Origin of the sequence: 'Fragaria x ananassa' phyllody phytoplasma (genome assembly GCF_018274325.1) — a bacterium.
In the GTDB taxonomy this organism is placed as follows: Bacteria; Bacillota_I; Bacilli_A; order Acholeplasmatales; family Acholeplasmataceae; genus Phytoplasma.
The window spans coordinates 1-82,058 of sequence record NZ_JAGVRH010000003.1 but is presented as its reverse complement, the minus strand read 5'-3'; the positions used below and the strand labels follow the sequence as shown (position 1 = coordinate 82,058).

Below are 82,058 nucleotides of genomic sequence, written 5' to 3'. Positions count from 1 at the left end.
AACTGTTTATTTTTAATCAATAAACAATTTGGCTATTTTGTTGTTCTTAACTGGTTCTATTTTTTTGGGGCACTTCAAGACTATAAATATTAATTAGAGCCTATTTTTTTTATTCATTAAACTAATATTTAAAATCACTTACTTGCCAAAAATAAAAAAATTAATATAATATATAATGAGGATGTATAATACAACACTAAAATAATATAATTAAATACTTTTTTTAATAACCACTTGTTTATTTTCACTATTTTTCGTTTTATTTTTAAAAACAAAAGAGAACATAAGTATATGACAAGATCGTTAAAATAAAAATTATTAAAATTAATTACTGTATTAACATTACCACTATTGCAAATTTATTTGATAACTTTGCGCTGTTCCTTTTTTTAATACAACATAATGAATATATATGTATATATGTATGTATAAAGAATTAAAAGCTAAAATATAGAAAAACCAAAGAAACCATTAAAGAACAAAAAGAAACAGTTTTAAAGTTGATTAACCTTCTCACAACCCCTCACCCTAAGAAAATAAAAAATTAGCCAGGAAAAACAAAGAGTATCAATATCTATAAAAAAAACATATATGCCATATGCAAGCAGAATGCACAAAAAAAAAGAAAATTTGAAAAAAAGAAAACAAGGAATTAAGCAAAACCAATAAAAAAGTTTTAAATAGTCGTAATAAATATTTTTTAGTAACCATCATTGTTCTTTTTATGGTTATTGTTTGTAATTTTCGGATTAATAAATTTAACAATACTTTAGCTAAAAAAAAATTTTAGTTATTGTAATGGCTTTAATAATCATTGGATCTATCATCCTTATAAAATTTACCGAAGTTAAACAATTATTTATCTCATCATCCACAAGAAAAAATAGACATAGACAATATCAATAAAAATTTAGATAACAAAAATAAAGAAGTATCTTTGATTTATATTTAACATTGTTAAAACCCTCCTATCGATTACAACATTAATTTACCTCTTATATAATAAATTTTTAGTCATAAGAATATCTTTTTTAATTTGATCTATTAATTCACTAACATCAGTAAATTGTTTTTCTTTTCTTAAAAAAGCTATAAACTCTATATCTATAATTTGATCATATAATTCTTTTGAAACGTTATGTATAAAAACTTCTAAAATATTGTATTGGTTTTTTTCAAAAGTAGGACAATTACCAAGGTTAGCCGTTCCTAAATATCTTTTTCCTCCTAAAATCACAAAAACCGCATAAACCCCTTCATGAGGCAATAAATAATTAAAACAATATAAATTAGCAGTGGGGAATCCTAAAATACGACCTCTTTGTTTTCCAGAAATAACTTTACCCTTAACCAAATAAGGTCTCCCCAAATAAAAATTAGCTTGGTCAAGCTCCCCTTTATTTAAAAGATTTTTAATATAAGTAGTAGATAATTTATATTGATAATCATTTATTGTAAAATAATCATCAATCAAGCAAACTTCAAATTCTTTTATTAAATCTTGATAACTTCCTTTTCTTTGATAACCAAAACGGGCTTCTTTAGTAATAATAATTCTTCGAACATTATTTTGTTTTAAAACTTTAATAAAATTATCTTTAGTTAAAATTGCTAAAGTTCGATTCCATTTCCATAAAAAAAGATAATCAATGCCCAAAAGACGATAAAAATCTATTTTTTGTGCCAAAGAAGTTAAAAATAATTCTTTTTTTTGCTGAAAAAAAGACTTTGAATTAGGGATGAAATTAATTAAAGCACTTTTGGTATCTACAAAAGAAATTATTTTATTTAAAATTTGTTGATGCCCTAAATGAAGTCCATCAAAATCACCAAAAGCTAAAGTTAAAGGTTCACTCCCTTTCAAACTAGAAAATAATGAAAAATCAATAATTTTCATATTATAGTTATATTTTCTAAAATTTTAAAATTTATTCTTTGTGTATTCAAGTTTTATACCCCTTTGTAATTATTGAATTTTTATTATTTTTAAAAAGATAATTTCTTACATATATAAATCATTTTCAAAAATAATTTCAATTTTGATATAATAACATTATAGTTTATTTATAAAATAATTTATTAAAAAATGGAGGTGGTTTTTAAGAAATGTCGTTTCTTTTAGAAAAAATTAAAAATTTACCTTCTCATTCTGGTTGTTATCTTTTTAAAAATAAAAATAATACCATTATTTACATCGGCAAAGCTAAAAACTTAAAAAAACGAGTGCAAAGTTATTTCACAAAAGGACATAACAAAAAACCACTTTACTTATTCAAGAAACTAAAGATTTTTTATATATTATAACCAACAACGAACAAGAAGCTCTAATTTTAGAATCTAATTTAATCAAAAAACATACTCCTAAATATAATTTCAAACTTTTAGATGATAAAAATTATCCCTATATTGAAATCACTAAGGAAAAACATCCTGAATTAAAAATTACACGTTTTAATAAAAAAACCCCTCAAGGAAAAATTCTTTTTGGCCCTTATCCTAATCTTAAAAGCGTCAAAACTACCTTAAAATTGTTACATCTTTTGTATCCTTTAAGAAGATGTTCGCTTAATTCTAAAAAACCTTGTCTTTATTTTCATATTAACCAATGTTTAGGTTTTTGCGCAGGGAAAACAATTGATTATCAACCAAACATTAATGCTATTATTAATTTTTTAAAAGGGAATACCAAAAATATTTTAAATAAATTAAATAAAACAATGCGTAAAGCTAGCGAAAAAATGCTTTATGAAAAAGCTAAAAAATATCAAGATATTATTGAACACATTCAAACCACCACTAAAAAACAAATTATCAACAATCAAAAAATAATAAATTGTGATGTTTTAGCATATGTATTCAATCAAGATCAAATCGCTATTCAAATTTTAAAAATACAACAAGGAAATATTGTAGATTCTTATCATAGTGTTTTTTCTTATATCGGTTATCCTCAAGAAAATATTAACACTTATCTCCATTTTTATTATCAAAATAAAATTAAGCCTGAATTAATTATTACAGGAATAAATGAATTGATAAATAAAGATCTAATACAAAATAAAGAAACACAAGAAGCTATTTATTTTTGTCACAAATTATTAGCAAATATATTAAAAACTAAAATTGTGGTTGCACAAAGAGGAAATAAAAAAAAAATATATTTATTAGCTTTAAAAAATGCTCAAAATTATTTGGAACAAAATATAACTTTATTATCAAATAAAAAATGAAAAACAACAACAAGTTTTAGATGAATTATCATTTATTTTTAATAAAAATATCCAAATAATTGATGTTTTTGATAATTAAAACAATTATTTAACCAAGCTTTTGTTTCAAAAAGGATTATTTTTTCTAATTTTCATTTTGAAAAAAACTTTATCGTACTTTTCATATTCAAAATAATCTCTCTAATGAATATAGCTCTTTTGAAGAAATTTTAACTAGGTGTTATAAGAAAAAAAAAACCTGATTTAATTTTAATTGATGGTGGACTTCTGCAATTAAAAAAAAGTTTCAAAACTTTAAACCAACTTAATATCAAAATTCCCTTAGGAAGTTTACAAAAAAACAAAAAAACATCAATTAGAAAATCTTATAACAATGGATAATAAAATTGTTTTTTCGCAAAATCAAACATTATTTCAATTTTTACACAAATCACAAGTGAAGAAGTGCATCATTTTACTATCAAATGCCACCATAAAACCAAAAATAAACCCGACTATCACACAAATTTATCCAAAAAATCCCAGGAATTGGTTTAAAGCATCAAAAAAATAATATTAAATCACTTTTTAAGTTTAGATGATATCAAACAAACTTCTTAGAAAGAATTTCAAAAAATAGGAATTAATAAAAAAATATTTCATGCTATTAAAAAAAATTTATAAATAAATTTTAATATTCAAATAAACGGCAACAAAAAAAAAAAAAAAGAAAGAAATTATGAACATGAATATTTTCAAATTAAAAAACACTTTCAAACCTAGTGGAGATCAACCAGCGGCTATTCAAAAATTAATGCAAGGTTTTAATCAAGGTTTCCAAGAACAAATCCTTTTAGGGGCAACCGGAACAGGAAAAACTTTTACTATTGCCAACATTATTCAACATTTACAACAAAAAACTTTAGTAATTGCTCATAATAAAACTTTAGCAGGACAACTTTACAACGAATTAAAAGAAATGTTTCCCCACAATCAAGTAGAATACTTCATTTCTTATTATGATTATTATCAACCCGAAGCATACAAGGCTTCAAGCGATACTTACATTGAAAAAGATTCTCAAATTAATGATAAAATTGATCAATTGCGTAATAATGCTGTTAATTCTTTGTTAAGTCGAGATGATGTTATTGTAGTTGCTTCAGTTTCATGTATTTTTGGAATAGGAGATTTAAAAGATTATCAAAAAGCAACTCTATTGCTCAAAATAGGAGATATATACGAAAGAAAAACATTCTTAAGAAAATTAATAGAAATGAAATTTCAAAGAAATGAAATTAATTTTCATAGAGGAACTTTTAGAATAAGAGGAGATATTTGTTGAAATTATTCCATCATCTAACGAAGAAATTGGAATTCGTGTTATTTTTTTTGGCGAAGAAATAGAAAATATTCAACAATTTACAATTTTAAATGGGAAAGCGATTAATAATCTTAAAACTTTGCACATCTTTCCTGCAAGTCTTTATGTAGTTAATAACGAAAAAATAAAAGAAAGTATCAAAAGAATTCGCCAAGAATTAAAAGAACAAATAACACATTTTGAAAAAAAAAATAATCTTTTAGCAGCTCAAAAAATTAAAATGCGCACTTTAAATGATTTAGAATTATTGCAAGAAATAGGATATTGCAATGGAGTTGAAAATTATTCAAGACATTTATCATTGAAAGCAAAGGGAGAACCGCCATCTACTTTAATGGATTTCTTTAGCAAAGATTTTTTAACTATTGTAGATGAATCACATGTTACTATTCCTCAAATTAAAGGGATGTATTTTGGTGATTTTGCTCGTAAATCTAATTTAGTCAATTACGGTTTTAGGCTTCCTAGTGCTTTAGATAACAGACCTTTAAAATTTAAAGAGTTTGAAAATAAAATAGATAAAATGATATATCTTTCAGCAACTCCAGGAGATTATGAATTGGCTAAAAAAATACCTATTATAGAACAAATTATTCGCCCTACTTTCGTTCTTGATCCAGAAATTGAAATAAAAAGCACTAACAACCAAATGGATGATCTTTATTTTGAAATTAAAGCACGAATTAAAAAAAAACAAAGAGTTTTAATCACTACTTTAACAATTAATATGAGTGAAAATTTAACTACTTATCTTCAAGAATTAGGAATTAAAATAACTTATTTACACAGCGAAATCAAATCATTTCAAAGATTTAAAATTTTAACAGACTTAAGAACAGGTAAATATGATTGTTTAATAGGGGTTAACCTCTTAAGAGAAGGATTAGATTTACCTGAAGTGGTTTTAATAGTGATTTTAGACGCTGATAAGCAAGGTTTTTTAAGAAATGCAAGAAGTCTCATCCAAATAATAGGAAGAGCTGCGCGAAATATCGATGGAAAAGTTATTATGTATGCTGATAAAATTACTAATGCTATGCAAATTGCTATCCAAGAAACTAGAAGAAGAAGAAGTATACAACAAACTTATAATCAAAAAAATCAATTAACTCCAATCGCTATTAAAAAAAACATTATAGAAAACGTTGATTTAACATCCAAAAATGTTTCTTTGAAAAAACAAAAAATAGGAAAAAATATTAAAAATATCAAAGAGGAAATCAAAAAATTAAAAAAATTAATGCAACAATCAGCTAAAAACCTTGATTTTAATCAAGCAATTTCTTTAAAAGAATTAATTTTAAAATTAGAAAAAATGAATCAATAGGTTCTGGTCAATATCAACAATAAAAAATAAGATAATTATTGTTTTATTTTAGCAGTATTTTTACATCCAGGAAAACCACTGCATCCCAAAAAATCACCATAACGTCCTTTTTTAATCAACAAAGGAGCTTGACATAAATTACATTTTTGATCAGTTTCAATAGTTTTTGGATTTTCTATTTTTATATTTTCTAATTTAAGATTTAATTTGTTTTTCAAAGGGAAAGCATATTTGCATCCAGGAAAACCACTGCATCCCAAAAAATCACCATAACGTCCTTTTTTAATTAACAAAGGAGCTTGACATAAATTACATTTTTGATCAACTTCAATAGGTTTTGGTTTTGTTATTTTTTGATCAGCTATTTGATAAAGGTTATTAAATTTTTGGTAAAATTGTTTCAATAATTGTTTATTATCAACTTTGCCAGAAGAAATTTGTTCTAATTCTTTTTCCATTTGAGCTGTATATTTAATATCAATTATTTGTTGAAAAAATAAGTTTAAATTTTTTATAGTTAAAATACCTTGCTCAGTTGGTTGAAAACGTTTTTCTACTAAATTCACATAGAGTCTTTTTTTGAGAGTGAAAACAATTTGTGAATAAGTAGAAGGTCGTCCTATATTAAGTTTTTCTAAAGTTTTAATTAAAGTAGCTTCTGAAAAACGAGCCGGAGGGTTTGTAAATTTGCATGCATCTTGAATTTCTTCGGGAAAATAATTGTCATTCAAATTAAAAACTGGAATAATTTTATCTTTCATATTATATGGACAAACTTTTTGATAACCATCAAATATTTGAATTATTCCTTCTGTTAAAAAAGAATAGTTATCGACATGAAAAAAAACTTGATTTTTTTGAAAAATAGCTGGTTTCATTAAACTTGATAAGGATATTTTGTAAATAAGATCATAAAGTTTATATTCATATTTATCTAAATAAAACTTTAAACTTTCAGGAGTTTTTTTTAAATCAGTAGGTCTAATCGCTTCATGAGCATCTTGGGATTGGCTTTTTTTATTTTCTTGATAAACCCCTAAATATTCCAGACCATAATCATTTTTAATTAATTTTTGAGCATTTTTAACAAATAAATCAGAAAATCTTGTAGAATCAGTTCTCATATAAGTAATCAAACCTATTGATTCTCCGCAAATATCAATTCCTTCATAAAGCTTTTGTGCAACTCTCATAGTTTGGTTAGATGTCATATTAAGGGTATTAATGGCTTCTTGTTGTAAAGTAGAAGTAATTAAAGGTTTTTTAGGGTTTTTAAATATTTCTTTTTGTTGTATTTTTTTAACTATAAAAGGTTTTTCTTTTATATTTTCCATAATTTGTAAAGCTTCTAAAACTTTAATCTTTTTATTTTTATAACTTTGATATTCAGCTTGAAACCCTTTAAAAAAAGCAGTAATAAGGTGGTATTCTTCAGGAATAAAAGATTTTATTTTTTCTTCTAAGTCAACAATTAATTTCAAAGCTACCGATTGAACTCTTCCTGCTGATTGAGATTTTAGTTTTCTTACCAAACGTGACAATTTAAAACCAATAATACGGTCTAGCATTCTTCTTGTTTCTTGAGAAAACACCAAAAATTCATCAATAATTCTAGGATTTTGACAAGCTTTTAAGACCACTTCTTTGGTTATTTCGCGAAAAATAATTCTATTTTTACTTTTTGAATCCAAATTTAAAACTTGCGATAAATGCCAAGCAATTGCTTCGCCTTCGCGATCAGGATCCGTCGCTAAAAAAACTTCTTTATTTTTAGTTTTGTGAATTAAAGTTTTAACTATGGCATTTTTTTCTTTAATAATTTCATATTTAGGAACAAAACCATTTTTAATATCAATACCAAGTCTATCTTTTCCTGATAAAGATAAATCTCTAATGTGTCCTTTAGAAGATAAAATTTCCACTTTATTATCAAAAAAACGACTTAAAGTCTTAATTTTAGCAGGGGATTCTACTATAATAACTTTTGGTTTCATACTCTTTAGTTCCTTATATTTTTTGAAATTAAATCATCTTAGTTAATTAGGGTTAATTTGTAAAAAAATTATCTAACAAGGGTAAAATATCTAAATCAAAATTAATTTTACCCAAACGACCTTCCCTTATTTCTTGCAAAATAACTTGGTATACTTTCTTTTCATCAATTTTTTGATTACCAATATAAAAATTTCTTTTTTTTCCAATAAGATCAATTAAATTAACATTTTGAATATCATTTTGATCCAACATCGATAAATTAAATCTTTTGATTAAATTATTAAAATAATGTTTTTTTAAATAATTTAAGGCATGTTCTCCTAATTGTTCTAAAGGTAAAACTGAATCTTTAAAAGAACCTGATAAAGCTAAGGATAAACTAATGGTTTTATCATAAAAACGATGGTATAAAACCCCTGGAGTATCTAAAAATTGAATATTGGGATATAAAGTTTTAACCCATTGAGTTTTTTTGGTGGTTCCTGCTAAATTAGTAGTCTTTAAAACTTTTTTGCCAGAAAAACTGTTAATTAAAGTTGATTTTCCTACATTAGGCATTCCCACTATCATCATTTTAATATTTGGTTTATTTGCAAAAATACTTTTTTTTAATTTAAAACAGGAGTTTGGAGTTTGGATTATTTTAAGAGCTTGTTTATATATGGCAAAATTTTTATTTTTTTTAATAGCGTCTATTTTTAAAACCGATATTTTATTTCGGGAATAATAATCCAAAAAAGGTTTAATTTTTTGTGAATCAGTTAAAGAGAATTTATTTAACAAAAATAAAAAAGGTTTTTGATAAGTTTTTATTAAAGATAAAAGTTTAAAATTAATACTAGAAAAGGGGGTTCTGGCATCTAACATCAATAAAACTATATTAACTAAAGATAAATTTTGTTGGATTTGGTCAAAAGTTTTTTTCATATGACCAGGGAACCAATTAAATGTTTTCATTTGATTTAATCCTTCTTCTTTTTTAAAATCCATAATCTTGAATTTATCTTTTATTTTTTACTATTATTTGTGTTTGCGCCATTGAATCTAAAACTTCTTGTAATTCTTTTTCAACATCATCTTCATTATTAAAAATCTTTTTACTATAAATTTTATAAAACTCTTCTCCTGTGATGCTAATCAAAGATATTCCTATTTGAATAAAAATTAATTCTAAAGGTTTATCAAAAATAACTTTTTTAATCCAATGAAAGGGGTTGATCAAGTTTTTAACGTTATTAAAAGTATTTGTAATTTTTTTAACTTTTTGTACTTTTTGTAAAATATTTTTATTAACAATGGTTTCTCTAATGACAAATATTCTTTTTAAAGTCATTTTACGAAATAAAGTTAAAATTTTATTTTGAAAAACGCTATCAATTCTTTGATTAATATAAAGAATCAAAACTAAACTTTCATCAATGGTTAATTCTAAATAAGGATATTGTGAATTGGGATAAAATTGTTTAACAATTTCTAAAATTAATTCTTTAACAGACATCAACAATAAATTTCCGAAATTATCTTTATCTTGTTTCATTTTGGTTTTAAAAAATTGTTTTTTGTTTTCAATTAATTGTATTATAGTTTTTTCATCAATGTCGGACTTTTCCGGTTTGCTATGAGCAAAATTTTGTTGAACTTTACGCAAAGAAAGATAACAATAAAAAACACCAAAAAAAATAAATCCACTTATAAAACCAAAAAAATAACTTAAAAAGAAGATAAATTGTCTACTTATATCAATAAAAGATTTCCAAAATGACAACACAATATTCGATTTCCTTTGCTTTCTTTTTAACTTTTATAAAGCAAATTTTCATTTACATATTTAAAAAAATAAATTAACAAAAAAAATGTTACTCTAAAAATAAAGGTTTATAATAGATATTATTATCATATAATCAAATATATTGTCAAAAAAAATAAATCTATGTGCATACAACAATTAAAAAAACAATAAAATTATTTACCATTATCTCTCGATAAATAAAGTCCTGTTTCAGTGTTGACAATAATATTTTCTCCTATATTAATAAAAAGAGGGACTTTAACCACTAATCCTGTTTCCAAAGTTGCATCTTTTAATGAAGTGGTTTTAGTATCTCCTTTAACACCAGGCTCTGTATAAGTCACTTTTAAAGAAATTTTATTAGGAAGACTAATTCCTAAAATTTCATTATTTTCATAAAAAATAATTTCTACAAACAAACCTTCATAAAAATATTGGAGATATTTTTGTACTTGTTCTTTATCGATTTCTAATTGTTCATAATTTTGAGTATTAATAAAAACATATTTTTCTTCAAAAGTATAAAGAAACTGCATTTTAACTTTATTAATTAAAACAGGTTCTAATTTAATTCCTGCATTAAAAGTATGATCAATTACACTTCCAGTTCTTAAATTTCTCAATTTAGTTCGTACAAAAGCAGCTCCTTTACCAGGTTTAACATGTAAAAATTCCAATATTTGATAAATTTGATTATTAGATTTAATTGTTTGACCTGTTTTAAAATCATTTGTATTAATCATATTTATTAAACCTCCGAATTAATATAGATTAAGTTTTTTTTATAAAATTACTAATCATCTGAAAAGCTATTTGTTCTAAAAAAGGGGATAAAGCATCTAAAATAACAGGTTTCATTTGATTTTGAAACCAATTTTTTTGCCTTTTAGCATATTGCATTGTTTTTTGAATAATTAAACATTTAGCTTCATCTAAACTAAATTTCCCTTCTAAAAAACATTTAATTTCGCGATAACCAATAATATTAAAATTAGCTTTAGGAAATTTAGTTAAAAGAAATTTTACTTCTTCTATAAAACCATTTTTTAACATGTTTTCTAACCTCAAAATAACCCTGTTTTTTAAAAATTGGCGATCAATATCAAGATACAAAATTAAAAAAGAGTATAAAGGAGAATTTTTTTTATTTTTTTTAGATCTTAAATCACCTGAAAGAATATCATAATAAGCATTAATAATACGTAAAGGATTTTTTACATCTAAAACTAATTGAGGATCTTTTTTTTTGATAATTCTAAGCATATTTTCCAAATCACCATTAGTAAATTTTTGTTTTATTAATGGTTTACAACTTAACTCATAATCAAAAAGAACTGATTTAAGATATAAGCCACTACCTCCGACAAATAATGGTAAATCAATGGTAGAAATTTTTTGACGAGCATCTCTTTGAAAATGATAAATACTATAATCATTTTCAGGTGAGAGAAAATCTAAAAGATGGTGTTGATTGCCTTCCATTTCTTCTTTTTTAATTTTAGCAGTTCCGATATTATAATATTGGTACATTTGAGTAGAATCACAATTGATAATTTCAAAATTAAATTGTTTAGCTAATTTAATAGAAAGATCTGTCTTTCCTGAAGCAGTAGGGCCTGCAATAGCAACTATTTTTTTCATAAAAATTTCCTTGTAACAATAGATAACTTTTGTGTTGTCAAATATTATTTTTATAATTCGTTTTTGCACAAGTTATATATAAAAAAATATTTACTAATTATTCTCCTATTCTTCTGATAAATTAATTTTTTCAATTTTTTTTTCTGGATGCAAAGTGACAACTACTCCATTTAATTGCCTTTTTCCTTGTGCATTAGGTCTAAATAATACTTTATTTCCTAAAAAAGATTTAATGATAGGTTCTTTTTTTTTACCTATAACACCATCTTTAGCACCTGTCATTCCTACATCCGAAATATAAAGAGTTTCGCGAGGGAAAAGTCGTTCATCATTAGTTTGTACGTGAGTATGAGTGCCTACAATGGCATTAATACGGCCATCAAAATAATGAGTAAGAGCTATTTTTTCACTAGTAGCTTCTGCATGAAAATCTAAAAAAGAAAAATCATATTTGAATTTATTTTGTTCTAAAACATTTTCAATTGTTTTAAAAGGACAATAAAGTTTTGAATTAATAAAAACACGCCCTAAAGCATTCATAACTAAAATTTTTTTATCCACGCAATCAACAATTTTATAACCTTGACCTGATGATTGTTGAATGTCGTTAACAGGTCTTATTACATTAGATTTATCAATGAAATTTTTAATTTGTTTATTTTTCCAAATGTGATTTCCCATGGTAATTAAATTAACGCCTAATTTTTGCAATTTTTGATAAATTTTATAACTTAAACCAGCTCCATTATCAGCGTTTTCAGCATTTACGATAATAAAATTAGGTTGATAAGTTTTTTTTAAAAAATCGACATTTTCTGCAAAATAATCAACTCCAAGTTTGCCGTAAATATCTCCAATAAATATTATTTTCATAATAAAATCTCCTGTAAATAATCATAATTTAGCTATTTCAATAGCTCTTATTTCTCTGATAACAGTAACTTTAATAACGCCGTTATAATTAACGTCTTGTTCTATTTTTTCTTTAATAGTACGTGCAGTATGAAAAATAAAATCATCGGCTACTTTTTCGGGTTTGACAATAACTCTGATTTCGCGTCCAGCTTGCATAGCATAAGATTGAGCGACTCCTTTGATAGAATTCGCTATATTTTCTAATTGAGTTAATCTTTTAATATAATTTTCTATAGATTCTTTACGAGCTCCAGGTCTTGCAGAACTTAGAGTATCTGCGATAGCAACTAAAGCAGCAATAATGGTTTGAGGAGGTTGATCTTCATGGTGAGAAGCTATAGCATCAATAACTTCTCTTTTTTCTTGATATTTATTGGCCAAAGAAACTCCAATTTCAACATGACTTCCTTCTGTTTCGTGATTTAAAGCTTTTCCTATATCGTGAAAAAGACCAGCTCGTCTGGCCAAAATTTCATTTTCTCCAATTTCTGAAGCAAGTTTTCCTGCTAAAAAGGCTACTTCCAAAGAATGTTTTAATACATTCTGGCCATAACTAACACGAAAATGAAGTTTTCCTAAAACTTGAATCAAATCAGGGTGCACTTCGCCTATTTTAGTAATGAAAACAGCTTCTTCACCCATTTCTTTGATAAAATTATCAACTTCTAAAATCGCTTTTTCTAATGCTTTTTCAATTCTAGAAGGATGAATTCGACCATCAGAAATCAATAATTCTAAAGTTTTTTTAGCAATTTCCCTTCTAACCGGATCAAAACTACTTAAAACTACTGTAGTAGGTGAATCATCTATAATTAAATCTACCCCGGTTAAATCTTCTAAAGTTTTAATATTTCGTCCTTGGCGTCCAATAATACGACCCTTCATATTTTCATTGGGAATATCAACGACACTGATGTTTTTTTCTCCTGTAATATCGCTAGCATATTTTTGCATTGATAAAACTAAAAGCATTTTAGCTTTTTTTGACACTTCTAATTTAGCTTTTTCTTGTTCTTTTTTTATATATGCAATAATTTCGTTAGCAGAATTATCCCTAACTTCATTCATGATGATATCATAAGCTTCTTCGTGATTTAAAAAAGCAATTTGTTCTAATTTTATTTTTTGATTTTGTAAAATAATTTCTTGTTTTTTGATCTGTGTTTCTAGTTTTTTTTGATCATTAATAATAGCTTGCTGTTTAACATCTAAATATTGTTCTCTTTTGTTTAAATTTTCAGTTCTATTATTAAATAACTCTTCACGACGATTATTCTTTTTTTCTAAATTAATTATTATTTTAGTTCTTTCATGCAAATCATGTTCCATTTTCTTTTGCAAAGAAAATATTTCCATTTTAGCATTTTGAATCAATTCTTTTTCATATTGATGCAAATTATCCAATTTATCTTTAACTTGTTGTTCAAATTTTTGTTGCTCTTGATATATTTTTTTTAAATTAAAAAAAGAATAAAATAAATAACCTATTAGAACACCTAAAGAAAAAACAACAAAATAAAATAACAACGTGGGGAAACAACTTAAAGGGTTCATGTTATATTAATAACTTCCTTCTTTATTTATAAATTTATTATAAATCAAAAAAACACAAACACAAAAATGTATGTAAAATAATTGTTTTATATAATTTAGGAAACACGAGGGATAATGCACAAAATATTTTTAATAATTAATGTAACGTATTTTAAAAGTTTTTTTTATTTTTTCAATCCCTCAGACAATGAAAAAACAAAAAAAATATAAATTAACATTATCGAAAAATAAAAAAACAAGATATTTATCTTAATTACATTCAATATAAAATAGTTTTCTTTTTAGTTGTTTATTTATTGAAATAAATATTTAATATTATTCATTTTAAAATAAAAAAATTGAAAAGCTAATCTATCTAAGATTAGCTTTTATAAAAACACAATATTGATATAATTTATTAAAAATTTAAACCCAATAAATTAAATTTTTAATTTTTTCTTTTTAAGGGCAAAAATGGTTTTATTAGGCATATTTTTTGATTGTTTTAGAATGTTTTATCTGTTTTATATACCAATTTCGTTAATTCATTTGTGCATTTGAATCATAAAAAATTTCTGGAACCTCAGAAGAAATACTTTCATAAGAAGTTTCTTCTGTAATACTTTCATTTTTAAGAATTATTTTGATAATAAAAAAACACAAACCAGACCAAAAATAGATAATATCGAAATACTAATGATGAGGTAATTATTATATTTTGATTTAAACGGAAAACTCAAATAACATCCTTTAATTTTTTAAGTTAAAAAATAAGATTATCTTAAATATAGTCAAATAGATACATCTATAAATTATTTTTAAAAATAAATTTAAAATGCAACTATAAGAATATATATATATATATATATTAAATAAATAGCAGATAAAACAAGATATTAAAAAACATCAAGTATCCATGTATATTATATAACAAGTAGAAACAATATTTGCAAAATAATTACAACATAAAACAAAAGATAATATCAAAAAAAACAAAAATATCATTTATTTTACATTTTACAATAATTACAATAACTTAAAAATTATTAACTTTATTGCAACAAAACAAAAGAAACAAGGAAGAAGGGTATTTGCAAAATTTTAAAAATTAATTATTTTTTTGTTTTGGTTCCAATAATTACTAATCATTTTCTTTTTTGCGTAATTCTAATAATTTTTGATAACGTTTTTCTAAAGTTTTTTCTTTTATTTGTATGTCATCAAGAACTTTTAATACTTTTTCTAAAGCTGTTTTAAAATCGTTAATAAACACTTTATCAAAGTTTTTCATCGCTTGTAAAACATTATCAATGCAATCAAATTTTTCTTCATTATCTTGAACACTTTCAAAGATCTGAAAATAATAATCTACAGAATTTAAAATAGCTAATAAAATAGAAGGACTGGTTATAATAACATTTCTTTTAAAAGCATATGATATAATTTCTTCATCTAAATTAATTTGTGAAAAAATACTTTCAGAAGGAACAAACATGATAGCATAAGGGGCATGATCTTCTTTACTAACATATTTTTCAGTTTCTTTAATCCTTGCTTTAACGTGATCAAAAAAACGCTTTTTTAAAACGGTTTGATTTTCGGCGTTATTCATATATGCTAAAAAATCTGTAGTAGGGAATTTAGAGTCAATGGGAATTTGAACAAATTTACCATGACCTTTACACATAACATCTACCCTTAAACGTTGACCATGAATGTTAGTTTTTTTCATTAAAAATTGTTTTTCAAAAATTAGTTTATCTTTCATTTGAATGATATTTTCCAAAATACGAGTTAATAAAAATTCACCAGCTTGACCTATTTTATCGTTTTGACACAATAATTTATGAATATTTTGCACTTCTTGAAAACCAGTAACATTTTGTTCTCTTAAAACTTTTAATGAATTTTCCAGATTATTAATCAAATGTTGCTTAGTATCTTTAATTTCTTTTGTTAAACTATCTTGACTTTGATGAGTTAAATTATTGATTTTAAGATCTAATCTATCAATGACTCTTGATTCTGATTCTAAAAAATATTGTTTTAAAATATTTTGAATATTTATTTCGGGTGTTTGTGTTTTTGCAAAAAGCTTACAACAAATAATACCTATACAAATAATAACAATAATTAACAAAATTAATAAAAAAGGTATTAACCATTCAAGATAAGATCCCATGAAATTTTACATTTCCTTATTTTTGATTAAACATTTTGAAAATGTTGAAATAATATTGAAATACCGAAATAAAAATAAAAAAATAAAATAAAAGTAAAATAGTAAATAAAAAAAATATATGGCGTTTGAGAAGGGATTCGAACCCCCGACCGACGGCTTAGAAGGCCGTTGCTCTATCCTGCTGAGCTACTCAAACAATCAACACTAAAATTATAACAATAATTATTATAACATAAAATAAAATAAAATAATCAAAATCTGATATTTATTTTATCAAAAAACACCAATAATAAAATAATCACCAAAAAAATAATATATGTGAAATCAGATGATTTTATTGCAGATAAATGCTGATAAATAAAAAAAGTAAACTTCATAAATTTTCATATTTTAAAATTTAAAAAAATTTTATTTACATAAAAATTTGCATAAAAAGAAAAAAAAGTTTATAATAATAATGTGCTTTTTAAATAATATAAATTCTTAAAAATAATACAAAATTAGAATATTTTTACATATTTTATTATTAAATATTCTTTTCAAACCTTATTATTCAATAATAAAGAAATGAATTTGGTCAGGACTTGATTGAAGCAGCCATAAGTTTTTTTATTATGTGGGTGATAAGGTTTGAAAAGGTTATTTGAAAACTAAAATAATTAAAAAATAAATCAAAGAATTTTAATTTTTGTATAAAATTATCCAAACAAAATCCAAAAAAAAATAATTTAATTTTTTTTGTCATTTGATAACGTTTTTAAAATTGTAATTATATTTAATAAAATCACTTATGCACTTAATATCCATAATACTGGTTACATTAAAACAACACAAAGCAACACAATAAAAGAAATTAAATCAGGAAATAAAAAAGAAAAAATAATTATTTAATCTAAAAAAAGCATAAAAAAATAGATATTAACAACATCTTTAAATAAAAGAAATTAAGGTATTATATGAATTGGTTGTTTTTTAAACAAAACGAAAAAAAACAGTTAAAATTATTAACTAATTTTCATCATTCTTTACAAGGAGAACCTTTTTTAATAGAAGAAACAACATTAAAAGGAGAAAAAATTAAAATAGAGTTTTATTATTTATCACAAAGCAAATATTACGATAATCTTTTTCAATCAAGACAATTTGCCATTTGGACAGCTGATAAGGAGGTTTATCGTCTTTTAATTGACCAAGAATATTATCATAATTTTCAACCTTTATATAAGAAAGAAATAAATGTTATTTGGTTAGACTTTATCATGCAAATTTATTACAAGGAAATCAACTTAATTAATCGAATTAAAATTATTTTTTTAACTACTTTTCTTCCTCTTTCATTCATAATTTTTTTCATCATTAGTAAAATAACAAATAAAACATTACTTTTTATCCCTTTCATTATTTTATTAACCATCATCTTTTTAATAAATTATTGGATTAAAAATCAACAAAAAAATTTATCTTCATTTAAAGATCAAAAATTTCAAACAACCTTAAAAGAAATTAAACAATTTTTAGGAGAATCATTTTTTGAAGAACTTTTAGAAAAGCAAAAAAATTATAATCCTTCTTATTCACAATACATTCAAAACGAAAATGACAAAAATAATAATTAAATAACTAAAAAAAAATCATCGTTTCAAAAAGAAAGGATTATTTCAAATGATTTATGATGGCATTGTTATCGGAGCAGGACATGCAGGAATAGAAGCCGCTTTAGCGCTAGCTAAAAAACATAAAACCTTGTTAATTTCTGGTTCTTTGAGTCAAGTTGCTTCTTTACCGTGTAACCCTTCTATCGGCGGACCTGCTAAAGGAGTTGTTGTCCGTGAAATAGACGCTTTAGGCGGAGTTATGGGAAAAGCCGCAGATCTAACTCAAATCCAAATTAAAATGCTTAACTCTTCCAAAGGACCTGCAGTAAGAGCTTTAAGGGCTCAAATTGATAAACTAAAATATCCTCAAGTGATTTTAAAAATGTTAAAAGAAGTTTTTAATTTAACTTTATTAGAAGGATTAGTTAACAATTTATTAATACAAAACAAACAAATTAAGGGTGTATGTCTTGTAAATGGCCAAAAAATTTATAGTAAAACCGTTATTATCACTACAGGAACTTATTTAGCAAGTCAAATTTTAATTGGTTCAACTAAAAAAGAATCTGGACCTAACAGCAACCCAACTACTTATGGGATTAGCCAACAACTAAAAAACTTAGGGTTTGAAATTATTCGCCTTAAAACAGGAACTTCACCCCGAATTAAAAAATCAACAATTGATTATACCCAAACCCAAATTCAATTAGGAGATAATCACTTACAAACTTTTAGTTTCAATAGTCCTATCAAAACTCTAAATCATCAAGAACCTTGCTTTTTAACTCACACAAACGAAAAGACACATCAAGTAATTCAAAAACATCTTTCAAAATCAGCTATGTATGGCGGTCATACCAAAGGAGCAGGACCACGTTATTGTCCTTCTATTGAAGATAAAGTAGTTCGTTTTTATGATAAAAATAATCATCAAATTTTTATTGAACCAGAAAGTTTATCTTTAAATGAAATGTATTTACAAGGTCTTTCAACTAGTATGCCTGAAAACGTACAACACGAAATATTAAAAACTATTCCTGGTTTACAAAATGCTGAAATTACAAAATATGCTTATGCAATTGAATATGATGTTTTCAATCCTAATCAATTAAAACACAACTTAGAAACTAAAAAAATTTCTCATCTTTTTTTCGCAGGACAAATGAATGGAACTAGTGGTTATGAAGAAGCAGCATGTCAAGGATTAATGGCAGGTATTAACGCTTCTTTGAAATTGCAAAATAAACCCGCTTTTGTCTTAAAAAGAAATGAAGCTTATATTGGTGTTTTAATCGATGATTTAATTACTAAAGGGACTCAAGAACCTTATCGTTTATTAACTTCACGCGCTGAATTTCGTTTATTATTAAGACATGATAACGCTGACTTACGTTTAAAAGATTATGGTTATCAACTAGGATTAATAGATGATAAAAAGTACTATAATTTTAACATCAAAAAAGAAAAGATCAAACTATTATTAGAAAAAGCCCAAAATTTAGAAATTTTACCTAATGAATCTAACTTAAGTTACCTCCAAAATTTAAATTCTTCCCCTTTTGTTGGAAAAACAACATTATCACAATTATTAAAAAGACCTGAATTAAATTATCAAGTATTACAATATTTTTTAAAAAAACAAGTTGATCAAAACATTTATGAACAAGTTGAAATACAAATTAAATACGAAGGGTATATTGCAAAAGCCAAAAAAGAAGCTCAAAAATTATTAAAATTAGAAGGGAAGATAATTCCTAAAACAATCAATTATTTAGAAATTCACAATTTATCCCAAGAAGCAAAAGAAAAATTAAACTTTATCAAACCAGAAACTTTAGGACAAGCTTCTAGAATATTAGGAGTAAACCAAGTAGATCTTTCTATCTTATTGGTTTATTTAGAAAAACAACATGCTTTGCTGTAATTTATTAAAACAAACATTTAATCTTAATAACAAACAATTAGAACAATTTGATTTTTATTATAAATTTTTGATAGAAGAAAATCAAAAAATGAATCTCACCAGCTTAACTTCTTTATCAGATGTTTATTATAAACATTTTTATGATTCTTTAGCTTTAACAAAAGTATTTGATTTTACACAAATTAGTAATATTTGCGATGTTGGTTCAGGAGCTGGATTTCCCAGTTTTCCTTTGAAAATTATCAATCCACATTTAAACATTTATATTGTAGAATCTTCTTTAAAAAAAATTAGTTTTTTAAAAAAATTAGCTTTTCGTTTATCTTTAAAAAATATCTATTTTTTTCACCAAAGAGCAGAAAATCATAACCCTAAAACCCATAATAAAGGTTATGATTGTGTTGTCACAAGAGCCTTAGGAAATTTAAGTTTAATTTTAAAATGGTGCGCTTTTTTGGTTAAAAAAAAGGGGCATTTTATCGCCATGAAAGGTAAAAATTTCGCCCAAGAATTAAAAGATAATCAAAAACTATTAAAAAAAATGAAAATTGATTTAATAACAATAAATCAATTAGAATTACCAATGAATTTAGGAACTAGAGCGAATTTATTATTCCAAAATAAATAAAAAAGACCATATATAAGTGGTCTTATTTTTTTGTATCGCCCATTAATCTTAATAAAAGACTAAAAATTCTGATAAAAATATGAATTAAAGTTGATGCAAAAATTAAAGATATTTGCCATTCGTATTTTTTAGGCATTCCTTGTTGAATCATTTTCTCAGTATAATCAAAATTAAGAGCTAATTGTAAAGATACAAAAACTAACATAACTAAACTGATAGGAATTGTTAAAATACTGTGATGAATTATGTTTTCCAATGTTCCAATTCCAAACATAATAAGAACTAAACGAACCAAATAAGCAATTAGAAGGGCTGCACCACAATTAAACATAATAGTTCTAAATCTATTAGTAACTTTTAAAATCCCTTTATAATAAGCATGAGCCATGATTAAAAAGACAATAACAGTCGAGAATATAGCAATAAAAGCTATATCAATCCATTTATTATAAACCACATTAACAAAAATCAATAAAACGGATAAAAAAAGTCCTTCTATAAAAACATAAAGTAAACTCAACATTTTAGAATTGTGAATTTGAGTCATTCCCATTTGATAAACAAATATACTTGCAAAACATAATATTAACATAACATAATATAAACTTGAAACACCATAATTGCCTATATTTAATCGATTTTTAAAAATCATAAAAAAAGCAATAGCAGTAATAGAAGTTATAAGCAAAAGCAAAATAGTCTTAAAAGCAATACCTTTGCGATTTGCTTGAAGTTTATAATCGTTTGTTTCATCAAAAGAAAGAAATGTATTTTTAATTTTTTCTAAAGAATCATTTACTTTAATGATATTATTATTTGATTTCATTCAAAAAAACCACCTTTTTTTATTAATTAATAATATTTAATATCTTAAATTTAACTATTTTAATGAATTACATATTCATTATTTTAAATCATTACTTTTTTACTTATGAATAAACAAGTACACTTATATATTACTTTTTTTTCAAAAAAAATGCAAGTTATTTGTCTTTTTATTTAAAAAAATTTATATTTAATATTCATTTATTTGTCAAATAAAAAAAAGAAATAACGTGTTTTTTTTATAAAAACTGATTGCAAGTCGTTTAAAAAAATAAAAACCCATAATAAAGGGTTTTTATTTTGTAAATTTTATAAAGTTAAAATAATTTATTTAATAATTTTAGAAACAGTTCCTGCACCAACTGTTTTACCGCCTTCACGAATAGAAAACTTAGTTCCTTCTTCAATAGCAATTGGATTATTCAAAGTAACAGTCAATTCTGCATTATCGCCTGGCATCACCATTTTAGTTCCTTCTGGTAAATGAATAACAGCTGTAATATCTGTAGTACGTATATAAATTTGAGGACGGTATTCTGAGAAAAAGGCAGTATGGCGTCCTCCTTCTTCTTTAGTTAACACATAAACTTGAGCTTCAAATTGAGAATGAGGTTTTACAGAACCTGGTTTAGCCAACACTTGACCACGTTGAACATCTTCTCTGTTGATTCCACGTAATAAAGCACCAATATTATCACCAGCTTGAGCTAAATCTAAATCTTTTTTAAACATTTCTATAGCTGTAACAGTAGTTTTTTTAGTTTCTTTTAAACCAATGATTTCTACTTCATCACCAACTTTGATTTTTCCTCTTTCAACTCTCCCTGTAGTCACTGTTCCTCTACCGGTAATAGTGAAAACATCTTCTATTGGCATCAAAAATGGACGATCAACTTCACGAACTGGATCTTCAATGTAAGTATCTAAAGTGTTAATTAATTCATTAATTTGAGCAACATAATGAGCATCACCTTCTAATGCTTTTAAAGCCGAACCTCTAATAATAGGGGTGTCATCTCCTGGAAAATCATATTTAGATAATAATTCACGAATTTCTATTTCAACTAACTCTAAAATTTCTTCATCAGGACAAAGATCACATTTATTTAAAAACACTAATATTTTTGGAACTCCAACTTGTCGTGCTAATAAAATATGTTCTCTTGTTTGAGGCATTACACTATCTGAACCAGAAACAACTAAAATAGCTGCATCCATTTGAGCGGCACCAGTAATCATATTTTTTATATAATCGGCATGTCCAGGACAATCTACATGAGCATAATGTCTTTTGACAGTTTCATATTCAACGTGAGAAGTTTTAATAGTAATACCACGTTCTCTTTCTTCAGGAGCATTATCAATTTGATCATAAGATCTACTTTTTGCTAAACCTTGAGATGATAACACCTCAGTTATAGCAGCAGTTAAAGTAGTTTTTCCGTGGTCAACATGACCGATAGTTCCAACATTTAAATGTGGTTTATTTCTTATAAATTTTTCATTAGCCATTTTCAAAGGCCTCCTTTTAATTTGGTTTGAGGTTTTTTAATAATTATTACCATTTAAATTTTAACTTATTTTTTTAATAAAACAACTCTTTTATGAAAAAAAAGAAGGAAAAAAATATTATTAAAGATGAAACTAAATTAAGTACGTTTTTTAATAATATCTTCAGTAATGCTTTTAGGTGCTTTTTCATATTTTGAAAATTGCATTATAAAAGTAGCTCTTCCTTGGGTGTTGGAACGTAAAATAGTAGCATAACCAAACATCTCAGCAAGTGGGACAAAAGCTCTAATAACAGCTGTATTAGCGCGTGATTCTTGATTTTCCAAACGACCTCTTCGTGAAGTTAAATCACCAATAACACTACCAACATAATCATTAGGAGTAACTACTTCAACATCCATAATTGGTTCTAAGATAACTGGATTGCCTTGGTTTTTTGATTCTTTCAAGGCCATAGAAGCAGCAATTTTAAAAGCCATTTCAGAAGAATCAACATCATGGTAAGATCCATCAAATAAAGTAGCTTTAATATCAATAATTTGATAACCAGCTAAAATACCAACTGCTAGAGCTTCGTGAATTCCTTTTTGAACAGCTGGCACATATTCACGAGGAACAACACCACCAACAATCTTATTCACAAATTCAAAACCTTTACCAGGGTTAGGTTCAAAACGAATCCAAACATGACCGTATTGACCACGACCACCCGATTGACGAATAAATTTACCTTCAGTTTCAGTTGTTTGAGTAATAGTTTCGCGATAAGCCACTTGAGGAGTTGTTACATTAGCTTGTACTTTAAATTCTCTTTTAAGGCGATCCATAATGATATCTAAATGCAATTCACCCATTCCTGCAATAATAGTTTGTCCTGTTTCGTGATTGCAAAAAACTTTGAAAGTAGGATCTTCTTCAGCTAATTTAGATAAGGCAATCCCCATTTTATCTTGATCGGCTTTGGTTTTAGGTTCTACTGCAATTTCAATTACTGGTTCAGGGAAATTCATTGATTCTAAAACAATAGTCTCTCCTTCTGCTGCCAGGGTGTCTCCCGTAGTAGTTCCTTTTAGACCAACAACTGCTAAAATATCTCCAGTATGTGCTTCTTTAACTTCTTCACGAGAATTAGCGTGCATTTGTAGCAAACGTCCAAAACGTTCTTTGATCCCTTTCACTGTGTTAACAACATAAGAGCCAGATTTAACTGTTCCTGAGTAAATACGGAAGAAAGTTAATTTTCCCACATAAGGATCAGTCATGACTTTAAAAGCTAAAGCAGTAAAAGGTTGTTCGTCTAAACTCAAACGAACAATTTCTTTGTTGTCAGAATCAAAACCAACAACAGAAGAAACATCACAAGGAGCTGGCAAAAAATCAACAATGGCATCCAACATTTTCACAACCCCTTTGTTTTTAAAAGAGGAGCCACATAAAACCGGGAAAAAAGCAGCTTGTAAAGTAGCTTTACGAAGGGATTTTTTTAATATTTCAGAAGTTATAGGTTTTTCTTCTAAGTAAAGTATCATTAATTCTTCATCTACATTAGATAAAGCTTCAATTAATTCATTTCTTTTAGTTTCAACTATGGTCTTTAAATTTAAAGGGATGTCAATTATTTTTCCATTTTCTTCGGGTGAATTATCATATTCAAAAGCAATTAATTCAATTAAATCAATAATGCCATTAAAATCATTTTCTGCACCAATAGGCCATTGAATAGGATAAGCTTTTACTCCTAATCTTTGCTTAAGAGTTTCAATTGCATAAGTAAAATTAGCACCAATTTTGTCCATTTTATTAATAAAAATAATCCTTGGTACTTTATATTCACTAGCTTGACGCCAAACAGTTTCAGTTTGTGGTTCCACTCCTGCTTGAGCATCAATCACTGTAACAGCTCCATCTAAAACCCTTAAAGAACGTGAAACTTCAACTGTAAAATCAACATGGCCAGGAGTGTCAATAATATTAATACGATATTCTTTCCAAAAAGCTGTTGTTGCAGCTGAGGTAATAGTAATACCTCTTTCTTGTTCTTGTTCCATCCAATCCATTTGAGAAGCACCATCATGGGTTTCTCCGATTTTATGAATTTTTCCAGTGTGAAATAAAATTCTTTCTGTAGTAGTAGTTTTACCTGCATCAATATGAGCAATGATACCAATATTACGAGTTTTTTTTAATAAAAACTGACGTGCCATTTTTTATTCTCCTATAATGTCAAAAATCACCAACGATAATGTGCAAAAGCTTTATTAGCTTCAGCCATACGATGCGTTTCTTCTCTTTTTTTAACTGATATACCATTCCCTAAAGAAGCATCTATGATTTCTTTAGCAAGTCTTTCTTCCATGGTTTTTTCATTACGTTCCTTAGTGTAGCGAATAAGCCATCTTAATCCTAAAGATTGACGTCTTTCAGGACGAACTTCAGAAGGAACTTGATAATTTTGACCACCAACACGACGAGTACGAACTTCTAATATAGGCATAATATTGTTAAGCGCTTCGTGGAAAACTTCAATTGGATCTCTTTGAGTAATTGTTTTTATTATTTTTAAAGCTTGATAAAAAATATTTTGCGCTGTTCTTTTTTTGCCATCTTCCATAATAGCATTAATAGTTTTAGTAACTAACTTAGAATTATAAACAGGATCAGGGTGAACATCGCGCTTTTTAATATGGCCTTTACGAGACAAAACAATTCACCTACTTTCTTAAATTTTGATAATATTTTATTTAATATAATGATTTTTAAATTTATTTCTTAATTTTAGGTTTTTTAGAGCCGTATTTAGAACGTCCTTGTTGACGGTTAGCAACACCTGCAGCATCTAAAGTACCACGAACAATGTGATAACGGACACCAGGAAGATCTTTAACTCTTCCACCACGTACTAAAACTGAACTGTGTTCTTGCAAAGAATGACCTATTCCTGGGATATAAGCGGTTACTTCAGCACCATTGCTTAAACGAACTCTTGCGAATTTACGCAAAGCAGAGTTTGGTTTTTTGGGAGTCATTGTAGTAACACGAATACAAACTCCCATTTTTTGAGGAGAATTATAATTTTGAATTTTCTTGTGTAAAACATTAAAACCATAGCTTAAAGCTGGTGATTTCGTTTTAGCAGTTTTGCTAATTCTTCTTTTTTTAATTAATTGAGAGACTGTAGGCATAAGTAATTTTCCTTTCTTTTTGTGGTTTTTATTTTTTTTAGATTTAATTTTCATCTTTAGGAAGTATTTTTTTAGGATATTCAAAATCCGTAGTTTCTAAAATACCTGTACCCGCAGGAATTAAACCACCAATGATAACATTTTCTTTTAAACCATATAAATGGTCTACTTTCCCTTTAATAGCAGCATCAATTAAAATCTTAGTAGTTTCTTGGAAAGAAGCAGCGGAAAGCAAAGAATCACTTCTTAAAGAGGAACGAGTAATTCCTAAAATAATTGGTCTTGCTAAAGCTAATCGTTTTTGTTCTTTTAACATTTCTAAATTAGCTTTCTTAAAACTGTTAATGGAAATTTCTGTACCAGGTAAAAGTTGTGTATCACCTTCATCAAGAATTAAAACTTGTTTAAACATTTGATGAATAATGATTTCAATATGTTTATCACTAATAAACACATTTTGAGCGCGATAAACTTTTTGAACTTCTTCTAAAATATATTTTTGAGTTTCTATAGTGCCTGCTACTCTCAAAAGTTCTTTTAAATCAACTGAGCCAGAGGTTAATTTTTGACCCGGATAAACATCGTTGTTTTTACTTACTAAAATATCTACATTAGCATCTAAAGCATAAAGTTGTTCGTTTTGTACATCGTTTTCTGGGACAATCACAATTTCTGGATGTTGTGAACGCGGATGGTTGATTTTTTTAATCTTACCTTTAAATTCACTAATTAAAGCTTTTCCTTTAGGTTTTCTTACTTCAAAAAGTTCTTCAATTCTAGGAAGTCCTTGAGTGATGTCAGATGCTGAGGCAACCCCTCCGGTATGAAAGGTTCTCATAGTTAATTGAGTTCCTGGTTCACCAATAGATTGAGCAGCAATAACTCCAACAGCTTCGCCAATTTCAACTAATTTATTAGTAGCTAAGTTAATCCCATAATCTTTAGCGCAAATACCATATTCACAATTACAAGTTAAAGTACTTCTAATAGGAACTTTTTTAATTTTAGCATCAATAATGACTTGAGATTTTAATTCAGTAATTAATTCATTACGTAAAACAATAGTTTCATGAGTTTTTGGATGATGAATATCACGACTAGCAAAACGACCTATAATACGAGTTTTTAAAGACACGATTTCTTTGCCATCGCTCATCATAGGTTCTACCATAAAGCTACGATCGCTACCGCAATCTTCTTTAATCACTACAATATCTTGAGTAACATCAACTAAACGACGAGTTAAATAACCTGATTCAGCAGTTTTTAAAGCAGTATCAGTGGAACCTTTACGAGCTCCATGAGTAGAAATGAAAAACTCAGATACTTTAAGTCCTTCTCTAAAAGAGGCTTTAACTGGGACTTCAATAATTTCCCCTTTAGGGTTATTCATCAATCCCCTCATTCCAGCTAATTGAGTAAAATTAGAAACACTACCACGAGCACCACTTTCGCTCATCATAAAAATATGATTGTCCTGTTGAAACTCTTTCATTAAACCTTCTTGAATCTGATCACGAATAACTTTCCATTCATTAATAACTAAGCGACGACGTTCAATATCTGTTAAAAATCCTTGATGATACCAATTTTCAATTTGAATATTACGTTTTTCTACGATTTCTAATAATTTTTCTTTTTCAGAATAAGTATTAATATCAGCAAACGAAACAGTAATCCCTGCAATAGTAGAATATTTAAAACCTAAATTCTTAATATGATCTAACATTTTAGAAGTTTCTGTAATTTTCATTTGTTTAAAAAAACAAGCAATAATCATTGATAAAAACTTTTTGTTAAAAGGTTTGGGAGCGGGTAGTTTTTTTAAAAATTGTTGTGGATTGATTCCTGGATTTAAAAAATATTTATCAGGTGTTTTAACATATAAATTGAATTGAGTGGGTTCGTTAATATAAGGGAAATTAACAGGCAAAATATCATTAAAAATTAATTTTCCTAAAGTCGTCATTAAATATTTTTTCTTTTGTTCCTCAGTGAAAGTTAAATTAATAGATTGAGGTTTGATAAAAACTCGAGTATGTAAATCTATTTCTTTGTTTTGATAAGCTATTTTAGCTTCATTAATGTCGACAAAGAATTTCCCTTCATTACGATGTTTTTCCTGGTGTTCTAAATTGCGTTGTGAAGCATTATAACCTTGCAAAATACGATCTTGTTTTTCTTCAATAGTCAAATAATAATTCCCTAACACCATATCTTGAGAAGGAGTAACAACTGGACTACCGTTTTTAGGATCTAAAATATTATTAGAAACTAACATCAATAAACGAGCTTCAGCTTGAGCTTCTAAAGAAAGAGGGACATAAATAGCCATTTGATCGCCATCAAAATCAGCGTTAAAAGCAGGGGTTACTAAAGGATGCAAACGAATAGCTTTACCGTCAATTAATTTAGGATCAAAAGCTTGAATCCCTAAACGGTGAAGAGTGGGAGCGCGATTAAGAAGCACTGGATGTTCCTTCACCACTTCTTCTAAAGCGTTCCAAACTTCTTCATTCATTTTTTCATAAATTGAATTGGCGTTTTTTTTATCAATCCCTTTGGTTTCTTGTAATTTTTTAAGAATAAAAGGTTTAAATAAAATAATTGCCATTTCACGAGGAACGCCACATTGATGCATTTTAAGATCAGGTCCTACAATAATAACTGAACGTCCAGAATAATCAACTCTTTTTCCTAAAAGATTTTGACGAAAACGTCCTTGCTTTCCGCGTAACATTTCTGATAAAGATTTAAGAGGGCGATTTTTTTCCACATTATTAATATTTTTTTTAAGATTTTTATCACTATCAAACAAACAATCAACTGCTTCTTGCAACATTCTTTTTTCATTTTTAATAATTAATCGAGGTGCTTTTTGCATCATTTGTTTTTTTAAACGATTATTACGGTTAAGAATACGACGATATAAATCATTAACTTCGGTAGTAGCAAAACGTCCTCCATCTAAAGGAACCATCGGTCGTAAACCAGGTGGTAAAACAGAGATAACATCCATCACCATCCATTCTGGTTTATTGTCTGATTGATAGAAGGATTCGATAATTTCTAATCTTTTGATCACATTCTCTCTTTTTTGTTTAGAAACTTCTGACAATGTTTTTCGAAGAATTTTAATCGTTTTTGCTAAATCAAGGTTTTCTAATAATTTTCTAACCGCCTCAGCACCTGTTAAAACAACAAAACTATTAGAACCCCAAAGGTGTAAAGCTTCCGTATATTGAGTTTCAGTAATAATTTCTTTTTCTTTAAAAGGAGTTTTCCCAGGATCAATAACTACATAAGAAACATAATAAACTATTTTTTCTAACTCTTTGGCTTTGATGTTTAAAAGAATAGCTAAGCGACTAGGAGATGAATTCAAATACCAAGTATGAACAATTGGAGCTTGTAATTCGATGTGTCCCATTCTTTCACGTCGCACTTTTGTTTCTGTAAACTCAACACCACATTTGTTACAAAATTGACTTTTATTACTAACTTGTTTTTTAGAACAAGCACATTGAAAATCAACTACTGGTCCGAAAATTTTTTGACAAAACAATCCTCCAGTTTCAGGTTTGTAACTGCGATAGTTAATGGTTTCATAACTTGTAATTTCACCATAAGACCATTGACGAATTTCATCAGGAGAAGCTAAGCGAATTTTAAAATAATCATAATCGCGACTTCCATATTCCTTATCAGATGAAAGTAAAGGGGCTTTAGGAATAATTTTTTCATCAACAACAGGAGGGATGTGATTATACAAAACAAATAAATCGTGAAGCTGTTTTAAAGAAACCGGGTAGTTTTCAAAAGATTTAGTCAATATTGCAGCAGGTGTGTGCAAAAGTTGCTCAAAATCTTTAATTTGTAAAAAAGCAAATTGTTCCATCATATTTTTACTTAAATTAAGATTTTTTAAATCACGAGGTAAGGCAAATTGTTTTAAAATAGGCAAAATTTCCAAAAAAGTTTCTTGCAACAAAACTCTTAATTCTTCCAAAGAAAAAGTATTAAAATCTTCCAAAGTGTTAATTCCTGAAAGTTTTAATTTTTCTAAAATCAGAGGAGTAAGTTTTAGGGTGTTTAATGGTCTAAATAATTGATTATCACTCATCTTTAATTATAACCTTCCTTTTTATAATCAATTAAGGATTTATTAATTTCGTTTTCTTTGGTGTCAGTCTTAATTAATTCAACATATAACCCTAAAGATTGTAACTCTTTAATAAAAACTCTAAAGCTTTCAGGAATGCTTGGTTTTGGTAAAGACGTTCCTTTCACAATGGCACTATAAGTTTTATTTCTACCGATAATATCATCACTTTTAACAGTTAAAATTTCTTGTAAAGTGTGAGCAGCACCATAAGCATAAAGAGCCCATACTTCCATTTCACCAAATCTTTGGCCTCCGTTTTGGACTTTACCACCCATAGGCTGCTGAGTAACCAACGTGTAAGGACCTACATTGCGGGCATGTAATTTATCATCAACCATGTGTGATAATTTAATCATATACATTACTCCGACAGAAATACGACTATCATAAGGTTCACCAGTTCGGCCATCGTATAAAACCATTTTACCATCAAGTTCTAAATTGGCTTCTTGCATGATTTCTTTAAGATCATTATCGTTGACGCCATCAAAAACAGGAGTAGCCACTTTTATTCCTAATTTTTTAGCAGCCATTCCTAAATGAATTTCTAAAATTTGACCAATATTCATTCTACTAGGAACACCTAAAGGATTTAACATAATATCAATAGGAGTACCATCAGCCATAAAAGGGAGGTCTTCTTTTGGCAAAATACGCGAAATTACTCCTTTATTACCATGGCGACCAGCCATTTTATCACCTTCATTGATTTTACGTTTTTTAGCAATAAAGACACGAATGCTTTCATTAACTCCGAAAGGTAAAATGTCACCATTTTTTCTAGAAAAATAATGGATACTTTGAACAATTCCACCTTCTCCATAAGGGACTCTTAAAGAAGAATCTTTGTATTCACGAGCTTTTTCACCAATTACTATTTGAATTAATTTTTCATAAGATGAAGGTTCAACATTGCCTTGAGGAGTTATTTTTCCCACTAAAATATCGCCTTCTTTAACTTCAGATCCGGGAATAATAATTCCTCTTTCATCTAGGTTTTTAATGGCATCGACACCAACATTAGGAACTTCTCGTGTGATTTCTTCTTGGCCACTACCTTTTTTTAATTCCCTAATTTGAACTTCATATTTATCAATATGAATAGAAGTATAAACATCATTTTTGACTAACTCTTCTGACATAATAATGGCGTCTTCATAATTATAACCTTCCCAAGTCATAAAAGCAACCGTTACATTTCTACCAAGCGCTAATTCTCCTTGAGAAGTGGAGGGACCATCGACTAAAATATCGCCTTTTTGGATATATTCTCCTAAAACCACAATTGGTTTTTGCAAAATCAAAGTGTCTTGATTAGATTTGAAAAAATTAATTAAAACGTACTCAACTTGATAATCTTTAATTTGATGTTCATATAATTCTTTTGCCACTTCGTAAGTGAAATCTTGTTGCATATCGAAAATAATTTTGTTATTAAGTAAAACATTTTGATTAGGTTTTTTCGTGATAACAATTTTTTGAGCATCCACGTAAGTTACAAAACCAGATTCTTTAGCAATAATCAGGGAACCTGAATCTTTAGCAGCTCGATATTCAATTCCCGTTCCTACAATAGGAGATTCAGGAATCAATAAAGTAACCGCTTGACGTTGCATATTTGCACCCATCAAAGCGCGCGAAGCATCATTGTGCTCTAAAAAAGGAATAGATGATGTTGCCACAGAAACGATTTGTTTAGAAGAAACATCAGCATAAGTAATTTGTTCTCTTTCATAAATCCCTGTTTCTCCGTTTTTCCGAGCAATCACCTTTTGATCTTTAAAAGTATTATCTGAATTAATAGCAAACCCAGCTGAAGCTATAATTTCTTCTTTTTCTTGATCTGCTGTTAAATAATCTATTTGATCCGAAATTTGAGTTTTGCTGTTTTCATTAAAAACCCTAAAAAAGGGAGTTTGAATAAAACCGTACTTATCAACTTTAGTATATGTTGAAAGAGAAGTGATCAACCCAATAGAAGGACCTTCCGGGGTTTCAATAGGACACAATCTGCCATAATGAGAATTATGAACGTCTCTAACCTCAATACCAGCTCGATCACGGTTAATCCCGCCTACTCCCAAAGCTGAAACCCTTCTTTTTTGCGTAAGTTCTGCTAAGGGGTTAATTTGATCCATAAATTGAGATAATCGTGAGCTTGCAAAAAAAGATTTAATGATACTTGTTAAAAAAGTAAAGTTAACTAGATCTCCTGGAACAACCTCACTAAATTTACTAACAGAAATCATATCTTTAATATTTTTTTCTGCTCTAGTTAAACCAATTCGAAATTGATTTTTTAACAATTCTCCGATCAATCTTAAACGACGATTCCCTAAATGATCAATATCATCAACATTACCAATGTTTTCATAAAGATTTAAATAATAACTAATACTTGCTATTATATCAGATAAGGTAATGTGTTTTTTAGTTTCTCTTTGATCATTTCCTATTATTTTAACTTTATGGGTTAATTTATTGTTTTCATCTTTAGAAGTGTAAACTTCTAAAATTTCATTAAACACTCCCTTACGCTCATTTTCTTTTTGATAAACATCTTTAGCGCCTAAAAAGAATTTAATAACTTTTTCATCAAGTGCTTGAATATTTTTTCTTAAATCATTAATCACTTCATTAGTTATTAAGATTCCTTGAGTGAATAAAATTTCACCTGTACGAATATTTACAATATTTTTTTTAAGATATAATTGTTCTTTTTTAGGATCTTTTTTATAAGATAAAATTTCTTCATCTGTTTCATTTTCTAAATTATGTTTAAGGTCAAACAGTTCTTGAAGTAAAAAATGACGATGTTTTTTTAAAATTTCAAGTTTTTCTTTTGTTAAAAGTTCATTTTTAGGTAAAATAATTTTTTTTGTGTTAGGGTCAATAAAATCATAAACTAAATAAGTATTTTCCACTCTTGTTAAAACATCTAATTTTTTATTAAACTTATATCGACCAACTATAGCAAGATCATATTTTTTTTGATCAAAAAATCTTGTTCTAATAAATTCTCTTGCTGTGTCTACAGGAACTTTCTCACCTTGACGAATTTTAGAATATAATTCCACTAAAGCGTTGTCTGTATCCATATTGGTTTCTTTTTCAAAAAAAGAATTAAGGATTAGGTTTTGACCAAAAACATTTTCTATCATTTCTTTATTGTCGAAACCTAAGGCATAAATGAAACTAGATAGGGAGATTTTTTTAGAACGATCAAGTTTAACATATAAAATTTCTTTTGATCCTTCTTCATATTCGATCCAGGCTCCACGAGAAGGGATGACTTGTCCAGAATATAAATTTCTATTAAGTTTAACATCAAAACTACTAGAAAAATAAACACTAGCAGAGCGTACAATTTGCGAAACCACTACTCTTTCAGTGCCATTAATTATAAAAGTACCAGTATCAGTCATTAAAGGTAAATCTGTTAACAAAATATTACTTTGCTTAGTTTCTCCAGTTAACACATTTTCTAAAGTAGCTTTAACGAACAATTGAATAACATAACTAATATCTTTATTTTTGGATTCTTCAATACTATATTTAGGTCCTGTAAAATAATAATCACCAAAATGAATTTTTAAATCACCATTATAACTTTCAATAGGACAAAAATCCTCTAATAACTCTTTAATACCTTGCTTCAAAAACCAATCAAAAGATTGGTTTTGAATTTCAATTAAATTGGGTAAATCAACATCATAAATTATTTTGGAATAATTACGACGTTCCGCTTTTTTACCATATTTGATGTTATTATAACCCATCTTATTCTCCTATAAATTATTTCATATTAGTAGTTTTTGCAAAATCTCTATTTTTAAATTAAATTTTGTCTTTTTATATTAAAACAAATAGATTGCAAGACTAAAAAACCTGAGATAACTCAGGTTTTTATATCACTTGTAAGAGAATAATTTATTGAATCTCAATAACAGCGCCAGCTTTTTCTAATTGAGCTTTAATATCTTCAGCTAATGATTTAGAAATATTTTCTTTTACTTTTTGATCAGGAACTTTGATAAATTTATCAGCATCAAGTAAACCCAAACCTGTTATTTCGCGAATCACTTTAATCACAGCAATTCGATTTTTACCAAAATTTTTCATAATAACTGTAAATTCTGTTTTTTCTTCCACTTCAGTTGCATTTGCGGCTCCATTTGAAGCTACCACTAAAGTATTTGGATCAACTCCGAATTCTTCTTTTAACCCATCTAACAAATCTTTGATTTCTAACAAAGACATTTCTTTTAAAGCTGTTATAAAACTTTCTTTAGTTAATTTAGCCATTTTAATCTCCTTTTTGATAATTTTCATAATTATAAAATTTATTAATTTTTTATTTCTTGTTTTTCTAATAACATTTTTAAACTAATTGCTAATTGTTGTAAAGGGGCCATCATGCTAACAACTAAAAGTGCTAAAATTTGTTCTTTAGACGGCAAAGTAGCTAAACTATTGATTTCTTGTAAAGAAACAAGTTTCTTTTCCACCATGCCAGCAATAATCTTAATAGTCTTATTTTTTTTTGCAAAATTATAAATAATTTTAATGGGTTCTAAAAAATCTTGCTGACTAATAATCAAGGCTTTAAGTCCTTTTAAAAAAACAATTAAATCATTATATTGAGCGTTAACAGCCGCTCTTTCCATAATGTTTTTAGGATAAACCTTAACTTCACAATTAATTTTTTTTAATTGACGACGAAGTTGCATAAAAGCACTTACCGGCAAACTAGTATATTCAAAAACAATAACTGTTTTAGCTTGAATAAATTTTTCTTGCAAAAAAGAAACTTTTTCTATTTTTTTGGTTAACTTAGGTTTTATCATTAATCTATCCTTTCTTTAAATCTTCAACAAAAAAAACTTGATTTTTATTGTAATGTAATTGTCATAGGATCAATTTTAATTCCTGGAGACATAGTAGTCGACAAGGAGATGTTTTTAATATATTTACCTTTAACTGTACGTGGTTTAACTGCCAACAATTGTGAATATAATGTTTTTAAATTTTCTAATAATTGATGTTCTTCAAAAGAAACTTTACCAATAATTGCATGAATATTACCATTTTTATCAAGTCGATACTCAATTTTACCTTTTTTAATTTCTTGAACAGCTAACCCAACATTATCAGTAACAGTTCCTACTTTCGGATTAGGCATTAGTCCTTTTGGTCCTAAAATACGTCCTAATTTACTTAATTGAGACATCATTGCAGGAGTAGCTATTAAAACATCAAAGTCTAACCAATTTTTAGCAATTTTATTAAGTAAATCTTGATCACCAACATAATCAGCTGCGGCTTCTTGAGCGTCTTTAGCTTGTTTTCCTTGAGCAAGAACTGCTACTTTTAATACCTTACCTGTTCCATGTGGTAAATTAAGAGCACCTCTTAAATTTTGATCTGCTTTTTTAGGATCTAAATTCAAATTAAAAACACATTCCACTGTGGAATCAAATTTAGTAAATTGAGTTTGTTGAGCTAATTTAATCACTTCTTGAAGAGGATATGTTTTTTTAACATTAATTTTCTGACTTGCTGCTAAATATTTTTTACTACGTTTCATCTAAGTAATTCCTTTCTCAAAACAAATCAATATTTTTGTTTTTAAATTTTTTCATAACTTAATCTTCGATTAAAATCCCCATATTGCGTGCAGTTCCTTCAATTATTTTACATGCTTTTTCAATAGAATAGGCATTTAAATCTGGCAATTTCAAATTTGCAACCTCTTCAATATTAGCACGTGTAACAGTTGCTACTTTATTTTGTTTAGCGTTAGAAGAACCAGAGTCGATTTTAGCAATTTTTTTTAAAAGATCACTAGCTGGTGGAGTTTTAGTTACGAAAGTAAAACTTCTATCTTCATAAACAGAAATTACTACAGGAATAATAAAACCCACTTTTTCCTTGGTTGCTTCATTAAATTGAGAGCAAAAAACTGGAATATTAACTTGAGCTTGCCCTAAAGCAGGACCCACTGGAGGCGCTGGATTAGCTTTTCCTGCAGAAATTTGCAATTTCACCGTTTTAACAACATTTTTAGCCATAAAAAACCTTTCTTTGTGACATGAAAACCATTTATTTATTTTATTCAAAAAAATAAAAATACATAACTTTTTTTTCTTTTTAATTATTAACATTTATTAGTTAAAAAAATCTATGACAAAAAATTAGACAACTTATTTTAACATAAATTTTAAAGATTTAGTAAAAAATGTTTATATTTTAATAAAAAACTAAGATATTTCCTTAAAATCATTAAAGGATATTTCTACTGGTGTAGACCTACCAAATAAATCAACTTCTACTATCATTTTTTCTCGACTATCGTCGATAATAGATACTTGACCAATTTGTCCGGTGAAAGAACCAGAAATAATTTCTACTTTTTTACCAATTAAATTTTCATAATTAGGTTTATTAATGATTCCCATTTTTAACAAAACAGGATTAATTTCTTGTTCTGATAAGGGAACTGGTTTGGTTCCTATACCACTAGAACCTAAAAAACCAGTTATTCTAGGTGTATTTTTTACTATAAACCAAGAACGATCTGTGATGATCATTTGAATAAAAACATATCCAGGATATATTTTTCTTTCTCTAGGAATTTTTTTGCCATCAACACGAGTTTCGTAATAAATTTCTTTAGGAGATAATATATTGGGGATTAAATCACTGATACCAATACTTTCAACTCTTCTAAGTAGCTCTTCTTTAACAACATTTTCATAACCTGCATAAGTTTGAGCGATATACCATTTAGGTTGATATAATTCTTGCTGTATTTCTTTTTGATCATTGTTTTTGGAATCAATTTTTTTAATAATTTGTTTTTCTTTTTTCATATATTTTTTCTATTTATTTTTTTATTTCTTAAAAAATTCATGAGAAAGTTTAATGATAACTCCAAAATAATAAATACAAAGAATTAAAAAAAATGTAAAACAGATCACTTGTAAAGTATTAACCGCAATTTTTTTAAAAGAAGGGAAGGTAATGTTTTTAATTTGTGCCAAAGCGCTTTTTACAAAAGGAAAAGAAGCAATACAAAAAATCAAAATAAAAAAAATAACTAAAGGAATTTTTCCTGGTTGAAGACTATCATAAGCATTTCCAAAAAATCTCTTACCTTCCTCCGGTTGTTTCCATAATTCTCCACAACTTCCCAAAGATAAAATAGATATTATAAATAATAAAATATTAATAAAACTATATTCTCTTTTAATAACACCCAATAGCTGATTTGGTTTAATTTCATTAACTGTTTTAATTGCCATAAACTGAAAAACTCCTTTACTTAGTTTCTTTATGCAAAGTATGTTGGTTACAATAAGAGCAATATTTTTTCAAAACTAAGCGTCGTTGGTTGTTGTTGGTTTTAGATTTAATATGATAATTACGATTCAAACATAAAACACAAACAAAAATATTTTTTTTCAAAAAATAACTCCTTTGATAACAGAAAGTTTAAAAAAATATTAATTTAATTTTTTAAAAGATCTTTTTTTATTATATCACAAAAAAAATACTTTTTTTTCAAAAATGAAAAATATTTAACATAATCTTTTGTAAATAATCATGATTATTCATTTATACTGAAATTAAAAAAAAATTTAATAATAAATTTGGATTAAAACTATATGAACAGGAATTGCCTAACAAAATACAAGCAATTGGGTATTGACAATTATTTTTGTTAAGTTAACAAATTCACATACATCATCAAAGCAGCAGCTACACTGACATTTAAAGAATTAATTTTACCACACATAGGAATTTTAACTAATAAATCACATTTTTGTTTTAACAAATAACGGATTCCAATTCCTTCATTGCCAACAATAATAGCCAAAGATCGATTATTAGCAATTTGATTAAAAGAATGAGTGGCGTTACCATCTGTTCCCACAATTAAAACTTGATATTTTTGTAATTTTAAAATAGTTTGGTATAAATTAGAAACTAAAAAAACTTTGATATATTCCAAAGCACCACAAGCAATTTTGGCTACCGTTGAGTTTATAGGAACTTGGTTTTTTTTGCTCATGATAACTCCATTAAAACCACAAGCTTCAACAGTTCTTAAAATAGCACCTAAATTATGAGGATCATTAATAGCATCTAAAATCAAAAAACGTTGTTTTTGATTAAAATCTAAATAGCTATCTAAATCATAAAACTGATAATTTTGAACTTTAGCCGCTACCCCTTGATGATTTTTTTGTTTTGTTAAATCATATAAATATTTTTTATCAACTAATTGATACATGATTTTCCTTTTTTGTAAAAAAGATATCAACAAAGGATCTTTTAATTTTTGATCAAGGTATAATTGATAAATTTTTCTACTAGCTAAAATAGCTTCTTTGATAGTATTTTTACCATAAATAATCATATAAATCTTTCTTTGTTATCTTATCTTTTTTTGAGATTCTTTCCAAAAATAAGAAATTAATAAAGATAAAATAAAAATAACAACTAATAATATTATTTCAAGTGGATTCAAGGAAATAAAAACTTTAAATACGCTTAAAATATTAGAAAAAAACAAACAAAAAGCTAACATAACTATCAATAAAACTCTTTTAGCTAAATTAAAAGGTTTACAAACCAAAGCTAAAACTGTAAATAAAATTAAAGTAGAAGCTAAAATAGAATAATTAGCAATTATCCTTAAATCATCTACGGTTGCTTCTTGATTGATACATACTTTATGAATATAAATAAAACAATAACTAACAAAAGATAAAATAGCATAAGGAAGAGCTTTCTTGAGGTTTTTAATCCAAAAACGGCCACTAATAATTTGATGATTTTTTTCAAAAGATAACAAAAGTGAAGGAATGCCAATTACCCAATAATCCATAATAAACTGTAATTTTAAAGGATCAAATGGGAAATAACAAGGTTGGCAAAAAATATTAAAAACAATAACAGCTAAGGCTAACAAAAAAGCAATAATGGTCTTAGTAAAAAATAAAACCGAAATTTTATCTAAATTATTAATAATCCTTCTTCCTTCAAAAACTACTTGCGGCATCGAAGCGAAATTAGAATCCATTAAAACTAAATTCGAAATATTTCGCGTAGCTTGACTACCAGAAGCCATAGCAATAGAAAGATCGGCCTCTTTTAAAGCTAAAATATCATTAATACCATCACCTGTCATAGCTACTTTTTGACCCATTTTTTTTAAATTTTGAATCAATATTTTTTTTTGTTGAGGAGAAGTACGACCAAAAACATCATATTGTGTTGCTATCTTAGCAACTTTCTCATCTGTCATACCTTCTAAACTAATTGCTTTATGATAACCATTAATACCTACTCTTTTAGCTATTTGAGATACAGTTAAATAATTATCCCCCGAAATCACTTTAACAACAACATCGTTTTTTTGAAAAAAATCAATAGTGGAAGGAGCGTCTTTTTTAATATTATCTTCAATAACAATTAAAGCCAAAGGAATACGCTTAAAATCATCTAAACTTTTATCAGTCATAGGATCATTTGATGGAATAATATTATTGACTACTTGAGCAAACAAAAGAACTCGATGACCTAATTTAACTTGAGTTTCAAAATCTTGTTGAATTAAAGAAAAATTATTTTTAAGAATAAACTCAGGAGCTCCCAAAAAATAAGTACCTAAACCATCGAACTTAACAACACTATATTTTCTCACACTAGAAAAGGGAATATTTTGTTTAGGTAGAAACAAATCAGTTATTTGACCAAATTTATTCATTAAAGCATCACGAGTATGATTAGAAATGGATTCAGCCTTTAAAAAGGAAGCTATTAATTTTTCAAAAGGAAAATGTTTTGGATAATAAGGAATAATGGTTTTTACTTGCATCGTTCCATCAGTAATAGTTCCTGTTTTATCCAAACATAAAGTGTTGATTTGAGCCAACATTTCAATACCAAATAAATTTTGAGCATAAGCTTTTTGTTTTGCTAAATTGATAAAACCAACAGCTAAATTAATATTAGTTAGTAAAAATAAACCTAAAGGAAGCATTGCTATCATCATGCCACATAAACCGAGCCAAAATTGGTCGTTTTTGAGAATAGAATTATGTGGCGAACGACCAAAAATAGTTAAAATAACAACAAACAAAGTTAAAAAGACCATAATAATTTGAATTAATAAAAATAAACTTTTCATCAAAGGAGTTTTTGGTTGTTTATATTTTTTCGCCGCTTGAGTGATTTTTTCAATATATATATCTTTTCCCACTGCCACAATTTCAGCTAAACATTGTCCGGAAACAACATAACTACCGGAGTATAAAAAGTCACCTTCTCTTTTAACTATTAATTTTGTTTCCCCGGTTAAAAGTGATTCATTGACTTCAATAACTCCCCTCTTAACTTTAGCATCAACTGTGATTTGTTGTCCGGTTTCAAGTAATAAAACATCTTCTAAAACCAAATCAGTAACAGCAACAGTTATTTTTTGACCATTCCTAATAACTTGAGAAGAATTTTTCAACAACAAAGATACTTGATCTAGAGTTTTTTTAGCCTTAATTTCTTGAAAAATACTAATTAACATATTAGTTAAAGATACCAATAAAAAAAACAAATGTGCGTATTTTTTAATAGAAATAATTATGATTGTCACAATTAAAATTAATAAAGTTAAGGAGTTAAAACAATTGCTCCATAAAATATCTTTTAAATTACGAGAATTTTTTCGAAAAACAACATTAATTTGCCCTAAAGCTTTTTTTTGATCTACTTGCTGATTAGTTAATCCAGTAATATCTGATTTATTTAAAAATTCATTCATATAGGGATACCATACTTTTCATAATTAATATTTAAATGATTATTCAATTAAACAATTCATATTAAAAAAACTAAATTTTATCTTTATTTTTAAATTTTTTTAAAATGATTTGAAATACATTATTTTTTTGATAAAAATAAAAAATCAATCCTTCCTCGTTCATTGATTTTAATACATTTAACTAATACTTTTTCATCTATTTTTAAAATATCGGTGATTTTTTGAGATTTAATTTGATTTGAATGAATTAATCCTTCAATTCCTTGAAAAATTTGAGCAACAGCCCCTAAAATTTTACCGTATTTATCAGTTAAAAAACGTAAAATAGTAGCTTGGTAAGAATTACCAACTTTAATTTCTTGTATTAAGTTTTCAATAAAAGAAATTGTTTTATCAACCATTGCTAAATCAGAATGCATCACAAAAACACGACCATCTTGTTCAATATCAATTTTAACTCCATTGTTGTCCTCAATAATTTGATTAATAATTTTGCCACCAGTTCCGATAACATCACGGATTTTTTCTGGTCTTATTTGAATCATCTTGACTTTAGGAGAATATTTGGAAATTTCTACACGAGGTGATGAGATAATATTATTCATATGTTCTAAAATATGAAGACGACCTTTTTTAGCATGAAATAAAGATTCTTTTAAAATTTTTTCCGAAATTCCTTGAATTTTAAGATCCATTTGTAAAGCTGTAATTCCTTGGGAACTTCCTGCTATTTTTAAATCCATATCGCCAATATGATCTTCAAGACCTTGAATATCAGTTAAAATAGTATATTCATTGGTTTTTTGATCAAAGCATAATCCTATAGAAATACCAGAAACTGCTTTTTTCAAAGGAACTCCTGCAGCCATCAAAGCCATAGAAGTAGCACAAACAGTAGCTTGAGAAGAAGAACCGTTTGATTCCAAAATTTCAGAAACAACTCTAATAGTGTAAGGGAAATCTTTTTCCTGAGGTAAAAAAGGAAGAATAGCTTTTTCAGCTAAAACACCATGACCAATTTCTCTTCTGCTAGGGGCAGCATAACGGCCAATAGCACCAACAGCAAAAGGAGGAAAGTTATAATGAAGCATAAAACGCTTGTTTTGTTCATCGTTTAAACCATCCATAATTTTACTTTCAGATAAAGAACCTAAAGTGACGACCGCTAAACTTTGAGTTTTTCCTCGAGTAAATAAAGCAGAACCATGAGTCCTTGGAAGTAAATCAATTTGTGAACCCAATTCCCTAATTTCTTCTAAATCTCTTTGATCAGGTCTTTTTTTTTCTTTAATGATGTAATTTCGAATTTCTTGTTTAAATAATTTTTGAGATAAAGTTTCTATGGTTTGCAAATATTTTTTTTGAGCCTCAAAATCAAAAAAAGTAACCTCTTGAATAGTTTTAAAAAAAGGTTTTTGGCGAGCTTTTTCCAAAATTTCTTCTTTTAAAAGTTGTAAATGGTTTTTTTCTGTTCGATCAGAAAATTTTAAAACAGCTTCTTTGGTTTTAGGTTGATATTCTAGAATAAAATCTTTTTCTAAAGTTAAATCAATTGAATTACAATTATTTAAGTTTTTAGTTTTACCGATTTCTTTTTTAATGTTTTCTTGAAATAAACATAATTTTTTTATATGTTGATGAGCAAAAGAAATTGCTTCTAAAAAAACTTCTTCAGAAACTTCATTAGCGTGAGCTTCAATCATAATAATATTCTTTTTAGTTCCTGCCACCATTAAATGCAAAGAGGAATTTGATGATTGTTGCAAAGTAGGGTTGATTATTAATTGATTATCGATTTTTCCAACATAAACTCCAGATACAGGTTCAAAAAAGGGGATTTCAGAAATCAATAAAGAAAGAGAACTGCCTATAATAGAAGCTAACTCGCTTTTAAAATCAGGATCACTACTTAAAACCATGTTAATAACTTGAATTTCTTGTTTAAAACTTGCGGGAAATAATGGTCTCAAGGAGCGATCAATTAAACGCGAAGTTAAAACTTCATGATCATTTAAACGACCTTCTCTTCTTAAAAAGCTACCAGGAATTTTTCCAGCAGCATAAAATTTTTCTTGATAAATAACAGTTAAAGGGAGGAAATCAAAATTATTTAAACAATGACTAAAAACAGTAGTTGTTAAAACCACTGTATCTTGAAAATGCACTAAAACAGAAGTATCAACACTGCGAGCGTAAGTGTCTATTTCAACTTTAAAAGAATTTTTTAAATCAGTATTTTCAAAAACTTTCTTTAACACTTTCATTGCTCCTTTAATTAATTTTTTGGTTGTTTTTTTAATAATTATAAAAATAAAAAGCTAGAATTTGAATTCATTTCAACAAACTAGCTTATTTGAATTATCTAATTATTTAAATTTTAAGCGATATTTAATGAAAAAATCAATTTAAAATTGTTTTTAAAAAATATAAAAAAATTTTATTACAAAAAAAACAATAAAAAATAATTGTAATGTAGTAGTTTAAATATTTTTGAAATAAATACTCATTTAAAAAATAATTTCAAAAGTAAAAATTAATAAAATGGCGCCCACGCTAGGACTCGAACCTAGGACCCTCTGATTAACAGTCAGATGCTCTAACCAACTGAGCTACGTAGGCGGTTAAAATTTATGGTAGAGGATGAGGGGCTCGAACCCCCGACATTCTGCTTGTAAGGCAGACGCTCTCCCAACTGAGCTAATCCTCTTTTAGGAGTTTGAATTTAATGACGGAAAATAATTAAAACAAACCTTGGCACTCCCTATCTTCGCTCGTTAAAACTATTGTCAGTACTAAGGACTTAACTGCTGTGTTCGGGATGGGAACAGGTGTAGCCCCTTAGTTTTATGCACCAAGGATCTTTCAAAACTAGATAAACGGGTTAAAAAAAATCAAAGTCAATGGATCTATTAGTACTAGTCAGCTGAAAAGATCACTCTTCTTACACCTCTAGCCTATCAACCTGATCGTCTTTCAGGGATCTCATAGGGAAATCTCATCTTAAGGGAGGCTTCACACTTAGATGCTTTCAGTATTTATCCCTTCTATACATAGCTACTCAGCTGTGGCTCTGGCGAACCAACTGAAACACCAGCGGTATATCCATCCCGGTCTTCTCATACTAGGGACAGTTCCTTTCAAATTTCCAACGCCCACGACGGATAGAGACCGAACTGTCTCACGACGTTCTGAACCCAGCTCGCGTTCCGCTTTAATGGGCGAACAGACCAACCCTTGGAACCTTCTCCAGCTCCAGGATGCGATGAGCCGACATCGAGGTGCCAAACCGCTTCGTCGCTGTGAACGCTTGGAAGCGATAAGCCTGTTATCCCCAGGGTAGCTTTTATCCGTTGAGTCACGGCCCTTCCATTCGGTACCGTAAGATCACTAAGTCCGACTTTCGTCCCTGCTCGACTTGTCAGTCTCGCAGTCAAGCTCCCTTATGCCTTTATGCTCTACAAATGATTTCCAACCATTTTGAGGGAACCTTCGAACGCCTCCGTTACTCTTTAGGAGGCGACCGCCCCAGTCAAACTGCCCACCAAACACTGTCCCTCACAATCTACTTGTGCAGGTTAGAAACTAAAAATAACAAGGGTGGTATCCCAAGGATGACTCCCAAAAAACTAGCGTTTTTTGATCATAGTCTCCCACCTATCCTGTACATCCTATTTCCAATTTCAATATTAAGTTGCAGTAAAGCTCCATGGGGTCTTTTCGTCCTGTCGCGGGTAACCGGCATTTTCACCGGTAATTTGATTTCACCGAGGCTCTTGTTGAGACAGCGCCCAAATCGTTATGCCTTTCGTGCGGGTCGGAACTTACCCGACAAGGAATTTCGCTACCTTAGGACCGTTATAGTTACGGCCGCCGTTTACTGGGACTTCAATTCAATGCTTCGTTACCTGACATCTCCTTTTAATCTTCCAGCACCGGGCAGGCATCAGCCCTTATACATCACCTTGCGGTTTAGCAAAGACCTATGTTTTTGATAAACAGTCGCTTGGGCCTATTCTCTGCGGCTTTTAATTTTAATAAAAGCTCTCCTTATCCCGAAGTTACGGAGTCATTTTGCCGAGTTCCTTAACAAGAGTTTGCTCGCGCGTCTTAGTATACTCTACCTTCCCACCTGTGTCGGTTTACGGTACGGGTAGTTAACCAATTAACCCTAGAAGCTTTTCTTGAAAGCATGACATCAATCACTTTACTTTTAAACCTCATCTTTAAATGAACAAACGGATTTGCCTATCTGCTCAGACTTAGTTTTTCTACCCCAATCCAATCAGGGGCGTGTTTAGCCTTCTTTGTCCCTCCATCAGTTGATTAACTAGTACAGGAATCTCAGCCTGCTTGCCATCGGCTACGGACTTCTCCCTCACCTTAGGACCCGACTAACCCAGGGAGGACGAACCTGGCCCTGGAAACCTTGGGTTTTTGACGGATAGGATTCTCACCTATCTTTTCGTTACTTACACCGGCATTCTCACTTCTGACCTCTCCACCACTGCTTCCGCTATGGCTTCACTGATGTCAGAACGCTTCCCCTACCATTGAAATAACTATAAATAGTTATTCTAATCCGTAGCTTCGGTATGATGTTTTAGCCCCGGTACATTTTCGGCGCAGAGTCATTCGACTAGTGAGCTATTACGCACTCTTTAAAGGATGGCTGCTTCTAAGCCAACCTCCTAGTTGTTTTAACGTCTTCACTTCCTTTGCCACTTAACATCAATTTGGGGACCTTAGCTGACGGTCTGGGCTCTTTCCCTTTTGACCATGGACCTTATCACCCACAGTCTGACTGCTGATTTTATTTGATAACATTCGGAGTTTGATTGAATTCGGTACCCCGAGGTGGAGCCCTTACTCATTCAGTGCTCTACCTTCATCAAATAACCAAATCAACGCTAGCCCTAAAGCTATTTCGGGGAGAACCAGCTATCTCTGAGTTCGATTGGAATTTCACCCCTAGCCACAAGTCATCCAAACACTTTTCAACGTGTCCTGGTTCGGTCCTCCATTTAGTTTTACCTAAATTTCAACCTGCTCATAGCTAGCTCACTTCAGTTTCGGGTCTATGACATGCAACTAAAACGCCCTTTTAAGACTCGCTTTCGCTACGGCTCCGTTCCTTCAAACTTAACCTTGCTCCACATCATAACTCGCCGGTTCATTCTGCAAAAGGCAAGCCATCACACTTTAACGTGCTTTGACTAATTGTAAGCACACAGTTTCAGGATCTATTTCACTCCCCTTTCGGGGTTCTTTTCACCTTTCCCTCACGGTACTAGTTCACTATCGGTCACTAAGTAGTATTTAGCCTTAGGAGATGGTCCTCCCACCTTCCGACAAGATTTCTCGTGTCTCGCCGTACTTATTGATACCCTAGATTTTAACTTGCGTTTACGGGACTGTCACCCACTATGGTGCTTCTTTCCAAAAGCTTCTACTTCATTAAAACTTTGTAACTAGAAATGGTATCAGGCTATTCCGGGTTCGCTCGTCACTACTACCAGAATCGTTATTACTTTCTTTTCCTGCAGTTACTTAGATATTTCAGTTCACTGCGTTTCCTTCCTCTTGCGAGGATGTTACATCTTCAATGTAACAGGTTATCCCATTCGGATACCCACGGATCTCCACTTATTTACAGCTTCCCGTGGAGTTTCGCCGTTAATTGCGTCCTTCATCGGCTCTTAGTGCCAAGGCATCCACTGTGCGCCCTTAATTCCTTTGATTTTTTTAACCTTAGTTTATCTACTTTTCAAAGAGCTTTTTTAAGATATGACCTATTTTGGTGGGCCTAAATGGACTTGAACCACCGACCTCACGCTTATCAGGCGTGTGCTCTAACCAACTGAGCTATAGGCCCTAATCTTAAAAAATGAAAAACTTTTTTTAAGTTTCTCAAAACTGAAGATGATAATTTTTTCCTTAGAAAGGAGGTGATCCATCCCCACCTTCCGGTAGGGATACCTTGTTACGACTTAACCCCAATCATCGACCCTACCTTAGACGGCTCCCTCTTGATTGCTCAAGTTAGGCCACCGGCTTTGGGTATTGCCAACTTTCGTGGTTTGACGGGCGGTGTGTACAAACCCCGAGAACGTATTCACCGCGACATGCTGATTCGCGATTACTAGCGATTCCAACTTCATGAAGTCGAGTTGCAGACTTCAATCCGAACTGAGACTGTTTTTTTGAGATTTGCCAAAAACTTGCGCTTCAGCTACCCTTTGTAACAGCCATTGTATCACGTTTGTAGCCCAGGTCATAAGGGGCATGATGATTTGACGTCATCCCCACCTTCCTCCAATTTATCACTGGCAGTCTTGCTAAAGTCCCCAACTTAATGATGGCAATTAACAACAAGGGTTGCGCTCGTTGCGGGACTTAACCCAACATCTCACGACACGAGCTGACGACAACCATGCACCACCTGTACAACTGATAACCTCCACTGTATTTCTACAGCTTTGCAGAAGCATGTCAAGACCTGGTGAGGTTTTTCGGGTATCTTCGAATTAAACAACATGATCCACCGCTTGTGCGGAGTCCCGTCAATTCCTTTAAGTTTCATACTTGCGTACGTACTACTCAGGCGGAGTACTTAATGTGTTAACTTCGACACTGGTTTAACCCAACATCTAGTACTCATCGTTTACAGCGTGGACTACCAGGGTATCTAATCCTGTTTGCTCCCCACGCTTTCGTGCCTCAGCGTCAGTTAAGACCCAGCAAGCCGCCTTCGCTCATGGTGTTCCTCCATATATTTACGCATTTTACCACTACACATGGAATTCCACTTGCCTCTATCCAACTCTAGTCAAACAGTTTTTATAGCATCACAATGTTAAGCATTGCACTTAGACCATAAACTTATTAAACCGCCTACGCACCCTTTACGCCCAATAATTCCGGATAACGCTTGCCCCCTATGTATTACCGCGGCTGCTGGCACATAGTTAGCCGGGGCTTATTCATTAAGTACCGTCATAATGGTTTTTCCACCATCTTTTCTTCCTTAATAAAAGAACTTTACGTACCGAAATACTTCATCGTTCACGCGGCGTTGCTCGGTCAGAGTTTCCTCCATTGCCGAAAATTCCCTACTGCTGCCTCCCGTAGGAGTTTGGACCGTGTCTCAGTTCCAATGTGGCCGTTCAGCCTCTCAGCCCGGCTACACATCATCGTCTTGGTAGGCCTTTACCCTACCAACTAACTAATGTGACGCAAGCCCTTCCTTAAGCATACCTATTACTAGGTCTTTTAAAAATAAGAAGATGCCTTCTTATCTCCTATCCAGTCTTAGCAGTTGTTTCCAACTGTTATCCTCGTCTTAAGGGCAGATTACTTACGTGTTACTCACCCGTTCGCCACTAAAATTTAATTGCTTAAATTCCCGTTCGACTTGCATGTATTAGGCACGCCGCCAGCGTTAATCCTGAGCCAGGATCAAACTCTTCGTATATTATTACTATTACTTTTAAATTAAACTAGTTAATTTAAGAAATTTAAGAAATGAAATTAAAAATTTATAAGTATCATCTTCAGTTTTCAAAGATTAAAAAAGAATTTTAATGGTGAAGGGAGATGGATTCGAACCATCGTACCTTACGGAACAGTTTTACAGACTGCTGCGTTTAACCACTTCGCTATCCCTCCAAAATTAAAAATGTAAAATTTATTTACCTAATTTATTATAACACAGACAAAAGAAAAAAGCAATTTTTTTAAAATTTAATTTAAAAATAAATATTTAGTGAAAATAGAAGACTATTCATCTTTGGTAAAAAATATTATCAAATACAATATTTGCCTATTTTTAAGATAGTGATGCAAAAAATTAAATAGTTTTGTTTTTCAATTCCCAATATTTTTTTCCAATTTTTTTTTGAGTAATTAAAGTTTGAAAAATGGTATAAGTGTTTCCAACAATCCAATATAAAGATAAAACTGTATTAGAACGAGAGAAAAAAACCATCATTAAAATCATAATCCAACTTGTAATTTTCATTGTTTTTTCTGACTGTTTAGTTTTTATTTTTTGTTCTAAAGTTAAATGATGTGTAGAAGTTTTTAAATACTCAGGTTTTTTAAAACTTATCTTATTTAAAATAAACATTGTCGTCCCCACTAAAAAAGATAACAAAATAACAATAAAAATATTATTAGATTTATTAGGATCTAAACTAATAAATCCTAAAAAACGTTTGTCAATTAAAGCGGTAGTTTTAAAAATTCCTCCCTGAATTAAAAAACGACGTAAAGTTTGATTAATAGCAATAAATAAAGGTAGTTGTAAAAAGGAGACTAAAAAACCCCAAAAACTAAAATTATTCTTACGATAAACTTTTAAAATCTCTAACTGCATTTTTTGAGCAGAAGCAGGATCTTTTTTTAAAGTATATTTTTGTTTCACTTTTTCAATTTCAGGTTGTAATAAATTCATATTCATGCTAAAAGTACTAGTTTTAGTATAAATAGGCCAAGTTAGGGTACGAATAACAATAGTGGTTAATACAATACCAAGTCCCAGGTTTCCAAAAAACAAGCCACCATCACCAATATTGGTTAAAAAAGTTGAGAAAAAATATAATAGAAAACTAATAGAAATGATTAAAACATTCCACAAATAACCAAAAAGACTCCAATCCAATCTAGAAGGCCATTGAATTGGCAGAGAAGAATTGGTAATGCAAGTGTTTATTGTTGTTGTTTTTGATGACGAATTGGATAATTGAAGTTTTACGCTAGAAAGAGAATCATTGGAAATATTATTAAAGTTTTTTTGAGATTCCTTTGATAATGTAATTTTTGTAATCGGATTCTTGCCATCATCATTCAATGTTAAACAATTATTAATTTCATTCAAAAATTCTTTATCAGTAATGTATTCACAATTAGTACCAGCAGGAATAGTCCAAAAAGCATACATAATTTCAATTTTTTTTGCTTTTAATTTATCTTCATCTAAATTTTGTAATTTATCTTGTTTAAACAATAAATTTAATTTTTCATCATCTATTTCATCTTCAATAACTGGTTGCGGTTTAGAAAGCAATCTGAAAAAATATTTTTCATTTCGTTTTCTTTCAACCCATTGATCATAAACTGCTTTTTCATCTATTTTAACTTCTTTATATTTGCGATCAACAACATAAATAACAAAGTGATCATTACCAATGGTAACTTTTTGTAAAACTTTAATATTTAAAGCTTTTTTTGGCAAAAAAAGCCAAATACCTATAACCAATAAAGTAATTATTAAAAAAAAAGAATTTTTTTTAAGAATACTATTTTTAACATCCATATTTTTTAATCCTTTATTTTAATTATTAAAAAGCAACAAGTTAATTTTTAAAGCAAATTGTGCAAATAAATTTTTTAATTGCTGAAAATTTAAACCCTTAGCTTGAGGTTGAATAACGATTACAAAAAACATTTCTGGATTCAAATTAAGAGAATAATTAGCGATAATTGATCGGAAACGCCTTTTAATTAAATTTCTTTGATAAGCTTTACCATATTTTTTACCAACACTCAAAGCAAATTTAAAATGAGAAGTAGTTTTTTGCAAAACATAATGAATAATAAAACAAAAATTACCATGTCTTTTTTTAGATTTAAAAACAGATGTAACTTCACTTTTTTTTTTAAGAATATATTTTCTTTTCATCTTCTTAAATAACCTTAAAACTCTTCAACTTCTATGTTTATAATTCAAACTAAACAAAAAAAAATATTTACAGTCTTTTTTCTTAAAAAAAGATAAATCAAAAGGTACCAAAAAACAGTATGTCTTATAATGTTTGATTTGTTCCATTCCTTAACATTTAAACAGTTAATTGAACACGACCTTTGGCTCTCCTACGCGCAAGCACTTTACAACCGCCAACAGTTGCCATTCTTGCTCGAAAACCATGAGTTCTTTTTCTTTTGATTTTACTAGGTTGATATGTTCGTTTCATAAAAAAACCTCTCTTCTATTCAAACACACTTTCATAATTATAACTTTTTTATTGTTAAATGTCAATATCCAAAATATTATTTACAAAAAGTAAATATAATTGTCATGAATTCATAAAAAACCTAAAAACATAATAATTAGATTTTTAATAAGCTCTAGCAAATAAAATAGTTTGCAAGGCTTTTTGATGTGTTACCGGACAATTAGCAGTAATTAAGGGGGTTTCTAAAATAACTCTTGCAATAGCCCCAGTTTCTGTTTTAATACGTATTTCAGCTTCAGTTCCTGCAATACTCATCGCAACATAACCCCCTTTTTGAAGATGTGTTTTAAATTCTTCATAAGTAAATGCTTGATGACGGTTAGCTTCTAAATGTTGCAAGGCTTTTTGATACATATTATCATGAATTGTTTGTAGTAATTGAGGTATTTCTTCTTTCAAAGTTGAAATTTTAATATTACGTTTATTAAAATTATATCTTTGAAAAAAAGTGATTTCTTCTTTCATTAAATCATGTTTACCAATTTCAATTCTCAAAGGAACTCCTTTAAGTTCATACTGACTGAATTTCCAACCAGGAGTTTTATTTTGCAAATCCAAATGAACGCGATAATCTTGTTTTAATAAGTTAAATATTTGATGGGCAGTTTGTTGTACCAATTCTTCTTGAGGATGCAAAGGAATGATAATAATTTGTATCGGAGCAATATAAGGAGGCAACACTAAACCTTCATCATCACTGTGAACCATAATTAAAGCACCTATTAAACGAGTTGAAATACCCCAAGAAGTTTGATGCACGTATTTATTTTGATGATCTTGATCTTGAAATTTAATTTGAAAGGGTTTAGCAAAATTAGTTCCTAAATAATGTGAAGTACCTGATTGTAAAGCTTGGCCATCATACATTAAAGCTTCAATAGAATAAGTAATTAAAGCCCCAGCAAATTTTTCATTTTCGGTTTTTCGACCACAAATAAAAGGAATAGCTAAAAGTTCTTTACCTAATTTTTGATACAGTTGAATAATATTTAAGGTCTGTTGGATAGCTTCTTGTTTGGTAGCATGAATAGTATGTCCTTCCTGCCATAAAAATTCTTTACCACGCAAAAAGGGTTTAGTGCTTTTTTCCCATCTTAAAACATTACACCATTGATTATATAACTTTGGCAAATCACGATAAGAATTAACAGTTTTAGCATAATATTGAGAAAATAAAACTTCTGATGTTGGTCTAATAACTATTTTTTCAGATAATTCTTTGTGACCAATAGTAGTAATAACCGCTATTTCAGGAGAAAAACCCTCAATATGTTCTTTTTCTTTTTGAAAAAGGTTTTCCGAAAAAACTAAAGGGAAATAAACATTTTGATGCCCTGTTTTTTGTAACTCATTATTCATATATTTTTGAATATTTTCCCATAAAGAATAACCATAAGGAAGATAAATTATAAACCCTTTAACGTCTGAATATGCTATTAATTCAGTTTTTAGGCAAATATCTGTATACCACTTTCCGAAATCAGATAAGCGTGAGGTAACTTTTGCAACCCGTTTTATTGTTTTCATTTTAAGATTACCTTTGTATAGTTATTGAAAAAAAATAACTATTTTTAAAATTAAATATAAAGTTTGCAGTTTGAAATTTCAACTATTCAGTTAAATGTAGGTGAAAACAAAAAAGGTTAATAACTAAAAAAATATAATTCAAAAATAAATATTTAAATAAAATCCAAATAAAAAGATAATTTTATTTAAATATTTATTTTTTAAACCAACACAACAAACTTTAAAAAAAATGGCGGAGCAGAAGGGATTCGAACCCTTGAACCGATTTCTCGGACTACGTCCTTAGCAGGGACGCCTCTTATAGCCACTTGAGTACTACTCCTTAAATATACAAGTTTTTAAAATATTTTAAAATGAAAATCAAAGAAACATTAAAGAAAGTAAAAAAATAAAATCCAAAAAAGATAAAAATAAAAAAGAAAGTGGAGGCCCCGAACGGATTTGAACCGTTGATCAAGCTTTTGCAGAGCCATGCCTTACCACTTGGCTACAGGGCCAAAAAAATAAAAAACTAATTATTGCAAATAGTTTTCATAAGAACTTCAATTTCGTTAATTTCTTTAGGAATTTTTTGAGATAAATTAATAGCCCCGTCTTTGGTCACCAAAAGATTATCTTCAATCCTAATGCCAATATTTAATTTTTTCAAATATAATCCTGGTTCAATAGTAATAATACTATTTTCCCCGATAATATCAGAATAATTACACACATCATGAATATCTAAACCTAAATGATGAGCTAAACCGTGATAACAATAGTGATTAATGCTTTGACCATCTTCTAAAAGAGATAACTCTTTTAAACCTTGAGTTAAAATAGCTTTACCATGTTGATTTAATTGAGCAAAAGTATGTTCTGGTTTTACAAAAGCAATCAATTCTTTATTGGCTTTTAAAACCAAATTATAAAGTTTTTTTTGCAAAGAAGTAAAAACTCCACTAACAGGATAACAACGAGTAATATCAGATGAATAATGATTATAAGTAACTCCTGAATCCAACAATAAGAGATCATTAGATTGTAATTGTGAATGATTACGTTCATAATGCAAAATTAAGGCATTCTTACCAGAAGCGGCAATAGTTTGAAAAGCATTATTAGTGCGTTTATTTTCCAAAAAATAATGAAATAAAGCAGTTACTTGATATTCATACATAGGTAGTTTAATTTTAGTTAATAAATAACTTAAAGCTTGTTGGTGAATATGAATAGCCTTCTTAATTTGTTCTTGCTCGTAATTGCTTTTACTTTGGCGCAAAGATGATAACAAAGGAGAACTATTATAAATTTTTAAAAAAGGATATAAAGATAATAATTTTTGTGAGTATTGTGAAGGCCAACTAACTTCTTGCTCCAAAGAAATATTTTGTCTTGATAAATCAAAATAAATACTATCCAAAGAAGTAACAACGGCACTTCTCAAAGGATTAATTGTTTGCAACAAAAAGGAAGAAAAAGATTCTATTTGATGAAGATGAAATATATTAATTTGCGATATTTGTGAAGCATCAGCAAAACTTAAAACATCACCATCCCATAACATTTTATAAGAATTACTGGCTTCTAAAAATAAATAAGTTTTATGACTATGTAAAGTTTTAACAATTAATAAAATGACATTATCCTGATTAATTCCTGTTAAATAATAAAAGTTATGATTAACTGCAAAAGGAAAATATTGATCAGCACTTTTAATAATTTTTTTACCAGAATAAAATAAAGCTAAGGTATTAGGTTTCATTTTCTTAATAAAATTATTTCGATTTTGTAAAAACATAAAACCATGAATCCTTTTTTTTACATTTGCTGTTATTACAAATATAAATATTTTATAGCTGCAATATCCAAAAGAAAAACATCAATGAAACTTTTTTCACAAATCAATAAAAATCAAAAAAATTATTTTTTTTCTCGATGTAAAGTATGTGTTCTTGTAAAAAAACAATATTTTTTCAATTCTAAACGTACAGAGGTTCTTTTTTTATTTTTATCAGTATAATAATTTTCTCTTTTGCAATCTGTACAAATCAATTTTACTAAATCACGCATCTTCGATTATATTCTCCTAACTATTAAATCAATATAAACTTATTATATCAAATTTTACTTCTAAATGAATAAAATTATGATGATTTTTGTAATTTAAAATGATATTTAGTGCCCGACATTCTTCTTTTCATATACAAAAGGATAAATGTCATTATAAAAATTGGTACAAAAAGCACAATAAAAATAACCAAAACACGTTCATATCCACCATAACAAAAACGATATTGTTTTTTTCGTTGCGAAACATCATTTTTTTTGAGTTTACCTGCTTCATCTTTTTTTTGATTTTCAAATTTTTGATCAGGGTAAAAAGGGGAAAAAAACCAATAAGGAAAATGTTTAAAAGGATCGATTTTAGCATCTTGTTGAGAAGTAACAATCGGTTGATCTTTTTTAAATTTATTTAAATATGGTTTAATAGCACAATAACCAAATAAACTAAAAAATAACATGTAAAGGAAGGGATGAACCCAAGCAATCCATATTTTGTAATAAGAAATAGCAAAGATATTAACTTTAAAATAAAAATAAACAAAAATTAAAGGTATTAAAGTATGTTGTAAATGTGAAAGAAAATAAGAAAGTTTAAGTTTAAATGTAGTTAAATGTTGAAATTGATTAATAACAATATGAAAAATCAACCCTGTCATTAAAATACTAATCAAACAAGCAAAAACTAAATAATGATACCACTTTTGATAACGAAATTTAGTGAAAAATAAAATATAAACCAATAAAACAAATAAATTACTTTGATAAGTGAAATAAAAAATCATTTTAATCAAGGTATTATGATTAGGATACCAACCGCGGCTATAATCTAAAACTCCGCCTTCCTTATATGTAGGACATTGGTATTTATTATACCAATATGATTTATTGTTTTCACAAGCATTTTGATAATCAACGATAAAAGAAAAAATCATAACAAAAATAGCTAACATTAAAAAAAAGAAAACAATATTAGTGTTTTTAAAATAATTACAAATAAATATTATCTTTTTAATTTTTTGTTTAATTTGTGGTTTAATTTTCATATCACGACCTTTGATATTTAAAAAATTATTTTTAAAAATAATCGGTATTAAAATTTAATTTAGCAAAAATTTAATATTTTCTTTGATGTTTAACAATAATAGGTTTAATCAAATTGTCTTCTAAAGCTTGAGGAAAAGGATATTTTTCTTCACGCATTCTTTTAAATAATAAATAAATAAAGCCTCTTTGAAAATCAATACGAGTAATAACTGCTATTTCTTTTTCATTTTCAACTCTTGCTGTTTGTCCTATTAAATTAGTTTTAGGAAAGTTTTTCACTATCAGTAATACCTACTTTCTTTTAGAACAAATTTCTTGACCAAAAAAAAGATCAAGAATGAAAAAATATAATAAAAAAAACAAACTAAAAAAAGTTTGTTTTTTTGATTAAAAAATTACTCACAAAAACTAACGATAATTTTTTTAGGAAATAAAAATATCTTTAAAAATTTTGCTAAATTTAAAAACAGGAACTTTTTTAGCTGGAATGTCAATAGGTTTACCAGTTCTAGGATTTTTACCTTGACGCGCACTTCTTGATTTCACTTCAAAAGTACCAAAACCAGTTAAAGTAACTTTTTCTTCTTCTTCAAAAGATTTCATACTTTCTGCAATTACGTCAACAAAACTAGTAAGTAATTTGTCAGCATCTTTTTGACTAATGCCATTTTTTTCAGCTAATTTTTTTAAAAATTCTAACTTACTCATTTTTTGCTTCCTTTCTTTTAAATTACGTACTTATTATAACATCAAAAAAATATTTTACAAAAAAAAACAAATAATTTTTTCAAATAATAATCAATTTTAAAATTTTTTAACAATCATTTTTAAAAGGTCTTTGCATCAATTCATTAACAACCAATTCAAAAGCTTTATTTTCAAAAATCAAAGCATATGCTGATTGAATAAGGGATAAATTTAAATGATTTTGTAATTGCAACTGATAAAAAGCTTGTAAACTTTGAAAACCTTCAATAATTTGAGAAGAATTAGCCATAATCTGTTGATAAGTTTTACCTGAACCAATTTTAATACCAGCAGTAAAATTTCTCGAATACGAACTAAAAGCAGTGACAATTAAATCACCTAAACCAGGTAACCCCAAAACTGTTTGAGGATTACCGTGATAAAAAGAAACTAAACGGGACATTTCTAAAATACCACGACTCATCAAAGCTGCTTGAGAATTGATACCAAACTTTTTAGCAACCAAAATACCATTAATCAATCCTAACACGTTTTTAAAAGAACTACAAATTTCATTGCCCACCAAATCCACAGAAATATAAATTTTTAAATATTGCGGATTGGAAAAAATTTTTTGAATATCGGCGGCAAAAGAGAGATTATTCGAAGATGCTGTCAAAAGAGTTAATTTTCTTAAAATAACTTCTTCAGCATGCGAAGGACCCATTAAAGAAGCATAATTTTTAAGCAAAGAAGCAGGAATAACTTGAGTCACAATTTGCGAAACACGTAAAAAAGTAAGTGGTTCGATTCCTTTTGACACATTAATAAAAGCTTTAGGAGTTTTAATTAATAAAGCTACTTTTTGCAATACTTGTCGCATTACTTTAATAGGAACAGCAAGAATCAATAAATCAGAATATAATAATGCTTCTGAAAGATTAGCAACAGCTTTAATATTTTTCAAAGGAACATCAAAAAGAGGATGTTTCCCTTGGTTTATTTTATTAATATAATCACAATTAAGATCATAAACTAAAACTTGATGACAATTATCAGTTAGTACTTGAGCTAAAGTAGCACCCCAAGCACCACTTCCAATAATAGTAATTTTCATAATTCCCAAAAACCTTTCTTGAAAATAAAAATATAGACAATTAGCAAACAAAAAATATAAACAAGCTAATAACCAAAATAATAAAAGATAAAGGAATATTAATAACCAAAATGAAAAAAGGAGTAAAAATTAAATTATTTTTTTTTATGAAAAAACAGTTTAATAGGAGTTCCTATTAAATTAAGACTTTGACGAAATTGATTCTTCAAAAACCTTTCATAAGAAAAATGAATATATTTAGGATTATTCACAAAACATAAAAACTCAGGAGCCTTACTTTTGGTTTGTACAATATATTGAAACTTAGCTTTACCTTGATTAAAAAAAGTTGGAGGAGTAATCAAAACAGCTTCTTGCAAAATATTATTTAATTGATTAGTACTAAAAACACTTTGATAATTCTGAAACACTAATTTTAAATTCATAAATATTTGCTGCACTCGATTAACTTTTAAAGCCGATAAAAAAACAATAGGAGCATATGATAAAAACTGGAATTTTTGTCTAACCTGTTGTTCAAATTGTTTCATCGTATTAGTATCTTTGGAAATTAAATCCCACTTATTAACAATAATTAAACATGCTTTATGATTTTTTAAAATAAAACCAGCAATATTTTTATCTTGTTCTAAAATACCTACCTGAGCATCGATAATTAAGCAAGCAATATCTGAATTAGCTAAAGAACTTAAAGCTCTTAAAACACTATATTTATCTTCTTGCTCATATATTTTACCTCTTTTTTTAATCCCTGCAGTATCAATAATTTGATATTTTTGCCCTTCATTTTCAAAAAAAGTATCAACAGAATCAGTAGTGGTTCCTTCCAAATCAGAAACTACCATTCTTTGAGAAGTTAAAATAGCATTAGTAAGAGTTGATTTACCAACATTAGGTCTCCCAATAACACAAAACTTAATAATATTATCAGATGTACTTTTTAGTTTAGTTGATATAGAAGTTTGTTCACTTAAAGGAATTAAAGGGGGAGTTTTGTAACAATACCCAACAATATGATCTAAAAGGTCGCCAATACCAATTCCATGATGAACACTAACAGGAAAAGGAGCATCAAAACCCAAAGCATAAAATTCATAAATATTAGATAATAAAGCTTGATTGTCAATTTTATTAACAACTACAAACACAGGTTTTTGACTTTTATACAAAATTTTAGCTAAAAAATGATCACTTTGGGTTAAACCAGTTTGACCATCAACTACAAAAAGAATAACATTGGCTTCATCTAAAGCTAATTGAGTTTGTTGTTTAATTTGCTCTAAAAAAGGAATATCTTTAATTTCAATCCCACCGGTATCAATAACATCAAATGTTTGTGTCAACCATGTTGCTTGAGCATAAATACGATCACGAGTAATACCTGGTTTATGATGAGTAATAGCTTGTCTTTTACCAACAAAACGATTAAAAAGACTAGATTTACCAACATTAGGACGCCCTAAAATAGCTATTTTAAAAGACATAAGAAACTTTTTGAGAGATTCTTTTTTTAATCAAAGAAGTTATTTTTAAAACTACTTCATCAACTGATAATTCAGTAGTATCTAATAAAACAGCATCATTAGCTCTTATTAAAGGAGATAAATGACGATGGTAATCTTGATGATCACGCTCTTTTAATTGTTCAATAATATCTTGTATTTCCATAATTTTACCTTTTTTCAGGAATTCTTCTTGTTTCCTTAAAGCTCTTTTAGTAATGTTGGCAGTCAAAAAAATTTTTAAATTCGCATCAGGAATAATAACGGTTCCTATGTCTCTGCCATCCATAATTAAATAAGGAGTTTTAGTACAAATTTCTTTTTGCAACACTAATAATTTATTTCTAACCGCAAGAATAGATGCTATGGAAGATACTTTTTTTTCAACATCTAAAGTTTTAATTTTTAAAGAAACATCTTGTTGATTTAAAAAAATTTTATTATCATAATAAGAAATATCCATTTTTAACAAAGCTTGTTGTAATAATTTTTCATTTTTCAATGAAATTTTATTTTCTAACAAATACAAAGTCAAGGCACGAAACATAGCCCCTGTATCAATATGATCCCAACCTAATTTATAAGATAATTTTTGACTAATAGTGCTTTTACCAGCTCCTGCAGGACCATCAATTGCTAATTTAAAACTTTGCATATCAAACACTTACTCCTTATATAATCAACCTTTTCAAAAATTGTTTAAAAAATCAATTAGTCAAAACCTTTAATTTCTTAATTTCATGAATCTTTAAAGAGCGATAAGCGCCCATTGTTAACCCGTCAATAGTTAAAAAAGCATAACGATAACGTTTTAACTTTAAAACTTGATACCCTAAAGATGCTATCATTTTACGAATTTGTCGATTTTTCCCTTCAGTAATAACTATTTTTAACCAAGTTGATGATTTCGAAAAATGACAGTTTTTCAAAAGACATACCTCTTGAGCAATAGCTAAATAATTATTATCAATCATAATTCCTTTTTTAAAAACCAAAAGATCTTTTTTAGATAAAAAAACATTAATTTTAACATGATATTCTTTAGGAACAGCAAAACAAGGATGAGTTAACTTTTGAGTCAAATTACCATCATTAGTAATTAAAAGTAAACCTGTAGTATTAAAATCTAAACGCCCTACAGGATATAATCTTTGGTTTTTAGCTTCTGTTAACAAATCTAAAACAGTTAATCTTTTTTTATTATCTTTGGCTGTGGAAAGATAACCCATTGGTTTATTAAGTAAATAATAATAAAAAGCAGTTTTAACAATAGGGGTATTATCTAAAGTAATAACATCAGAAGAAGATACTTTAATACCTAATTGGTCCACTATTTGATTATTAACTTTGACTTTTTTTTGCAAAATTAAAGCTTCCGCTTTTCTTCTTGAAGCAACACCTGCTGCAGCTAAAACTTTTTGTAATCTCTCCATAAAAAATACCTAAAACCTTCTTTTGTTTGCACAAAACAAACACTTAAACTAATTTAAAAATTTATTGTAACAAGTAATCAAAAATTAAAAAAAATAACGCGGATAATATTTATTTTTTTCCAAAACATCATAATAAGCAATAAAATTGTTGTTACTATCTTTTACTATAAAAGGTTTTTTTGTAATATGTTGTCTTTGATCTAAATAAACACCATTTTTAACTAATTTAATCAAATAATCATTTAAAACTATTTGATCACAATTTTTAAATAAAAAAGTATCTGGAATACAATCATTTACTGTTAACTGTTCCAAAGTCTTAGCATTTTTTAATAAATAAGATCCAATAGCAACCCGTTGTAAAGATGAAAGAGCTCCATAAGTATCCATTTTTAAAGCTATATCTTGGGCTAAACTACGAATATAAGTTCCTTTAGAAACACATGTTAAAAAAGATATTTGATTATGATAAAGAGATGATGTAACTTCTAAATGATGAATAGTCACTTTTTTGAAAGGAAGTGCAATAATTTTATTTTGCCGTGCTAAATGATACATTTTTTGACCATTAACTTTAATAGCTGAAAACATCGGAGGAATTTGATAATATGTTTGTTGATGAAAAGCTTTAAAAGATTCTTTAAGTAAATTTTCATTAATAACAACATTTTTTTTATCAATCAACTTACCTGTAACATCTAAAGTATCATATTGTTGATTAAAAAGAAAGGTTCCTTGATAAGTTTTACAAAGTTGATCAAACAAAAAAGTTAATTTAGTGGCTTTACCAACGCAAACAATTAAAAGACCAGAAGCCAAAGGATCTAAAGTTCCTGTATGTCCTACTTTATTAACTTGAAATTTTTTTTTAATACAACAAACTACATCATGCGAAGTTAAATTGGTATCTTTATAAACCAAAAAAATACCATTAATTTGACTAATAGCGGGATTCGAAGCAAAGACCATTATTGATGTGTGTTTAAAAAAACTAATAACGATTCTTTGTCTAAAGAGCCCACTTGTCTTACTAATTCTTTTTTATTTTTGTATAAAATTAAAGTAGGGAAACTAGAAATTTGATGTTCTAACGTTAATTTCCTATAATCATCAATGTCTACTTTCAAAAAAAGAACTTCTTTTTGTAAAACCGCTACTTCTTCTAAAATAGGAGCTAACTTTTGACATGGAGGGCACCAAGTAGCAAAAAAGTCAACAAGAACTAATTCTTTTTGATGAAGCAATTCATTGAAATTTTCTCCTTGATAATTAATAACGTGATTTATTGGCATTTTATAAACTCCTTTTTTTATATACTACAATTTATTATAACTGAAAAAAACAATAAATTAATCAATAATTGAGATATTTAATTGGTAATTATTAATCAACAAAATAAAATTATAGTTGTGCTTCGGAAAAAGCAAAAATCTTAATAACAATTAAACCAAAAAAAAAAAAAAACAATAAAATATAATTTAATTAAGTAACATTGAAGAAAGATAAAACAGTATCTAAATTTAAACGTTGAAATAAAATTTCATCTTGCATCAATTCTTGACTATCAAGCAAACCAAAAGTATTTAAACTTTCAAAAGTAACAGCTTGCGCCCTAATTTGAAACAAAATTTTATCAGCTGTTTGAGGTAAAAAAGGTTTTAATAAAACACCTAAAAACCTTAAACTTTCAAACAAAGAATATAAAATATAATCTAAAAGAGAAGTTTTTTCAGTAATTCTAAATAATTTCCAAGGCTCAACTAAATCAATATATTTATTAATAAAACGAGCTAATTTCATAATTTCTGCTAAAGCATCGCCAACCTTACGTTCTACCATTTTTTGACGCACTAAAGAAAGAATTGATAAAACTTTTAATGATAAATCAAAATCATCATTTTCACTAGGATTAATTAAAATTTTATTCAAATGATTTTGGCGATAACTTTTTACCATTCCAAAAATTCTATGAACTAAATTACCAACCACATTAACTAAATCACTATTATGTCTTTCTACTAACAATTCATAAGTAATATTACCATCTTGAGCATAAGGAATCTCATGTAAAACAAAATAACGAATCGAATCAATTGGAAAAATTTTTAATAAATCATCTACATATAAAACATTTCCTAAAGATTTAGACATTTTATTTTTATCAAATAAAACCCAAGGATGAGCTAAAAATTGTTTTGGTAATTCCATCTCAAGGGCCATTAATAAAATAGGCCAATAAATTAAATGAAATCTTAAAATATCTTTCCCAATAACATGAAGGTCACAAGGCCAATATTGCAATAATGGTTGATTAGAAGATAAATGAGGATTGTATTTTAAACCTGTTAAATAATTACTTAAAGCATCAATCCAAACATAAATAACATGTTTAGGGTTAAAAGCAACAGGAATACCCCATTGAAAAGAAGTTCTTGAAATAGATAAGTCATTTAATGGTTTTTTTAATAAATTTAAAAGTTCTTTTCTTTGATTTTGAGGTTTAATTAAATCAGGATTATTTATTAAATATTGTAACAGACGATCTTGATATTTAGAAAGTTTAAAAAAATACGTTTCTTCACTAATCAAAATCGGAGTTTCACCATTTAAAGTTTTTCCATCAATTAATTCTTTTTCCAAAACATAAGATTCTTCTACTACGGAATATAAACCTTGATATTTACATAAATAAATATCACCTTTTTGATATAATTTCTCAAAAATAGCTTGAACTGTTTTTTGATGTGATTGATCAGTGGTTTTTACAAATTGATCATAACTAATTTGCATCAAATCATAAATTCTTTTAATCTCTGAAGAAACATGATTAACATATTCTTGTGGTTTAATTCCTTGTTGCAAAGCTTTTTTTGCAATTTTTTGCCCATGTTCATCAGTTCCTGTTTGAAACAAAACATCATAACCATCTAAACGCTGAAATCGAGCAATCGCATCAGCTAAAATAATTTCATATACATTACCAATATGAGGAATACCTGAAGCATAAACAATTGATGTAGTAAGATAAAATTTAAGTTGAGAATTCATAAAGTTTATAAACCTCCTTGATATAAACATAAATAAACATTACAAACTATTTAATTATTATGATATTGACAATAAATTTCTTTTTTTATAGTCTTTCTATCTTGAGCAACTTTCAGCAAAGCATCTTTTTGATTCAAACCTAATTTTAAATAAAACAAAACATGTTCGGTAACACTTAATAAAAGCAAATGTTGACAAGGATTTCGATTACCTTCAACCAAAAGAACATATTCACCTTTAGTTATTAAAGGTTCTTTTAAAAGAGAATCAAGATCGCCATTAATAATGGTTTCAAATTTTTTAGTTAATTCACGAGCTAAAGAAACTTTTCTATTGCCATAAAGTCGATAAATTAACAGCAAAGTTTTTTTAATTCTATGAGGGGATTCATAAATAATAAGAGTTTCAGGAGCATATTGATATTTCAATAATTCTTTTTCTATAGTTTTAGCAAATCGAGATAAAAAAGATAAAAAGATAAAAGGAGCAGAAAGATTAGCTGTTACAAAAGCAGTTAAAAAAGCAGATACTCCAGGAATAGCTACAACATTAAAACCACGTTGTTGCACTATTTGAACTAAAGAAAAACCAGGATCACTAATTAACGGAGTACCTGCATCACTAACCAAAGCCAAAGATTTTCCTTGCGATAACAATTCTAAAATTTGAGGTAACCTTTTTTTTTGATTATACTCATAATAAGAAAGCAATGGTTTTTGAATTTGATAAAACTGCAAAAGTTTTTTAGCTGTTCTAGTATCTTCTGCTAAAATTAAAAAAACTTCTTTTAAGGTTGTTAAAGCTCTTAAAGTAATATCTGCTAAATTTCCTATTGGAGTTGCCACTAAATATAAAGTTGTCTTATTATTAAAAAAACTTTTTTGATGAAATAACATGTTTTTACCTTATTTAAAATTAAGTTTGAAAAGTTAAATACGGAAGCGGTGATGTTGAATTTTTAATTATTTATATGAAAAAGTTAGTCTAAATATTTCTTTTTTCATCTATTTCCATTAAAAAAGCAAAAAAAAGATTTTGAGGATTAACTAAAACATTTTTTTGATAATATTTTTGAATAATTGTTAATATCTTAATATTATCTTGTAAAGTTAAGTTTTGAAAGATTTTTTTAACAGGTTGTTTGATGAAATACACTGATAGTTGGATTTTTTTATACAATAAATCCAAAAACCATCTTAATAAAACTAACCAAAAATCATTCAAAAAACAATTAAAATCTTGATTTAAAGAAGAAGGAAAAGAGAAGGAGGCACAAGATAATACTAAAGAAGTAGGTTGTTGCCATTTTTTTAAAAAAAATAACAAAAAATATTTAAAATCACAATAATAATCGCTTGTACTTAATACATTTGGTTTTGAATAATTTTGATTTAATAAAGCAAGTAGTAATACATCAAAAAGATCCTCTTGGTGATTCACAACAGATAATTTTATATGTGATTGACCAAAATGATTAATACTTATGATTTGACAACGTGAAACAATAGTAGATAGAACTTTTTCTAAATTATCAGTCAATAAAAAACCAGTAATATTAGGAGGAGTATTTTCTAAAAAATGCAATAAACTATGAGCTGCTGAAGAAGAAATTTTATCAATTGCTTCAATAACATAAATTCTTTGTTTCCCAAATAAAGAAGTTTGATTAAATATTTTTTGAAATTGTACAATTTGTTCCTTTTTCAAAGAATGATTATCTTTGTTTAAGTAATAAAAATTAGGATAGGATAATTTTAGTAAGGTTTGTTTATTAAAAACATGAGATTGGTGATCTGCGCGAGACTGGAAAATTTGATAAGATAATTCTAAAACAAAATTCTTTCTTTGTTCTAAAGAGGAACCAGTAATTAAATAAAGATGTGAAAGTTTGTTATTTTTAATAATTTTTAAAAATTGATTTAACAAAACTTGTAATTGCATAATAAATGTTTAACTTTTTGATAAATAACAGCAAAAACTTTTTCTAAAGAATCGGAAGCATCAACAGTAATAATGCGTTTAGGTTCTTCTAAAGCCCTTTTTAAATACCCTTGACGAATTTTTTGATGAAACAACAAACTTTCTAAATCAAGACGATTTTGAAGATTTAATTCACGAAAACAAGCTAATCTTTTCTTAACTATTACAGGTTCTAAATCAAGATAAAAGGTAAGATGAGGTAAATATTTTAAAGCAAAACGATTAATTTGAGCAATATATCGATAACTTAATTTTCTGGCATATCCTTGATAAACAAAAGAAGAATCTAAATAACGATCACAAATAACAATGTTTTTTTTTTCAAAAGCAGGAATTATAACATGAGATAAATGTTCTATACGGTCAGCAGCATACAACAAAGCTTCTGTTTCATAAGAAACTTTTGGCATTTTAGGGTTTAAAAGTATTTCCCTGATAAAACTAAAGGGAGAATAACCTCCAGGTTCTTTAGTTAAAACAACCTGATATTCTTGTTGGGTTAATTTTTGAGTCAACATGCGTGCTAAAGTAGTTTTTCCTGAAGCCTCGCCACCTTCAAAAGAAATAAACATAACAATTATCCACTCTCCTTTTTTTATTTTAATAAAAAATTTTTTTTAAAAACAAACCTTTAGCAGGTGCTAACAAAGTTGCTTTAATATGTGTTTGTCGCAATAACATAACTTGAAAAAGGTCTAAAGACATCCTATTTTTACCAATTTCAATAAAACTTCCTAATAAAAAACGAACCATATACTTTAAAAAACTATCACCATGAAAAAACAAAATATATTGTTGTGCAGTTTCTTTCATAAAAGTATAAAAAATCGTTTTATAAAAATTTTTAGATTGTTTTTCATTAGTAAAAGAAGTAAAATCATGTTGTCCTTGAATTAAATAAAGGGCTAATTTAATTTTATCAAAATCAAGATCTGGGATAAAAACTTGAAAACGACAATTAAAAGCATTAAGTGGTTGTTTAGAAAAAAAATATTGATAAACTTTAGATTTTGCCAAATAACGAGAATGAAAGGTAGAAGATATAGTTTGCATTTTTTTTACTTGAATATCTTGCGGCAAAAGATGATTAAGTGTGTTTTTAAAACATTTGGGTTCAATAAAAAAAGGAGTTTTAAAATGAACAATTTGCCCCCGAGCATGAACCCCTTTATCAGTTCTGCTAGCTGCAAAAGTATCAATATTTTGATGAGTCATTAATTTTAAAGCATTTTCTAATGTTTGTTGAATGGTGGCAACTTGAGGTTGTTTTTGATAGCCACAATAACAAGTACCATCATAACTTAAAATTAACTTATAGCAAAAATATTGCAAAAATGCCTCCTTCTTATTAAGAAATTTTAAGATTTTAAATAACATTTATTTCGTTAATAAACCTATAAAAAAGCTTTCTTAGTATTTAAGAAAGTCAATTATTAAAAAATAGATAAGATAAGGTTGTTAAGAAATAAAAAATCAAACAAAAGCAATAATTGCCATAGGTGCTCCATCGCCACGACGAGAAACTGTTTTAATAACTCTCGTGTATCCACCTTGACAATTGACATATTGAGAAACAATTTTTTGAAATAATTTTTGTAAAACAGTAGTTTCTTCGTTAATTTTTTCATCAAAAAAATGTCTTACAGCTTGACGTCTTGTGTGAAGGGTTCCTTTTTTGGCTAAGGTAACCATTTTATCAGCTAATTTTTTTAATTCTTTTGCTTTGGATTCAGTTGTAATAATTTGTTCTTGGATGATTAAATCAGTCATTAAAGTTCTTAATAAAGATCTTCTTTGAGATTTATTGCGCCCTAATTTGCTAAAAGACATAATAATCTACATTCGTCCTTTCTAATTTATATCTTTGTCTTCATCAAAACCGTGATGAAAAGCTTCTTTTAAATAATCATTAAATTCTAAGCCATATTCTAAAAACTTATCTTTTAATTCTTGAAATGATTTACGACCTAAACTTTTCAGTTTGATGACTTCTTTTTCGCTTAATTTTACTAAAGAAGCAACCGTATTAATACCTGCTCTTTTCAAACTATTAAAAAGTCTAACTGATAAATCTAATTGTTCGATTTCCAAATCAAGCACATAATTATGTGCTTCAGGTTTATTTTCAGTAATAAATTCTACTTTAGATGTTTTTTGACTTAATTCAACTATTAGGTTAAAATGGTCTACTAAAATTTTAGCTGCTGTTGCTAACGCTTCTTTAGCTAAAAGAGCTCCATTAGTAGTTATTTCCATAATTAATTCATCTTTATTACCTAATTTTTTTTCTACTTGATAAGCAACATTAACAACTGGAGTGAATAAAGAATCAATAGCAATAACACCTATTTGATTTTCACTATGAACTTTATTTTCTTTAGCACTAACATAACCAATTCCTTTTTTAATAGTAACTGTCATATAAAAATTAATATCAGAAGAAATAGTGGCAATATGATGATCAGGGTTAACTACATAAACACCTGTAGGCAATTGAAAGGCTGCTGCTGTAACACGTTGTGGTCCTAAAAGAGAAATTTCTAATTTTTCTTCAAAATCATTAGATTCATCATCAACTTTGAAAACAATTTTTTTCAAATTTAAAATAATACTCATGACATCTTCATAAACGCCAGGAATAGTAGTAAATTCTTGTTCCACTCCCTCAATCTTAACATTAACAATAGCGGTTCCAGGTAAAGAAGATAATAAAATTCTTCTTAAAGCATTTCCAATAGTAATACCATAACCTATTGCTAAAGGTTGAATGATAAATTTACCAAAAAGAAGACTTTCATCAATTTCTTCAATATAAAAAGGTTTCGTAAATTTAAGATTTTTCATAATCTCTCCTCAAAATTTCAAACAAAATTTTCTTATCCTCTAGGAAGTTTTGGAGGTCGACAACCATTATGAGGAACTGCAGTAACATCTTTAATAGCAGTGATTTCTAATCCTGATGCTTGCAAAGAACGAATAGATGCTTCTCTCCCAGGTCCAGGTCCTGTCACAAATGCTTCCACCTTAACCATTCCGTGTTCCATAGCTGCTTTAGCTACTGCTTCTGCGGCTAATTGAGCAGCAAAAGGTGTTGATTTACGACTACCTTTAAACCCTAAAGCTCCAGCGCTACTCCAAGTAATAGCATTACCATGAAGATCTGTAATCGTTATAATAGTGTTATTATAATCTGTGTTGATATGCGCAATTCCCAAAGGAACATTTTTTTTAACTTTCCGTTTGGTATTTCTTTTTTTTGCCATTGCTTTTCTCCTTTATTATTTTTTCTTACCAGCAATTGCTTTTGGTTTTCCTTTAACAGTATGAGCGTTATTTCTTGTTTTTTGACCTCTTACAGGCAATCCTCTACGATGACGCAATCCACGATAAGCGCCAATTTCCATCAAACGCTTAATATTTAAAGTAGCTTCGCGTCGAAGATCTCCTTCAACATTATATTTAGTAATTTCACTACGTAAAGCTGATAATTGCTGTTCTGTTAAATTTTTAACTCTAATATTTTGATCAATATTTAATTCGGTTACAATTTTTTGAGATAATTTGTTACCTAAACCATAAATATAAGTCAAAGCAATTACTACTCTTTTGTCATTAGGAATATCTATTCCTGCAATTCGCGCCATAAAGGTCTCCTTTTAATTTATCCTTGTCTTTGATTGTGTCGACGATTTTTTTTATTAATAACATAAACACGTCCTTTACGACGAACAATAATATCGTCTTCACTACGTTTTTTAACTGATGCTCTAACTTTCATATTTTTTCTCCTTACTTAAAACGATACGTTATACGAGCGATAGTTGGATCATATGGTGATAATTCAATTTTTACTTTAGCACCAGGTAAAATACGTATATGATTGATACGTATTTTACCAGAAACATAAGCGGTGATCGTTTTTTTATTGGGAAGTTCTACTATAAATTTAGCATTAGGCAAAACTTTAACAATAATAGCTTCCATTTCAATAATATTGGTTTTTGACATTTAAAGAATTCCTTTAATTTGTTAATTTATTTTTGAACATTAAGCTAAAATTTCATATCCTATAGCAGTAACCAACACTGTATGTTCAAAATGAGCACTTAAACTTTTATCAATAGTGACAACAGTCCAATTATCAGCTAAAACTTGGACTTCTGGACTCCCTAATGTTAACATTGGTTCCACACAAAAAGTCATCCCTTCTTGAAGAATAGGTCCTTGATGTGGTTCACCAAAATTAGGAATATAAGGTTCTTCGTGCAAAGATTTACCGATGCCATGTCCTGTAAAATCTTTAACAATCCCTAAATGATGTTGCTTAGCAAATGTTTGAATAGCATGAGAAATATCAGAAAAATGATTATTCGGTTTAATTTGCACAAGACTTTGTAATAAAGCTGCTTGAGTCAAAGTGATAAGTTGTTGCACTTGAGAAACGATGGAACCAACAGCATAAGTATAAGCACAATCAACATAATAACCTTGATAACTAATTCCTAAGTCTACTGTTACGATATCTTCTGACTTTAAAAAAATATTGGGAGAGGGAATGCCATGGACTACCACTTCATTCACTGAAGTACAAATATACTGAGGAAAACCATGATAATCTTTAAAAGCAGAAGTAACACCATTTTTTTGATAAAATTCTTGCACTAATAAATTAATTTTATGAGTAGTTATACCTGGAACAATTAAAGAAGCAAGCATTTTGTGAGTTTGTTGTAAAATATTGCCTGCTTGACGCATTAACATAATTTCATGAGGTTTTTTAATAGTAATCATTATTTTTTAATTTCCAAAACTTTTAAAATCATTTGAGTTACTCGATCAATATTTTGCATTCCATCAACTTCAAAAAATTGATTTTTTTGTCGATAATATTCGACTAAAGGTAGAGTTTCTTGATTAAAAACTTTTAAACGTTTTAAAAAAGTTTTTGGTTTATCATCTGTTCTTTGAATTAATTCTTTTTGGTCTTTATCACAAATTCCTGGAACTTGAGGAGGGATATTATTTAAGTGATAAACTTTACCACACAAAGGACATATTCTACGACCAACAATTCTATTCATCAAATCTTGAGTGCCAGCATTAAAATAAATAACTTTAGTTAAAAGTAAACGTGATTCTTGAAAAAAACGGTCTAAAAATCGTGCTTGAAACACATTTCTTGGAAAGCCATCTAATAAAAAATCTTTAGATGAAACTGTAGTTGATAAATAATCGGCAATCATTTGATTAGTGATATCATCAGGAACTAAAAGCCCTTGTGAAATAAAGGTTTTACTTAATTCTCCTAATTGAGTTTTTTCTTTAAAATTCTTACGAAAAATATCACCTGTAGCAACATGATGAAGATTTAAAACATCTGATAAAACAGCAGCTTGGGTCCCTTTTCCAATTCCAGGAGGTCCCAATAATATTAATATCATAATTATTTTGCCTACCTTATTACAATAATTTTGCATATTCTTTTTTATTGGCAGTAGCCATAATACGTTGAATAGTTTCGATTGCAACACTAACGATAATTAGTAAACTAGTTCCTCCTAATTTCATTTGTTTTAATCCTAAAAATTTATCCATAAGATAAGGCATAGTAACAAGGGAAACAAAAAAAATAGTTCCTAGAACAGTGATTTTAAATAAAAGAGAAGAAAGATAATTAGTTGTTTGTTCTCCAGGTCTTAAACCCGCAAGATAAGCATCTTGTTTTGATAAATGTTCTGAAATATCTTCAGGATTAACATTCATAAAAGTAGAAAAAAAGGAAAATACAACAATTAACACAATCTGAAGGGCAAAAGCAAAATTAATAATGTTAGGAGTAGTAAAGTATTTGACCAAATATTTAAACGATTCATTTCTAATCACTTGTGCTAAAAATTGAAAAGGTTGTAATAAAGCTGATGCCAAAATTAAAGGCATTACTCCAGCAGTATTAATTTTGAAAGGAATATAACTTTTTCCTCGTGTGTGAGTTTGATTACGGGCATAATGAACTGGTATTTTTAAAAAAGTTGTTTGTACAACAACAGTTAAAATTAAAAATACAAATAAAATAGATAAAACACCAACAAATATAAGAAGCTTTTCATTGTTGTAATCAACTAAATACTTTTGATATATTTCTTTCAAAGAGTCAATCAAATTACCACTCATAGATGCCATAATTAAAATGGAAGTTCCGTTGCCAATTCCTTTAGAATTAATTAAATCTGCAAACCAAATTAAAAGAGCACACCCAGCAGCTGCCATTAAAGCAATTAAAAAACAATGAAGAATAGAAACACTTTGCAAAACAAACCAACTATGATTATACTCATTTAAATAACTAAAAGTTTGTCCGAAAACAAACAACATAGCTAAAACACGAGTTAACAGATTAAGCTTACGTTTACCCATTTGTCCTTGTTCTTTCCATTCACGACAAAGAGGTAAAAGTTTTTGTAAAAACTGCACTACAATCGAAGCAGTAATATAAGGATAAATTCCTAATCCAAAAAGTTTCCAAAGTTTAGTTTTACTAAATGGCATCCCAGGAAGGCTTAGAAGTTCAATTTGTTTAGGAATCAAAGGTAAATCGATATCACAACCTACTTTAAAAAGAAAAAGAATAAATAAAGTAAATAAGATTTGAAAAATAAGTTTAGGATTACCTAAAATTAATTTTAATTTCCCTTTCATTTTAAATAACCTCTATTTTTCCACCAACTGCTAAAATAGCTGCTTTAGCTTTACTAGAAAATTTGGAAGCTTGAACAACTAATCTTTTAGTTAAAATTCCTTGCGCAAGAACTTTAATACCACATAATGGATCTTTAATGATTTTTTGACTTATCAATAATTGAGGAGTAACCAAAGTATCTTCTTCAAAATTTTGCAAAATTTTTAAATTCAAAAGAGCATATTTTTTTTGAAAAGAATTATAAAAGCCTCTTTTTGGAATTCTTTGAAAAAAGGGGATTTGACCGCCTTCAAAACCAGGTCGAAGAGTTTTACCGGAACGAGCCAATTGACCTTTATGTCCTTTACCAGAAGTTTTACCAGTGCCACTACCAGGACCACGTCCTAAACGTTTAGTTGTTTTACGTGCTGCTTTAACAGGTTTAATGGTATGCAACATTATTCTTCCTCCTTAGTATCCAAAATTTTTTGAACCGAAATAAGATGACTAATGGTTTTAAGCATTCCATTGATGGCTGGAGTATCATCTTTTATTACTTGACTATTGATTTTTTTCAAACCTAAAGCATAAGCTGTTTTGATTTGATTATCACGACAAGTAATTAAACTTTTAATTAAAGTAATTTTTAGTTTCATTGTTCTTTTTTAGCTAAAGTAATTCCTCTTAATTTAGCCACTTCTTCTTTAGTTCTTAAATTTTGTAATCCATCCATTACAGCTCTTAACACATTAATAGAAGTACGTGAGCCAAAAGTTTTAGTTAAGACATCATGAATGCCAACTAGTTCTAAAATAGTTCTAGCAGCTGTTCCTCCAGCAACAATACCAGTCCCTTTAGAAGCGGGTTTCAAAAAAAATTTCGAAGCTCCAAAATGACCAATAGTGTCATGAGGAATAGTAGCACCTGCAAGAGGAATGCGCACTAAATGTTTTTTAGCTTTTTCCAAAGCTTTTTTAATAGCATCAACAATCTCTTGGGCTTTAGCAGTGGCAAATCCAATTTGACCTTTTTTATCACCAACAACAACTAAAACAGAGAAACGAAAACGACGGCCACCTTTAACTACTTTGGTAATGCGACTAATTTTAACGACTTTTTCCTCAAAAAGAGACATTTTTTTAACAAATTCTTTTTTTATTGTTTTCATCTAGTCCTCTCCTTTAAAACTCTAGTCCAGAATGACGACAAGCTTCAGCTAAAGCCTTTATTTTACCGTGATACAAATAACCAGAGCGATCAAAGACAATATTCTTAATGCCTTGCACTAGAGCTTTTTTAGCGATCAAAGTACCAACTGCTTGAGCCGCTTTAATATTAGCACCAGAAATACTAGTTTCTTTACTGTGGACACTACATAAAGTATTTTGCGCATGATCATCAATTAATTGAACATAAATAAATTTATTCGACCTAAAAATATTTAAACGTGGTCGTTGTTGGCTTCCTATAACAATTTTTCGTAAACGCAAATGACGTTTTTTACGTAATACATTTGAAGATTGTTTAGTTATCATAACTTAATTATTAGTCCTTTCTGATTTTTTTAGCACTTTTACCTGCTTTTTGACGAACATATTGCCCCACATAACGAATTCCTTTACCTTTATAAGGTTCTGGTTTACGCAATTTTAAGTTTTTAGCAGCAAATTCGCCAACAAGTTGTTTATCAATACCTTTGATCACAATTTCTGTATTTTGATTAACGACAACTTCAAGAATATCAGGAATAGTAACATTGACAGTATGAGAAAAACCTAAAAATAAAATAAGTTGTTTGTCTTTAATTTGAGCACGATAAGCTAACCCAATAATTTTTAAAGTTTTTTGAAAACCCTTACTCACACCTTCCACCATATTAGCTAATAAAGCTCTAGTAGTACCATGAATTTTTTTCATAAAAATATCATCATTAGGGCGAGCAACTGTAACAACTTGGTTTTCATTAGTAATTTTTAATCTACGGTTAAATTGGTATGATAATTGACCTTTTGGACCTTTTACTGAGATAAGATTATTATCTTGAATATCCATTGTAACCGCATCAGGGATTACAATTACTTTATTTCCTACGCGGGACATAAATTTTCTCCTTTAATTGTTTTTACCAAACATAAGCCAAAACTTCACCACCAATTTGGGAAAAACGAGCTTGAGCATCGGTTAAAATTCCTTTAGAAGTAGAAACCAAAACTATTCCTAAACCATTTAATATTTTAGGTAATTGTTCAGCTGATGCATAAACTCTTAATCCTGGTTTAGAAACTCTTTTTAAACCTTTAATAACTTTTTCTTTATTGGAGGCATATTTTAAACTAACAATTATTTCTCGAGATAACTGAGGTAAATAAAAATCTTTAATAAAACCTTCTTTTTTAAGAACTGATAAAATTTCTAATTTTAACTTTGAAGCAGGAATTAACACTTTTAAATGTGACATTTGATTAGCGTTGCGAATTCGTGTTAACATATCTGCAATAGGATCAGTCATAACCATATTTTAGTCTCCTTTTTACCAACTAGTTTTTTTAACACCAGGTAACTTTCCTTCATGAGCTAACTGTCTAAATTTAATTCTAGAAATGCCAAATTTACGAATATATCCTCGAGGACGACCATCAATAGAATCTCTATTTTTTAAACGAACAGGAGATGCTTTGACAGGTATCTTAGATAAGGCAACATAATCAGCTTTTTTTTTAAGTTCTAAACGCAATGCAGCGTATTTCAAAACTAATTCTCGTTGTCTTTTATCTTTTGCAATTTTTGATTTTTTAGCCATAAATAATCTTTCCTTTAATTTTTAAACGGCATGCCATAAAGTTCTAAAAGCTTTTTGGCTTGAACGTTGTTTTTAGCGGTAGTGACAACAATAATGTCCATACCACGAATTTTTTTAACTTTATCAATGTTGATCTCTGGGAAAACTATTTGTTCTTTCAATCCTAAGGTATAATTACCACGACCATCAAAAGATTTTCCAGAAATACCTCTAAAATCTCTTACACGAGGGAAAACAAGAGAGGTTAATTTATATAAAAAAGCTTCTTTACGAGCTCCTCTTAAAGTAACTTTAACTCCAATAGGCATGCCTTCACGTAATTTAAAATTAGAAATAGATTTTTTAGCTTTAGTAATAACAGGACTTTGTCCAGTTAATAATTTTACTTCTTCAACAACTTCATCAATTACTTTACTATTGAAAATAGCATCGCCAACCCCTATATTAACCACAATTTTATCTATTTTAGGAACTTGCATTACTGATTTATAGTTAAATGTTTTCATTAAGGTAGTAGTTATATTAACATGGTCTAATGGGAATAAGTTATTTTCTTTTTTCATTTAATAAAACTCTCCTTAATTTAAATCATTTAGTGTAGTATTTGATTTTTTTGCATAACGAACTTTTTTTCCTGATTCTAAACGAATTCCTATTTTAGTAGGAGTTTGAGTGTAAGGATCAATTAAAGCTACATTAGAAATATGAATTGGGGCTTCTCGTTTAACAATAGTGCCTTTATCTTGATCTTGAGCAGGTGGTTGATGTTTTGTTTTAATGTTCACACCTTCAACAAGAATTTTTTGAGTTTCAGCAAAAATTTTAATAACTTTGCCTGTTTTAATTTTTTTCTTACCTATTTCATCCATATAATAACGATCTTTACCAGATAAAATAGCTACGGTTTCACCTACTTTAATATGCATAAGAGATACTCCTTATAAAACTAATTGAGCTAAAGAAACTATTTTAGAAAATTTCTTATCGCTCAATTCTCGAACTACTGGTCCAAAAATACGGGTACCAATAATACTTAAATCTTCTTTTAAAAGAACTAAAGCATTATCGTCAAATTTAATATAAGAACCATTTTGACGTCTTAATCCTTTTTTAGAACGTACAATAACACCTTTTAAAACATCGTGTTTTTTGACTGTACCAGATCCTGATTTAACAGTTACTACTACAACATCACCGATGTTTGCATAACGACGTCTAGTTCCTCCTAAAATACCAATAACTAGGACTTCTTTAGCGCCACTGTTATCAGCTACAACTAAACGACTTTCTCGTTGAATCATCTCAATTTCTCCTTAATTTAGTTTCTTTGAATAAAAAAGAATTTTGAATAATCGAAATTTTTTAGTTTTAGATAAAGCTCGTGTTTCCATAAAGTTAACTAAATCACCTATTTTAGCTGATTGGTTTTCATCATGAACATGAAATTTTTTCGATTGTTTCACTCTTTTACCATATAAAGGATCTTTTTTATAAATGTCAACAACAACAGTAATAGTTTTTTTCATTTTATCAGAAACTACTTTTCCAACGAAAGTTTTTCTAAAATTACGTTTCATTATTTATCCTCCTTGTTAATATTAACTTCTTGTTTAACCGAAAAACTATCATTTAAAGTTGAAACAGTATTATCTGAAGAAATTTTTAAAGATTTAGATGGTTGAATTAGGTTTGAATTTGAAATTATTTTTTTTTGTGTAAGAATAGTTTTAATACGAGCAATGCTTTTTTTTAATTTACGAATTTGAGCAGTATTAGTTAGTTTTCCTAAAGCCAATTGAAAACGTAAATCAAAAAGTTCTTGGTGTAAAACAACTACTTTATTTTCTAATTCTTCAGAGTTCATTTTTAAAATTTCTTGCATTTTCATAATTCTGCACCTTTTTTAACAATTTTAGTTTTAATTGGTAATTTGTGAGAAGCCAATCTTAAAGCTTCTACTTCTATTTTTTCAGAATTAGTAGTATCTTTAACTTCAAATAAAATTTTGCCAATTTTAACAACAGCTACCCATTCTTCAGGAGAACCTTTTCCTGATCCCATTCGAACTTCAAGTGGTTTTTTAGTTAAAGATAAATGAGGGAAAATATTAATCCAAACTTTTCCTGTTCTTTTCATATAACGCGTCATAGCTATTCTAGCAGCTTCTATTTGTTTATTAGTAATAAAAGCTCCTTCTTTAGCAATTAAAGCATAATTGCCATTGACAATGATATTTTTACCTTTTGCTTTTCCCTCAAAACTAACACGATGAGGACGACGATATTTAGTTCTTTTTGGCATCAACATTTTTAGGAACTCCTTTAAAATAACGAGAAGGGCGTTTACTATTTCTGTTATTAGAAGAAACAAAAGGTTTTCTAGTATCTAAAATAGTTTGGCCTGGTAAAACTTCACCATGAAAAATCCATACTTTAACTCCTAAAACACCATAATTAGTATGAGCTTGTAAAGAAGCATAATCAATATCTGCTCTTAAAGTATGTAAGGGAACCCTTCCTTCGGCATTACCTTCACTACGAGCTATTTCAGCACCATTTAAGCGTCCAGAGACTAAAGTTTTAATCCCTTTAACACCTGCTTTAAGGGCTTTTTGAATAGCCACTTTTTGAACACGTCGAAAATTCATACGATTTTCTAATTGTTCAGCTATATTTTGAGCTATTAATAAAGCTATTTTTTCATAATTTTTAACTTCTAAAATATTTAAATCTACGTCTTTTTGAGTTAATTTTCTTAATTTAGCAACCATTTTATTACGTGTTTCACCATCTCTACCAATAATAACACCTGGTTTGGCTGTATGAATATGAATTTTAATACGATTTTTAGTTTTTTCTTTTAATCGTTGGATTTCAATTTGGCTAATCGCGCTTTTTTTGCTAAAATTATTAATTAATTCACGGATTAAATAATCTTCTTTAATTAAAGCAGGAATTTCTTTATCTTGAACAAACCATTGAGAATCCCAAGTTCTAATAATTCCCAATCTTAAACCATTAGGATTGATTTTTTGACCCATTTTGTACCTCCTTTAGTATTTGTTCATTTTTTAAAGCCACTACTAACGTAATATGGCTAGTTCTTTTTTTAATCATATCACCAGAACCCTTAGCTCGTGGGAACATACGTTTTAAACGTAAGCCTTCGTTAACAAAAACTTCTTTAACATAAAGTTGTTCATGGTTTAACTTTAAATTATGAGTAGCATTAGCAACTGCACTGTTTAAAAGTTTTAAAATAACGGGAGCAGCTATTTTTGAAGTAAAAGTTAAAATAGCTTGAGCTTGAGCAATATTTTTACCTCTAATTAAATCAACAACCAAACGTGCTTTACGAGGAGCAATTGAAACTTTAGATGCAATCGCTTTAGCCTTTTTCGTTTCCATTTCCATAATCCGTTCTTTTCCTTCCCCTTATTTTTACTTAATTTTACTTTATTTTACTTTTTTTGGCTTTTTTTATTATCTTTTTTATCATGTCCGCGATAAGTACGAGTAGGAGCAAATTCTCCTAATTTATGTCCTACCATATTTTCAGTAATATAAACAGGAATATGTTCACGACCATTATAAACAGCAATTTTGTGACCAACAAAGATAGGTGTAATAGTAGAACTACGCGACCAAGTTTGAATCACTTTTTTATTTTTTAAATTTTTTTGTTTTTCTATTTTAGCTAATAAATGACTAGCTACAATAGGACCTTTTTTGATTGAACGTGGCATTTATAACCTCCCAATTATTTTATACGTCGTCTAATAATTAAAACATTAGAAGTTTTTTTACGATTACGAGTTTTAATTCCGCGAGCTTTTTTACCCCAAGGAGTCATTGGTGATTTTCGTCCAATAGGAGCTCTACCTTCTCCTCCACCATGAGGATGGTCGTTAGGATTCATTGCTGATCCTCTAACAGTAGGTCTGATTCCTAAAAAACGTTTTTTTCCGGCTTTACCGTAATTAATTAGTTTATAAGATTCATTTCCAATTTCACCAATAGTAGCACGACAAGCACCAAGTACTTTACGAACTTCACTTGATTGTAAACGTAATAAAACATATTTACCTTCACGACCAATGATTTGAACTGAAGAGCCAGCACTACGCGCTATTTGGCCACCTTTACCAGGTTTTAATTCAATATTATGAACAGTTGTTCCTACTGGGATATTGATTAAAGGTAGGCAATTACCAATTTTAATATCAACATCTTTTCCAGAAACAATTTGCATGGATACAATTAAACCTTTAGGAGCTAAAATATATCTTTTTTCACCGTCAAGATAATGAATTAAAGCAATGTTAGCACTACGATTAGGATCATATTCAATAGTGGCAACTTTACCAATAATATTATCTTTATTTCTTTTAAAATCAATTAAACGGTATTTTCTTTTAACACCACCACCACGATGTCTGACTGTTATTTTACCTTGATTATTACGTCCTGATTGATTTTTATAAGATACTAATAAACTTTTTTCTGGTGTTTGAGTAGTTATTTCTGAAAAAGCAGAAACACTCATATTACGAGTTCCGTTAGTAGTAGGCTTGTATTTTTTAATCGCCATAATCATTTACCTTCCTTTTAAATGTTTTTATTCATTTGATAGAATTGGAATTTTTTGCCCGGAAGCTACTTTAACAATAGCTTTTTTATAACCTGAAGTGTAACCTTCAAATTTTCCTTTTCTTTTGAAACGAGGAAGGACATTTCTCGTATTCACTGAAATTACTTTAACTGAAAAAATATGTTCTAAAGCTTTTTTAATTTCAATTTTATTAGCTGTTTTTGATACTTTAAAAGTATATTTATTTTGTCTTTCAATTAATTTATTAGTTAATTCAGTGATAATAGGAGTTTTAATTAAAGTATAATATTGATTCATTTTTTAAAAATCTCCTCAAAATAAGTAACAGCATCAGCAGTTAAAACTAAATTTTTACAATTAAGCATTTGATAAACACTAGTATGAGATGCTTTTTCTAAAGTAACATAAGGTAGATTACGAGAAGCAAGCATTAATTGTTCTGTCATATTAGTCACAATAATTAAAGTTTTAGCTTGTATTTTTAAATTTTTTAAAATTTGAGCTAAATGTTTAGTTTTATTAGTTTCTAAATTAAAATCATCAATTACCATTAATTGTTTTTGTTGTGCTTGTAAAGATAAAGCAGATTTGATGGCTAAATGAGATACTTTTTGATTAACTTTAATAGAATAATCACGCGGAGAAGGACCAAAAGCAACACCACCACCACGCCATAAAGGTGAACGAATAGAACCATGACGAGCACGCCCAGTTCCTTTTTGTTTCCAAGGTTTTTTACCACCACCAGCAACTAAAGCACGAGTTTTAGTAGCGTGTGTTCCTTGACGCATTGCTGCTCTTTGAGCATTAACAACATCATATAAAACCTGTTGATGTGGTTTAATATCAAAAACACTACTTTCTAAAACTTTGGTCGCAACAAGGTCGCCTTTTTGATTGATAATATTATATTTTGACATGTGCTTCTCCCTTTATTATTTTTTTAACAGCAGTTTTAATTACAACAAAACCTTTATTTGTTCCTGGAACATTACCTTTAATTAAAAATAAGTCTTTACTTTGATCAACATCAACAATCATTAAATTTTGAATAGTAACAGTTTCATGTCCCATTTGCCCTGGTAATTTCTTACCTTTTAGTTTCCCTTTAATAGGACCCATTGATCCAGGACGACGGTGGTAACGAGAACCATGGCTTTCAGGACCACGACTTTGATTATGTCTTTTAATCGAACCGGAAAAACCTTTACCTTTAGAAGTACCTGTGATATCAACTAAATCACCAGCTTTAAAAGAAGGGATCACTGTTTCTCCAACCACTAATTGAGTTAAAGGTGAATTTATATCTTTAAAAATAATTTCTTTAATGAAGCGCTTAGGAGTTGTGTTAGTTTTTTTAAAATGACCTAATAACTGTTTGGTTGTATTCTTTTCTCTTTTAGGATCATAACCAATTTGAGTAGCTTGATAACCATCAGTTTCTTTATTTTTTTGTTGTAAAACAACATTTAATGCAACATCTATAATAGTAACTGGAATTAACACACCTTGTTCATTAAAAATTTGTGTCATTCCTATTTTTTTTCCTAAGATTCCTTGAGCCATTCTCTTTCTCTTTTCTTATTTTTTTTTTTTTTTAATTATTGTTTATCTTTTCTATTTATTGTTAATCATTATTTTTTTAATAAAATATCAATTGCAGGTGGTAAACTCATATGCATTAAAGATTCAATAGTTTTATTATTAGGATTAATAATTTGAATTAAACGTTTATGAGTATGACGTTCAAATTGTTCTCTTGAATCTTTATTAACAAAAGGAGAACGTAAAACAGTAAAAACTTCTTTTTTAGTAGGGAGGGGAATAGGACCTTCAATTTGAACTCCTGTTTTAGTAACGATATCAATTATTTTTTTAGCTGCTTGATCAATTAAATGATGATCATAAGCTCTTAAAAGTATTTTGACAATTTCTTTTTCTTTTTTATTTTTGTTCACTAATGTGCTCCTTTTAATATCTATTTTTCTAATCTCTTTAAACAACTGATATTAGTGTTTAGTTTTTTAATCAAAAAATTAAAGCAAAAGAACAACTACTAAATAAAAGAGTAGAAGGATAGCTATTATTCCTCAACTTATATTTATTATTTTTATTTATTAAATGATTAAAAAATTAAATTTTTTATATTTTTAAAAGACTAATTATCTTTAACTAATTTATTATTATCTAAAACTAATTTACCTTTATAATAACCACTATTTTTAGTTACTCGATGAGATAGAGTAAAGTTATTTGTTTGTTTACAAACAACTAAAGCAGGATTACCCAATTTATAATGAGTACGTCTTTTTCTTTTTGCCGTTTTTCCGGTTCGTCTAAAAGGAACAGCCATATTTTAATCCTTTCTTTTTTATTTTTATTATTTTTTTATTAGCTTGTTTAATCAATACTTAAAAACTATTAAAAAATAAGGTAAGCTTAAAAAAATTAATAAAAATGAAAAATCAATTTTAAACCTAAAGATATTTTAACTTAAAAAAGTTATTTTGTCAACCTTTAAAGATAATTACAAAACAGGATACGCTCCACGAAAATGGAGCCAGTTAAGAACAATACTTTTTAAGAAAAAAATACAATTTTTTCTTAAAAAACAAATTATTTATTGATTACTTTTGTTATAACTCAAAATAGATTTATGTCAACAAGAAAAATATTTATAATTTATTTTAATTTTTTATTTTTTATTAATTGCTTCAGCTACTTATCGTTATTAATTTAATTAAACATTTTTTGAACATGAAAGGATAATTTAAAATATCTTTATTCATTGTAAATTCAATTAAATATAGCATAATCATTTTTCCTTTATAGATATTTATAAACATAACATAACTTAGTCACTTCATTTATCCGTCTTATCAATCCTAACTCACAATATAACATTAAACCCAAAATCTCACATAAAAAAATCCTTTTTTTTTA

Annotated in this window: 82 protein-coding genes, 7 tRNA genes, 3 rRNA genes, 1 other RNA gene and 2 pseudogenes; 8 read left to right on the top strand and 87 right to left on the bottom strand. The window is 28.2% G+C overall.

Annotated features, from left to right (window positions below):
* Positions 1-988: 988 nt before the first annotated feature.
* Positions 989-1,897 carry a riboflavin biosynthesis protein RibF gene (gene ribF / locus J8J04_RS01570; RefSeq protein ID WP_212331356.1) on the bottom strand — a complete coding sequence of 303 codons (909 nt, stop codon included), beginning with the start codon at positions 1,895-1,897 and terminating at the stop codon, positions 989-991.
* Between the two features lie 209 nt (positions 1,898-2,106).
* Here ribF and J8J04_RS03125 point away from each other — a divergent pair, with 209 nt between their 5' ends.
* The 4 genes and pseudogenes from J8J04_RS03125 (at position 2,107) to uvrB (ending at position 5,920) form a co-directional block, all read left to right on the top strand.
* Positions 2,107-2,304, top strand: a complete 198-nt coding sequence (locus J8J04_RS03125; RefSeq protein ID WP_225885810.1) for a GIY-YIG nuclease family protein — start codon at positions 2,107-2,109, stop codon at positions 2,302-2,304.
* Between the two features lie 224 nt (positions 2,305-2,528).
* Positions 2,529-3,230, top strand: a complete 702-nt coding sequence (locus J8J04_RS03120; RefSeq protein WP_225885809.1) for a UvrB/UvrC motif-containing protein — start codon at positions 2,529-2,531, stop codon at positions 3,228-3,230.
* A gap of 222 nt (positions 3,231-3,452) precedes the next feature.
* Positions 3,453-3,611 (top strand): hypothetical protein, encoded by a 159-nt coding sequence (locus J8J04_RS03115; RefSeq protein ID WP_308705530.1) that lies wholly within the window; start codon positions 3,453-3,455, stop codon positions 3,609-3,611.
* Between the two features lie 343 nt (positions 3,612-3,954).
* Positions 3,955-5,920, top strand: a pseudogene (uvrB, locus tag J8J04_RS01560) (excinuclease ABC subunit UvrB).
* A 35-nt stretch (positions 5,921-5,955) separates the two neighbouring features.
* Here uvrB and topA read toward each other — a convergent pair.
* From topA to J8J04_RS01515, 9 genes are all read right to left on the bottom strand, one after another.
* A complete protein-coding gene (gene topA, locus J8J04_RS01555; RefSeq protein WP_212331334.1) occupies positions 5,956-7,914 on the bottom strand; it encodes a type I DNA topoisomerase in 1,959 nt (652 codons plus the stop codon).
* A 52-nt stretch (positions 7,915-7,966) separates the two neighbouring features.
* Entirely contained in the window at positions 7,967-8,905 is a 939-nt protein-coding gene (gene ylqF, locus J8J04_RS01550) for a ribosome biogenesis GTPase YlqF (protein ID WP_225885808.1), read from the bottom strand.
* A 10-nt stretch (positions 8,906-8,915) separates the two neighbouring features.
* Positions 8,916-9,683, bottom strand: coding sequence for a hypothetical protein (locus tag J8J04_RS01545; protein ID WP_308705527.1), 768 nt, complete (start codon positions 9,681-9,683; stop codon positions 8,916-8,918).
* Between the two features lie 194 nt (positions 9,684-9,877).
* Positions 9,878-10,447 (bottom strand): elongation factor P, encoded by a 570-nt coding sequence (gene efp / locus J8J04_RS01540; RefSeq protein ID WP_212331332.1) that lies wholly within the window; start codon positions 10,445-10,447, stop codon positions 9,878-9,880.
* Between the two features lie 28 nt (positions 10,448-10,475).
* Positions 10,476-11,345: a tRNA (adenosine(37)-N6)-dimethylallyltransferase MiaA gene (miaA, locus tag J8J04_RS01535; protein WP_212331330.1), complete on the bottom strand. Its 870-nt coding sequence runs from the start codon at positions 11,343-11,345 to the stop codon at positions 10,476-10,478.
* 105 nt (positions 11,346-11,450) lie between these two features.
* Positions 11,451-12,218 carry a TIGR00282 family metallophosphoesterase gene (locus J8J04_RS01530; protein ID WP_212331328.1) on the bottom strand — a complete coding sequence of 256 codons (768 nt, stop codon included), beginning with the start codon at positions 12,216-12,218 and terminating at the stop codon, positions 11,451-11,453.
* Between the two features lie 21 nt (positions 12,219-12,239).
* Positions 12,240-13,814, bottom strand: a complete 1,575-nt coding sequence (rny, locus tag J8J04_RS01525; RefSeq protein WP_212331326.1) for a ribonuclease Y — start codon at positions 13,812-13,814, stop codon at positions 12,240-12,242.
* Between the two features lie 1,120 nt (positions 13,815-14,934).
* Positions 14,935-15,975 carry a DNA recombination protein RmuC gene (locus J8J04_RS01520; protein ID WP_212331324.1) on the bottom strand — a complete coding sequence of 347 codons (1,041 nt, stop codon included), beginning with the start codon at positions 15,973-15,975 and terminating at the stop codon, positions 14,935-14,937.
* Between the two features lie 119 nt (positions 15,976-16,094).
* Positions 16,095-16,171, bottom strand: a tRNA-Arg gene (locus J8J04_RS01515).
* Between the two features lie 347 nt (positions 16,172-16,518).
* Between J8J04_RS01515 and ffs the strand changes: the two genes are divergently transcribed.
* From ffs to rsmG, 4 genes are all read left to right on the top strand, one after another.
* Positions 16,519-16,608: signal recognition particle sRNA small type (gene ffs, locus J8J04_RS03355), an RNA gene on the top strand.
* A gap of 323 nt (positions 16,609-16,931) precedes the next feature.
* Complete coding sequence (locus tag J8J04_RS01510) at positions 16,932-17,591, top strand: hypothetical protein (RefSeq protein WP_212331321.1); 660 nt, start codon at positions 16,932-16,934, stop codon at positions 17,589-17,591.
* A gap of 46 nt (positions 17,592-17,637) precedes the next feature.
* Positions 17,638-19,494 carry a tRNA uridine-5-carboxymethylaminomethyl(34) synthesis enzyme MnmG gene (gene mnmG, locus J8J04_RS01505; RefSeq protein WP_212331318.1) on the top strand — a complete coding sequence of 619 codons (1,857 nt, stop codon included), beginning with the start codon at positions 17,638-17,640 and terminating at the stop codon, positions 19,492-19,494.
* Positions 19,481-20,122, top strand: coding sequence for a 16S rRNA (guanine(527)-N(7))-methyltransferase RsmG (rsmG, locus tag J8J04_RS01500; RefSeq protein ID WP_212331316.1), 642 nt, complete (start codon positions 19,481-19,483; stop codon positions 20,120-20,122). Before mnmG ends, rsmG begins: the two co-directional genes overlap by 14 nt.
* A gap of 22 nt (positions 20,123-20,144) precedes the next feature.
* Here rsmG and J8J04_RS01495 read toward each other — a convergent pair whose 3' ends face one another.
* The 77 genes and pseudogenes from J8J04_RS01495 to rpmF form a co-directional block, all read right to left on the bottom strand.
* Positions 20,145-20,948, bottom strand: a complete 804-nt coding sequence (locus tag J8J04_RS01495) for a Bax inhibitor-1/YccA family membrane protein (protein ID WP_212331314.1) — start codon at positions 20,946-20,948, stop codon at positions 20,145-20,147.
* Positions 20,949-21,274: 326 nt separating this feature from the next.
* A complete protein-coding gene (tuf, locus tag J8J04_RS01490) occupies positions 21,275-22,459 on the bottom strand; it encodes an elongation factor Tu (protein ID WP_212331312.1) in 1,185 nt (394 codons plus the stop codon).
* Positions 22,460-22,596: 137 nt separating this feature from the next.
* Positions 22,597-24,663: an elongation factor G gene (gene fusA / locus J8J04_RS01485; RefSeq protein ID WP_212331311.1), complete on the bottom strand. Its 2,067-nt coding sequence runs from the start codon at positions 24,661-24,663 to the stop codon at positions 22,597-22,599.
* Positions 24,664-24,689: 26 nt separating this feature from the next.
* On the bottom strand, positions 24,690-25,160 hold the full coding sequence (rpsG, locus tag J8J04_RS01480; protein ID WP_212331310.1) for a 30S ribosomal protein S7: 471 nt from the start codon (positions 25,158-25,160) through the stop codon (positions 24,690-24,692).
* A gap of 61 nt (positions 25,161-25,221) precedes the next feature.
* Positions 25,222-25,641, bottom strand: coding sequence for a 30S ribosomal protein S12 (rpsL, locus tag J8J04_RS01475; RefSeq protein ID WP_212331301.1), 420 nt, complete (start codon positions 25,639-25,641; stop codon positions 25,222-25,224).
* 43 nt (positions 25,642-25,684) lie between these two features.
* Entirely contained in the window at positions 25,685-29,764 is a 4,080-nt protein-coding gene (gene rpoC / locus J8J04_RS01470) for a DNA-directed RNA polymerase subunit beta' (protein WP_212331299.1), read from the bottom strand.
* Between the two features lie 2 nt (positions 29,765-29,766).
* The gene (locus J8J04_RS01465) at positions 29,767-33,585 is read right to left on the bottom strand and encodes a DNA-directed RNA polymerase subunit beta (protein ID WP_212331297.1); all 3,819 of its coding nucleotides are present in this window, start codon (positions 33,583-33,585) and stop codon (positions 29,767-29,769) included.
* A gap of 151 nt (positions 33,586-33,736) precedes the next feature.
* Positions 33,737-34,111 carry a 50S ribosomal protein L7/L12 gene (rplL, locus tag J8J04_RS01460; protein WP_212331282.1) on the bottom strand — a complete coding sequence of 125 codons (375 nt, stop codon included), beginning with the start codon at positions 34,109-34,111 and terminating at the stop codon, positions 33,737-33,739.
* A 41-nt stretch (positions 34,112-34,152) separates the two neighbouring features.
* Complete coding sequence (rplJ, locus tag J8J04_RS01455) at positions 34,153-34,653, bottom strand: 50S ribosomal protein L10 (protein WP_212331279.1); 501 nt, start codon at positions 34,651-34,653, stop codon at positions 34,153-34,155.
* A gap of 44 nt (positions 34,654-34,697) precedes the next feature.
* A complete protein-coding gene (gene rplA, locus J8J04_RS01450) occupies positions 34,698-35,393 on the bottom strand; it encodes a 50S ribosomal protein L1 (RefSeq protein WP_212331276.1) in 696 nt (231 codons plus the stop codon).
* Positions 35,394-35,451: 58 nt separating this feature from the next.
* Entirely contained in the window at positions 35,452-35,877 is a 426-nt protein-coding gene (rplK, locus tag J8J04_RS01445) for a 50S ribosomal protein L11 (RefSeq protein WP_212331273.1), read from the bottom strand.
* Positions 35,878-36,066: 189 nt separating this feature from the next.
* Positions 36,067-36,678: a transcription termination/antitermination protein NusG gene (nusG, locus tag J8J04_RS01440; protein ID WP_212331269.1), complete on the bottom strand. Its 612-nt coding sequence runs from the start codon at positions 36,676-36,678 to the stop codon at positions 36,067-36,069.
* Positions 36,679-36,699: 21 nt separating this feature from the next.
* Positions 36,700-37,110 (bottom strand): preprotein translocase subunit SecE, encoded by a 411-nt coding sequence (gene secE, locus J8J04_RS01435; protein ID WP_212331254.1) that lies wholly within the window; start codon positions 37,108-37,110, stop codon positions 36,700-36,702.
* Between the two features lie 16 nt (positions 37,111-37,126).
* Complete coding sequence (rpmG, locus tag J8J04_RS01430; RefSeq protein ID WP_212331252.1) at positions 37,127-37,273, bottom strand: 50S ribosomal protein L33; 147 nt, start codon at positions 37,271-37,273, stop codon at positions 37,127-37,129.
* A 256-nt stretch (positions 37,274-37,529) separates the two neighbouring features.
* On the bottom strand, positions 37,530-38,228 hold the full coding sequence (rlmB, locus tag J8J04_RS01425; protein ID WP_212331242.1) for a 23S rRNA (guanosine(2251)-2'-O)-methyltransferase RlmB: 699 nt from the start codon (positions 38,226-38,228) through the stop codon (positions 37,530-37,532).
* Between the two features lie 15 nt (positions 38,229-38,243).
* The gene (locus J8J04_RS01420; RefSeq protein ID WP_212331240.1) at positions 38,244-40,631 is read right to left on the bottom strand and encodes an HAD-IC family P-type ATPase; all 2,388 of its coding nucleotides are present in this window, start codon (positions 40,629-40,631) and stop codon (positions 38,244-38,246) included.
* Positions 40,632-40,750: 119 nt separating this feature from the next.
* Positions 40,751-42,889, bottom strand: a complete 2,139-nt coding sequence (locus J8J04_RS01415; protein ID WP_212331238.1) for a polyribonucleotide nucleotidyltransferase — start codon at positions 42,887-42,889, stop codon at positions 40,751-40,753.
* Between the two features lie 284 nt (positions 42,890-43,173).
* Positions 43,174-43,250 (bottom strand) — tRNA-Asn (locus J8J04_RS01410).
* A 12-nt stretch (positions 43,251-43,262) separates the two neighbouring features.
* Positions 43,263-43,338, bottom strand: a tRNA-Val gene (locus J8J04_RS01405).
* A gap of 42 nt (positions 43,339-43,380) precedes the next feature.
* Positions 43,381-43,487 (bottom strand): 5S ribosomal RNA (gene rrf / locus J8J04_RS01400).
* Between the two features lie 32 nt (positions 43,488-43,519).
* Positions 43,520-46,369 (bottom strand): 23S ribosomal RNA (locus J8J04_RS01395).
* 57 nt (positions 46,370-46,426) lie between these two features.
* Positions 46,427-46,503, bottom strand: a tRNA-Ile gene (locus J8J04_RS01390).
* 66 nt (positions 46,504-46,569) lie between these two features.
* Positions 46,570-48,102, bottom strand: a 16S ribosomal RNA gene (locus J8J04_RS01385).
* Together the 16S, 23S and 5S rRNA genes with 4 tRNA genes alongside form the textbook arrangement of a ribosomal RNA operon.
* Before the next feature lie 110 nt (positions 48,103-48,212).
* A tRNA-Tyr gene (locus J8J04_RS01380) sits at positions 48,213-48,296 on the bottom strand.
* A 181-nt stretch (positions 48,297-48,477) separates the two neighbouring features.
* Positions 48,478-49,944 (bottom strand): YidC/Oxa1 family membrane protein insertase, encoded by a 1,467-nt coding sequence (locus tag J8J04_RS01375; RefSeq protein WP_212331237.1) that lies wholly within the window; start codon positions 49,942-49,944, stop codon positions 48,478-48,480.
* 18 nt (positions 49,945-49,962) lie between these two features.
* Positions 49,963-50,310 carry a ribonuclease P protein component gene (gene rnpA / locus J8J04_RS01370; protein ID WP_212331235.1) on the bottom strand — a complete coding sequence of 116 codons (348 nt, stop codon included), beginning with the start codon at positions 50,308-50,310 and terminating at the stop codon, positions 49,963-49,965.
* 157 nt (positions 50,311-50,467) lie between these two features.
* Entirely contained in the window at positions 50,468-50,602 is a 135-nt protein-coding gene (rpmH, locus tag J8J04_RS01365) for a 50S ribosomal protein L34 (RefSeq protein WP_212331233.1), read from the bottom strand.
* Between the two features lie 144 nt (positions 50,603-50,746).
* Positions 50,747-52,171: a proline--tRNA ligase gene (proS, locus tag J8J04_RS01360; protein ID WP_212331230.1), complete on the bottom strand. Its 1,425-nt coding sequence runs from the start codon at positions 52,169-52,171 to the stop codon at positions 50,747-50,749.
* A gap of 230 nt (positions 52,172-52,401) precedes the next feature.
* Positions 52,402-52,493, bottom strand: a tRNA-Ser gene (locus J8J04_RS01355).
* A gap of 101 nt (positions 52,494-52,594) precedes the next feature.
* Positions 52,595-52,668: transfer RNA gene (locus J8J04_RS01350), tRNA-Cys, on the bottom strand.
* Positions 52,669-52,682: 14 nt separating this feature from the next.
* Positions 52,683-53,951 (bottom strand): aminopeptidase P family protein, encoded by a 1,269-nt coding sequence (locus tag J8J04_RS01345; RefSeq protein WP_212331227.1) that lies wholly within the window; start codon positions 53,949-53,951, stop codon positions 52,683-52,685.
* A gap of 122 nt (positions 53,952-54,073) precedes the next feature.
* Positions 54,074-54,223 (bottom strand): 50S ribosomal protein L33, encoded by a 150-nt coding sequence (gene rpmG / locus J8J04_RS01340; RefSeq protein WP_212331225.1) that lies wholly within the window; start codon positions 54,221-54,223, stop codon positions 54,074-54,076.
* Between the two features lie 74 nt (positions 54,224-54,297).
* Positions 54,298-55,260, bottom strand: a complete 963-nt coding sequence (locus J8J04_RS01335) for a hypothetical protein (RefSeq protein ID WP_212331221.1) — start codon at positions 55,258-55,260, stop codon at positions 54,298-54,300.
* 70 nt (positions 55,261-55,330) lie between these two features.
* Positions 55,331-55,540, bottom strand: coding sequence for a hypothetical protein (locus J8J04_RS01330; RefSeq protein ID WP_308705523.1), 210 nt, complete (start codon positions 55,538-55,540; stop codon positions 55,331-55,333).
* Positions 55,541-55,684: 144 nt separating this feature from the next.
* Positions 55,685-55,969 (bottom strand): HU family DNA-binding protein, encoded by a 285-nt coding sequence (locus tag J8J04_RS01325; protein ID WP_212331218.1) that lies wholly within the window; start codon positions 55,967-55,969, stop codon positions 55,685-55,687.
* 106 nt (positions 55,970-56,075) lie between these two features.
* Entirely contained in the window at positions 56,076-57,065 is a 990-nt protein-coding gene (locus J8J04_RS01320) for an NAD(P)H-dependent glycerol-3-phosphate dehydrogenase (RefSeq protein WP_212331215.1), read from the bottom strand.
* Between the two features lie 134 nt (positions 57,066-57,199).
* Positions 57,200-58,549 carry a ribosome biogenesis GTPase Der gene (gene der / locus J8J04_RS01315; RefSeq protein ID WP_212331213.1) on the bottom strand — a complete coding sequence of 450 codons (1,350 nt, stop codon included), beginning with the start codon at positions 58,547-58,549 and terminating at the stop codon, positions 57,200-57,202.
* On the bottom strand, positions 58,539-59,222 hold the full coding sequence (cmk, locus tag J8J04_RS01310; protein ID WP_212331200.1) for a (d)CMP kinase: 684 nt from the start codon (positions 59,220-59,222) through the stop codon (positions 58,539-58,541). Before cmk ends, der begins: the two co-directional genes overlap by 11 nt.
* A gap of 52 nt (positions 59,223-59,274) precedes the next feature.
* Positions 59,275-60,000 (bottom strand): pseudouridine synthase, encoded by a 726-nt coding sequence (locus J8J04_RS01305; protein WP_212331197.1) that lies wholly within the window; start codon positions 59,998-60,000, stop codon positions 59,275-59,277.
* 84 nt (positions 60,001-60,084) lie between these two features.
* On the bottom strand, positions 60,085-60,936 hold the full coding sequence (truB, locus tag J8J04_RS01300) for a tRNA pseudouridine(55) synthase TruB (protein WP_212331384.1): 852 nt from the start codon (positions 60,934-60,936) through the stop codon (positions 60,085-60,087).
* 32 nt (positions 60,937-60,968) lie between these two features.
* Entirely contained in the window at positions 60,969-61,292 is a 324-nt protein-coding gene (trxA, locus tag J8J04_RS01295) for a thioredoxin (protein WP_212331195.1), read from the bottom strand.
* Positions 61,293-61,482: 190 nt separating this feature from the next.
* The gene (metG, locus tag J8J04_RS01290) at positions 61,483-63,048 is read right to left on the bottom strand and encodes a methionine--tRNA ligase (RefSeq protein WP_212331192.1); all 1,566 of its coding nucleotides are present in this window, start codon (positions 63,046-63,048) and stop codon (positions 61,483-61,485) included.
* Between the two features lie 50 nt (positions 63,049-63,098).
* Positions 63,099-63,944, bottom strand: a complete 846-nt coding sequence (gene rsmI / locus J8J04_RS01285) for a 16S rRNA (cytidine(1402)-2'-O)-methyltransferase (RefSeq protein ID WP_212331189.1) — start codon at positions 63,942-63,944, stop codon at positions 63,099-63,101.
* An 88-nt stretch (positions 63,945-64,032) separates the two neighbouring features.
* Positions 64,033-64,989, bottom strand: a complete 957-nt coding sequence (locus J8J04_RS01280) for a DNA polymerase III subunit delta' (protein ID WP_212331187.1) — start codon at positions 64,987-64,989, stop codon at positions 64,033-64,035.
* Complete coding sequence (gene tmk / locus J8J04_RS01275) at positions 64,968-65,600, bottom strand: dTMP kinase (RefSeq protein ID WP_212331185.1); 633 nt, start codon at positions 65,598-65,600, stop codon at positions 64,968-64,970. The genes J8J04_RS01280 and tmk overlap by 22 nt, the downstream gene beginning before the upstream one ends.
* Before the next feature lie 28 nt (positions 65,601-65,628).
* Positions 65,629-66,360 (bottom strand): tRNA pseudouridine(38-40) synthase TruA, encoded by a 732-nt coding sequence (gene truA, locus J8J04_RS01270; RefSeq protein ID WP_212331183.1) that lies wholly within the window; start codon positions 66,358-66,360, stop codon positions 65,629-65,631.
* 141 nt (positions 66,361-66,501) lie between these two features.
* Positions 66,502-66,858, bottom strand: coding sequence for a 50S ribosomal protein L17 (gene rplQ / locus J8J04_RS01265; protein WP_212331181.1), 357 nt, complete (start codon positions 66,856-66,858; stop codon positions 66,502-66,504).
* A gap of 21 nt (positions 66,859-66,879) precedes the next feature.
* On the bottom strand, positions 66,880-67,872 hold the full coding sequence (locus tag J8J04_RS01260) for a DNA-directed RNA polymerase subunit alpha (RefSeq protein WP_212331178.1): 993 nt from the start codon (positions 67,870-67,872) through the stop codon (positions 66,880-66,882).
* A 32-nt stretch (positions 67,873-67,904) separates the two neighbouring features.
* Positions 67,905-68,291 (bottom strand): 30S ribosomal protein S11, encoded by a 387-nt coding sequence (gene rpsK, locus J8J04_RS01255; protein ID WP_212331175.1) that lies wholly within the window; start codon positions 68,289-68,291, stop codon positions 67,905-67,907.
* Positions 68,292-68,306: 15 nt separating this feature from the next.
* On the bottom strand, positions 68,307-68,672 hold the full coding sequence (gene rpsM / locus J8J04_RS01250; protein ID WP_212331171.1) for a 30S ribosomal protein S13: 366 nt from the start codon (positions 68,670-68,672) through the stop codon (positions 68,307-68,309).
* A gap of 17 nt (positions 68,673-68,689) precedes the next feature.
* Positions 68,690-68,806 carry a 50S ribosomal protein L36 gene (gene rpmJ / locus J8J04_RS01245; protein WP_203551939.1) on the bottom strand — a complete coding sequence of 39 codons (117 nt, stop codon included), beginning with the start codon at positions 68,804-68,806 and terminating at the stop codon, positions 68,690-68,692.
* An 11-nt stretch (positions 68,807-68,817) separates the two neighbouring features.
* Positions 68,818-69,036 (bottom strand): translation initiation factor IF-1, encoded by a 219-nt coding sequence (infA, locus tag J8J04_RS01240; protein WP_203551938.1) that lies wholly within the window; start codon positions 69,034-69,036, stop codon positions 68,818-68,820.
* 39 nt (positions 69,037-69,075) lie between these two features.
* On the bottom strand, positions 69,076-69,819 hold the full coding sequence (map, locus tag J8J04_RS01235; RefSeq protein ID WP_212331156.1) for a type I methionyl aminopeptidase: 744 nt from the start codon (positions 69,817-69,819) through the stop codon (positions 69,076-69,078).
* The gene (locus J8J04_RS01230; protein ID WP_212331154.1) at positions 69,819-70,469 is read right to left on the bottom strand and encodes an adenylate kinase; all 651 of its coding nucleotides are present in this window, start codon (positions 70,467-70,469) and stop codon (positions 69,819-69,821) included. Before J8J04_RS01230 ends, map begins: the two co-directional genes overlap by 1 nt.
* A 19-nt stretch (positions 70,470-70,488) precedes the next feature.
* Positions 70,489-71,724, bottom strand: coding sequence for a preprotein translocase subunit SecY (gene secY, locus J8J04_RS01225; RefSeq protein ID WP_212331152.1), 1,236 nt, complete (start codon positions 71,722-71,724; stop codon positions 70,489-70,491).
* A 1-nt stretch (position 71,725) separates the two neighbouring features.
* Positions 71,726-72,163, bottom strand: a complete 438-nt coding sequence (gene rplO / locus J8J04_RS01220; RefSeq protein ID WP_212331150.1) for a 50S ribosomal protein L15 — start codon at positions 72,161-72,163, stop codon at positions 71,726-71,728.
* Complete coding sequence (rpmD, locus tag J8J04_RS01215) at positions 72,163-72,360, bottom strand: 50S ribosomal protein L30 (RefSeq protein WP_212331148.1); 198 nt, start codon at positions 72,358-72,360, stop codon at positions 72,163-72,165. The genes rplO and rpmD overlap by 1 nt, the downstream gene beginning before the upstream one ends.
* Complete coding sequence (gene rpsE / locus J8J04_RS01210) at positions 72,357-72,872, bottom strand: 30S ribosomal protein S5 (protein WP_212331145.1); 516 nt, start codon at positions 72,870-72,872, stop codon at positions 72,357-72,359. Before rpsE ends, rpmD begins: the two co-directional genes overlap by 4 nt.
* A 13-nt stretch (positions 72,873-72,885) precedes the next feature.
* Positions 72,886-73,239, bottom strand: coding sequence for a 50S ribosomal protein L18 (gene rplR / locus J8J04_RS01205; RefSeq protein WP_212331143.1), 354 nt, complete (start codon positions 73,237-73,239; stop codon positions 72,886-72,888).
* Positions 73,240-73,249: 10 nt separating this feature from the next.
* Entirely contained in the window at positions 73,250-73,804 is a 555-nt protein-coding gene (gene rplF, locus J8J04_RS01200) for a 50S ribosomal protein L6 (RefSeq protein ID WP_212331141.1), read from the bottom strand.
* 22 nt (positions 73,805-73,826) lie between these two features.
* Entirely contained in the window at positions 73,827-74,219 is a 393-nt protein-coding gene (rpsH, locus tag J8J04_RS01195) for a 30S ribosomal protein S8 (protein ID WP_212331139.1), read from the bottom strand.
* A gap of 15 nt (positions 74,220-74,234) precedes the next feature.
* The gene (gene rpsN, locus J8J04_RS01190) at positions 74,235-74,504 is read right to left on the bottom strand and encodes a 30S ribosomal protein S14 (protein ID WP_212331137.1); all 270 of its coding nucleotides are present in this window, start codon (positions 74,502-74,504) and stop codon (positions 74,235-74,237) included.
* Positions 74,505-74,518: 14 nt separating this feature from the next.
* Positions 74,519-75,067 carry a 50S ribosomal protein L5 gene (gene rplE, locus J8J04_RS01185; protein WP_212331134.1) on the bottom strand — a complete coding sequence of 183 codons (549 nt, stop codon included), beginning with the start codon at positions 75,065-75,067 and terminating at the stop codon, positions 74,519-74,521.
* 15 nt (positions 75,068-75,082) lie between these two features.
* Complete coding sequence (rplX, locus tag J8J04_RS01180) at positions 75,083-75,430, bottom strand: 50S ribosomal protein L24 (RefSeq protein WP_212331132.1); 348 nt, start codon at positions 75,428-75,430, stop codon at positions 75,083-75,085.
* A 12-nt stretch (positions 75,431-75,442) separates the two neighbouring features.
* Positions 75,443-75,805: a 50S ribosomal protein L14 gene (rplN, locus tag J8J04_RS01175; RefSeq protein ID WP_212331129.1), complete on the bottom strand. Its 363-nt coding sequence runs from the start codon at positions 75,803-75,805 to the stop codon at positions 75,443-75,445.
* 12 nt (positions 75,806-75,817) lie between these two features.
* Positions 75,818-76,084 (bottom strand): 30S ribosomal protein S17, encoded by a 267-nt coding sequence (gene rpsQ / locus J8J04_RS01170; protein WP_212331383.1) that lies wholly within the window; start codon positions 76,082-76,084, stop codon positions 75,818-75,820.
* Positions 76,085-76,197: 113 nt separating this feature from the next.
* Positions 76,198-76,392, bottom strand: a pseudogene (rpmC, locus tag J8J04_RS03300) (50S ribosomal protein L29); the annotation flags it as partial.
* Positions 76,389-76,811, bottom strand: coding sequence for a 50S ribosomal protein L16 (rplP, locus tag J8J04_RS01160; RefSeq protein WP_212331124.1), 423 nt, complete (start codon positions 76,809-76,811; stop codon positions 76,389-76,391). The pseudogene rpmC and the gene rplP, both read right to left, overlap by 4 nt.
* Complete coding sequence (rpsC, locus tag J8J04_RS01155; RefSeq protein ID WP_212331121.1) at positions 76,789-77,544, bottom strand: 30S ribosomal protein S3; 756 nt, start codon at positions 77,542-77,544, stop codon at positions 76,789-76,791. The genes rplP and rpsC overlap by 23 nt, the downstream gene beginning before the upstream one ends.
* Positions 77,522-77,911 carry a 50S ribosomal protein L22 gene (gene rplV / locus J8J04_RS01150; protein WP_212331372.1) on the bottom strand — a complete coding sequence of 130 codons (390 nt, stop codon included), beginning with the start codon at positions 77,909-77,911 and terminating at the stop codon, positions 77,522-77,524. The genes rpsC and rplV overlap by 23 nt, the downstream gene beginning before the upstream one ends.
* A gap of 53 nt (positions 77,912-77,964) precedes the next feature.
* Positions 77,965-78,249 (bottom strand): 30S ribosomal protein S19, encoded by a 285-nt coding sequence (gene rpsS, locus J8J04_RS01145; protein ID WP_212331118.1) that lies wholly within the window; start codon positions 78,247-78,249, stop codon positions 77,965-77,967.
* 14 nt (positions 78,250-78,263) lie between these two features.
* Entirely contained in the window at positions 78,264-79,094 is an 831-nt protein-coding gene (gene rplB, locus J8J04_RS01140) for a 50S ribosomal protein L2 (protein ID WP_212331115.1), read from the bottom strand.
* Positions 79,095-79,121: 27 nt separating this feature from the next.
* Positions 79,122-79,412, bottom strand: coding sequence for a 50S ribosomal protein L23 (rplW, locus tag J8J04_RS01135; protein WP_212331112.1), 291 nt, complete (start codon positions 79,410-79,412; stop codon positions 79,122-79,124).
* Positions 79,409-80,035: a 50S ribosomal protein L4 gene (rplD, locus tag J8J04_RS01130; RefSeq protein ID WP_212331109.1), complete on the bottom strand. Its 627-nt coding sequence runs from the start codon at positions 80,033-80,035 to the stop codon at positions 79,409-79,411. The genes rplW and rplD overlap by 4 nt, the downstream gene beginning before the upstream one ends.
* A complete protein-coding gene (rplC, locus tag J8J04_RS01125) occupies positions 80,022-80,681 on the bottom strand; it encodes a 50S ribosomal protein L3 (protein WP_212331106.1) in 660 nt (219 codons plus the stop codon). The genes rplD and rplC overlap by 14 nt, the downstream gene beginning before the upstream one ends.
* 68 nt (positions 80,682-80,749) lie before the next feature.
* Complete coding sequence (gene rpsJ / locus J8J04_RS01120; RefSeq protein WP_212331103.1) at positions 80,750-81,073, bottom strand: 30S ribosomal protein S10; 324 nt, start codon at positions 81,071-81,073, stop codon at positions 80,750-80,752.
* Between the two features lie 200 nt (positions 81,074-81,273).
* On the bottom strand, positions 81,274-81,468 hold the full coding sequence (gene rpmF / locus J8J04_RS01115) for a 50S ribosomal protein L32 (protein ID WP_212331100.1): 195 nt from the start codon (positions 81,466-81,468) through the stop codon (positions 81,274-81,276).
* Positions 81,469-82,058: the final 590 nt, after the last annotated feature.

What these genes read in the sequence shown, in the direction of transcription:
- ylqF (WP_225885808.1), bottom strand. Translation starts at nt 8,905, where the DNA reads ATGGATTTTAAAAAAGAAGAAGGATTAAATCAAATGAAAACATTTAAT.
- rny (WP_212331326.1), bottom strand. Translation starts at nt 13,814, where the DNA reads ATGAACCCTTTAAGTTGTTTCCCCACGTTGTTATTTTATTTTGTTGTT.
- rpmD (WP_212331148.1), bottom strand. Translation starts at nt 72,360, where the DNA reads ATGAAACTAAAAATTACTTTAATTAAAAGTTTAATTACTTGTCGTGAT.
- rplV (WP_212331372.1), bottom strand. Translation starts at nt 77,911, where the DNA reads ATGGAAACGAAAAAGGCTAAAGCGATTGCATCTAAAGTTTCAATTGCT.
- rplR (WP_212331143.1), bottom strand. Translation starts at nt 73,239, where the DNA reads ATGATAACTAAACAATCTTCAAATGTATTACGTAAAAAACGTCATTTG.
- J8J04_RS01520 (WP_212331324.1), bottom strand. Translation starts at nt 15,975, where the DNA reads ATGGGATCTTATCTTGAATGGTTAATACCTTTTTTATTAATTTTGTTA.
- rplQ (WP_212331181.1), bottom strand. Translation starts at nt 66,858, where the DNA reads ATGTCTTTTAGCAAATTAGGGCGCAATAAATCTCAAAGAAGATCTTTA.
- J8J04_RS01230 (WP_212331154.1), bottom strand. Translation starts at nt 70,469, where the DNA reads ATGATATTAATATTATTGGGACCTCCTGGAATTGGAAAAGGGACCCAA.
- J8J04_RS01420 (WP_212331240.1), bottom strand. Translation starts at nt 40,631, where the DNA reads ATGAATGAATTTTTAAATAAATCAGATATTACTGGATTAACTAATCAG.
- rplK (WP_212331273.1), bottom strand. Translation starts at nt 35,877, where the DNA reads ATGGCTAAAAATGTTGTTAAAACGGTGAAATTGCAAATTTCTGCAGGA.
- nusG (WP_212331269.1), bottom strand. Translation starts at nt 36,678, where the DNA reads ATGAAAAAAGAAAAACAAATTATTAAAAAAATTGATTCCAAAAACAAT.
- rpsC (WP_212331121.1), bottom strand. Translation starts at nt 77,544, where the DNA reads ATGGGTCAAAAAATCAATCCTAATGGTTTAAGATTGGGAATTATTAGA.
- rpmF (WP_212331100.1), bottom strand. Translation starts at nt 81,468, where the DNA reads ATGGCTGTTCCTTTTAGACGAACCGGAAAAACGGCAAAAAGAAAAAGA.
- rsmG (WP_212331316.1), top strand. Translation starts at nt 19,481, where the DNA reads ATGCTTTGCTGTAATTTATTAAAACAAACATTTAATCTTAATAACAAA.
- ribF (WP_212331356.1), bottom strand. Translation starts at nt 1,897, where the DNA reads ATGAAAATTATTGATTTTTCATTATTTTCTAGTTTGAAAGGGAGTGAA.
- rpoC (WP_212331299.1), bottom strand. Translation starts at nt 29,764, where the DNA reads ATGAGTGATAATCAATTATTTAGACCATTAAACACCCTAAAACTTACT.
- rplA (WP_212331276.1), bottom strand. Translation starts at nt 35,393, where the DNA reads ATGAAACGTAGTAAAAAATATTTAGCAGCAAGTCAGAAAATTAATGTT.
- rplC (WP_212331106.1), bottom strand. Translation starts at nt 80,681, where the DNA reads ATGGCTCAAGGAATCTTAGGAAAAAAAATAGGAATGACACAAATTTTT.
- rsmI (WP_212331189.1), bottom strand. Translation starts at nt 63,944, where the DNA reads ATGTTATTTCATCAAAAAAGTTTTTTTAATAATAAGACAACTTTATAT.
- rnpA (WP_212331235.1), bottom strand. Translation starts at nt 50,310, where the DNA reads ATGAAAAGAAAATATATTCTTAAAAAAAAAAGTGAAGTTACATCTGTT.
- rplL (WP_212331282.1), bottom strand. Translation starts at nt 34,111, where the DNA reads ATGGCTAAATTAACTAAAGAAAGTTTTATAACAGCTTTAAAAGAAATG.
- rpmH (WP_212331233.1), bottom strand. Translation starts at nt 50,602, where the DNA reads ATGAAACGAACATATCAACCTAGTAAAATCAAAAGAAAAAGAACTCAT.
- metG (WP_212331192.1), bottom strand. Translation starts at nt 63,048, where the DNA reads ATGAATTCTCAACTTAAATTTTATCTTACTACATCAATTGTTTATGCT.
- fusA (WP_212331311.1), bottom strand. Translation starts at nt 24,663, where the DNA reads ATGGCACGTCAGTTTTTATTAAAAAAAACTCGTAATATTGGTATCATT.
- J8J04_RS01260 (WP_212331178.1), bottom strand. Translation starts at nt 67,872, where the DNA reads ATGAAAAATCTTAAATTTACGAAACCTTTTTATATTGAAGAAATTGAT.
- topA (WP_212331334.1), bottom strand. Translation starts at nt 7,914, where the DNA reads ATGAAACCAAAAGTTATTATAGTAGAATCCCCTGCTAAAATTAAGACT.
- J8J04_RS01465 (WP_212331297.1), bottom strand. Translation starts at nt 33,585, where the DNA reads ATGGGTTATAATAACATCAAATATGGTAAAAAAGCGGAACGTCGTAAT.
- proS (WP_212331230.1), bottom strand. Translation starts at nt 52,171, where the DNA reads ATGAAAACAATAAAACGGGTTGCAAAAGTTACCTCACGCTTATCTGAT.
- J8J04_RS01375 (WP_212331237.1), bottom strand. Translation starts at nt 49,944, where the DNA reads ATGGATGTTAAAAATAGTATTCTTAAAAAAAATTCTTTTTTTTTAATA.
- rplD (WP_212331109.1), bottom strand. Translation starts at nt 80,035, where the DNA reads ATGTCAAAATATAATATTATCAATCAAAAAGGCGACCTTGTTGCGACC.
- rplW (WP_212331112.1), bottom strand. Translation starts at nt 79,412, where the DNA reads ATGAATCAATATTATACTTTAATTAAAACTCCTATTATCACTGAATTA.
- J8J04_RS03125 (WP_225885810.1), top strand. Translation starts at nt 2,107, where the DNA reads ATGTCGTTTCTTTTAGAAAAAATTAAAAATTTACCTTCTCATTCTGGT.
- rplO (WP_212331150.1), bottom strand. Translation starts at nt 72,163, where the DNA reads ATGTTGCATACCATTAAACCTGTTAAAGCAGCACGTAAAACAACTAAA.
- rpsL (WP_212331301.1), bottom strand. Translation starts at nt 25,641, where the DNA reads ATGCCTACAGTCTCTCAATTAATTAAAAAAAGAAGAATTAGCAAAACT.
- rlmB (WP_212331242.1), bottom strand. Translation starts at nt 38,228, where the DNA reads ATGATTATTTATGGTAAAAATACTATCAAAGAAGCTATTTTAGCTAGT.
- cmk (WP_212331200.1), bottom strand. Translation starts at nt 59,222, where the DNA reads ATGCAAAGTTTTAAATTAGCAATTGATGGTCCTGCAGGAGCTGGTAAA.
- J8J04_RS01530 (WP_212331328.1), bottom strand. Translation starts at nt 12,218, where the DNA reads ATGAAAATAATATTTATTGGAGATATTTACGGCAAACTTGGAGTTGAT.
- map (WP_212331156.1), bottom strand. Translation starts at nt 69,819, where the DNA reads ATGATTACTATTAAAAAACCTCATGAAATTATGTTAATGCGTCAAGCA.
- rpsE (WP_212331145.1), bottom strand. Translation starts at nt 72,872, where the DNA reads ATGAAAACAATAAAAAAAGAATTTGTTAAAAAAATGTCTCTTTTTGAG.
- rplF (WP_212331141.1), bottom strand. Translation starts at nt 73,804, where the DNA reads ATGTCCCGCGTAGGAAATAAAGTAATTGTAATCCCTGATGCGGTTACA.
- rpsS (WP_212331118.1), bottom strand. Translation starts at nt 78,249, where the DNA reads ATGCCACGTTCAATCAAAAAAGGTCCTATTGTAGCTAGTCATTTATTA.
- trxA (WP_212331195.1), bottom strand. Translation starts at nt 61,292, where the DNA reads ATGCCAATAAATCACGTTATTAATTATCAAGGAGAAAATTTCAATGAA.
- rpmJ (WP_203551939.1), bottom strand. Translation starts at nt 68,806, where the DNA reads ATGAAAGTTAGAGCATCAGTTAAAAAACGTAGTGAAGACGATATTATT.
- tmk (WP_212331185.1), bottom strand. Translation starts at nt 65,600, where the DNA reads ATGTTTATTTCTTTTGAAGGTGGCGAGGCTTCAGGAAAAACTACTTTA.
- mnmG (WP_212331318.1), top strand. Translation starts at nt 17,638, where the DNA reads ATGATTTATGATGGCATTGTTATCGGAGCAGGACATGCAGGAATAGAA.
- J8J04_RS01495 (WP_212331314.1), bottom strand. Translation starts at nt 20,948, where the DNA reads ATGAAATCAAATAATAATATCATTAAAGTAAATGATTCTTTAGAAAAA.
- J8J04_RS01335 (WP_212331221.1), bottom strand. Translation starts at nt 55,260, where the DNA reads ATGAAAATTAAACCACAAATTAAACAAAAAATTAAAAAGATAATATTT.
- rpsK (WP_212331175.1), bottom strand. Translation starts at nt 68,291, where the DNA reads ATGGCAAAAAAAAGAAATACCAAACGGAAAGTTAAAAAAAATGTTCCT.
- secY (WP_212331152.1), bottom strand. Translation starts at nt 71,724, where the DNA reads ATGAAAGGGAAATTAAAATTAATTTTAGGTAATCCTAAACTTATTTTT.
- efp (WP_212331332.1), bottom strand. Translation starts at nt 10,447, where the DNA reads ATGATTAATACAAATGATTTTAAAACAGGTCAAACAATTAAATCTAAT.
- rplB (WP_212331115.1), bottom strand. Translation starts at nt 79,094, where the DNA reads ATGGCGATTAAAAAATACAAGCCTACTACTAACGGAACTCGTAATATG.
- J8J04_RS01305 (WP_212331197.1), bottom strand. Translation starts at nt 60,000, where the DNA reads ATGGAGAGATTACAAAAAGTTTTAGCTGCAGCAGGTGTTGCTTCAAGA.
- tuf (WP_212331312.1), bottom strand. Translation starts at nt 22,459, where the DNA reads ATGGCTAATGAAAAATTTATAAGAAATAAACCACATTTAAATGTTGGA.
- rplX (WP_212331132.1), bottom strand. Translation starts at nt 75,430, where the DNA reads ATGCATATTAAAGTAGGTGAAACCGTAGCTATTTTATCTGGTAAAGAT.
- rplP (WP_212331124.1), bottom strand. Translation starts at nt 76,811, where the DNA reads ATGTTGATGCCAAAAAGAACTAAATATCGTCGTCCTCATCGTGTTAGT.
- J8J04_RS01320 (WP_212331215.1), bottom strand. Translation starts at nt 57,065, where the DNA reads ATGAAAATTACTATTATTGGAAGTGGTGCTTGGGGTGCTACTTTAGCT.
- rpsM (WP_212331171.1), bottom strand. Translation starts at nt 68,672, where the DNA reads ATGGCGCGAATTGCAGGAATAGATATTCCTAATGACAAAAGAGTAGTA.
- secE (WP_212331254.1), bottom strand. Translation starts at nt 37,110, where the DNA reads ATGGCAATTAAAACAGTTAATGAAATTAAACCAAATCAGCTATTGGGT.
- J8J04_RS01325 (WP_212331218.1), bottom strand. Translation starts at nt 55,969, where the DNA reads ATGAGTAAGTTAGAATTTTTAAAAAAATTAGCTGAAAAAAATGGCATT.
- J8J04_RS01345 (WP_212331227.1), bottom strand. Translation starts at nt 53,951, where the DNA reads ATGTTTTTACAAAATCGAAATAATTTTATTAAGAAAATGAAACCTAAT.
- rplE (WP_212331134.1), bottom strand. Translation starts at nt 75,067, where the DNA reads ATGAAAAAAGAAAATAACTTATTCCCATTAGACCATGTTAATATAACT.
- rpmG (WP_212331225.1), bottom strand. Translation starts at nt 54,223, where the DNA reads ATGCGTGATTTAGTAAAATTGATTTGTACAGATTGCAAAAGAGAAAAT.
- miaA (WP_212331330.1), bottom strand. Translation starts at nt 11,345, where the DNA reads ATGAAAAAAATAGTTGCTATTGCAGGCCCTACTGCTTCAGGAAAGACA.
- rpsH (WP_212331139.1), bottom strand. Translation starts at nt 74,219, where the DNA reads ATGGTTATGACTGATCCTATTGCAGATATGTTAACACGAATTCGCAAC.
- rpsN (WP_212331137.1), bottom strand. Translation starts at nt 74,504, where the DNA reads ATGGCTAAAAAATCAAAAATTGCAAAAGATAAAAGACAACGAGAATTA.
- J8J04_RS01280 (WP_212331187.1), bottom strand. Translation starts at nt 64,989, where the DNA reads ATGCAATTACAAGTTTTGTTAAATCAATTTTTAAAAATTATTAAAAAT.
- rplJ (WP_212331279.1), bottom strand. Translation starts at nt 34,653, where the DNA reads ATGATAAAACCTAAGTTAACCAAAAAAATAGAAAAAGTTTCTTTTTTG.
- infA (WP_203551938.1), bottom strand. Translation starts at nt 69,036, where the DNA reads ATGTCAAAAACCAATATTATTGAAATGGAAGCTATTATTGTTAAAGTT.
- J8J04_RS01510 (WP_212331321.1), top strand. Translation starts at nt 16,932, where the DNA reads ATGAATTGGTTGTTTTTTAAACAAAACGAAAAAAAACAGTTAAAATTA.
- der (WP_212331213.1), bottom strand. Translation starts at nt 58,549, where the DNA reads ATGTCTTTTAAAATAGCTATTTTAGGGCGTCCTAATGTTGGTAAATCT.
- rplN (WP_212331129.1), bottom strand. Translation starts at nt 75,805, where the DNA reads ATGATTCAACGAGAAAGTCGTTTAGTTGTAGCTGATAACAGTGGCGCT.